This window comes from Janthinobacterium algoris (genome assembly GCF_051380935.1).
Lineage (GTDB): Bacteria > Pseudomonadota > Gammaproteobacteria > Burkholderiales > Burkholderiaceae_D > Janthinobacterium.
This window is the reverse complement of sequence record NZ_JBNYXZ010000015.1, coordinates 1-115343: the sequence shown is the minus strand read 5'-3', so window position 1 is coordinate 115343 and position 115343 is coordinate 1. Positions and strand designations below refer to the sequence as shown.

The 115343-nt window shown below is 63.0% G+C and carries 96 protein-coding genes and 5 tRNA genes (1 of these 101 running past the window's edge); 52 read left to right on the top strand and 49 right to left on the bottom strand.

From position 1 onward, the window contains the following. Positions 1 to 339 carry the end of an MFS transporter gene (locus ACQ4W7_RS21220; RefSeq protein WP_436533030.1) on the top strand. It extends 879 nt beyond the left edge of the window, so the window shows 339 of its 1218 coding nt (coding positions 880-1218); its start codon lies beyond the left edge, outside the window; its stop codon occupies positions 337 to 339. Beyond that, the gene (locus tag ACQ4W7_RS21215; RefSeq protein ID WP_436533028.1) at positions 336 to 965 is read left to right on the top strand and encodes a helix-turn-helix transcriptional regulator; all 630 of its coding nucleotides are present in this window, start codon (positions 336 to 338) and stop codon (positions 963 to 965) included. The genes ACQ4W7_RS21220 and ACQ4W7_RS21215 overlap by 4 nt, the downstream gene beginning before the upstream one ends. A 64-nt stretch (positions 966 to 1029) precedes the next feature. On the opposite strand, the gene phaP is transcribed toward ACQ4W7_RS21215, so the two are convergent. From phaP to ACQ4W7_RS21195, 4 genes are all read right to left on the bottom strand, one after another. Then, positions 1030 to 1641 carry a TIGR01841 family phasin gene (gene phaP, locus ACQ4W7_RS21210; protein ID WP_426072253.1) on the bottom strand — a complete coding sequence of 204 codons (612 nt, stop codon included), beginning with the start codon at positions 1639 to 1641 and terminating at the stop codon, positions 1030 to 1032. Between the two features lie 115 nt (positions 1642 to 1756). Further along, complete coding sequence (locus tag ACQ4W7_RS21205; protein ID WP_426072252.1) at positions 1757 to 1951, bottom strand: hypothetical protein; 195 nt, start codon at positions 1949 to 1951, stop codon at positions 1757 to 1759. Positions 1952 to 1998: 47 nt separating this feature from the next. Next, on the bottom strand, positions 1999 to 4257 hold the full coding sequence (locus ACQ4W7_RS21200; protein ID WP_436533025.1) for an ATP-binding protein: 2259 nt from the start codon (positions 4255 to 4257) through the stop codon (positions 1999 to 2001). Between the two features lie 124 nt (positions 4258 to 4381). Further along, on the bottom strand, positions 4382 to 4804 hold the full coding sequence (locus ACQ4W7_RS21195) for a winged helix-turn-helix transcriptional regulator (protein ID WP_426072250.1): 423 nt from the start codon (positions 4802 to 4804) through the stop codon (positions 4382 to 4384). Between the two features lie 116 nt (positions 4805 to 4920). On the opposite strand from ACQ4W7_RS21195, the gene ACQ4W7_RS21190 reads away from it, so the two are divergent. Further along, positions 4921 to 5772, top strand: coding sequence for an SDR family oxidoreductase (locus ACQ4W7_RS21190; RefSeq protein ID WP_436533023.1), 852 nt, complete (start codon positions 4921 to 4923; stop codon positions 5770 to 5772). Between the two features lie 101 nt (positions 5773 to 5873). On the opposite strand, the gene ACQ4W7_RS21185 is transcribed toward ACQ4W7_RS21190, so the two are convergent. The 4 genes from ACQ4W7_RS21185 to ACQ4W7_RS21170 all read right to left on the bottom strand — a co-directional run bounded on the left by ACQ4W7_RS21185 (position 5874) and on the right by ACQ4W7_RS21170 (position 6690). Continuing rightward, positions 5874 to 5958: transfer RNA gene (locus ACQ4W7_RS21185), tRNA-Leu, on the bottom strand. A gap of 76 nt (positions 5959 to 6034) precedes the next feature. Continuing rightward, positions 6035 to 6119 (bottom strand) — tRNA-Leu (locus ACQ4W7_RS21180). Positions 6120 to 6190: 71 nt separating this feature from the next. Next, a tRNA-Leu gene (locus ACQ4W7_RS21175) sits at positions 6191 to 6275 on the bottom strand. A 330-nt stretch (positions 6276 to 6605) separates the two neighbouring features. Next, a tRNA-Leu gene (locus ACQ4W7_RS21170) sits at positions 6606 to 6690 on the bottom strand. Between the two features lie 408 nt (positions 6691 to 7098). Between ACQ4W7_RS21170 and rnr the strand changes: the two genes are divergently transcribed. The 4 genes from rnr to ACQ4W7_RS21150 all read left to right on the top strand — a co-directional run bounded on the left by rnr (position 7099) and on the right by ACQ4W7_RS21150 (position 12007). After that, the gene (gene rnr, locus ACQ4W7_RS21165) at positions 7099 to 9657 is read left to right on the top strand and encodes a ribonuclease R (protein WP_426072248.1); all 2559 of its coding nucleotides are present in this window, start codon (positions 7099 to 7101) and stop codon (positions 9655 to 9657) included. Positions 9658 to 9672: 15 nt separating this feature from the next. Then, positions 9673 to 10416, top strand: coding sequence for a 23S rRNA (guanosine(2251)-2'-O)-methyltransferase RlmB (gene rlmB, locus ACQ4W7_RS21160; protein WP_071078185.1), 744 nt, complete (start codon positions 9673 to 9675; stop codon positions 10414 to 10416). Positions 10417 to 10548: 132 nt separating this feature from the next. Beyond that, positions 10549 to 11298: a serine O-acetyltransferase gene (gene cysE / locus ACQ4W7_RS21155; protein WP_426072247.1), complete on the top strand. Its 750-nt coding sequence runs from the start codon at positions 10549 to 10551 to the stop codon at positions 11296 to 11298. Between the two features lie 10 nt (positions 11299 to 11308). Then, positions 11309 to 12007: a YceH family protein gene (locus tag ACQ4W7_RS21150; protein WP_436533020.1), complete on the top strand. Its 699-nt coding sequence runs from the start codon at positions 11309 to 11311 to the stop codon at positions 12005 to 12007. A gap of 16 nt (positions 12008 to 12023) precedes the next feature. Here the strand turns inward: ACQ4W7_RS21150 and ACQ4W7_RS21145 are convergent, their stop codons facing one another. Then, the gene (locus tag ACQ4W7_RS21145; protein ID WP_426072245.1) at positions 12024 to 12392 is read right to left on the bottom strand and encodes a tetratricopeptide repeat protein; all 369 of its coding nucleotides are present in this window, start codon (positions 12390 to 12392) and stop codon (positions 12024 to 12026) included. Positions 12393 to 12399: 7 nt separating this feature from the next. Further along, a complete protein-coding gene (locus tag ACQ4W7_RS21140) occupies positions 12400 to 12849 on the bottom strand; it encodes a DUF4240 domain-containing protein (RefSeq protein ID WP_426072244.1) in 450 nt (149 codons plus the stop codon). Between the two features lie 330 nt (positions 12850 to 13179). Here ACQ4W7_RS21140 and udk point away from each other — a divergent pair, with 330 nt between their 5' ends. Beyond that, a complete protein-coding gene (gene udk / locus ACQ4W7_RS21135; RefSeq protein WP_426072243.1) occupies positions 13180 to 13815 on the top strand; it encodes a uridine kinase in 636 nt (211 codons plus the stop codon). Positions 13816 to 13824: 9 nt separating this feature from the next. On the opposite strand, the gene ACQ4W7_RS21130 is transcribed toward udk, so the two are convergent. The 7 genes from ACQ4W7_RS21130 to ACQ4W7_RS21100 all read right to left on the bottom strand — a co-directional run bounded on the left by ACQ4W7_RS21130 (position 13825) and on the right by ACQ4W7_RS21100 (position 28686). After that, positions 13825 to 14994, bottom strand: coding sequence for an HlyD family type I secretion periplasmic adaptor subunit (locus ACQ4W7_RS21130; protein ID WP_436533017.1), 1170 nt, complete (start codon positions 14992 to 14994; stop codon positions 13825 to 13827). After that, positions 14991 to 17123: an ATP-binding cassette domain-containing protein gene (locus ACQ4W7_RS21125; protein WP_436533015.1), complete on the bottom strand. Its 2133-nt coding sequence runs from the start codon at positions 17121 to 17123 to the stop codon at positions 14991 to 14993. The genes ACQ4W7_RS21130 and ACQ4W7_RS21125 overlap by 4 nt, the downstream gene beginning before the upstream one ends. Before the next feature lie 28 nt (positions 17124 to 17151). Then, entirely contained in the window at positions 17152 to 18420 is a 1269-nt protein-coding gene (locus ACQ4W7_RS21120) for a TolC family protein (protein WP_436533013.1), read from the bottom strand. 135 nt (positions 18421 to 18555) lie between these two features. Beyond that, positions 18556 to 25677, bottom strand: a complete 7122-nt coding sequence (locus ACQ4W7_RS21115) for a hypothetical protein (RefSeq protein WP_436533011.1) — start codon at positions 25675 to 25677, stop codon at positions 18556 to 18558. Between the two features lie 761 nt (positions 25678 to 26438). Continuing rightward, positions 26439 to 27440, bottom strand: coding sequence for a hypothetical protein (locus tag ACQ4W7_RS21110; RefSeq protein WP_436533009.1), 1002 nt, complete (start codon positions 27438 to 27440; stop codon positions 26439 to 26441). Then, on the bottom strand, positions 27437 to 28309 hold the full coding sequence (locus ACQ4W7_RS21105; protein ID WP_436533007.1) for an ABC transporter ATP-binding protein: 873 nt from the start codon (positions 28307 to 28309) through the stop codon (positions 27437 to 27439). Before ACQ4W7_RS21105 ends, ACQ4W7_RS21110 begins: the two co-directional genes overlap by 4 nt. Further along, positions 28306 to 28686: a GntR family transcriptional regulator gene (locus tag ACQ4W7_RS21100; protein WP_436533005.1), complete on the bottom strand. Its 381-nt coding sequence runs from the start codon at positions 28684 to 28686 to the stop codon at positions 28306 to 28308. The genes ACQ4W7_RS21105 and ACQ4W7_RS21100 overlap by 4 nt, the downstream gene beginning before the upstream one ends. Before the next feature lie 167 nt (positions 28687 to 28853). On the opposite strand from ACQ4W7_RS21100, the gene ACQ4W7_RS21095 reads away from it, so the two are divergent. Next, positions 28854 to 31184, top strand: a complete 2331-nt coding sequence (locus ACQ4W7_RS21095; protein WP_436533003.1) for an NHL repeat-containing protein — start codon at positions 28854 to 28856, stop codon at positions 31182 to 31184. Here ACQ4W7_RS21095 and ACQ4W7_RS21090 read toward each other — a convergent pair. The 4 genes from ACQ4W7_RS21090 to ACQ4W7_RS21075 all read right to left on the bottom strand — a co-directional run bounded on the left by ACQ4W7_RS21090 (position 31181) and on the right by ACQ4W7_RS21075 (position 34037). After that, entirely contained in the window at positions 31181 to 31924 is a 744-nt protein-coding gene (locus ACQ4W7_RS21090) for a DUF72 domain-containing protein (protein WP_436533001.1), read from the bottom strand. The genes ACQ4W7_RS21095 and ACQ4W7_RS21090 overlap by 4 nt on opposite strands. A gap of 69 nt (positions 31925 to 31993) precedes the next feature. After that, the gene (locus ACQ4W7_RS21085) at positions 31994 to 32749 is read right to left on the bottom strand and encodes a UDP-2,3-diacylglucosamine diphosphatase (RefSeq protein ID WP_436532999.1); all 756 of its coding nucleotides are present in this window, start codon (positions 32747 to 32749) and stop codon (positions 31994 to 31996) included. Between the two features lie 86 nt (positions 32750 to 32835). Next, positions 32836 to 33327 carry a peptidylprolyl isomerase gene (locus tag ACQ4W7_RS21080; RefSeq protein ID WP_426072231.1) on the bottom strand — a complete coding sequence of 164 codons (492 nt, stop codon included), beginning with the start codon at positions 33325 to 33327 and terminating at the stop codon, positions 32836 to 32838. 71 nt (positions 33328 to 33398) lie between these two features. Further along, the gene (locus ACQ4W7_RS21075; RefSeq protein ID WP_426072230.1) at positions 33399 to 34037 is read right to left on the bottom strand and encodes a peptidylprolyl isomerase; all 639 of its coding nucleotides are present in this window, start codon (positions 34035 to 34037) and stop codon (positions 33399 to 33401) included. Positions 34038 to 34314: 277 nt separating this feature from the next. Between ACQ4W7_RS21075 and cysS the strand changes: the two genes are divergently transcribed. From cysS to ACQ4W7_RS20985, 18 genes are all read left to right on the top strand, one after another. Further along, the gene (gene cysS / locus ACQ4W7_RS21070; RefSeq protein ID WP_436532996.1) at positions 34315 to 35712 is read left to right on the top strand and encodes a cysteine--tRNA ligase; all 1398 of its coding nucleotides are present in this window, start codon (positions 34315 to 34317) and stop codon (positions 35710 to 35712) included. A gap of 32 nt (positions 35713 to 35744) precedes the next feature. After that, positions 35745 to 36431, top strand: coding sequence for a DNA-3-methyladenine glycosylase family protein (locus tag ACQ4W7_RS21065; protein ID WP_426072544.1), 687 nt, complete (start codon positions 35745 to 35747; stop codon positions 36429 to 36431). Positions 36432 to 36485: 54 nt separating this feature from the next. Next, complete coding sequence (locus ACQ4W7_RS21060; RefSeq protein WP_426072228.1) at positions 36486 to 37460, top strand: acetyl-CoA carboxylase carboxyltransferase subunit alpha; 975 nt, start codon at positions 36486 to 36488, stop codon at positions 37458 to 37460. A 100-nt stretch (positions 37461 to 37560) separates the two neighbouring features. Continuing rightward, positions 37561 to 38979: a tRNA lysidine(34) synthetase TilS gene (gene tilS / locus ACQ4W7_RS21055; RefSeq protein WP_436532994.1), complete on the top strand. Its 1419-nt coding sequence runs from the start codon at positions 37561 to 37563 to the stop codon at positions 38977 to 38979. A gap of 195 nt (positions 38980 to 39174) precedes the next feature. After that, entirely contained in the window at positions 39175 to 40422 is a 1248-nt protein-coding gene (locus tag ACQ4W7_RS21050; protein ID WP_426072226.1) for an aspartate kinase, read from the top strand. A 110-nt stretch (positions 40423 to 40532) separates the two neighbouring features. Continuing rightward, positions 40533 to 40625: transfer RNA gene (locus tag ACQ4W7_RS21045), tRNA-Ser, on the top strand. A 344-nt stretch (positions 40626 to 40969) separates the two neighbouring features. Further along, positions 40970 to 43015 carry a multicopper oxidase family protein gene (locus tag ACQ4W7_RS21040; protein WP_436532992.1) on the top strand — a complete coding sequence of 682 codons (2046 nt, stop codon included), beginning with the start codon at positions 40970 to 40972 and terminating at the stop codon, positions 43013 to 43015. A 67-nt stretch (positions 43016 to 43082) separates the two neighbouring features. Next, complete coding sequence (locus tag ACQ4W7_RS21035; RefSeq protein ID WP_436532990.1) at positions 43083 to 44789, top strand: tyrosinase family protein; 1707 nt, start codon at positions 43083 to 43085, stop codon at positions 44787 to 44789. After that, positions 44786 to 45148: a hypothetical protein gene (locus ACQ4W7_RS21030; RefSeq protein WP_426074862.1), complete on the top strand. Its 363-nt coding sequence runs from the start codon at positions 44786 to 44788 to the stop codon at positions 45146 to 45148. Before ACQ4W7_RS21035 ends, ACQ4W7_RS21030 begins: the two co-directional genes overlap by 4 nt. 49 nt (positions 45149 to 45197) lie before the next feature. Next, entirely contained in the window at positions 45198 to 47372 is a 2175-nt protein-coding gene (locus ACQ4W7_RS21025; RefSeq protein WP_436532988.1) for a LodA/GoxA family CTQ-dependent oxidase, read from the top strand. Continuing rightward, a complete protein-coding gene (locus tag ACQ4W7_RS21020; RefSeq protein ID WP_436532986.1) occupies positions 47372 to 48523 on the top strand; it encodes a tryptophan 7-halogenase in 1152 nt (383 codons plus the stop codon). Before ACQ4W7_RS21025 ends, ACQ4W7_RS21020 begins: the two co-directional genes overlap by 1 nt. 189 nt (positions 48524 to 48712) lie before the next feature. Beyond that, complete coding sequence (locus ACQ4W7_RS21015; RefSeq protein ID WP_436532984.1) at positions 48713 to 49318, top strand: hypothetical protein; 606 nt, start codon at positions 48713 to 48715, stop codon at positions 49316 to 49318. A gap of 130 nt (positions 49319 to 49448) precedes the next feature. Next, complete coding sequence (locus ACQ4W7_RS21010) at positions 49449 to 50147, top strand: DUF2325 domain-containing protein (RefSeq protein WP_436533113.1); 699 nt, start codon at positions 49449 to 49451, stop codon at positions 50145 to 50147. A gap of 58 nt (positions 50148 to 50205) precedes the next feature. Further along, positions 50206 to 51042: a TlpA family protein disulfide reductase gene (locus ACQ4W7_RS21005; protein ID WP_436532982.1), complete on the top strand. Its 837-nt coding sequence runs from the start codon at positions 50206 to 50208 to the stop codon at positions 51040 to 51042. A 132-nt stretch (positions 51043 to 51174) separates the two neighbouring features. Next, positions 51175 to 51450 carry a metal/formaldehyde-sensitive transcriptional repressor gene (locus ACQ4W7_RS21000; protein WP_426074867.1) on the top strand — a complete coding sequence of 92 codons (276 nt, stop codon included), beginning with the start codon at positions 51175 to 51177 and terminating at the stop codon, positions 51448 to 51450. 18 nt (positions 51451 to 51468) lie between these two features. Further along, positions 51469 to 52437, top strand: a complete 969-nt coding sequence (dmeF, locus tag ACQ4W7_RS20995; RefSeq protein WP_426074868.1) for a CDF family Co(II)/Ni(II) efflux transporter DmeF — start codon at positions 51469 to 51471, stop codon at positions 52435 to 52437. Positions 52438 to 52528: 91 nt separating this feature from the next. Beyond that, a complete protein-coding gene (locus tag ACQ4W7_RS20990; RefSeq protein WP_426074869.1) occupies positions 52529 to 52870 on the top strand; it encodes a zinc ribbon domain-containing protein YjdM in 342 nt (113 codons plus the stop codon). Positions 52871 to 52934: 64 nt separating this feature from the next. Next, entirely contained in the window at positions 52935 to 53966 is a 1032-nt protein-coding gene (locus ACQ4W7_RS20985; protein WP_436532979.1) for an RNA methyltransferase, read from the top strand. On the opposite strand, the gene ACQ4W7_RS20980 is transcribed toward ACQ4W7_RS20985, so the two are convergent. Beyond that, positions 53963 to 54367: a hypothetical protein gene (locus ACQ4W7_RS20980; RefSeq protein ID WP_436532977.1), complete on the bottom strand. Its 405-nt coding sequence runs from the start codon at positions 54365 to 54367 to the stop codon at positions 53963 to 53965. The two genes, ACQ4W7_RS20985 and ACQ4W7_RS20980, sit on opposite strands and share 4 nt — an antisense overlap. Positions 54368 to 54448: 81 nt before the next feature. Further along, a complete protein-coding gene (locus ACQ4W7_RS20975) occupies positions 54449 to 54676 on the bottom strand; it encodes a hypothetical protein (RefSeq protein ID WP_070218305.1) in 228 nt (75 codons plus the stop codon). A gap of 127 nt (positions 54677 to 54803) precedes the next feature. Between ACQ4W7_RS20975 and ACQ4W7_RS20970 the strand changes: the two genes are divergently transcribed. Next, a complete protein-coding gene (locus ACQ4W7_RS20970) occupies positions 54804 to 55481 on the top strand; it encodes a phosphoribosylanthranilate isomerase (RefSeq protein ID WP_426074872.1) in 678 nt (225 codons plus the stop codon). Here ACQ4W7_RS20970 and ACQ4W7_RS20965 read toward each other — a convergent pair. The 7 genes from ACQ4W7_RS20965 to ACQ4W7_RS20935 form a co-directional block, all read right to left on the bottom strand. Then, entirely contained in the window at positions 55478 to 56386 is a 909-nt protein-coding gene (locus tag ACQ4W7_RS20965; protein WP_426074873.1) for a LysR family transcriptional regulator, read from the bottom strand. The genes ACQ4W7_RS20970 and ACQ4W7_RS20965 overlap by 4 nt on opposite strands. Positions 56387 to 56590: 204 nt before the next feature. Further along, positions 56591 to 57118, bottom strand: a complete 528-nt coding sequence (locus ACQ4W7_RS20960; protein WP_426074874.1) for a 4'-phosphopantetheinyl transferase family protein — start codon at positions 57116 to 57118, stop codon at positions 56591 to 56593. Positions 57119 to 57127: 9 nt separating this feature from the next. Further along, positions 57128 to 61183: a Pls/PosA family non-ribosomal peptide synthetase gene (locus ACQ4W7_RS20955; protein WP_436532974.1), complete on the bottom strand. Its 4056-nt coding sequence runs from the start codon at positions 61181 to 61183 to the stop codon at positions 57128 to 57130. Positions 61184 to 61331: 148 nt separating this feature from the next. Continuing rightward, positions 61332 to 62039, bottom strand: coding sequence for an anaerobic ribonucleoside-triphosphate reductase activating protein (locus ACQ4W7_RS20950; protein WP_436532972.1), 708 nt, complete (start codon positions 62037 to 62039; stop codon positions 61332 to 61334). Further along, complete coding sequence (nrdD, locus tag ACQ4W7_RS20945; RefSeq protein WP_426074877.1) at positions 62029 to 62229, bottom strand: anaerobic ribonucleoside-triphosphate reductase; 201 nt, start codon at positions 62227 to 62229, stop codon at positions 62029 to 62031. Before nrdD ends, ACQ4W7_RS20950 begins: the two co-directional genes overlap by 11 nt. Further along, on the bottom strand, positions 62226 to 63974 hold the full coding sequence (locus tag ACQ4W7_RS20940; RefSeq protein ID WP_436532969.1) for a ribonucleoside triphosphate reductase: 1749 nt from the start codon (positions 63972 to 63974) through the stop codon (positions 62226 to 62228). The genes nrdD and ACQ4W7_RS20940 overlap by 4 nt, the downstream gene beginning before the upstream one ends. Before the next feature lie 118 nt (positions 63975 to 64092). After that, positions 64093 to 64509, bottom strand: coding sequence for a hypothetical protein (locus ACQ4W7_RS20935; protein WP_436532967.1), 417 nt, complete (start codon positions 64507 to 64509; stop codon positions 64093 to 64095). 160 nt (positions 64510 to 64669) lie between these two features. On the opposite strand from ACQ4W7_RS20935, the gene ubiU reads away from it, so the two are divergent. The 3 genes from ubiU to ubiT all read left to right on the top strand — a co-directional run bounded on the left by ubiU (position 64670) and on the right by ubiT (position 67277). Then, entirely contained in the window at positions 64670 to 65707 is a 1038-nt protein-coding gene (gene ubiU / locus ACQ4W7_RS20930; RefSeq protein ID WP_426074880.1) for a ubiquinone anaerobic biosynthesis protein UbiU, read from the top strand. Between the two features lie 125 nt (positions 65708 to 65832). Continuing rightward, positions 65833 to 66729, top strand: coding sequence for a ubiquinone anaerobic biosynthesis protein UbiV (gene ubiV, locus ACQ4W7_RS20925; protein WP_426074881.1), 897 nt, complete (start codon positions 65833 to 65835; stop codon positions 66727 to 66729). Positions 66730 to 66749: 20 nt separating this feature from the next. Beyond that, entirely contained in the window at positions 66750 to 67277 is a 528-nt protein-coding gene (gene ubiT, locus ACQ4W7_RS20920; protein WP_426074882.1) for a ubiquinone anaerobic biosynthesis accessory factor UbiT, read from the top strand. A gap of 38 nt (positions 67278 to 67315) precedes the next feature. On the opposite strand, the gene ACQ4W7_RS20915 is transcribed toward ubiT, so the two are convergent. After that, positions 67316 to 67579 (bottom strand): heavy-metal-associated domain-containing protein, encoded by a 264-nt coding sequence (locus tag ACQ4W7_RS20915; protein WP_426074884.1) that lies wholly within the window; start codon positions 67577 to 67579, stop codon positions 67316 to 67318. A 248-nt stretch (positions 67580 to 67827) separates the two neighbouring features. Between ACQ4W7_RS20915 and ACQ4W7_RS20910 the strand changes: the two genes are divergently transcribed. The 8 genes from ACQ4W7_RS20910 to ACQ4W7_RS20875 all read left to right on the top strand — a co-directional run bounded on the left by ACQ4W7_RS20910 (position 67828) and on the right by ACQ4W7_RS20875 (position 78923). Continuing rightward, a complete protein-coding gene (locus ACQ4W7_RS20910; protein WP_426074885.1) occupies positions 67828 to 68688 on the top strand; it encodes a hypothetical protein in 861 nt (286 codons plus the stop codon). A 152-nt stretch (positions 68689 to 68840) separates the two neighbouring features. Continuing rightward, the gene (aspT, locus tag ACQ4W7_RS20905) at positions 68841 to 70619 is read left to right on the top strand and encodes an aspartate-alanine antiporter (RefSeq protein ID WP_436532964.1); all 1779 of its coding nucleotides are present in this window, start codon (positions 68841 to 68843) and stop codon (positions 70617 to 70619) included. Positions 70620 to 70663: 44 nt separating this feature from the next. Next, complete coding sequence (aspT, locus tag ACQ4W7_RS20900) at positions 70664 to 72352, top strand: aspartate-alanine antiporter (protein WP_426074887.1); 1689 nt, start codon at positions 70664 to 70666, stop codon at positions 72350 to 72352. 80 nt (positions 72353 to 72432) lie between these two features. Continuing rightward, the gene (locus ACQ4W7_RS20895; protein WP_426074888.1) at positions 72433 to 74043 is read left to right on the top strand and encodes a bifunctional aspartate transaminase/aspartate 4-decarboxylase; all 1611 of its coding nucleotides are present in this window, start codon (positions 72433 to 72435) and stop codon (positions 74041 to 74043) included. Positions 74044 to 74221: 178 nt separating this feature from the next. Continuing rightward, positions 74222 to 75640: a TolC family protein gene (locus ACQ4W7_RS20890; protein ID WP_436532961.1), complete on the top strand. Its 1419-nt coding sequence runs from the start codon at positions 74222 to 74224 to the stop codon at positions 75638 to 75640. Between the two features lie 2 nt (positions 75641 to 75642). Continuing rightward, a complete protein-coding gene (locus ACQ4W7_RS20885) occupies positions 75643 to 76617 on the top strand; it encodes an HlyD family secretion protein (RefSeq protein WP_426074890.1) in 975 nt (324 codons plus the stop codon). A 6-nt stretch (positions 76618 to 76623) separates the two neighbouring features. Then, a complete protein-coding gene (locus ACQ4W7_RS20880; RefSeq protein ID WP_426074891.1) occupies positions 76624 to 77805 on the top strand; it encodes an ABC transporter permease in 1182 nt (393 codons plus the stop codon). Further along, positions 77802 to 78923: an ABC transporter permease gene (locus ACQ4W7_RS20875; protein WP_436532958.1), complete on the top strand. Its 1122-nt coding sequence runs from the start codon at positions 77802 to 77804 to the stop codon at positions 78921 to 78923. The genes ACQ4W7_RS20880 and ACQ4W7_RS20875 overlap by 4 nt, the downstream gene beginning before the upstream one ends. Before the next feature lie 77 nt (positions 78924 to 79000). On the opposite strand, the gene ACQ4W7_RS20870 is transcribed toward ACQ4W7_RS20875, so the two are convergent. Continuing rightward, complete coding sequence (locus ACQ4W7_RS20870; RefSeq protein ID WP_436532956.1) at positions 79001 to 79930, bottom strand: LysR family transcriptional regulator; 930 nt, start codon at positions 79928 to 79930, stop codon at positions 79001 to 79003. Between the two features lie 33 nt (positions 79931 to 79963). On the opposite strand from ACQ4W7_RS20870, the gene ACQ4W7_RS20865 reads away from it, so the two are divergent. From ACQ4W7_RS20865 to ACQ4W7_RS20820, 10 genes are all read left to right on the top strand, one after another. After that, positions 79964 to 80620 (top strand): alpha/beta fold hydrolase, encoded by a 657-nt coding sequence (locus ACQ4W7_RS20865; RefSeq protein ID WP_436532954.1) that lies wholly within the window; start codon positions 79964 to 79966, stop codon positions 80618 to 80620. 30 nt (positions 80621 to 80650) lie between these two features. Then, on the top strand, positions 80651 to 80818 hold the full coding sequence (locus ACQ4W7_RS20860) for an alpha/beta fold hydrolase (protein WP_436532952.1): 168 nt from the start codon (positions 80651 to 80653) through the stop codon (positions 80816 to 80818). A gap of 2 nt (positions 80819 to 80820) precedes the next feature. After that, on the top strand, positions 80821 to 81426 hold the full coding sequence (locus tag ACQ4W7_RS20855; protein WP_436532950.1) for a glutathione S-transferase: 606 nt from the start codon (positions 80821 to 80823) through the stop codon (positions 81424 to 81426). A gap of 86 nt (positions 81427 to 81512) precedes the next feature. Further along, complete coding sequence (locus tag ACQ4W7_RS20850) at positions 81513 to 83093, top strand: AAA family ATPase (RefSeq protein WP_436532948.1); 1581 nt, start codon at positions 81513 to 81515, stop codon at positions 83091 to 83093. After that, complete coding sequence (locus tag ACQ4W7_RS20845; protein WP_436532946.1) at positions 83090 to 83563, top strand: hypothetical protein; 474 nt, start codon at positions 83090 to 83092, stop codon at positions 83561 to 83563. The genes ACQ4W7_RS20850 and ACQ4W7_RS20845 overlap by 4 nt, the downstream gene beginning before the upstream one ends. Before the next feature lie 9 nt (positions 83564 to 83572). After that, positions 83573 to 84550, top strand: coding sequence for a hypothetical protein (locus ACQ4W7_RS20840; RefSeq protein ID WP_436532944.1), 978 nt, complete (start codon positions 83573 to 83575; stop codon positions 84548 to 84550). Next, on the top strand, positions 84547 to 86346 hold the full coding sequence (locus tag ACQ4W7_RS20835) for a DUF58 domain-containing protein (protein WP_436532942.1): 1800 nt from the start codon (positions 84547 to 84549) through the stop codon (positions 86344 to 86346). The genes ACQ4W7_RS20840 and ACQ4W7_RS20835 overlap by 4 nt, the downstream gene beginning before the upstream one ends. A gap of 1 nt (position 86347) precedes the next feature. Then, the gene (locus ACQ4W7_RS20830; RefSeq protein ID WP_436532940.1) at positions 86348 to 86941 is read left to right on the top strand and encodes a hypothetical protein; all 594 of its coding nucleotides are present in this window, start codon (positions 86348 to 86350) and stop codon (positions 86939 to 86941) included. Continuing rightward, on the top strand, positions 86938 to 88317 hold the full coding sequence (locus ACQ4W7_RS20825) for a phenylacetate--CoA ligase family protein (protein WP_436532938.1): 1380 nt from the start codon (positions 86938 to 86940) through the stop codon (positions 88315 to 88317). The genes ACQ4W7_RS20830 and ACQ4W7_RS20825 overlap by 4 nt, the downstream gene beginning before the upstream one ends. Continuing rightward, a complete protein-coding gene (locus ACQ4W7_RS20820; RefSeq protein WP_436532936.1) occupies positions 88314 to 89351 on the top strand; it encodes an AAA family ATPase in 1038 nt (345 codons plus the stop codon). The genes ACQ4W7_RS20825 and ACQ4W7_RS20820 overlap by 4 nt, the downstream gene beginning before the upstream one ends. Before the next feature lie 175 nt (positions 89352 to 89526). On the opposite strand, the gene ACQ4W7_RS20815 is transcribed toward ACQ4W7_RS20820, so the two are convergent. From ACQ4W7_RS20815 to ACQ4W7_RS20740, 16 genes are all read right to left on the bottom strand, one after another. Then, a complete protein-coding gene (locus ACQ4W7_RS20815; RefSeq protein ID WP_436532934.1) occupies positions 89527 to 90519 on the bottom strand; it encodes an AraC family transcriptional regulator in 993 nt (330 codons plus the stop codon). A gap of 114 nt (positions 90520 to 90633) precedes the next feature. Further along, a complete protein-coding gene (locus ACQ4W7_RS20810) occupies positions 90634 to 91344 on the bottom strand; it encodes an MIP/aquaporin family protein (RefSeq protein ID WP_436532932.1) in 711 nt (236 codons plus the stop codon). A gap of 42 nt (positions 91345 to 91386) precedes the next feature. Then, positions 91387 to 92886 carry a glycerol kinase GlpK gene (gene glpK / locus ACQ4W7_RS20805; RefSeq protein ID WP_436533111.1) on the bottom strand — a complete coding sequence of 500 codons (1500 nt, stop codon included), beginning with the start codon at positions 92884 to 92886 and terminating at the stop codon, positions 91387 to 91389. Between the two features lie 234 nt (positions 92887 to 93120). Further along, positions 93121 to 94674 carry a glycerol-3-phosphate dehydrogenase gene (gene glpD / locus ACQ4W7_RS20800; protein WP_436532930.1) on the bottom strand — a complete coding sequence of 518 codons (1554 nt, stop codon included), beginning with the start codon at positions 94672 to 94674 and terminating at the stop codon, positions 93121 to 93123. A gap of 127 nt (positions 94675 to 94801) precedes the next feature. After that, positions 94802 to 95044, bottom strand: coding sequence for a hypothetical protein (locus tag ACQ4W7_RS20795; protein ID WP_436532928.1), 243 nt, complete (start codon positions 95042 to 95044; stop codon positions 94802 to 94804). Positions 95045 to 95292: 248 nt separating this feature from the next. Then, positions 95293 to 96591 carry an O-acetylhomoserine aminocarboxypropyltransferase/cysteine synthase family protein gene (locus tag ACQ4W7_RS20790; protein ID WP_436532926.1) on the bottom strand — a complete coding sequence of 433 codons (1299 nt, stop codon included), beginning with the start codon at positions 96589 to 96591 and terminating at the stop codon, positions 95293 to 95295. A gap of 257 nt (positions 96592 to 96848) precedes the next feature. After that, positions 96849 to 97757, bottom strand: coding sequence for a carbohydrate kinase family protein (locus ACQ4W7_RS20785; RefSeq protein ID WP_436532924.1), 909 nt, complete (start codon positions 97755 to 97757; stop codon positions 96849 to 96851). Further along, entirely contained in the window at positions 97754 to 99454 is a 1701-nt protein-coding gene (locus ACQ4W7_RS20780; protein WP_436532922.1) for an alpha-amylase family glycosyl hydrolase, read from the bottom strand. Before ACQ4W7_RS20780 ends, ACQ4W7_RS20785 begins: the two co-directional genes overlap by 4 nt. After that, positions 99412 to 100302 (bottom strand): maltose ABC transporter permease MalG, encoded by an 891-nt coding sequence (malG, locus tag ACQ4W7_RS20775; RefSeq protein ID WP_070218276.1) that lies wholly within the window; start codon positions 100300 to 100302, stop codon positions 99412 to 99414. Before malG ends, ACQ4W7_RS20780 begins: the two co-directional genes overlap by 43 nt. A 10-nt stretch (positions 100303 to 100312) precedes the next feature. Then, positions 100313 to 101824, bottom strand: coding sequence for a maltose ABC transporter permease MalF (gene malF, locus ACQ4W7_RS20770; protein WP_436532920.1), 1512 nt, complete (start codon positions 101822 to 101824; stop codon positions 100313 to 100315). Between the two features lie 94 nt (positions 101825 to 101918). After that, a complete protein-coding gene (gene malE, locus ACQ4W7_RS20765; protein WP_426074913.1) occupies positions 101919 to 103139 on the bottom strand; it encodes a maltose/maltodextrin ABC transporter substrate-binding protein MalE in 1221 nt (406 codons plus the stop codon). A gap of 110 nt (positions 103140 to 103249) precedes the next feature. Further along, positions 103250 to 104335: an ABC transporter ATP-binding protein gene (locus tag ACQ4W7_RS20760; protein WP_426074914.1), complete on the bottom strand. Its 1086-nt coding sequence runs from the start codon at positions 104333 to 104335 to the stop codon at positions 103250 to 103252. Positions 104336 to 104423: 88 nt separating this feature from the next. Beyond that, positions 104424 to 106061 carry an alpha-amylase family glycosyl hydrolase gene (locus ACQ4W7_RS20755; RefSeq protein ID WP_436532918.1) on the bottom strand — a complete coding sequence of 546 codons (1638 nt, stop codon included), beginning with the start codon at positions 106059 to 106061 and terminating at the stop codon, positions 104424 to 104426. A gap of 239 nt (positions 106062 to 106300) precedes the next feature. Further along, positions 106301 to 107311, bottom strand: a complete 1011-nt coding sequence (locus ACQ4W7_RS20750; protein WP_426074916.1) for a substrate-binding domain-containing protein — start codon at positions 107309 to 107311, stop codon at positions 106301 to 106303. A 346-nt stretch (positions 107312 to 107657) separates the two neighbouring features. Further along, a complete protein-coding gene (locus ACQ4W7_RS20745; protein WP_436532915.1) occupies positions 107658 to 108875 on the bottom strand; it encodes a maltoporin in 1218 nt (405 codons plus the stop codon). A 237-nt stretch (positions 108876 to 109112) separates the two neighbouring features. Further along, positions 109113 to 110654: an MFS transporter gene (locus tag ACQ4W7_RS20740; protein WP_436532913.1), complete on the bottom strand. Its 1542-nt coding sequence runs from the start codon at positions 110652 to 110654 to the stop codon at positions 109113 to 109115. Positions 110655 to 110787: 133 nt separating this feature from the next. Here ACQ4W7_RS20740 and ACQ4W7_RS20735 point away from each other — a divergent pair, with 133 nt between their 5' ends. The 3 genes from ACQ4W7_RS20735 to ACQ4W7_RS20725 all read left to right on the top strand — a co-directional run bounded on the left by ACQ4W7_RS20735 (position 110788) and on the right by ACQ4W7_RS20725 (position 114880). Beyond that, positions 110788 to 111705, top strand: coding sequence for a LysR family transcriptional regulator (locus ACQ4W7_RS20735; RefSeq protein ID WP_436532911.1), 918 nt, complete (start codon positions 110788 to 110790; stop codon positions 111703 to 111705). A gap of 322 nt (positions 111706 to 112027) precedes the next feature. Next, positions 112028 to 113149, top strand: a complete 1122-nt coding sequence (locus tag ACQ4W7_RS20730; protein WP_436532909.1) for a patatin-like phospholipase family protein — start codon at positions 112028 to 112030, stop codon at positions 113147 to 113149. Between the two features lie 84 nt (positions 113150 to 113233). Beyond that, the gene (locus ACQ4W7_RS20725) at positions 113234 to 114880 is read left to right on the top strand and encodes a methyl-accepting chemotaxis protein (RefSeq protein WP_436532907.1); all 1647 of its coding nucleotides are present in this window, start codon (positions 113234 to 113236) and stop codon (positions 114878 to 114880) included. Positions 114881 to 115091: 211 nt separating this feature from the next. On the opposite strand, the gene ACQ4W7_RS20720 is transcribed toward ACQ4W7_RS20725, so the two are convergent. Then, the coding region (locus ACQ4W7_RS20720; RefSeq protein WP_436533118.1) for a hypothetical protein at positions 115092 to 115343 on the bottom strand (252 nt) is incomplete at its 5' end.

Genomic DNA, 115343 nt, shown 5'->3' with positions numbered 1-115343 from the left:
GTGGCGCTGGCGGTGGGGATCTTGGCGATGGGCAATATCTGGGTGGGCATCGCCGCCATCGTGCTGTTCGGCATTCCGAATGCGCTGTACAACACGGTGATCCAGGGCTGGTGCGCCGAGCGTTTCAGCGTGCACGGGCAGGGCGCCGTGATGGGCTTGCTGGCCACCACCTTTTGCATCGCCAACATCGTCGTGGCCCTGAGCGGTTCCGTGCTGACCCTGATCGACACGCGGCTGATCCTCGTTGCGGGCGCTGTGTCCGCCGCCTGGGCCGCGTGGCGCATGGCGGCCTGGCGCCGCCAGCTGGACGGCACCGTTGACGCGAAGGTCGTGGCATGAATGCCAGCACGTCGGAGCAAACCCTGTTCCTGTTGAAGATGCGCGGGCCGCAGACGGCGCAGCAGTTGGCGGCCTTGCTCGAGATCACCTCCATGGGTGCGCGGCGCCAGCTCGAGGCGGCGCAAGACAAGGGCCTGGTGGCGCACGAGGACGTGGCCGACAAGGTGGGGCGTCCGTCGCGGCGCTGGGCGCTGACACGCGAAGGCCATGCGCGCTATCCCGACCGCCATGCCGACCTGACGCTGGAATTGATTACGCAAGTGAAAGCCCTGTTCGGCGACGAAGGGCTGGATAAATTGATCGGCGCGCGCGAACGCAGCAGCGAGCTGGCCTACGGCAGGCTGGTCGACTTGCGGCTTGCGCTGGCGCAAAGAGTGGACAGCCTGGCGCGGGCGCGCGATGGCGAGGGCTACATGGCCTATGCCGAGCCGCAGGATGATGGCAGTGTCTTGCTCGTGGAAAACCATTGCCCGATTTGCGCGGCCGCTACGGCGTGTCAGAATTTCTGCCGCTCGGAGCTGGCCATTTTTCAGCGGGTATTGGGGGACGATTGCACGGTGGAACGCAGCGAATATCTGCTGGAGGGGGGGAGGCGTTGCGTGTACCGGATCATGCCGGTGAGGTGAGCCCGGCAAAAAGCCGGGGTCGTACCCTGCTTGGTACGACCCCGGTATCTGCTCTTGGGGCTTGTTACTTTTTAGCCGCCTTCGGCTTGGCAGCCGGCGCCGCCTTTTCAGCCGCAGCTTGTACGCCTGCTGTGGCCTGTTCCGTTGCCTGCGCCACTTGCGCGCTGGCCTTGGCAATTTGATCTTCCACGGTTTTCACGGCTTGCCTGGTGGCCTTGGTCACTTGTTCGTAACCGAGGAAGGCGTTGTCGATGGCGGCCTTGACGATGGCCACGGCGTTTTCCGAGCCTGGCGGCACGTTTTTCGTGACGTCGTAGATCAGGGCGCTCAAATTGCTTTTCGCTTCGGCCACATGGGCTTCTGCGGCCGTGGTGAATTCCGTGTGGATTTCCTTGATGATGTCGTCGAGTTGCTGTTTATACGCTTTTGCACCGGCCACGCCCGGTTGCAGCTGGGCGGCGGCGGCGGCCATGGCGGCCTTCGGATCCTTGGCCTGGCTGATTTCCTTGCCGGCGGCAAGGCCATCCTCGATGCCGGACTTGGCGGTGGCCATGTTGAGTGCCAGTACCTGTTCCACGCCTTGCACGGCCTTGGAGGTGAGGGTGTTGAAGGTCATCAGCTGGAATTCAAACAGGGCCTTGGTGGCCGATGCGAATTGTTCGGGATTCGTAAACATGTGGTCTCCTCGGTTTGAATAGATACGTTCTTATCGTTCCATACTCTTTCGACGCCGCAATGCCATCGCTTGCTTTTAAATAATCAAGCCGGTGCCCCGTGTGGTCATGACCCCATTATTTAACAAGCGCCGGTTTTTCGCAACGGCTATCTTTGTACGGTCCCGAGGCCAGCTCCCAGCCAAATCCCAGAGTGGACTGGGCGCATGACAGGGTGCCGTCGATCTTGCTGCGCCACTGGTACCAGGGCGCCGGTCCGGCCGTTGCGCAGGCACAGGCGGCCAGCAGGGTCGTGGCGATCAGGTATTTCATAGGTGCTCCGAAAGAAAAGCCTGCGGGTATTGTAGCGCGCTTGCCGTTCAGGGAGCGGGCGATTGCGGCGCCGCAGCGGGCAGCTGCAGGGTGAAGGTGGTGCCGCTGCCGCTGCCGGCGCCGGTGATGCTGGTGGCATCGATATGGCCGCCCAGCACGCCCGTGACGATGTTGTGCGCCACGTGCAGGCCCAGGCCCGAACCGCCCGAACCGAGCTTGGTCGTGAAGAAGGGGTCGTAGACGTGCGCCAGGTCGTCGGCGGCGATGCCCACGCCGGTGTCGCTGATGGACAGGGTGATCGTCTGCCCATCGTCGCTGCCGCGCGCGGTGATGGCGATATTGCCGCCGCTGCGGCCCTCGAAGGCATGGCGCAGGCAGTTTTCCAGCAGATTGCTCAGCACCTGGCCCAGCGGACCCGGATAGCTGTCCATGGCCAGGCCGTCCGGCACGTCTTGCGTCAGGCTCAGGCCGGCGGCCTTGAGCGGCGTGCACATGGGCAGCATTAGTTCGGCGATGAACTGGCGCAGCAGGAAGTGGCGCCGCTGCGAACTGGCGCGATCGACGGCGATCTGCTTGAAGCTGGAGACCAGGTCGGCGGCGCGCTGCAGGTTGCGCAGCATGATGGCGTCCGCTTCGCTGGCCTGGCTCAGGTAGGCGCCCAGTTCGGAGCGGCGCAAGCCATCGAGGAAGCTGGCCTGGATTTCGCGCGTGCGTTCGGCCATGGTGGTGGCTATCACCAAGCCGTTGCCGATCGGCGTATTGAGTTCATGCGCGATGCCGGCCACCAGCGCGCCGAGCGCGGCCAGCTTGTCGCGGCGCACCAGTTCTTCCTGCGTGATGGAGAGGTTTTCCAGCGCCGCGGCCAATTCGCGGTTCGCCTGTTCGGAGTGTTCCTTGGCCAGCGTCAGGGCGGCCGTGCGTTCGTCCACCAGCTCTTCCAGGTGGGCGCGGTGGCGCTGCAGCTCGCGTTCATGGCGCATGCGGCCGATAGCGATGCCGGCCAAGTCAGTGGCCGTGTCGATCAGCTCCAGGTCGCGCGCATCGGGCTTGCGCACTTCGCGGTAATACATGGCGAACGAACCGAGGACGGCGCCATCCTGGCTGAAGATGGGGCGTGACCAGCAGGCGCGCATGCCGAACGGTGCCGCCAGCTCGCGGTAGGGCGCCCACAGCGGGTCGCGCATGATGTCGCTGACCACCACTTGTTCGCGCAAGTACATGGCCGTGCCGCAGGAGCCCACGCCGGGGCCGATGGCCACGCCTTCGAGCAGGGCCATGTAGTCGGGCGGCAGGCTGGGGCCGGCCGCGCTGTGCATGTGGATACCGTCGTCGTCGAGCAGCATGATGGAGCAGACCACGCCGCGCGACTGGCCTTCGATCAGCAGCAGCAGCTGGTTCAGGGTGGGGGTCAGGGGCGCGCCCTTGGCGACCATTTCCAGCAGGGTGCTCTGGCCCGCGCGCATCGCTTCGGCGAGGTTGCGTTCGGTCAAGTCGATGATGCGTGCATGCACGAGCTGCCGGCCAGGCACGGATAAGCGCATCAAGCGGATTTCGCAGGCGATCGGGTGGCGGTCGCGGTGGCAGCAGTTGGCGCGGAAGACGACGATCTTGCCTTGCAAGGTATCGCGGATCTTTTCTTCCAGCAGTTGCGGCGAGGCGAGACCATTGTCCTGATGCTTGGGGAACAGCGGCTCCATGCCGCCTTGCAACAGCTCGGCCAGCGGCATGCCGAACAATCCTTCGGCCAGGTGGTTGGCGTCGATCAGCAGGCGGTTATCGATATCGAACAGCAGCACGGCGTCGGGTGAACCGGCCAGGATGGAGTGGTAATTGACTTCCAGCGTTTGCGGATGCTGGGGGCGCGGTGGCGTGGCCGGAGTGGCGAAGGGGCGGGCGGCGGGCGCCTCGGCCTTGTGCAGCGCCAGTTCCATGAGGATTTTTTCCGCCACGTCGCGCGCATTGAAGGGCATCTTGATGTAGTCGCTGGCGCCGGCGCCCACGCTGCGGCCCTGTTCTTCGGCGCTGGGGGTGGCCGACATCAGTAGCAGGGGCACGCCATGGCGTCCGCCCGCATTGCGCAGCCGCATGCAGGTGGCGCCGATATTCGTGCCGGCCAGGGCCGCGTCGAGCAGGATCAAGTCCGTGCCGCCGGCCGCCAGTTCCACGCCTTCGTCGATATCGCCCGCCAGTCCCGTGCCCAGGTTATGCCGGTCCAGCACATACAGCAATTCGCGCACATCGTTAGTCGAATTGCTCACCAGTAGTACTTTGGCCCGGTCGGCGATGGAAGAAATCAACTGATTCATGGTGTCGCGCCCTTACGCGTATCGTGAGGCTAGTATTACATCAAGGCAAGTAGGAGTAAACGATAATTCTTGATGACCAAAAGCAATGCGTTTGTGTGCCGTTTTACGCTGCGTTTTACGCGTTTTACGCGTTTTGCGCGTTCTGTGGCGCCAGTTCGGCGCGCGCCTGTTCGATGCGCGTGTAATTATCCTCGATCCAGTCGACCAGCACGGCCAGGCGTTCGGCCGCTTCGCGTCCCAGCGGCGTGAGGCTGTATTCCACCTTGGGCGGTATCACCAGATACGCCTGGCGCAGTACGAAACCGTCGCCCGCCAGCGCTTCCAGGGTTTGCGCCAGCATTTTTTCGCTGACCCCGCCCACTTCGCGGCGCAGTTCGCTGAAGCGCCGCGTGCCGCTCAGCAGTAGTACCAGTACCAGCACGGCCCAGCGGCTGGTCAGGTGGCTGAGCACGGCGCGCGACGGGCAGGCGGCCGCCAGCAGCTGCGCTCCCTGGTTTTGCTGGGCGAGGGCGGCGCGCAGGCTGGCGCCGGGAGTGTCTGTGGACATGATAGTGGCCTTTAAGATTGGCGTGTGAATTCATACTTACCAAAAGGTACGTACTTACAATAAGTAAGTAATAGTCCTATTATAGGGTCTTACCACCCACCCTCCAAGGAAAAATCATGATCGTCATCACCGGCGCCACAGGCAATCTGGGCCAGCACGTCATTGCCAGCCTGCTCACATCCGTCCCCGCAGCCAGCATCATCGCCGCCGTGCGCAACCCGGCCAAGGCCGCCAACCTGGCTGCACTGGGCGTGCAAGTGCGCCAGGCCGATTACAACGATGGCGCCAGCCTCGATGCGGCTTTCAAAGGTGCAACGAAAATCTTGCTGATTTCGTCGAGCGAAGTGGGCCAGCGCGCGCAGCAGCACCAGAACGTCATCGATGCGGCCAAGCGCGCCGGCGTGGCTTTGCTGGCCTACACCAGTGTCTTGCGTGCCGACACGTCGCCGCTGGGCTTGGCTGCCGAGCACGTGATCACGGAAGCGGCCATCCGCGCGTCCAGCCTGCCGTACGCTTTCCTGCGCAACGGCTGGTACCTGGAAAACCACACGGAACACTTGGCGCCCGTGCTTGAGCATGGCGTGGTGCTGGGCGCGGCGCAAAACGGCCGCTTCTCGTCCGCTGCACGCGCCGATTACGCTGCCGCCGCTGCTGCCATCCTGACGGCCGAGCAGCCGCACGCCATCTATGAGTTGGCCGGCGACCAGGGCTTTACCTTGGCCGAGTACGCAGCCGAAGTAGGGCGCCAGTCGGGCAAGGCGATTGTGTATAAAGATTTGCCGCAGGCCGATTTCAAGGCGGCGCTGGTAGGCGTGGGCGTGCCGGACGGCTTTGCCGACTTGCTGGCCGATTCCGATGCGGGCGCGGCCAGGGGCGGCCTGGAAGACAATGGCAAGCAACTGAGCGCGCTGATAGGCCGTCCGACGGCGAGCCTGTTTGACGCCGTCAAGGCGGCGCTGGCGAAATAAGCAGAGGGAGGGTGCCGCAGGTGTGGGAGGCCACGCGGCATCCGGAAATGAAAAAAGCCGCAAACTCGTGAAAGTTTGCGGCTTTTTTGCGAATTAGGTAATGGTGCCCACGAAGGGACTCGAACCCCTACACCCGAAGGCACATGGACCTGAACCATGCGCGTCTACCAATTCCGCCACGTGGGCACTGATGCTGCTTGCTGCTTATTACTGCTGTCTCACTACTTTACTGCGGACTACAACGACAACAACTCGTTGCTGGTGGTGCCCACGAAGGGACTCGAACCCCTACACCCGAAGGCACATGGACCTGAACCATGCGCGTCTACCAATTCCGCCACGTGGGCATTGTGCTGCGAATTACTTTGTTGCCTTACTACTCTACTGCGGATCACAACAATCGATAACTTGTTGCTGGTGGTGCCCACGAAGGGACTCGAACCCCTACACCCGAAGGCACATGGACCTGAACCATGCGCGTCTACCAATTCCGCCACGTGGGCATTGTTACTGCTTGCTACTTCACGCTGCGTGTTCTGCAGCGAGGACAAAATCATAAGGGCTGGCGCGCATTCGGTCAATCAACATTTTGCACTTTTCTTCAAGAAACATGTTTTTTCGCCTGAAAACGGCTGTTCCCTATGAAAAAAGGTTAAATCTGCCTCATTTTTCAGCGTTTTTGCGCAGGTTTCCGTCCTTGGGCGTGCCGTGCAGCCCAGCTGCCGCAGTGCTGCCGCAGTGCTGCCGTCTTGCTGGGGGGGGGGCTTTTCTCTGCGGAAATGAAAAAAGCCGCAAACTCGTGAAAGTTTGCGGCTTTTTTGCGAATTAGGTAATGGTGCCCACGAAGGGACTCGAACCCCTACACCCGAAGGCACATGGACCTGAACCATGCGCGTCTACCAATTCCGCCACGTGGGCACTGATGTTGCTGTGACTAACTACTTTACTACTCTAGTACTTGTTGCAAAATAACTTAGCAACAATTCTGCTATTATAGCGACTTGAAGAGTTTTGCGCCAGATGAGCTTTCGCTCCATACTGCACATCAACCCTGTACCGCTTTCCTGTAACTGCATTCCCGTGAAGGTTTGTCGCTGCAAGAGGGCTAGATTATAGAGCAATATTTGCCGAAGTCAAATGTATTGCGCAGCTTTTCCTCTTTTTTTCATCGGCGGGGCACTTGTTCGGTTTTCGCTACGCTGCCCGTTAGGCAAACCAAGGCGTCCTCCGGTACACTACCGGGTATCACCGTGTCAATATTGACGGTGATGTCATCGGTCTTTGTATTCCGTTTGATCACTGTCAATAACAACTATAGAAATACTTTTGAGCCAAAATACCCACACCATCCCCAGCCGGGAGGACATTCTCGGCATATTCCGCAGCGTCAGCGCGCCTCTCGATCCGCAGTCTCTCGGGAAAACGCTGCAAGTGCATGCCGATTCCATGGATGTCCTGGTTCGTCGCCTGAAGGCGATGGAGCGCGACGGCCAGTTGAAGTCTGATGCCAGCGGTGTTTTCAGCCTGGCCGACCAGAGCGCGCTTGTCGCCGGTCGCGTCACCAGCCATCGCGATGGCTTCGGTTTCGTCATTCCTGACGATGCCAGCGCCGACCTGTTCCTGCCTGAGAAAGAAATGCAGAAAGTCCTGCATGGCGACAAGGTCATGGCCCGCATCGTCGGCACGGACCGCCGCGGCCGCCCGGAAGGCACAATCGTGGAAGTCACTTACCGCGCGAATAGCCACGTCATCGGCCGGTTGATCCAGGAAAACGGTACCTGGGTGGTGGCGCCGGAAGACCAGCGCATCGGCCAGGACATCCTGGTAACCGGTTCGGTGGGCAAGGCGAAGGCCGGTCAGATCGTCAGTGTCGAGCTGACCGAGCAACCGATGCGCTTCAAGCAGCCAGTCGGCAAGATCGTCGAAGTGCTCGGTGCGCTCGATGATCCCGGCATGGAAATTGAAATTGCCGTGCGCAAATTCAACGTGCCACACATATTTTCCGCCGCCGCTCTCAAGCAAGCTGAAAAGCTGCCGTTCGAAGTGCGCGACGCCGACCTGAAAGACCGTGTCGACCTGCGCGATGTGCCGCTCGTCACCATCGACGGCGAAGATGCGCGCGATTTCGACGATGCCGTGTATTGCGAACCCGTCAAGATCGGCCGCGCCAACTGCTTCCGCCTGATCGTGGCGATTGCCGACGTCAGCCATTACGTGAAGCCGAATGACGCGCTCGATATCGATGCGCTCGAGCGCAGCACCTCCGTCTATTTTCCGCGCCGCGTGATCCCGATGCTGCCGGAAAAACTGTCGAATGGCCTGTGCTCGCTGAACCCGGCTGTCGACCGCTTGACCCTCGTGTGCGACGCCGTCGTCAGCGACAAGGGCGAGCTGAAGGCGTACCAGTTCTACCCGGCCGTGATTCACTCTGCCGCGCGCCTCACGTATGACGAAGTCGCTGCCGTGCTGGGCAACACCAAGGGACCCGAAGCGGCACGCCGCGCGGACATCCTGCCGCACCTGCAAAACCTGGAAGCCGTCTACCGCGCCTTGCTGAAAGCACGCACGGAACGGGGCGCCATCGATTTCGAGACGACGGAAACGTATATCGTCTGCAATAGCGCCGGCAAGATCGAAAAGATCATCCCCCGCACGCGCAACGAAGCGCACAAGATTATCGAAGAGTGCATGCTGGCAGCTAACGTCTGCGCGGCCGATTTGCTGCTGCGCAACAAGCACCCGGGCACTTACCGCATCCACGCCAGCCCGACCAAAGAAAAGCTCACGCAAGTGCGCACCTTCCTCAAGCAGGTCGGTTTGAACCTGACGGGCGGCGACACGCCATCGGCATCGGATTACCAGACCTTGATGCAGCAGATCAAGCTGCGTCCCGACGCGGCCTTGCTGCAAACGATGCTGCTGCGTTCGATGCAGCAAGCCGTCTACAGCCCGGACAATATCGGTCACTTCGGTCTGGCCTACGAGGCGTATGCCCACTTCACCAGCCCGATCCGCCGCTATCCCGACCTGCTGACGCACCGCGCCATCAAGGCTATTTTGCAAGGCAAGAAATACGAGCCGAAGCTGTCCGATAAGGTCGTGTTGAACACCAACGTATCGAACGCCACGCGCAAGCAGCAGGCCAAGGACAAGGCCGACGGTAAGCCGAAGAAAACGGATCTCACCATTTGGGACGCGCTGGGCGTGCATTGCTCTGCCAACGAACGCCGCGCCGACGAGGCGTCGCGCGACGTGGAAGCGTGGCTGAAGTGCTACTTCATGCAAGACAAGCTGGGCGAAGAATTCACCGGCACCATCACGGGCGTGACCACCTTCGGCGTGTTCGTGCAGCTCGATACCCTGTTTGTCGAAGGCCTGGTGCACGTCACCGAGCTGGGCACCGACTACTTCCAGTACGACGATGCGCGCCATGAATTGCGTGGCGAACGCACGGGCAAGCGCTATCAACTGACGGACCGTCTGACGGTGCAAGTGGCGCGTGTCGACCTGGAAACGCGCAAGATTGACCTGCGCCTGGTCACCGATGCGGAACTGGCAGGCGAAGAAGCGCCGGCCAAACAGTCGGGCGGCAAGCGCAAGGGCGAGAAGAAATCCATGGTCAAGCCAGGTCCCGCGACCGAGCAGCGCCACGAGATCAAGACCAGCGTTACAACTGGCGCCAAGGCCGGCGGTAAGCCCGGCAATGGTTCCGGCGGCCGATCCAACGGCGCCAAGCCTGCAGCCAAGGCGCAAGCCAACGCAGCCCCGAAGGAAGCCCCTAAGGCGGCAGCGCCGAAGCGCAGCAAGAAACCTGCCGCGGCACCTGCCGCAGCGGCACCACGTGCAGCAAAAACTGTATCAAAAACAAGCAAAAGCAAGCGATAAAAGAAGCGATAACACATGAAGAATAAAATGATTTTCGGCTTCCACGCCGTCACCTCGCGTCTGCGTCATGAAGCGTCGTCCGTGGAAGAAATTTTTGTCGATGCCAGCCGCGTCGACGGCCGCATGAAGGACATGATCGCCGCCGCCAAGGCTGCCAACGTGCGCGTCATGCCCGTCGACTCGTCGCGTCTGGACAAGATCGTCGGCACGCGTCGCCACCAGGGCGTGATCGCCTTTGCGTCGCAACTGTCGCTGGCGCGCAATCTCGATGAGTTGCTGGACGCCATTGACGGCCCGCCGCTGCTGTTGATACTCGACGGCATCACCGACCCGCACAACCTGGGCGCCTGCCTGCGCGTGGCCGACGGCGTCGGCGCACATGCCGTCATCGTGCCGAAGGACCGCGCCGTGGGTTTGAATACCACGGCCGCCAAGGTCGCCAGCGGCGCCGCCGAAACCGTTCCGTACATCACCGTGACGAATCTGGCGCGCACCATGCGCGAACTGAAAGAGCGCGGCATCTGGCTGATCGGCACCACCGACGATGGCGAAAAAGGTTTGTACGAAGCCGATTTCACGGGCCCGACGGCCCTGGTCATGGGTTCCGAGGGCGAAGGCATGCGCCGCCTGACGCGCGATACCTGCGACATCCTCGTCAGCATCCCGATGTTCGGCTCCGTCGAGAGTCTGAACGTGTCGGTCGCTTCCGGCGTGTGCTTGTATGAAGCGCGCCGCCAGCGCATTGCGCTGGAAGCATAAAAACGTCCTGACCGTTTTGTAGCGCTTCCAAAAGTCAGCCGCCGCCCTTGAGGCGGCGGTTGTTTATCTGCCTCTCCGGCAGCACGCCGCCGAATACGCTACCATTTGCGTTCCACCTTATCTGTTTTCATTATGTTCCACCACCTGCGCGAAGACATCAACAGCATCATCGAACGTGACCCCGCCGCCCGCAATGGCTGGGAGGTGCTGACCTGTTATCCGGGATTGCACGCCATCGTCATGCACGGCTGGGCGCACTGGTGCTGGACGCGGCACATGAAGTGGGTGGGGCGCTTCATTTCCTACCTCGCCCGCATCATCACGGGCATCGAAATCCACCCGGGAGCCACCATTGGCCGGCGCGTCTTCATCGACCATGGCTTCGGCGTGGTGATCGGCGAGACGGCCGTTGTCGGCGATGACTGCACCATCTACCAGGGCGTGACCCTGGGCGGCACCTCGCTGCACAGCGGCAGCAAACGCCATCCAACCCTGGAACGCGGCGTTATTGTCGGCGCTGGCGCCCAGGTGCTGGGCAGCTTCACGGTGGGAGAGTATGCCAAGGTGGGCTCGAACGCCGTGCTGTTGAAGCCCGTGCCTTCGGGCGCCACGGCTGTCGGCAACCCGGCGCACATCGTGCAAAAGGATGTCAACGCCTTGCGCGAGGGTAGCACGGCCCACCTGTTCGCCGCGTATGGCGTCACGCCCAACGGCGACGATCCGCTGTCGAAAGCTCTGCAAGGCTTGATCACGCATGCCGTGGCGCAGGAACAGCGCATCGAAACCATTCTCGCCACCCTGAAGGCGGCGGGCATATGCTGCCAGGCTGTGCCTGAGTGTGATAAATTTGATTCCGAGCAAATGAACAAGCTGGTTGATTAAGGATATAGGCATGAACACTGATGTGACAGCAGGCGAAAAAAGTACTGACAATCCGAATCTGCTCGACCCCTTCGAGATCCGCGTGCTGGCCGTGCTGGCCGAAAAGGAAGCGCTGACGCCGGACAGCTATCCGCTGTCGCTGAATGCCCTGACGAACGGCTGCAACCAGTTGTCCAGCCGCGACCCCGTCATGGCGCTCTCCGAGGAAACCGTCTACGACGTGCTGCAGCGTTTGATGCAGCGCAAATTCGTCAACGGCATCACGCAGGCCGGCGCGCGCGTCGCCAAGTACGAACACCGCATGCGCATCAAGTGGTCGCTGGAACAGGAAAAGCTGGCTATCCTGGCCATATTGATGCTGCGCGGCTTGCAGACGGCCGGCGAGATCCGCAGTCGCAGTGGCCGCGTGCATGAATTCAAGTCGGTGGCGGAAGTGGAATCGGGCCTGCAGTTTTTGATCGACAAATACCCGCCGCTGGTGGCCAGGCTGGCCGTCGCCCCCGGTGCCAAGGAACCGCGCTACGGCCACTTGCTGGGCGGCGCAGAAGCACTGGCGCAAAGCGAGACGGCGGCCGGTTTTGCCGGCGTTGTCAGCGCGCCGCAGCAGGGCAGCCGCGTGGCCCAGCTGGAACAGGAAGTGCTGCAATTGCGCAGCGACTTCGATGGCCTGGCGGCGCAGTTCGAAGCGTTCCGCAAGCAGTTCGAATAGTTTTCCGAGCACGCGCCTATTGGGCCTGCGGGTCGAAATAGGCGGTCCAGGTTTGTCTGGAAGCGGCAAGGCCCCGCGCCTTGCCAAATTGCGCCATGGCCTTGCGGGGTTTTGCCAGTCCGGCCAGGGCCACCCCCAGGTTGTAATGGGTATGGCTGTCCGTCGAGCCCAGCTTGAGTGCCGTTTCCAGTACGTTGAAGGCTTCCCTGTACTCACCCTGGTCACACAGCACGGCGCCCAGGCAAGTGATCAGGGCGGTATCTTGCTGGGCCGCTTGCAAGGCGCTGCGCAACACGGCTTCAGCTGCCGCCATATGCGCATCCCATTGCCCGGCATCGCCTTCGGCCAGCTTTATATGCGCCTTGCTTGCGGCGATGGCGTCCATTGCCGCCTTAGCCGGGCCAGGCGGCGGCATTGCTTCCGGTTTCATAATCGACGCTGGCGGTAAAATCCCAGTCATCGGTGTCACGCCCTGTCTTCTCTGACCAAGCTTCGGGAGCGACGCTCAACAGTTCTTCCAGCCAGTCGTCCGTTTGATCTGGCATCAGTGTGGGGTCGGCCAGAACGCTGTCATAAGTAGCTTTGCCCGAGCCGACGACGAAACAGCGCGCATACAGGAAACCGTCACCCGACTTTCCTGATGCACCGGCATGGTCCGCAAACACTTTGCCATCGAGCTTGTACAGTGCCTGAGCCAGGCACTCCTCGAAGCCCTTGATGTCCTTGACCGGCAACTCGGCGAGCGCTTCGGTCAACGGTTCCACCGCGGCATCGGCGTCGCCGTCTTCCAGGGCCTCTCGATCGATTTGCTCTATCAGCTGCCAAAATTTTTCTTCGTTCATTATATATTCCTGGTAAATGGTCAATCGATACTGAAAGAGGTCAGGCATGCAATGCCGGTGGCGCCAGTCGTCCCGTCTGCGCATCTTGAGCTTGTTCAGAATATCATCTTGCTCGAATACCAAGCGCACCGTTTCCCTAACCCTAAGTAACTATTTTGCATTCAACAAGGAGATAGGCCGTGTCCTTTACCATTCCTTCCACGCCGCAAACAGTTCGAATGATGGCGCTGGTCGGATCAGGCGGCGTGCCCTTACTCATCCGACCAGCGTAACGTCATTTTGGATCAGCCGCTCCCTGTCAGTCCGGTCGCGTTTCCGGTATCATTCGGCATGAATAATATTTCCTTCCAACCGTTTGTTATTGGTGTCGCTGGCGGAAGCGGCAGTGGCAAGTCCACCGTATCTCAGCAAGTGCTCGCGTCGTTTGGTGCCGACATGGTCTCGGTCGTGATGCAGGACGATTACTACTGCGACCAGACGCACCTCAGCCCTGAAGTCCGTCGCCAGCAGAATTACGACCATCCGCAGGCGTTCGAGTGGCCATTGCTGGTGCAGCATATCCAGGCCTTGCGCAACGGCGAGGCGATCGAGATGCCGGAGTACGACTTCACGCTGCACAATCGCTCCAGCAGGACCATTCCAGTCAAGCCGGCTCCGGTGATCGTGATCGAAGGCCTGTTTGCCTTGTATGACGAAGACTTGCGCGACATGATGTCGCTGAAGATCTTTGTCGACACCGCTTCTGACGTGCGCTTCATCCGCCGCATGCAACGCGATATCACCGAACGCGGCCGCTCGGTGGAAAGCGTCATAGAGCAGTATCTGGAAACAGTACGCCCGATGCACAAGCAATTCATCGAGCCGACCAAGCGCAATGCCGATGTCATTTTGCCGCATGGCGCGAATGGCCCCGCAGTCGACATGATTACCGCCAAGGTGGCGAGCGTCATCGGTCGGTTGAAATAGCCCGCTACATTACCGCTCCCCCATCGACTCTGAAAACGTCTTGGTGATCGGTTTCGTCAGGTAGCGCAAGACAGTTTTGCGGCCCGTGTTGATTTCCACGGTGGCCGTCATGCCGGGCTGGATCAAAATCGGCTCGCCATTCTTGCCCATCAGATTGCGCCCGCTGGTCTTGATCTGCACGCGGTAGTACGGCTGCTCGTTGCCCTTGTTATCCTCGCTCAAAGTATCCGCGCTGATATAGCTGACGGTGCCGCGCAGGCGGCCGTAGATGCCGTAGTCGTAGGCGTCCAGTTTCACGGCCGTGGGCAGGCCGGGCTTGATGAAGGCGATGTCGGCCGGCTTGACTTTCGCTTCGATGATCAAGTCGTCGTCCGTGGGCACGATTTGCAGGATTTCCTCGCCCGGCTTGGCCACGCCGCCCAGGGTGGTGAGCCGCACATTGCGCACGATGCCGTCGGTGGGCGCGTAGATATCCGTCGAACCCAGCTGCTCCTTGCGCTGCGTCACCGTTTGCAGCACGCCGGCCAGGTCTTCCTGGGCTTTCACCAGGTCCGTCTGACTATCTTGCAGGTATTTGTTGCGCCGGTTGGTGATCTGCGCCTGGATGTCGACCACTTGGCGCCGCAGTTTCAGCACTTCGGCGCGGCTGACATCGCCCGTTTCCAGCAGCGGCAAGTTCATTTCCAGCTCTTCCTTGATCAGTTTCATGGCGCTTTCCAGCGAGCTCACTTCCGCTTGCACGGCGCCCTGGCGCTTGCTGAACAGGGCCAGCTGGTTGGCGCGAAATTCCGGGAACGCCTGCAGCTCGGACGGGAATTTCGGCGTGCCGCCAAACACTTCCGCCTGCAGGCGCGCCACAGCCGCCTTCAGCCCGGCCGCCTTGGCCGTGCTTTCCAGGTAGCTCGTCTCGGCCCGTGTGCGGTCGAAGCGCGCCAGCAGTTCGCCCTTTTTCACCACGCTGCCTTCATGCACGCGCAGCTCGGCCAGCACGCCGCCATCGGCCACCTGGATGATCTGATTGCGCGAACTGGCGATCACCTGGCCATTGGCGCGCGTCACCTGGTCCAGCTCCGCCCACGATGCCCAGGCGATGACTCCCGCCAGCGCTAGCGTGCAGCTCCAGATCAGCAGCCGGCTCCGTTTCGCTTCTTCCCGCGTTGCCACTTTGGCCAGTTTCATGCCACGGCTCCTTGTGCCACCGGCGCAGTTGCGGGACTGGGTACGGCCTGTGGCTTGCCCGACAGCTTGGACAGGACAAAGTCGCGCGGGCCGTCCAGCAGCACCCGTCCCGCCTGCAGCACCACCAGGCGGTCAAGCAGGGGCAAGAGGGCGTTTTTGTGCGTGGTGGCGACCATCGTCACGCCTTCGGCCGCCAGTTCGCCCAGCAGCCCGACGATGCGCGCTTCCGTTTTCGCATCCATGGCACCCGTCGGTTCGTCGAGCAGCCAGATGCGCGGCTTGGCCAGCAGCAGGCGCGTGACGGCGATCAATTGGCGCTGGCCGCCCGACACGCCCCGTCCTCCTTCGGTGATGCCCAGCGCCAGTCCCCGTGGCTGGCCCAGTATCAGCTCGATCAAGCCCGTGCGTTTGGCCGCCGCCAGGATCGCTTCCTCGCCCGGGTCGGCCAGTCCCAGCAACAAGTTGTCGCGCAGGCTGCCGCTGAAGAGCCGCGTTTCCTGCGGCAGGTAGCCGACCATTTCGCGCACCACGGCCGGCGCCAGCAGGGCCATGTCGACGTCGCCCAGATACACCTTGCCTTCGGCCGGCTGGTACAGGCCCGAAGCCAGTTTCAGCAGGGTGCTCTTGCCCGAGCCGATGGCGCCCACCAGGCCGACGCGCTCGCCAGGGCGGATGGCGAGACTGTCCACTTCCAGCGCCACCTTTTGCGCGCCGCCATACGTAAAACGGATGTGTTCGAAGCGCAATCCCGTATCGAGGCTGCGCGGCGTCAGCGCGAACTGCGCACTGTCCGCCTCATTGGGCAGGCTGATGACCTGTTCCAGGCCGTCGATCGAGGCGCGCGCATGCGCCCATTGCACCATCACGGCGGGCAGCTGCACGATGGGCATCAGAGCGCGGTTGCTGATGATGGTGCACGCCATCAGCGCGCCCATGGTCATCTGGTTTTCCGCCACGAACCACGCCCCCATGGAGATCAGCGCCACGTTGGTCAGCTGCTGGAAGGCGGCCGTGATGTTTTGCGACAGGGCCGCATAGTCGCGGATATTCTGCTCCGCGTGGCTGCTCTCGGCCACCAGTTCGGCCCAGCGCGCCTGCATCATCCATTCGGCGCTGCTGCCCTTGAGCGTTTCCACGCCATCGACGGCTTCCACCAGCAAGCCCGCCTTGCGGTTGCTGGCGTTGAGGTTCTTGCGCGTGTGGCTCTCGATGGCGCGCTGGAACATCAGGCCGCACACGAGGGCCAGCGGCAGGGCCACCAGCGGCACGACCACCAGCCAACCGCCGATGATGGTGATCATGGCGAGAAAAATCAGGGCGAAGGGTACGTCCGTCAGCACGAACAGCGACGTCGACGTGAGCACGCCGCGCACCATTTCAAAGCCTTTTACTTGCGCCGCCAGGGTGCCGACGGAGGCGGGGCGCGCTTCCATACGGATGCCCAGCATGCGCTGGAAAAACCACTCGGACAATTCATGGTCGACGTCATTGCACGAGTGGTCGACGATGCGGCTGCGCACCTGCTTGAGGATGAATTCCAGGCCGATCGACAGGGCCACGCCCACCACCAGCACCCACAGGGTGCTGAAGCTCTGATTGGGAATCACGCGGTCGTACACCTGCATGGAGAACAGCGAGGTGGCCATGGTCAGCAGGGTCACCAGCGCGGTGGCCAGCACGGCGTCGACAAATACGCTTTTTTTCAACCACAGGGCGTTGCGCACCAGGCCCAGCGCGCCGGGGCGGGCGCCGCTTTTTTCGCTGCGGCGCGGCAGGCCCACGCAAGCCAGGCCGGCCAGTGTCGCCAGCTGCAAGGCGCGTCCATCGATGCTTTCACCGCGCCAGGCGCCGTCGGCGCCGCGCGACTGCAGCAAGCCCCAGCCCGTGCTGGCGCTGTAGACGGCGAATGGCAGCTCGCCCGGCGTCGGCTGGTGCAGCGGACGCGCCACGCCTTCCAGCCCGGCTGCCTGCCAGATGGTGGTAAGGATCACACTGGGCGCGCCGTTGTCATCGACGTCATCGAGCTGGCGCTGCAGGTCGGCCAGGCGCGCGGCGGGCACGTGCTGGCCCGTCAGGCGCGCGGCCCGCTCGGTGAGTGTCAGCAAGCCATGTTTGATGGAGGTATCCACGCTGTCTCCTGTTGGCATCATGTCGGTGTCAATTCTGGCGCGCCAGGCTTGCCGGCGCCGTGCGCCCGGCCAGGGTGCCCGTCTGCGCGGCCAGGCGCAGGCTGGCGGCAATCGCTTGCGCACGCGTGTCCTCCAGTGAAAACTGCGCCTGGGTCGCTTCGCGCACGGCGTTGAGCACGTCGTTCCAGCTCTTGCGGCCGATCACGTACTGGCGCGCATACGATTCGAACACCTGCGTCGAGGTGGTGCTGGCCTCGCCCGCATTGCCCAGGCGCTGGCGGCTCGCTTCTGCCTCGTTCCAGTCCAGCGTGAAACGCTCGCGCACCTCGCGTTCGGCCACATCGTGCGCCGCGCGCGCGCCTTCGCGCCGGGCGACGGCGGCGTCCACGCCAGCCTTGGCCGACAGGCCGGCGCCCGGCTGCGCTTGCAGCACCAGCATGGCGCGCGTGCGGTTGTCGGCATTCATGCCGCCCGTCGGCTTTTCCATGCGCAGCACCACTTTCGGCATGTAGGCCGAGCGCTGCAGGGTGATGTCGGAATCGGCGGCCTGCGCCTCGAACTCGAGGCGGTGCAGGGTGGGGGAGTAGGCTATGGCCTGGCGCATGACTCTTTCCAGGCTGGCGTCGGGCAGCGGTTCGCCCACGCCGATGCCCGTGGCGCTGACCAGGCGCACCGGCTTGCCGGCCAGTTGCGACAGCTGCGCCAGCGCGTTCTCCAGCGCCTGGCGCGCAGTCGACACGTCGTTGGCCGCCTGGTAGGCGCGCGACTCGGCCAGGCGCTGGTCCGTTTGCGAACTGACCGACTGCACCACGCGGCGCTTGATCATGTCCAGCAGGCGCTGGTGCTCGGCCAGGCCGGCTTCGGCCGAGCGCACGCGCGCCGTCTGGCGCAGCGCCTCGGTGTAGGCGGCGATCACGCGCAGGGAGAGGGTCAGGCGTTCTTCTTCGATGGCCGCGCCGGCCGCGTCGACCCGGCTGCCGGCGGCATCGATGCCGGCGTCGATGCGCCCGCCGCTCCACAGCGGCTGCTCGATGCGCACCACGCCGCCCGTTTCCTGCGAACCGGTGGGCACTTCGGCCGACAGGCTGGGAAAACGCTGCCACTGCGCCGCATCGAGGTCGGCGCGCGCGGCCGCCTGCGCCGAGCGCTTGCCCTGCACGGCGGGATGGCTTTGCAGCGCCTGCTGCAAGACCTGGTCGAAGCTCCAGGCGGTGGCGCCCTGGGCATGCGCGCAAGACGCCATGGATGCGATTGCCAGGGCCGCCAGCAAGGCTGCGATGCGTGGCAGTAAGGACAATGCTGGGAAACCGCGTAATCTCATCCCGTGCTTTTCTGGCCCAAGGCCTGACGCATTTCAAGGTATGGGCGGGAGCGCGCTGTTTTGCGCTCCCGCTGCCGTGCCAGGCGCGGCGCCTGGCGTGGGTGCACGGCTTCAGACGACGAAGTTGGCCGCCGTCAGTTGCGTGATGTTTACCCCGCTCAGCAGCACCAGCGCCGTGTCGATGGCGTTGGCGTTGCTCAGGTCACTCGAGTGATACACCGTCACGGCGCCACTGTTTTGTGCATCGGCGATGACGATGTAGCCCTGTCCCGACAAGACGCTGTTGTCGGCCGCGATGGCGCTGGCCGCCGCGCCGATCGACACGGACGTGCCGTCGAAGATGAACAGGTTGTCGTTGCCAAAGTCCGTGCTCAGATTGACGCCTACGGCCACCGCTGCCGTCAGGTCGGCGATGGCCGACATGTCGATCACGTCGCCGCCGGCGGCCGGCAGGCCGGTGCTGAAGTCGGCCACCGTCAGCGGGTTGTGCAGGGCATTCTGGCTCAGCACGAACAGCTGGCTCGCATCCGTCAGGTCGGCCAGAGCCTGCGCCGCTGCCGCCGCTGCGGCATCGGCATTCGCCGCCACCGTCAGCGAGCCCGCGTCCGTCAGGTCTGCCTGCGCCTGCGCTTGCAGGGCGGCGGTGGCTGCCGCATCGGCGGCCAGGTGCAGGGCGCTGGCGTTCGTCAGGTTGGCCGTCTGCGCCGCGGCCAGCGCCGCTGCCGCTGCCGCATCGGCGGCCTGGGTGAGTGCCACGGCATCGGTCTGGTCGGCGATGGCTTGCACCGCGGCGGCGTGGGCGGCATCCGTATTCGATATCACCGCCAGGGCGTTGGCGTCGGTCTGCGCGGCGAGAGCATTTGCCTGCGCCAGGGCGATGTCGGCTGCCTGCGCGTCGGCATGGGCTTGGGCTGCCGCCGCGTCATCTGCATAGGCCGCGTTGGCATTGGCATGCGCCTGCGCCGCTATTGCTGCCGCGCTGGCGGCGGCGGCATCGTCGGCTTGCGCCGCTTGCAGGGCCAGCAGGGATGCGGCTGCCTGTGCCTGCGCCAGCGGGGCCGCCGCATCGGCCGCATGAGCTGCCAGCGCGGCGGCTGCCGCGCTGTTGGCGTTGAGCGTGGCAGCGGCAGCCGCCGCATCGTCGGACTGTGCCGCCTGCGTGAGTGCCAGCGAGATGGCGGCAGTGGCGGCCGCGGCCGCTGCTGCGTCGTCGTCGTTCTGCGCCGCGGTGGCCGCTGCCAGCGCGCTGGCAGCCGTCGCTGCCGTGGTGATGGCCAGGGCATCGGCGGCGATGGCTGCTGTGTGCGCGGCGGTGGCGGCGGCGGCATTCGCCGCTGCCTGATTGGCGGCCGTGTCGTCGGCTTGTGCTGCCTGTGCGGCAAGCAGTGCGGATGCCGCTGCGGCGGCGCTGGCGGTGGCTGCGGCATCGGCTGCTGCAGCGGCCGTGGCAGCCGCTTGCGCCAGCGCTGCGGCAGCGGCGGCGTCTGCTGCAGCCTGGTCGTCGGCGACGGCAGCGTTGTGTGCTGCCTGGGCGTTGGCCGCATTGGCCGCTGCCAGCGCGGCTGCCGCATCATCGGCCTGCGCCGCTTGCGTGGCTGCCAGGGTAATGGCGGCCGCGACGGCCGCTGCTGCGGCCGCAACATCGGCGTCATGCGCGTTTTGCGCCGCCAGCTGGGCGGCCGCTGCAGCGGCGGCGCTGGCGGCGACGTCGGCGTCGGCGGCCAGGGCTGCATTCAGCGCCAGTTGTGCATTGGCGGCGGCCGTGGCGGCGGCTGCCGCCGTGGCATCGTCCGCCTGGGCATTGAGCGTAGCGGCCAGCGAGATTGCCGCTTGCGCCGCTGCCGCTGCCGCAGCGGCATCGGCATTTTGCGCCGCGACCGCCGCCGCATGCGCCGCAGTCGCATTGGCAGCAGCGGTGGCGGCCGCCGCATCGTCGGCCTGGGCCGCTGCCAGCGCCGCATGGGCCGCTGCCGCATTCGCATTGGCCTGGGCCGCATCATCGGCCGCACCCTGGGCGGTGAGGAGGAGGTTCAGTTTCAGCGTCCTGTCATTGTCGGCATCCGTGGCGTTGACATCGGCCGTCACGGCGGCGTTCAGGTTGGCAATGGCCGCGTTGAGTGCGGCATGGGCGTTGAGGGCCGCTGTGTCGGCCAGTTGCGCCGCCAGGGTTGCCGCCGCCGAGAGCGCGGCCGTATGCGCGGCATTCGCGGCGGCATCGTCGGCAGCCAGCGCCGCGCTGGCTGCAGCCAGTGCATTGTTGGCTGCCGTTGCAAGAGCGGCCAGCCCTACATCGGCCACCAGCGCGGCATCGGCAAGCAGCTGTGCGGCTGCCGCCGCGGCTGCCGTGCTGGCCGCCGTGGCGTCGGCGCCCAAGGCGGCATTGGTGGCGGCGAGCGAGGCGCTGGCCGTCAATATCGCCGCGTTGAGTGTGCTTGTGGCCGCACTCAGGGCTGCCTGGGCGTTGGTCGCCGCCGTGGCTGCTGCTGCGGCGAGGCTGTCGTCGGCCAGGGCCTGGTTCAGCGCGGCCAGTGCGTTCGCTGCCGCTGTCGCAGTCGTGCCGACGGCGAGATCGGCTGCCTGCGCGGCTTGCGTGGCTGCCAGCGAGATGGACGCCGTGAGGGCGGCGGCGGCAGCGGCGATATCGTCCGCTTGTGCGTGCTGCGTGGCGGCGGCCGAGATGGCGGCGATTGCGGCAGCTGCCGCGGCAGCCGTGTCGGCGGCGCTAGCGGCAACGGCGGCGGCCGTTGCATTGGTGGCGTTCAGCACAGCCGCAGCCGCTGCCGCATCGTCGGCCAGGGCCGCATTCAGGGAGGCCAGCGCGTTGGCGGCGATGGTGGCGGCGCTGGCAGCGGCGTTGTCGACCGTTTGTGCAGCTTGCGCAGCAGCCAGCGAGGTGGCGGCCAGGGTAGCGGCCGTCGTCGCCGCCAGATCGTCGCTGATGGCGCTAGCGGTGGCCGCGCTCGCCGTCACGGCGGCGGCAGCCGTGGCGGTCGCATTCGCGTCCGCCTGCAAGGCCGCATTCAGGGCGGCCAGGGCATTGGCGGCCGTCGCTGCCGTCGCGGCGGCGGCGGTATCGGCCGCTTGCGCCGCCTGGGCCGCTGCCAGCGAGGTGGCAGCCACGCCGGCGGCGGTCGCCGCGAGTGTGTCGTCCAGCTGCGCCGCCGTGGCTGCCGCCTGGGAAGTCAGGGCCAGGGTAGCGGCGGCAGTGGCGGCATTGTCGGCCGCCAGCGCATTGTTCAGGGCTGTCAGGGACGCTGCGGCCGTGGCTGCTGTCGAGGCGGCAGCCGCGTCATCCGCCTGCGCCGATTGCGCGGCGGCGAGCGACAGGGATGCCGTGGTGGCGGCGACGGTGGCCGCCAACGCCGCCGCCAGGTCGAGCGGGTGGGCCGTCGAATAGGCTGCCAGCGCGGCGGCATTCGCGGCATCGTTGTTGGCGACGGTGGTCAGTGCGGCGGCATTCGTCAAGGCGGCCTTGGTGGCGGCCACGGTGGCGGCCGTGACATTGAGCGTGTGGGCGGTGCCCAGCAGGACGGCGTCGGTCAGGCCCGCAACCGTGGCGGCCGTCGTGGCGGCGGTGGCATTCACGGTCGCTACCAGGCCCAGGGCGACGGCGTCCGTCAGGTTGGCTGTCGTTTGTGCGGCGGTGGCGGCGGCCGCGTCGACGGTCGCCGTCAGCCCCAGGGCGACGGCGTCGGTCAGCGCGGCGGTGGCGGCAGCCGTGTTGGCGGCTGCCGTGGCGGCTGTCGAAACGCTGCCCAAGGCTACGGCATCGGTCAGGCTGGCGGTGGCGGCGGCAACGCTGGCGGCCGTGTTGGCGGCCGTTGAAACGAGGCCCAGTGCCACGGCATCGGTAAGATTGGCCGTCGTTTGTGCCGTGGCGGCCAGCGCTGCATTGGCCGTGGCGACCAGGCCCAATGCCGTGGCGTCCGTCAATGCAGCGCTGGCGGCAGTCGTGTTGGCGGCCGTGGTGGCAGCTGCCGAGAGCGTGCCCAGCAACACCGCATCGGTCAGGTTGGCAACATTCGTCGCCGTATTGGCGGCAGCGGCAGCGGCCGTGGCGATCAAGCCCAGTGCGGCGGCATCCGTCAGGTTGGCCGTTGCCTGCAAGGCGTTGGCGGCGGTCGCGTCGGCCGTGGAAATGAGTGCCAGCGCCGTGGCATCCGTCAGCGCCGCCAGGTTGGCGGCCGATGCGGCAGCCAGTCCATCCGCGGTGGAGATGAGGCTCAGCGCGATGGCATCGGTCTGGCCAGCGGTCGTGACGGCCGCGGCGGCGGTCGTATTGGCGGCCGACGAGACCAGACCCAGGGCCACGGCATCGGTCTGGTTGGCAAAAAATTGTGCCGTGGTCAGGGCATTTTGCGCCAGCGTATTGGCGGCGGTCAGCGTGGTGACCGCCACCTGGGCGGCAAGTTCAGCTGCTGCGTCGGTGGTAGAGACCAGGGTCAGCGCACCCGCATCGGTCAGCGCGGCTGCGGTGGCGGCAGTCGCGGCGGCGGCCTGTGCTGCGGCAGCTGCGCTGACGGCCGAGATATCGATCCCGCCTAGCAGGGCAGCCGCTTCCGCCGCCGAGACGGCATTGGCAGCCACGGTGATGAGCGCTCCGGCGTCGGTCAGGCCGGCGGTGACTTGCAAGCCGGCCGCCAGCACGGCATCGGCGGTAGAGACGCCGGCGAGAGCGAGGGCATCTGTCAGGCCGGCAGTGATATCGGCATTATCGGCATCGAGCTGCAAGGCATTGACGGTGGCCGTCAGGTCGATGACGCTGGTCTGGCCAGCCGTGACGTTGGCGGCCAGGGCGGCGAGGTTGGCCAGATTGAAAGCATTCAGGGCAACATTGACGTCCAGCAGGGACGCTTGCGCATTGGCGGCGGCCGCATCGGCATCGGCTTGGTCGGCGGCTTGCTGCAGGGCGACAACATCGGTCTGGTCGGCAACTGTTTGCGCATTGGCCGCATCGCTGGCGGCGGCTGCGTCGGCCGCCGCCAAGGCCGCCGCATCCGTCTGGTTGGCGGTCGTTTGCGCCGCCAGCGCGGCGGCGGCATCGGCGTCGGAAATCACTTGCAGCGCGGCGGCATCGGTCAGCCCCGCTTGCGTGGCGGCGCTGGCGGACGTGCTGGCGGCCGCATCGGCCGTGATTTGCAGTGCCGCTGCGTCGCTCAGGCTGGCCGTGACGACGGCATTCGCTGCCACGGTGGCGGCAAGGGCTGCTGCGGCGTCAAGTGCGGCGGCATCGGTGCTGGCGGCCAAGGCGGCGGCAGCCGCAGCGGCGGCGTCGGCATTGGAAATCACGGCCAGCGCGGCGGCGTCGCTCAGGCCAGCCTGCACCTGTGCGGCATCGGAGGCCAGGGTGGCGGCATCGGCGATTAGCCCCAGGGTGGGCGCATCCGTCATGTTGGCCTGTGTTTGCGCGTTTGCCGCGTCCGTGGCGGCCGCGTCGGCGGCGGCCTGCAGGGCGACAGCATCGGTGGCATTGGCGATCGAGGCATCCCAGGCGGCGATGCCGGCAGCGGCGTCCGCTGCCATGGTCAGCGTCACGGCGTCGGTCAGACCCGCTTGCGTACTGGCTGCGGCGGCGGCGTTCGTGGCGGCAGTGGCGGCGATGCCCAATGCCGCGGCGTCGCTGGCATTGGCGGCTGTCGCGGCATTCGCTGCCGTGGTGGCGGCGGCAGTTGAGGCGGCGGCGAGAGCGGTGGCATCGGTGGCGGCGGCCACGCTGGCGGCCGCGGCGGCGGTAGCCGCATCGGCATCGGAGATGAGTGTCAGGGCGGCGGCGTCCGTCAGGCTGGCCTGTATGCCGGCCGCGACGGCGGCGTTGGCGGCGGCCGTTGCCGCCAGGTCCAGCGCGGCGGCGTCCGTGGCATTGGCCAGTGCCGTGGCAGTGGCGGCAGCGGCGGCATCATTGGCCGAGATGATACCCAGCACCGCTGCATCGGTCAGCGCTGCCTGGGTATTGGCTGCGGCGGCGACCACATCGGCTGCATCGGCGATGGCTTGCAATGCCGGGGCGTTGCTTTGGTCTGCTTGCGTTTGCGCCGCATCGGCGGCGGCGTGCGCGGCGGCGGCGTTGGCGGCGGCCGTGGCGGCAGCCGCATCGTCATTTTGTGCCGACGTGGTGGCGGCCTGGGATATGCTGGCGGTAGCGGCCGCCGCAGCGGCCGCGCTGTCGTCATTCGTGGCGGCGGTAGCGGCCGCTTGCGCACCGGGGACGACGGCGGCCGTGCTGACTGCCAGCGTATCGTCACTGGTAGCACTATTGGCAGCGAGCAAGGCTGCTGCCGCAGCGGCGGCGGCCTGTGCCGCCAGTTGATCGGCGAGGATGGCGGCATTTGCCGCTGCCAGCGAAGCTGCTGCCGTGGCCGCTGCTGCGGCGGCGCTGGCATCATCGGCCAGGGCATTGTTGGCGGCGACGACGGCTGCCGCAGCGGCCAGTATGGCCGCGTCGGTCACGATGATGGTGGTGGATTGGTTTCCCGTGCCACCCTGGCCGCCGGTCGAGCCTCCCGTACCCGTGCCTCCCGTACCGCCCGTCCCGCCCGTGCCGGTACCACCGGTACCGCCGGTGCCCGTGCCTCCCGTGCCGCCGGTGCCCGTGCCGCCGGTCCCCGTGCCTCCCGTGCCAGTCCCTCCCGTGCCGCCCGTGCCCGCGCCCCCTGTGCCCGCGCCCCCTGTGCCGGACCCGCCGGCCGCGCCTCCGCCTCCGCCGCCTCCGCCAGCTGCGGCGGCAACCAGACCAAGGCCGCCGAGCGCACCCAGCACGCCGAGTCCACCCAGGCCGGCCGCAGCGCCGGCGCCGCCACCCGCGCCAACCGACGCGCCGGCAACGTCCACGACACTGCCGCTGGGGATGCCGGCGGCACCTGCGCCAGTGCCGGCCGCGCCAGCGGCGCCGCCATTGTTATCGCTTTGCGGAGTGCCGAGGTCGGCGCTGCCGGTGCCGGTGCCGGCCTGGCCGGCGGCCGCGCCACCGCCACCGGCGGCCAGGGCAGCTGCAGCCACAGCGGCGGCCGCGCCCAGGGCGCCGGCATTGCCGCTCTCGGCGCTTCCTGTGACTTCGACGACATTTTCAGGCGGCATGGTCTGGCTGGCGTCGCCTCCCTGTATGAGTTCATCGTCGTCATACTGCTTGCGCTCGCCGGTTTTTGGATCGACGGCTTTTTTTGCGGGCATGGCGATCTTGCTGCCAGCGCCTTCGGCATTGACGGGAACTTGTGCTGGATTTTGGATGGTGGCCATTTGAAATTCTCCAGAAGAGGTTATATATTCGTTAAATTTTTTAAGATATTAAAAAATTAATAATGTAATTCGTTTCCTTACTTACTCCGGCGTGGCTTGGGCCGTGGTCGAACTTAGGTGTTGCCGATGTTGATAGTGGCAAGTAAAACATAACTGGAAAAAAATCGCTGGCGCAAAAGATCGCTACCTCAGTAACATTAAAAATAATAATTTTGCACTTATTTCAGAGGGGGACTATTTCTTGTATTTTGTTTCGTCCGCCACTGGCTTGCCTGGTGATGCTCGCTCGCAGGACAGCGCATTTTCATGAGGTCTACACCTGCGCTCACTATAATGGGGGGTTTCATTTTTGAAACTTTAAATTCTATTTTGATCACTCTCCATGACCTTATTCTGTCAAGCTTTGCGCAAGGGAATAGTCACGAATTGTCACGGAATCGAGTATTTCTGCTGAGTTTGCTACCATGCGCCAGTATTTCTGCGCCCTTTATCCAAAAAGCCATCCCGCTATCGAATTGCTAGTTGTTGTTTTTTGTTCTCTGATTCTAAAATGTTATTGTAAATAAAATACGATGTAAATAATTATTTTCAATTTTTATATCTAATTAATACTATCGTTTGAATAGCCTTCATTTGATGCGGAGATTCGTTGATAATAACTATCAGGAAAGTAGCTATTATTTCAGGTGGCTGGGCGGTGCGGAAATAGAAAACGCCCCGACGGGCGGGGCGTTTTTGATGGGGTAGTGATCGTGCGCTGGTCAGCCTTCCTCGCGCCAGCGGCGCAGGCGGATGGCGGCGTAAATCAGCGCCCCGCCTGCCGCCGCACCCAGCCAGACGGCTGGCAGGGCCAGGCTGGACCAGGAATTGCTGAACACATCGATGCGTGTCATGTGCGATCCCCCTGCTGCCAGGGCGTACATTCGCGGCAGCAGTTCCGGTTCAAACAGATACCAACTGCCGGGGAGAGTACCCAGCAGGGCGCGTCCGATGACATTCATCTGTATCCAGTTGAGGTCGCTTTCCGTCTGCGTCAGCTTGCCGGCCCAGACTGTCAAGATGAGCAACAGCAGCGGCAGGCCGACGGCCCACAGGAAGACTTTCGACTTGGCCCAGCTCGAGACCATCAGCAACCAGCCAACCGTCGGCAAGGCCCACAGGCAATACACGGGCAGCAAGCCGAACACGCGCAGCGGTCCCAGGTACAGGCCGGGAGAGCCGAGCAGTTCGGCAAACACGTGGATGCCGTTGGCCGCCAGCACGCCGCTCAGTATCAGGATCAGGGCCAGCGAAGTCAGGCTGGCGGTGGCGGCCACGATCAACGGCGCGACCAGCAGGGCGATGGCCGCTTTCGACAGCACCGTCTGCGCATCCGAGATGGGCAGCGATTTCCAGAACAGCACGCTGCGGTCGCGGCGGTCGTCATGCAGGGCGCTCAGGCAATAGAAAAACACCAGGAAGCCCAGTGCCAGGAACAGCGGCGCCGCCGCGTACGTATAGTTGTTGGCGACGGCGTCGATGATTTCCGTGCGGCGCGGACCGAAGGTGCGGGTATTGAAGATGGTGCTCCAGGAAATTTCCTCGCCATTGACGATGAGCGCCGTGTGCATTTTGGTCCTTGCGACGGTCGCGGCCGCCATCAGGGCGCCCAGCACCGTCATGACCACGCCGATCAGGGCCGGCGTCCACACCAGCATGCCCTTGTGTTCCCACAGTTCACGCCGGAGCAGCCATTGCAGCTTGTTTGCAGAGGAAATACTCATTGGTACGATCCTTTCATGGTCGCGACAAACAGGTCAGCCAGGCTGGGCGTGCGTACTTCGCCCAGGGCGGCCAGCTGGGTGCGGGCGACGCCGTCGAATAGCATCACCGATTTGCCGAACACGCTGCGTTCGCTGATCGGCTGCAGGGCGCGCGCCGGATTGACGTGTTGCGGGCCCACCATCACCTCGATGTAGCGCTCGCCCACATCTTCCATGGTCGAGGCCAGCACGATCTTGCCGTCGCGAATGAACATCAGGTCGCTGAGGATGTGTTCCACTTCCTCGATCTGGTGCGTGGTGATGACGATGGTCTTGTTTTCATCGAAATAGTCTTCCAGCAGGTTCTGGTAAAACTGCTTGCGGTACAGAATATCCAGGCCCAGGGTCGGCTCGTCGAGCACCAGCAGTTTGGCGTCGATGGCCATCACCAGCGCCAGGTGCAACTGCACCACCATGCCTTTCGACATGGCCTTGACCTTCATTTTCGGCGCCAGCTTGGTGTGGGCCAGATAGCGTTCGGCCTTGCTGCGGTCGAAACGCGGATGCACGCCAGCAACGAAATCGATGGCGTCAGCCACGCGCAGCCAGCCCGGCAGGATGGCCACGTCGGCGATGAAGCACACGTCCTCCATCAGCGCGTCGCGCTGCACGCGCGGATCGCGCCCCAGCACCGACAGTTCGCCTTCGAAACCCGTCAAGCCCAGGATGGCTTTCAGGGTGGTTGTCTTGCCGGAACCGTTAGGCCCGATCAAGCCGACGATGCGCCCTGGCGCGATATCGAAGCTGATGCCATCGATGGCCACCTGCTTGCCGTACTGCTTGTGCAGGCCGCGCGCGCTGATGACGCTGTCCTTGTTCAATCCATTCATACGTTCTCTCCATGTGCGTCACTGTCGCGGCTCGCTTGCAGTAGTTGCTCGATGTCCAGGCCCAGTTGCGTGATGCGTTCCAGCATCGCCGGCCATTCTTCGCGCAGGAAGCGCTCGCGTTCACTGGCCAGCAATTTGTCGCGGGCGCCATCCAAGACATACATACCGAGTCCTCTGCGTTTTTCCACCAGGGCATCGTCGACCAGTTCCTGATAAGCGCGCGAGACCGTGATGGGATTCAATTGATAATCGGCCGCCACCTGGCGCACCGAAGGCAGGGCGTCGCCGGACTGCAGCACGCCATCGAGCATCATGCCCACCACCTTGGCCTTGAGCTGGCGGTAGATGGGGCTATTGTCGTTCCATTCCGCGCTCATGGGATGCGCTCCGACAAGGGCGGGGCGGGGCGGCGCGTGAAAAATGCTGTAGGCATCGAAGCTCCGTGATGTATTGAGTTGGTGTTGTAGTTAACTATAACAGTGAAAATCCAAATGTCAACAGTTCGATGTTTTTTTAATCATATGGAAACTATGATGTTGCGTTTTTGAAAAAATTACTTGATAGCTTGTGGCACATATTGTCGCCAGTCACCAAGAAAGCAGCAATGATCAATCGATATGATGAGTTGCAAAACCTATTCAGACGCGCCGGCTGTGGCGTCGCGCTGTTGGCCGTATTGAGTGCCTGTGGCGGCGGCTCAGGCGGCGACACGGCCACGCCGTCCACCACGCCTGCCGTCGAAACGCCGCGTTACCTGCTGGGCGGCACGGTCAGCGGCTTGCTGCCTGGTGCCAGCGTCGTGTTGACGAACGGTACAGATAAAGTGACCGTCACGGCCAACGGTCCCTTCAGTTTTGCCGGCAAGCTGGCGGCGGGAGCCAGTTATGAAGGCAAGGTCGACAGCGCTTCCGCGGGCCTGGGCTGCAGCATCGCGCAAGGCGCGGCGACCATGGGCAGTGCGGATGTCAGCACTTTGGTCGTGCGTTGCCTGCCTGTTTTGCTGGCGGGGGTGCAGGAGAAAATCCAGCAGGTGGCAGGTATGGTCAGCGATGCCGCTGGTAATTACTATATCGCCGATGCGGGCAATCAGGTCATCCATAAATTGGGAATTGACGGCACCTTGAGCGTGTATACGGGGGTGATGGGCAAGCGCGGCGCAGATGACGGCCCGGTGTCGAACGCGACGTTTTCCTTTATTGGAGGGAGCCGTCTGGCCATCGACCGCCAGGCGAATCTCTTTGTGAGCGATTATTGCCACGCCGTGCTGCGTAAGATCACGCCGGAGGGCGTGGTCAGCACGGTTGCCGGCCAGCGGCGCAGCAGTTGCGAAGCCGATGATCTTGAGCCCGCTTCAGCGTATGTGGATGGGCAGGGGGCGCAAGCTCGTTTTGGCTTGCTTGGCAGCCTGATCACGGACGCGAATGGTGATGTGCTGCTGGTGGATATCCACAAGAACGCCATACGCCGTGTCACCGCAAGTGGCCTGGTCAGTACGTTGCCGTGCGCGTATGCTCTCATGCCGGAAGTGCCCAGCGACTTTCGGCGCGTGGGCCGATTGGCGATCGATCCTGCCGGTAACGTGTATTTTAGTGATGTTACAGGAGCTTATATATTCCGCATCGAGAATGGTGTTGCGGTCAAGGTGGCGGGGAACCGCTCGCAGGCGGGATCGGTTGACGGTATCGGCGGCGCTGCCAGCTTCTCCCGCATTGGCAGCATGCACTTCAACCGTGATGGCGCGTTGTTGCTGGTCGATGGTGCCACTGTCCGCAAAGTGCAGGCTGACGGCAAGGTGACGACCTTATTCGGTGCTGGCCTGCATGATGCGAATGGCCAGGCAGCAGGCTTCAAACAGCTCAGTGCAATGCTGCTGGAACCGTCCGGTGCCCTGGTCGTCTATGACCAGGGCCGGCATATGCTGCGTAGGCTGGATCAGGATGGGATACTGTCGACCCTGCCAGCCTTGTCTGGGCATATCGGTCTCGTCGATGGTGTGGGTGCTGCGGCGCGTTTGACACTGGGCTATGCAAGAGCCGTTGTGGCGGATGTGGCGGGGAATGTCTACCTGGCCGACGACGTTAACAAGGTCATACGCCGCGTGGCGCCCGACGGTGCGGTCAGTATCTTCGCGGGTATTGCCGGCCAGGACGGCAGCGTCAATGGCGCGCGTGGAACCGCAACCCTGGAGGGACCGGTGGCCATGGCATTTGACACGAAAGGCGACCTGTATTTCGCCGACCAGTACCATGGACAGCCTTGGCTCACTTTACGCAAGATCAACAAGCAGGGGGAAGTGTCAAGTATTGCGGCCTTGCCAACTTCACATGGCACTCGCTTCGCGCTGGCGGTCGACCAGAAAGATAATATTTATTGGGTGCACAATGTAGGCAACGGTATCTATCGGCGTCCGCCGGGCGGCGAGTTTTCCTTGTTTATGCCATACGATAATGCCTTGAAGGCATTGAATGGAAAGATAGGTACGCGTGACTATATTTCGGCCGCCACCCTGGCCGTCGACAGCCAAGGGGGGCTTTACTTTGAAGACGTTCAGCACCATGTGATCTTCAAGCTTGCGCAGAACGGTGATGTCAGTCACTTTGCCGGCACAGCTCTGCAGAGTGGAGGCAAGGATGGGCCGCCCGGAATCGGGCATCTTCCGTCATCCGACTATTTTCCGTTGATGATAGACGCCAACGACAATCTGTACACGGGGGGCCAGGACGCGATACGCAGAATCGACACTACCGGTGTGATTTCGACGCCGCAACTGGGTTGGGGCTCTCCTGTACTGAGCACCTTCGCCATTGGCAGGGGCGTGCTGGGCGTGCTATATGGCTTTACTGCTCAGGCCGTGATCCAGACGCCCCTGCCCTAGCTGCACAGTTGTGCGGCTGCCAAGTCCATCAGCCGCGCCTGCAAGTCCAGCGCATTGAACAGGGCGGCCCCGGCCGCCGTGTTGTCGAAGATGCACCAGCTGCCTGTCTGTGTCTGTTCTTGCAAGGAGGTGGCCAGGTTTGCCAGATAGTCGGCCGGGTAGTCAGAGTAATAGATTCTCGGGCTGCCGTGCAGGCGGAAATACGCCGCGCTTGTCGTCGGCACGTGCGGACCCGGCTGGCCGGCGGGCGGATCGGCCCGTACGCGGGTGATGCGTTGCATCGTCAAAAGCTCGGTCGCGCCTGCCTCGAACCAGCTGGTGTGGCGCGCCTCGCAAGCGAGCATGCCGTCGAAGCGCTGGCGCAGCGCACTGAAAAAAGCGGCGGCCACGTCCGCCTCGAAACGCAGGCTGGGCGGCAACTGCACCAGCACGCAGCCCAGCTTACTTCCCAGTTGCATGACTTCTCCCGCAAAGCGTTCCAGTTCCGCCGTGCCATCGCGCAAACGCCGTTCGTGCGTGATGCTGCGCGGCAATTTCACGCTGAAGCGGAAATGCTCGGGCACGCTGGCGGCCCAGCGCGCGTAGGTGGCGCTCTGGTGCGGACGGTAGAAGGAACTGTTGATTTCCACGCAAGACAATACGCGCGCATAGCGCTGCAAATGGCTGCCATCGAGGGGAAAGTGGCTGGCGGCGGCGCTGGAAAGGTTCCAGCCGGCCGTGCCGATGTAGAGAGTGTGCATGGCGCCATTACAGCGCAGGCTGACCTATGACGCTATCGGACTAAACCCCGTGGCGGAGTCAGCTTTCGCCTAGTCGATGACGTTGCCGTTCAAGTCATGGCGCGTGATATTGCCGCGCGCATCAATGGCGATCCAGCCGCCACGTGGCTGTTCCGGCGGTGTCACGTCGCATTCCCAGTCGGGCAAGACATAGCGCAAGGTATTGTCGACTTTATGCACGGCAGGGCGGTGCGTATGGCCGTGAATCATCACAGTGCTGGCATGTTCGGCAAACACTTGCGCGACGGCATCGGGTGTGACATCCATGATGTCCATGGATTTTTCGCCATTGTGCTCGCGGCTGCTCTGACGCAAACCGTCGATGATGGCCTTGCGCTGTGCCAGCGGCATGGACAGGAACTGTTTTTGCCACGCGGGCTGGCGCACCATGGCGCGAAACTCCATGTATTGCACGTCTTTCGTGCATTCGGCGTCGCCATGCAGCAAGACGATGCGCCGGCCGGCAATGTTCGCCACATGCGGTTCGCTGAGCAGTGTGGCGCCGGCGGCGGCGGCAAAGCCGGAGCCAACGAGGAAATCGCGGTTGCCGGCGATCCAGTACACGTGCACGCCAGCATCGCTGATGGCGCGAATGGCTGCCGTCATGCGCGCATTGAACGGGTCTTCCAGGTCATCGTCACCGGCCCAGTATTCGAACAGGTCGCCTAATAGATACAGCGCGTGCGCATATTGCGCATGGTGTTCCAGGAAAGAAAGAAACGCCGCGCTGGTGCGCGGGTGCGAGCTCTGCAGATGCAGGTCGGAAATAAAGAGTGCGGCAGGCATTGTCATCGTTCAACGCTCCCAAAAAGTGAAGTGCATGGAGAGGCGCAAACGCTGCAATGCCTGTTATTCATGATGCCAGAGCCGTATTAAGCGGCTTCGACTTTCTCGATGACAACATCGGTCACTGGCACATCGGCAAACATGCCGGTGCGCGAGGTTTTTACGGCGCGGATGGCGTCGACGACTTCTTTGCCGTCCGTGACTTTACCGAACACGGCGTAGCCCCAGCCGTCCTGGCCTGGATAGTCGAGGAAGCTGTTGTTCTTGATGTTGATGAAGAACTGGGCCGATGCCGAGTGCGGGTCCGACGTGCGGGCCATGGCCAGCGTGTAGGTATCGTTTTTCAGGCCGTTCTTGGCTTCGTTTTCCACGGTGGTGTCGGCAGGTTTTTGTTTCATGCCTGGCTCGAAACCGCCGCCCTGGATCATGAAGCCGTCGATGACGCGGTGGAAAATCGTGTTGTCGTAGTGACCGGCTTGCATATAGGCCAGGAAATTGGCAACCGTTTTCGGCGCTTTCTCGGCGTCCAGTTCAGCGGTGATCTTGCCCAGATTGGTGGTGATGATGACGGAGGTCATGATGATCCTTAATTAATTAGATGAAGAATGATTCGACGGCCCGCGTGGTTCAGGGCCGCAAAAACGCTATTTTACAGTTTTGCGGGCGCTGATTTGAGTAAAGTCGCCGATTCGATCACCACGGGGGTGACCGGCACGTTCTGGTGCGGTCCCTTGTCGGCAACGGCCACGGCCTTGATCTTGTCGACCACGTCCATGCCGCTGACAACTTTGCCGAACACGGTGTAGCCGAAGCCGTCGCGGCCAGGGTAGTCGAGCGCGCCGTTATTGCCCACGTTGATGAAGAATTGCGACGTGGCCGAATGCGGGTCGCCCGTGCGTGCCATGGCGATGCTGTAGCTGACGTTTTGCAAGCCGTTTTGCGCCTCATTCTTGATCGGCGCTTTTGTTGCTTTCTGCTTCATGTTCTTGTCGAAGCCGCCGCCCTGTATCATGAAGCCATCGATGACGCGGTGAAATACGGTACCCTTGTAGTAACCGCTGTTAACATACTGCAAGAAATTGGCCACGCTTTTCGGGGCTTTTTCCTGATCCAGTTCCAGCACGATCTCGCCCATGCTGGTTTTCAGGGCCACGTGCGGCGTGGGGGCGAGGGTAGCCGAAGGGGTTGCAGGTGCGGCTGCCACGACGGCGCCGCCCAGCGTGAGGCCGGCAAACAGGGTGCAAAAGCGGGCCAGGAAAGACAGGCGTTTCGATGTGAGTTCTTGCATGAAGGTGTCCTTGATCGTTATTTTTCTCTAAACTTGCTGTCGTACTAAAGAAATGAGTTTCGGTTGAACATCGTAAAAACCTGATCCATATCGGGCCAGTCTGGTTTTTATCAATGTTATACTTGACCGCTAAGGCCCTAATTCTAACAAACAAGAACAACACTATAGCGGCTCGACCAGTCTTGGCGCACACGGCAGTTCAGTGGCGCGGCACCCCCGGTGTCCGCGCCTGTCTGTCGTTTTGCCAGGCTGGCGACCGCTCCACTTGCAAAGTACGATGAGCAATTTAAAGATTTACAACACCCTGGCTCGAGAGAAGCAGGTATTCGTCCCGATGGAAGCTGGCAAGGTACGCATGTACGTCTGCGGCATGACCATCTACGATTATTGCCATATCGGTCATGCGCGCATGATGATGGCCTTCGACGTCATCTACCGCTGGCTGAAAGCCTCCGGTTTCGACGTCACCTATGTGCGCAACATTACGGACATCGACGACAAGATCATCCGCCGCGCTGTGGAAAACGGCGAGACGATTTCACAGCTGACGACGCGTTTCACCCAGTACATGGATGAAGACACGGCCGCGCTGGGCATCTTGACGCCCGACCACACACCGCGCGCCACCGACTACGTGCCGCAGATGCTGCGCCTGATCGAGCAGCTGGAAGCGAAGGACCTGGCTTACCAGGGTGCGGATGGCGACGTCAATTACGCCGTGCGCAACTTCCCCCACTACGGCAAGCTGTCGGGCAAGTCACTCGACGACCTGCGCGCGGGTGAGCGCGTCGACGTGAACACGGGCAAGCGCGATCCGCTCGACTTCGTGCTGTGGAAGTCGTCGAAAGAGTCGGAGCCGGAAGAAGTTAAATGGGATTCGAAGTGGGGCAAGGGCCGCCCGGGTTGGCATATCGAGTGCTCGGCCATGTCGTGCGCTCTGCTCGGTGAACAGTTCGACATCCACGGCGGCGGCGCGGACTTGCAATTTCCGCACCACGAAAACGAAATCGCCCAATCCGAAGGCGCGTTCGGCCATACCAGCGTGAATTACTGGATACATAACGGTTTCGTACGCCTGGACAATGAAAAAATGTCCAAGTCGCTCGGGAATTTCTTCACCATCCGCGAAGTGCTGCAAAAGTTCGATGCCGAAGTGATTCGCTTCTTCATCCTGCGCGCGCACTACCGCAGCCCCCTCAATTACTCGGACGTGCACCTGGACGACGCCCGTTTGTCGCTGACGCGTTTGTACACGGCGCTGGCCGACGTGCTGGTGGAAGAGGGCGCCATCGACTGGAGCGAAGCGCATGCCGCCCGCGTGGCCGAGGCGATGGATGACGATTTCAACACGCCGCTGGCCGTGGCCGCCTTGTTCGACCTGGCGACGGAAGTCAATAAGCACAAATCCCCGGCCCTGGCGCGCCAGCTGAAAGGCCTGGCGGGCGTGTTCGGTTTGCTGGAGCGTACGCCGCAGCAATTCCTGCAAGCGACCGTCGGCGCTGCCGCCGGTGGCGAGGATGAAGCGGCCGGCATCGAAGCGGCTATCGCGGCGCGCAGCGCGGCGAAAAAGGCGCGCGACTTTGCCCAGTCCGACAAGATCCGCGCCGAACTGTTGGCGGCAGGCATCATTCTCGAAGATAAGCCTGACGGCTCGACCAACTGGCGCCGCGCATGATGGCTACGTCCAGGGAAAACGGGGAAGCGCCCATGGTGACGGACTTGGCGCAAGCGATCCAGGTGCCGCACTATTGGGAAGAGGCGAAGATCGAGCTGATGAAGCGCGACCGCATCATGAAAAAGCTCATCCCGCAATTTGGCGACCTGCACCTGGTCGGCCACAGCGACCCGTTTACCACCCTGGCCCGTTCGCTGGTGGGCCAGCAGATTACGCCCAAGGCGGCGGATGCTGCCTGGAAAAAGCTACTGCTGGCTTGCCCGAAATGCACGCCGACGCAAGTGCTGAAGGCGGGCGCCGAGCAGCTGTCCGCTTGCGGCTTGTCCAAACGCAAGACCGAATACATCCTCGACCTGGCCGACCATTTCAAGGCCAAGCGCGTGCACGCCAGCCAATGGGACCAGATGGATGACGAAGCCGTCATCGCCGAACTGGTGCAAATTCGCGGCATAGGGCGCTGGACAGCGGAGATGTTTTTGATATTTAATCTGCTGCGACCGAATGTCTTGCCGCTTGACGACCCCGGTTTGATCCAGGGCATCAGCGTCAATTATTTCTCCGGCGAACCAGTTTCCCGCAGCGATGCGCGCGAAGTTTCCGCCAATTGGGAACCGTGGCGCACCGTTGCCACTTGGTATTTGTGGCGCAGTCTCGACCCCGCAACTGCCGCTACTGCACCCGATGCAGCCCCCGGCGCAGCAGCCGGTACGGTAAAATAAACATAGATGACGCCGCGCGCCCTGGCGCCGTGGCCGGTAAAACCTGGAGGTACAATGACTAAAACGACTTTCCTCAATTTTGAACAGCCGATCGCGGAACTCGATTCCAAGATCGAAGAGTTGCGTTTCGTGCAAGACGATTCGGCCGTCGACATCTCGGAAGAGATCGACCGCCTGGCCAAGAAGAGCCAGCAGCTGACCAAAGATATCTACGCCAAGCTGACGCCTTGGCAAGTGGCGCAGATCGCGCGCCACCCGCAGCGTCCCTACACCATGGATTACGTGAATGAAATCTTTACCGATTTCCACGAATTGCATGGCGACCGCAGTTACGCGGACGATCTGTCCGTCGTGGGCGGCCTGGCCCGCTTCAACGGCCAGCCATGCATGGTCATCGGCCACCAGAAGGGCCGCGACACGAAAGAGCGCGCCCTGCGCAATTTCGGCATGCCGAAGCCGGAAGGCTACCGCAAGGCCATGCGCCTGATGAAAGTGGCTGAAAAATTCAACTTGCCCATCTTCACCTTCGTCGATACGCCAGGCGCCTTCCCCGGCATCGACGCGGAAGAACGGGGCCAGTCGGAAGCCATCGGCCACAACCTGTACGTGATGGCCGAACTGAAAGTGCCTTTGATCGCTACCATCATCGGTGAAGGTGGCTCAGGCGGCGCGCTGGCCATTGCCGTGGGCGACGCCGTGCTGATGCTGCAATACTCGACTTATGCCGTGATTTCGCCGGAAGGTTGCGCCTCGATCCTGTGGAAGAGCGCCGAGCGCGCTTCCGACGCGGCTGAAGCGCTGGGTCTGACTGCCCACCGCCTGAAAGCCATGGGTTTGATCGACAAGATCATCAACGAACCGCTGGGCGGCGCCCACCGCGATCCGAAACAGATGGCGACCATGCTCAAGCGCGCCCTGGCCGACACCTTGCGCCAGTTCCATGGCATGAAAACCAAGGACTTGCTGCAAGCGCGCCATGAAAAACTGTTGAGCTACGGCAAGTTCAAGGAAACCACGCCGAGCGAATAAGCCATTGCCGGCGCGAGTCGGCAGCAAGAACACCGGGGACAGGCTGCCAAACGACATGATTCGTTTGGCCACCTGTCCCTCTTTGCATTCCAGGAGTCATATGAAAAAGCAACAAACTGCCACCGTGCCCGATATCTTTGCCCGCGCGCTGGACGCCTGTGCGCCGACAGCCGGCAGCATGGTGGGCATTGCCCTGAGCGGCGGCCTCGATTCCGCGGCCCTGCTGCATTTGGCGCATGCCTGGGCGCAGGAGCAGGGAGTGACCCTGCGTGCGTTTCACGTGCACCACGGTCTGAGCCAGAATGCGGATGCCTGGCTGGCCCACTGCGAGCAGGCGTGCGCGGGGCTGGGCGTGCCCTTTGCGGCGCGCCGCGTGACGGTGGAAAAGAATGCGAAGACGGGCACGGAAGAGGCGGCCCGCAAGCGCCGCTACGCGGCCCTGGGCGAGCTGTGCGCCACGCATGGCGTGCGCCTGCTGCTGACGGCGCACCACCAGGATGACCAGGCTGAAACGGTGCTGCTGCAATTGCTGCGCGGCTCAGGCACGGCAGGCTTGTCCGGCATGGATGGCGCCAATAGCGCGCCCGAGCTGCTGGGCAATCCGGACCTGGTGATGGCGCGCCCCTTACTTTCCGTGGCGCGCAGGCAGCTCGAAGCGTATGTGGCGAAACATGCGATTGTGCATATCCACGACGAGTCGAACGACGATCCCCGCTTTGCCCGCAATGCTCTGCGGCATCAGGTAATGCCCGTGCTGGCGCAGGCCTTTCCCGGTTTCCAGGAGCGTTTCGCGCGTAGCGCCCAGCATGCGCAGTCGGCGCAGCGCCTGCTGACGGAACTGGCGACGCAAGATTTGCTCGCTTGCATCGAGGGCGACTGCATCGAATTGAGCAAGCTGCGTGAACTGAGCGCGGACCGCTGCTACAACCTGCTGCGTCACTGGTTCGGCACGCGCGGCTTGCGCATGCCGTCGACGGCATGGCTGGCGGAAATGCTGGCGCAATTGCTGGAAGCGCGGCCCGATGCGCAATTGCTGGTGACGCACCCCGAATGCCATGTGCGGCGCCACCGCGATCGGCTGTACCTGACGCCGAAGCTCGGTGATCTGGCCGGCATGCGCGACAAGAGTGACGCGAACATTCCCGGTCTGGAAAAAGCCAGCCAGCAATTTTCCTGGCAGGGCGAGGCCAGCCTGGCGTTTCCCGCGTATGGCGGTGTGCTGCATTTCGATGCGGTGGAAGCGGGTGGCCAGGGCATCGATATTGCCTGGTTGCAAGCTCAAACCTTGACCATCGATTTCCGCCAGGGCGGCGAGCGCCTGAAGCTGGCCCTGAACCGTCCCACCAAGAGCTTGAAATACCATTACCAGGCGTTTGACGTGCCGGCCTGGGAGCGCGAACGTCTACCCCTTGTCTGTGCGGCGCAACAATTGCTGTTCGCGGCGGGGATTGGCCTCGATTGCCATTGCCTGAGCCTGCTGGAGCGTCCCCGCGTGGCCTTGCGTTGGGTCTCCTGCTGAGCGTAAAGGCAGCCGCCACGGCCACTCTCGGGATGGCCGGAAAGTGGCTGTCCATGCGCTCCCGACTGCATGGATTGGTTATTTCCATATGCGCAATCGGTATGAGCTAATGCGCTTTTTAGCTTGTTATTTTGCATTGCGGCATGTAGAGTAAAGCCCTCTTTTTTATTCTTCTTGAGCGGAAACTTCACTCTTATGGCTTTAATCGTCCACAAATATGGCGGTACGTCGATGGGCTCGACTGACCGTATCAAGAATGTCGCCAGGCGCGTTGCCAAGTGGCACGACGCCGGGCATCAAATCGTGGTGGTGCCATCGGCCATGTCGGGCGAAACCAACCGCCTGATTGGACTGGCCAAGGAAATCATGGATCAACCCGATCCCCGTGAACTTGACATGATCGCCTCGACAGGCGAACAAGTGTCCGTCGGCCTATTGTCGATGGCACTGCTGGCGATCGGCAAACAAGCCGTATCCTATGCTGGCTGGCAAGTCGCGATCAAGACCGATTCCGCCTTTACCAAGGCACGCATCCAGTCGATCGATGACGAAAAAGTCAAACGCGACCTCGATGCGGGCAAGATTGTCATCATTACCGGTTTCCAGGGCGTCGACGAGAACGACAATATCGCGACCCTGGGCCGGGGCGGTTCCGACACCTCGGCCGTGGCCATCGCCGCCGCCATGAAGGCGGCCGAATGCCTGATTTTCACTGACGTCGACGGCGTCTACACGACCGACCCGCGCGTGGTTTCCGAGGCGCGCCGCCTGAAGACCATCACCTTTGAAGAAATGCTGGAACTGGCTTCGCTAGGTTCCAAAGTGCTGCAAACGCGTTCGGTGGAATTTGCCGGCAACTACCGCGTTCCCACGCGCGTGCTGTCGTCGCTGACCGACCCGATGTTGCCGCTGGAAATAGAAGCCAATTCAGGCACCCTGATTTCGTTTGAGGAAGATACAAACATGGAACAAGCAGTCATCTCCGGCATCGCCTTCAACCGCGATGAAGCAAAAATCACCGTGCTCGGCGTGCCCGACCGCCCAGGCGTGGCTTACCACATCCTGGGGCCGGTGGCGGACGCGAACATCGAAGTCGACATGATCATACAGAATCAGTCGGTCGACGGTAAAACGGACTTCACCTTCACCGTTTCGCGCGGCGAATACACGCGCGCGCTGGCCGTGCTGGAAGCGAACCGCGAATCGTTGGGCGCGGCCAGCATCACGGGCGACGCGAAAGTGTCGAAACTGTCCGTCGTCGGCGTGGGCATGCGCAGCCATGTTGGCGTGGCATCGCAAATGTTCCGTACCCTGTCGGAGGAGGGCATCAACATCATGATGATCTCCACTTCCGAAATCAAGATCTCCGTGCTGATCGATGAAAAGTACATGGAACTGGCCGTGCGCGCGCTGCATAAAGCGTTCGAGCTGGAAAAAGCTTAAATATCTAAAAATATTGCCCCACGCCCTTGACCAAAGGGGGGGCAGTCGATATTATGACGTTCGTCGCTGCAGCGCAGTTAGCTACAGAGACATAGTTGAGTAATCAGCTAGGAGACGTGGCCGAGTGGCCGAAGGCACATCCCTGCTAAGGATGCATACGGCTTATACCTGTATCGTGGGTTCGAATCCCACCGTCTCCGCCAGAATCAAACAAAAAAGCCTCCCCTGCGGGAGGCTTTTTTGTTTGTCTGGACGGAACGGTGGGATTCGAAGGGCTGGGCCGTGCCGGCCCAGCCCTCTCCGAATCGCCCAAGCACCGCGCTGCGCGCGGGCCGTTGGCCGCGCAGCGGCCAACGCCGTCCCCTCACATCAGGCACTGGCAGCCAGCGCCCCATCGGCCCCATCCCCCTCAGCCATAAATGCAACAAGTGACTTAGTGTGAGTATTGACTCTTTGTCATTATGGATAATAGCAATGTTACTAATTTAAAAAAATTATATGCATGGCCAGCCATGCTTCCATTGCCGAGTCCAATCGAGGAGTTGTCATGTCCTATCGTCTTCCCCGCAGGCACGCGTTGCTGTGCCTGGCCGCCATGCCGTTTGCCTGCAGTACCGCCTTCGCTGCGGAAAGCAGCGTCAATCTCAATCTCGACCTCGATCTGAAGTCCGTGCCCAATGTCGAGCTGCGCCTGCTGCAGGAGCCGCCGAAACTGAAGGCGCGCGCCAGGCCTGCCAACCGCGCGGCGAGCAGTCGCGACGAGTTTGAAAAATCCTATGACATGTATATCCGCTATGCCAACGGCACCATCTATAACCCGACCACGGCCAAGCATGACAAGGTGCGCCTGCGTTCCTACCAGCAGACGAACGGCCTGGCGCTCGATGGACGCGACGAGAATGCCGCCACCTTCATGGCGCCCACCGTGGTGATGGCGCCGGGGCAGACCGTGCGCTTCAAACTGTACAACCAGTTGCCGGCGCTGCCTGCCGAGCAGTGCGCTACAAAAGATATCAATGCGGCGCGTCCGCGCGGCTGCTTCAACGACACCAATCTGCATTCGCATGGCTTGTGGGTCTCGCCTTCTGGCAATAGCGACAATGTGTTGATATCGATCAAGCCTGGTGTGGATTTCGAGTATGAATACAATATTCCCATCGACCACCCGGCCGGGACGTTCTGGTATCACCCACACCAGCATGGCGCGACGGCGATGCAGGTCGCCAGCGGCATGGCCGGGGCGCTGGTGGTCGAAGGCGAGCGTTATCCGACCGCCACGGCGAATGGCGACCTTGACGTCGTGCTGAAACAGTTCCAGCCCGATGATGGCAGTGGCAGCGCCGGCGAAGTGATGCTGCTACAGCAAATTCCGTATGACTGCCCCAGCAACAGCCTGGTGTCGGCGAGGCCGTGCGACAAGGATGCGGTGGGCGTGCTGGAGGATTTCGATCAGGTCGAAGACAAGAATGCCTGGCTGAAGTCGGGCCGCTATACCTCGGTCAATGGCAAGGTGCAGCCGGTGCTGAAGATGAAGACGCAGCGCCTGTATCGCTGGCGCATGATCGACACGGGTTTCCAGGCAACCGTGGTGCTGCGCATCCGCCGCGCGAATGATCCGCAAAAGCTGTTCAAGGCGCTCAGCGTGGCCAACCAGGACAAGGACGTGATGGATTTGTGCGATAGCGAGGACGTCACGCAGTTCGAGGTGGCCAGCGACGGCTTGACGCACGACCGGATCATCCCCAAGACGCTCAATTACCTGCAACCGGGCTACCGCAGCGATATCCTGTTTTCGCTGCCGAAAGCCGGCGCCTATTGCGTGTATGCGGAAACCAACGTCAACAACATGACGACAATGCATGACGTCAACAACACGCGCTTGATCGGCGTGATCGCCGCCAAGAGCAACGCCAAGGCATCGGCCCGCGCCAGGGCGGGCGAGTCGCCGCGCGAATTCCTGCTGGCCGAGTTGCGCAATGCCGTCAAGAGCCTGCCCGGTGCCCAGTTGCCCGATAGCGTCAAGAGCACCATCCTCGGCGACCTGCAGGATGGCCTCAAGCTCGGCAAGTTCGTCCCGCATGCCAGTTTCAGCGCGGCGGCAAAGGACGCGATGCGCGGCAAGACGAAAGAGTACGCGACCTTCAATATTGCCACGGTGGACGGCAAGACCCGTTTCATGGTGGAAGGCAAGCCGGAAGACTCGCCGACCCCCGAGATGAAGTATGTCTATGATCCGCACCGCGTCGACCACACGCTGGTGCTGGGCACCGAGCAGATTTGGGAGCTCGCTTCGAAGAATGGCAACCATCCCTTCCATATCCACGTCAACCCCTTCCAGATCATCGGCATCACCCGCACCGACGGCGGCACGGTCGATGCGCAGTACCAGGATCTGATCGGCACGTGGAAAGACACCTTGCTGGTGATGGAGAACCACAAGATCGAGATTGCCACGCGTTATCAGCGCTACATCGGCGAATACGTGCTGCATTGTCACATCCTCGAGCATGAAGACCAGGGCATGATGCAAAACGTCAAGGTGGTGCTGCCGGATGGCAAGGGCGGTGGCGACGTGGGCGGACACGGCCACTGAGCGTTCCTGGCGCAAGCGCGCTTGCCGCGCTTGCGCCCCTTCCAACCTGTCTCTGGAGCATCTGCCCATGTTACGCATGAAAACCTTGACCTTTTCCCTGCTGGCTGGCCTGGCGTGCACCGGCGCCCAGGCCGGCGCCGACACGGGCGCGCTGGCTGTCGCCCGTTGCAGTCCCGCGTTGTTGGCCCAGGCGGAGCAGGGCGGCGCGCGCGTCGTGCGTTACCGCAAGAATATCGATGACTTGACTCCGGCCGAGCTTGACGCTTTCAAGCATGCGGTGAGCGAGATGAAACGCAAGAGCCAGGAAAACGTGTACGACCGGCGCGGCTTCCTGTGGCAAGCCTGGGTGCACAACTGTCCGTCCGTCGATGTGTTCAACGACCGCCAGGCATCCCTGCCTGGCGAGGGCTTGAAGTGGCTGCTGAGCGACCCGTCGCGCAATAGCTGCGATGTTGCCTATTTCCTCGACAAGCCGCCGACGCAGGACAATGCCCATCTGGAATTCCCGGGCGAGTGCGAACACCAGAAAAATACCTTCCTGCAATGGCACCGGGCGCAGCTGTATTTCTATGAGCAAGCCTTGCAGGCCGCCGATCCGAATGGCGAGCGGGGACCGAGCACGCGCAATGTCGCGCTGCCGTACTGGAACTTCACTCGCAAGCCCAGCGGCGTGCGCTATCCGAAAGCCTTCGAGGACGTCGATTCGCCGTTGTATGACTCGACCCGCATCAAGGGTAGCCTCGACAGTTCCATGGCCACCGCCTCGCCGAACTTGCTGGGCTACCAGATCTACTACATGGACTGGAACAATTTCGGCGGCGACGAGTATGGCAGCGGCGGCGGTGGCAACCTGGAAACGCGCATCCACAATCACATGCACGCCTTTTACATGGGCGGCAATATGGGGGACAACATCACGGCAGGCCTGGACCCGCTGTTTTACGCCTTCCATAATTTTCTCGATTACAGTTTTGAAAAATGGCTGGATGAGCATGGCGACAGCGGCATCCGGGGCAGCGGCCGCAACACCTTCCTGCGCAGCGAACAGGATGCCGGCCTTGCCAGGCCCGTCGGCTGGAATGCGGGCGATGGCGATCCGCAGCGGACCGATTCGGGCAGCTATACGGCGAACATGGGGCAGGCCGGGATTTACTTCGACGCCATCAAGCAGGGGTATGGCTTCCAGCCCACCTATGGCGGCGAGTTCGTGCGGAAAAAGGACTTGCAAGCACTGATCGATCAGCGTCAGCAAGCCGGTTTCGCCTTTGGCGATAACCAGAAAAGCCTGTTCGCCGCCCTGTTGAGCGATGAGGCCAGCGATGGCACGGTCGCCCGGCCCGACGTCGTCCTGAACGGCAGCTATACCGTCGCCAGGGCGCCGCTCGCCAAAGACAAGCGCGCCAACTTGCACCTGGATCGCGCCCATGCCATGGAAGACTACAGTTTCCAGGCCGATGTGTATCTGCACCCTGCGAACGTGGCCGTGCGGCTCGGCGACAAGCAGTTCCGCGACCGTTACCTGATCACCAGTACCAGCCACTGGGCGCTGTCCGGCACGCATGCGCACAAGGCTTACGCCATCGACGTCGATATCACCAGCATCGTCGACAGCCTGGTGCCCAGGAAGCGCGGCCAGACATGGCGCATCACGACGGCCATTACCACCAATGACAAGGGGCGCGGCCTGATCCGGCAAGACGATTTCTCCAAACCGTCGGTCGCCATCGTCGATCGACGCTCGCCTCCCCAGCCCAGCTATGAAGGAGTGAAATGATGAGCGCGCCAAAAAGCTTCAAACGCGATGTACAAGGCGTGTTTTCCAAATATGTCGCGGATATGAACAAGGTCAAGCTGAACAACCCTTCGTCCTCGGGCGTGCGCCTGCTGCGCCTGAACGAGTATGAGAGCGTGAAGGATTTCTACTACCAGATTCAGGTGGCCCTGCATGGCTACGACTATGACACGGCGAGCGGGACGTGGCTGGTGAGCGCCGCGCACCGCCTGCCGCAACGGGGCGGCAAAGAGGGCGAGTATGTCCAGTCTGCGCCCCATCCCATGCCGCCTGACGGGCCGATGCCGCAAGAAGGCATCGACATGTTCGACCAGTGGGTGCGGGACGGCATGCAGCCGTAAGTTTCGCGTGCCTGGCGGCACAGACATCTTCGATTACCAGGAGTTCAGCATGGCATACACCGCGTTAAGAATCCATCCGGCCATCGGCATCGCCCGTGTCGGCAACAGCGAAGAATATTATCTCGGTCCGGAAAGCATGGCGGGCATGGAGTTGCAGGGCAAGACCTGCACGGGGGGCTTGCCGATCCGGCCGGGCACGGAAGACACCACGATCCTCAGCACCGAACTGCGCGACGGCAGCGGGAAACTCAAGCGGCAGGCGGCGCGTTTCCGGATTTTTCAATATGCGTTCGATGACGCGGCGGGCACTGAAACGTACCCGCTCGGCAAGCAGGGCACGCCGGTCGAAGTGGTCATCGGCAGCATGGTCGATGGCAAGCGCGTCCAGGACATCGTGTGGACCGTGCACCTGGCCAACAAGAAGGCGAATAGCTGGCTGGGTGGCGATGGCGTCGCCCCCTTTGAGCATGGCCGCGCGCCGGACATGCGCAACAAGAACTTCATCGGCGACGAGCTGCAGCGCCGTACACTGCTGGTCATCGACGCGGGGCCGCGCACGCTACTGGCATCGCGCCAGGCGGTGCTGCAGTTTGACGCCGCCACCGAACCTTCCTGCGTGAATGCCGACAGCGGCGCCGTATGCGCCTTGCCCGCCTATCCCGTGTCGTTTCCCCGCAGCGGGCCGCCAGGCGCGGATGGTCATGGACCTGGCGCCATCACGGGCGGCATCATAGCCTCGCTGGGTGCCATCACGACGGAAAACAATGGCCGCCTGCTGGTACTGGGCGGCTATGGCAAGGCGTGCGGCTTTGACGCGCAAGGCAATTATTCCGCCAGTGCCAGCCTGGGCGACAATGTCAACAACGATCACTGGTTCGATGACGTGGCCGATGGTCCCGTCACGGCCAGCCTGGTCTTCGCCGACGGTAGCAGCCGTGCCGTCGAGGGTAGCGCCTGGGTGATCTCCAGCGACCCGTCGTATGCGCCGCAAACGGCCAGCGTGGTGTCGCTGTGGGACGACCTGTATTGCACCTGGCTGGAAAAGATGGCGCTGCGTCCCGCCATTTATGCGGACGGCAGTTATCAGGCCGCCTACCGCTGCGATTTCAGTACCGATGTGCAGCCGATCCTGCGCGCCGTCTCGCTACAAAAGTGGACCACCAGCCTGCCGCCGCGCGCGATCAAGGAGCATGACCGGCTGGGCAAGATGGCGGCCGACGGCTTGAAGGGCTACCGCATCATGAACTTCATCCGCGATCCGGACCAGCCGGAGCTGGCGACGGCGACGCCGCAAATGCCCTTGTCGCTGGGCGACGCGGGCAGCGGCCTGCTGACGCTGACGCGGGCGCAGTACTTTTTCATGAAGCAGTGGGCGCACGAGCACTATGCGCCGGCCGGCAGCGATGCCGTGCTGGGTGCCGGCGAGGCGCTGGACCGCACGGTCCTGTTCAACTGCCTGGGCGGCCGTTACAGTCCCGGCATCGAAATGAGTTTTATCGTGCGCGACCCCGGACTGTATAGGCAGGCATGGTGGCGCCACGACAGCGGCGGACCGTTCCGCATCAACGGGGAGCGCCTCGATTACCGCAAGGCCGTCAAGGACAAACCTTTTCTGACGGGCGGATACACGCCGCTGCGCGGCGAGGCGGTGCAGCCTGGCGACCTGTCCAAGTTCATGGCCCTGCCGTGGCATACGGATTACAACTCGTGCGCCACCCATTTGCCGGAAACGCCGCCCGGGCGCCAGTTGCTGAATAATCAGGAAGCGATCGATGCGGCGACGGCGACCCCTGGCAATGGCATCAATACGCTGCTGTACTCGTCCTGGCCGGCGCAGCGGCCTGTGGCCGTCTACACCTACGATGACGTCGTTGCCAGCGGCACGGATTTGCCGACGCCGCGTTTTTCCGTGCGGGGCAAGGGCACGCGGGCCGATGACGTGCCATCGACCACGCCCGCCGACGCGGAAATCGACCGGCCGGCCATGCATGTAGGGCGCTATCAGGACCGAGCGCAGTTCTTGCTGAACTGGCCGCGCATCGGGGTGGTGGTGCAAAGCACGGCCATCCCGCAGGCGCAGGGCAAGCAGAATATCTGCCGCGACTACTACCTGGAAGTCGAGAGCCTGTTCGACAGCGATGAAAGCAATCTGGTCGAGTATTGGCGCAACACGGCCATTGACAAGGTGTACCGGCCGAAGCCGCAGCCGAAACCGAAACTCTGATGCCGGCGCTTGCAGACCGTCCCGGCGCACCATCGCCATCGCAGCAACGCTACCGGGTCGCCATCATCGGCGGCGGCCCGGCCGGCTGCGCTTGCGCGCTGGCGCTGGCCCTGCATGGCGTGCACGACGTGCTCGTCATCGAGGCGGGCGATTACGCGCAATTTTGCATCGGCGAGAGCATTCCGCCCGAAGCCAACCGCCTGTTCCAGGTGCTGGGCATTGCGCAGGAGTTTTTCGCCGAGGCGCACGCGCCTTGCCATGGCAGCTGTTCCTGGTGGGGCAGCGACAAGCGCGGCTACAACGATGCGCTGATGCATCCGCTGGGCCACGGCTGGCATCTGGAGCGTTCCCGCTTCAACCGTTTCCTGGCCCGGCAGGCGCGCTTGCGCGGGACGGAGGTGCTGACGCGCGCCAGCCTGGTTGCGTCGGCCCCGGCACCAGGCGGCGGCTTTGCCCTGGAATTGATGCTGGGCGATCCGGCGCACCCGCAGCAGGCCACTATTCATGCCGACCTGGTGGTCGATGCCAGCGGCACGCGTGCCGTCTTCGCGCGCCAGCGCGGCAGCCGCAAGGTCGAAACGCTGCCGCTGGTATGCCTGGCCATGCGCTTCGCCGCGCCGGTTGGTGCCCGTTCCGGCCTCACGCACCTGGAAGCGGTCGAACATGGCTGGTGGTATGGCGCCCATCTGCCCGACGCCACCTTGCTGCTGGCGTTTTACAGTGACGCGGCCACTGTCAAGGCGCGGCGCTTACAGCAGTCCGGACACTGGCTGGCATGGCTGGCGGCCGCGCCCAACACGGCTGCGCTGGCCCGCGGCGCAGTGCCGCTGGCAGGCGGCGTGCAGAGTTTCCCCGCGCCGTCCTACTGCCTCGACCGGCTGCATGGCGATGGCTGGCTGGCCATCGGCGACGCCGCCTCGGCCTTCGATCCCGTCACCTCCCAAGGCATCGTCAAGGCGCTCGCCAATGGCATGGCGGCCGCTGGCGCCATCGCCGGCCACGCCACCCTGGGCGCGGTGGCGCAATCGGTGGCGCTGCGCCATGCGCAGTACCTGGCGCAGCGCCGGCAATACTATGCATGGGAGCAGCGCTGGCCTGCTGCGCCGTTCTGGCGCCAGTTGCACGCCGGTGCGCAGGCTGCGGCTTCCTGAGGCAGGCAGTCTACTGCGCGCGCGTTTGCACCTTGAGCGACCGCATTCCAGTCTTCAAGCCCAACAAGCGCGATTCAATTGAATCATGTGCCGGAAAGAAATATACAAAATAGCTAATATGAGCGCTTTGATTGCGTGCCGCAGGTGCTTTCCGGCCGTCATCGTCTTTCCACGTGAACCGGAGCAAGCATGAGTACGATGAAATGCGCGGCCGCTGTGGCCCTGTGCGCCAGCCTGTCGCCCGCCATGGCGGCGTCCACCCCGGCCGCACCGCCGTTCCTTGATGTGCTTGTCTATCAGTACGCCAATTGCGTCCGGCTTGCCTATCACCAGGCCGATCTGCTGGTGCAGGACGGGACGGGGCGCTACCAGATCGACGTCAAGGGCGAGGCCTACACGGTCGAATTGCAGGAACGCATGGGCTTTTCGCTGCAGGCGGGCATTGGCGGTCCCGTGGCGGCCGTCGTCAAGCTGGACCGGCCACCCAAGGGGCAGTTCGAGGAGCAGGCGCGCTGGCGCGAACGCTGGCTGCGCGATGTGGCTGAGCGCAGCGGCGTGGCGCTGGAAGAGAGGACGCTTGAGGGCGGCGCGCGCCTGCTGACCGTCAACAAGGGAGAGATCAAGGGCAATTATGTGGGCCAGTCCCTGTTGATCGATCCGGCACGGCTGTTGTTCATCGACATGGCATGGCCGAACACCCTGGACATCTATCGCGGCCCCGACGGCTTGCGGCAGGTGCGGCAAGTGCAGGATGACGTCTGGAAGCGCATGCTGTCCTGCCCGCCTGCCGCATGATGCGACGGCGCTCGCATGCCCCTCGCGCGCACGCGCATACACAAATAGTAATGATTCTCATTTATAATGTCGAGCTATGGCGTAGCGATGGGCTGGCGCCACGGCGCCATGGGCGGTGAAGGAGGGCATGATGGGCAGTGTGTATGGCAACGAGGACGCGATTGCGCATGAGCATCGCGTGCTGATGGGCGAGTATGGGCGGGCGCAGGCCCGTTGCAGTGCGCAACTGGCTGCACAGGCGGCCCGCATCGCGCAGCTGGAATCGGAATTGATGTGCGCGCGGGCGCAAGTCGTGATCCGCGATACAAAGCTGGCGCTGGCGCGCGATGAGCTGGCCGAACTGGCGGCCAGCGTGCCGGGCTTGCCGACGCGTGCCCGGCTGGCCCGCAAGGTCGAGTGGCTAGGTGAAAGAGTCCAGGATCTGATGCGCGAATTGCTGCGCCTGCAATGGCTGTCCGCGCCTTCCGTCGTGCCCGTGCCCGCCCTGCAGGCCGACGTGCGCGAAAAAGCCGTGCTGTATGTGGGCAGTTATCTGGACCAGAATGCGGGCCAACAGGCCGTCGGCGCCAACGTGGCGCAGCTGGCCATCGAACAGGCAGGCGGGCGCTTCCTGCACCACGCGGGCGGCGATGATGGCGCTGACGATGCGGCGGCGCTGGAAGCGGGCCTGGTGGCGGCCGACCTGGTGATTTGCCAGACGGGCTGCGTCAGCCACGATGCTTACTGGCGCGTGCATGACCATTGCAAGCGCACGGGCAAGCAGTGCGTGCTGGTGGACCAGCCGCAAGCCATGCATTTCGTGCGCAAGGCGGCGCTGGCCGCTTCTTAACGTCCGCTTAATCCGCATGGGGCAGAATGGCCGTCTCTCGACGTTCCTGAAAGCGCCCATGCTGTCCCTGCAAATCGGTCCCCTGGCCCTGCCCACGGGCCTCGTCCTGCTGATCGTCTCCCTGTGCGTCGCCTATGGCGTGGCGTGGTGGTTGCGGCGCTATCGCCAACTGCCGGACGCCGGCCCCCTGGCTTCCGACCTGCTGATCGCCGGCCTGCTGGCGGCGCGCCTGGCGTTTGTCTTGCGCTGGCATGAACAGTATTTCAGCGCCCCCTTGGCGGCTCCCTGGTCCATCCTGAATATCCGTGATGGCGGCTTCATGGCGCCTGCCGGCATCGCTGCTGCAATGGCTATCGCTGCGTGGCGCTGCCGGCGTCCCGCCATGGCGGCCATGCGCCGGCCGCTGGCCATCAGCGTGACGTCCGGCGCGCTGGCCTGGGGTGTGTTGAGTGCAGGGATATCGCTGGCGTACGACAAGCCGACGGCCTTGCCTGTCGTGGCACTGCAAACTATCGATGGCGCACCGGTGACTCTGGCGGCGCTGGCCGGCGGCAAGCCCATGGTGGTCAACCTGTGGGCCAGTTGGTGCCCGCCATGCCGGCGCGAGATGCCCGTGCTGGCGGCGGCGCAGCAGGCGCGCGCCGATATCGTTTTCGTGTATGCGAACCAGCGCGAGGATGCGGCGGCCGCCAGCGCTTTCCTGGAGAGGAGCGGCGTAACCCTGCGCAATGTGGTGCTCGACAGCGAGGCGGCGCTGGGCAAGGCGGCAGGTTCCTCGGCCCTGCCCACCACCCTGTTTTATGATGCCCATGGGCGCCTGGTCGATACCCACCTGGGCGAATTGTCCGATGCTTCGCTGGCCAGCAAGCTGCAAAAGATCGCGCCGCCGTCCTGACGTGGCATGTCTTTGCACATCCTGTTGATGCAGCCGCCATCGTTCCCGATGCGCGGCTTTTTTTTTATCGCTGGCCGCCGGTCGGTTCTTTCTGATAGTATACCCCCCTATAGTATTTATCGAGATAAAATCATGGGACACACGGCGCACAACAAGACCAAGCTGCTCAATCGCGTGAAGCGCATCCGCGGGCAGGTAGAAGGCCTGGAGCGGGGCCTGGAAGAGGGCCGCGAGTGCGGCGAGGTGCTGCAACTGATCGCCGCCGTGCGCGGCGCCGTCAACGGCTTGATGGCCGAAGTCATCGAGGAGCACTTGCGCGAGCACGTGGCCAGCCCGACTATCTCCGGCGATGAACGGGCCAGGGGCGCCGACGACATCGCCGCCATCCTGCGCACCTACCTCAAATAATCCGTCGGAGAGACCAGCATGAAACTGCAACATATCGAAGAAGACCTGTCCGCCTGGCAGCACGAACACGTTTTTGGCGGGGCCAGCGACAAGGCGGAACGCCGCGCGCGCATCGTCATGTGGATCACCCTGGCGACCATGCTGCTGGAAATCGTCGCCGGCTGGTGGTACAACTCCATGGCCCTGCTGGCCGATGGCTGGCATATGAGTTCGCACGCGCTGGCCATCGGCCTGGCCGCGTTTGCGTACGCGGCGGCGCGCCGCTATGCGCGCGATCCCCGCTTTGCCTTCGGCACGTGGAAGATCGAGGTGCTGGCCGGCTACACCAGCGCCATCCTGCTGCTGGGCGTGGCCGTGCTGATGGTGGCCGCTTCCGTCGAACGGCTGTTCTCGCCGCAAGCGATACATTATCCGCAAGCCATGGCGGTGGCGGCCTTCGGCCTGTTGGTGAACCTGGTATGTGCGCTGATCCTCGGCGGGCACCACGACCACGACCACGACCATCAGCATGGACACGCGCATCACAATCACCATGATCACCATGGCCATGGCGAAGACCTGAACCTGAAGGCCGCGTACATCCACGTGCTGGCCGACGCCGCAACGTCCGTGCTGGCCATCGTTGCGCTAGCCGGCGCCTGGCTGTACGGCTGGCGCTGGCTCGATCCGGTGATGGGTATCGCGGGCGCCGTGCTGGTGGCGCTGTGGGCGAAAAAGCTGATGCACGAGACGGGCAAGGTCTTGCTGGACCGCGAGATGGACCACCCTGTGGTGGCGGAAATACGCGAGGCAGTGGAAGTGGAAAGCGCTGGCGACACGCCGCGCCTCGTCGACCTGCATGTGTGGCGCGTGGGCAAACAGCTGTATTCGTGCGCCCTGTCCGTGGTCAGCCGCGACCCCTCGCTGACAGCCGCCGAGCTGCGCGCGCGCATCGGCATTCACGAGGAAATTGTCCATAGCACCATCGAAATTGTTCACCGTCCTTGACAAGAATGGCGAAAAAAGCCCGCTGATGCAAGGCGTAGGCAGTATACTGTCGGCTTTTACAGCACGCGCTGTTCACCAGACAGAGAAGAAAATGAGCACATTACCACCATGCCCGCAATGCAAATCCGAATTCACGTATGAAGACGGCAGCCAGTTGATCTGCCCTGAATGCGCGCATGAATGGTCGGCCACGGCTGCAGAAGCAGCGGAAGATGGCGCCAAGGTATACCGCGACTCGGCCGGCAACATCCTGCAGGATGGCGACACGGTCAGCGTCATCAAGGACTTGAAATTGAAGGGCGGTGGCGGTGTCGTCAAGATGGGCACCAAGGTCAAGAATATCCGCCTGGTCGACAGCGACCACGATATCGACTGCAAGATCGATGGCTTCGGTTCCATGAGCTTGAAGACGGAGTTCGTCAAGAAAGTGTAACGCTTTTACCCGTAACACGGCGCGCTGGCTTCATTTCTGCGCGCCGTTTTTTTATTCAGAATCCATGCAAATCGACCATCTCCGCCAGCGCCTGCGCGCCTTGGGCGCCAAGCCTTTGCACGAACAACGCGTGCTGCGCGACTGGATACAGGCACAGCCGCACGACCAGGGCCGGCGCCGCGCCGAGGATTTCCTGCCGCTGCCCGTGCGTGATGCCCTGCCTGCGCTGGACGCCGAATTGCAGGGCATGCTGAAATTGCTCAGTAGCCATCCTGGCGCGGACGGTTCCGCGCGCCTGCTGGTGGGACTGCATGACGGCCAGACGGTGGAAAGCGTGCTGCTGCCGCGCGACGGCCTGTGCGTATCGAGCCAGGTGGGGTGCGCTGTGGGCTGCCAGTTCTGCATGACGGGCCGCGACGGCTTGATCCGGCAAGTCACCAGCGGCGAGATCGTGGCGCAGGTGGTGCTGGCGCGCACCCTGCGTCCCGTGAAAAAAGTCGTCTTCATGGGCATGGGCGAACCGGCGCATAATCTGAACAATGTGATGGAAGCGATCGAACTGCTGGGCACCGAGGGCAATATCGGCCACAAGAACCTGGTGTTTTCCACGGTGGGCGACCCGCGCGCGTTCGAGCGCCTGCCGCAAGGGCGCGTCAAACCGGCGCTGGCGCTGTCCCTGCACACCACCAAGCCGGAGCTGCGCGAACAACTGCTGCCGCGCGCACCAAAGCTGTCGCCGCGCGAACTGGTGGAGTTCGGCGAAGCGTATGCGCGCCTGACTGGCTACCCGGTACAGTATCAATGGACCTTGATGGATGGTGTCAATGATGGCGACGACGAGATGGATGGCATCGTGGCGCTCTTGCAGGGTAAATACGCCGTGCTCAACATGATCCCGTATAACACCATCGACGACTTGCCGTTCAAGCGCCCCAGTTGGGAAAAGGCGCGCGCCATTGCCGCCGCCCTGCACGCGCGCGGCGTGCTGACCAAATTGCGCGATTCGGCCGGGCAGGATGTGGAGGGGGGCTGCGGGCAGTTGCGCGCGCGCGCAGCAAAGGGGAAAGTCATTCCCATCCGCGCCAGCGCCGCTTAAACACCACCGAGCAAATCGTTTTCATTCAGTATCGCAAACGCGATCTCGGGATGCGCGGCCAGGCAGCGCCGCACGGCGGCCGGAATGGCGGCACGCGTCTTGCGGCACAGGCCAGGCTGCTCTTGCAGGCGGATATGGAAGCCGCGCACGGTGCGCACTTCGCCGCTGCCCGGCGCGATCTGCAATTCCACGCCCAGGTTTTTCTTCAGCAGCAGCTGCAGCTTTTGCAGCTGCGCATGCGTGGCGATGTCCTCGATGTGCGCCAGCAGGCGCTTTTCTTCCGTCAGGTTCAGACGCAGGATGGAAACGTCCGCTTGCGGATCGCGCAGCAAGCGCTCGCGCTCGCAGTCGCACAGCTGCGGCGGACACTCCTTGCGGACTTCAAAATCGACGATGCGCATGCTGGTGTTCCAGTGACGTTCCAATGGCGATCCCGGATCAATCAAGTAATCAAGTATCGTCCGCCACCTGGCGCGTGTCAATCAGCGCGGGCTGACGATCAGGCGCCAGCGGATAGCACCTTGCTCGCTGCTGTGCTGATGGTGGTTTTGCGGCGGCATGACGTGGCCTTCCGTCGACACGATCTCGTGCGCGCAGCCGTCGCAGCGGTAGATGCCCGAATACGGCACGGCTTCGCCGGGCGAGGTCAGTTCATCAAAACGCGGGTGCATCGAGCGGGCCACGTAGCTGGGGTTTTTGTAGTCGGCCATGGATTCCTCTGGATGTGGGCAATGTCACTATTCTGGCACACAATCGTGCATGGCCTTGACCGCGTGTCTTGGCGCGCGTAGCGCCCTGTGTTGTAATGTTGATCATCCCGATTGAGTACGCAAGGCCATGAGAACCCGCATCAAGATCTGCTGCATCGCTTCCATCGATGAAGCGCAACTGGCGATTGCCGCCGGCGCCGACGCGCTGGGCCTGGTGGCCGCCATGCCTTCCGGGCCCGGCCCGATTCCCGACGCGCGCATTGCGCAGATTGCCGCCTGGACGCCGCCGCCCGTGGCCACGTTCCTGCTGACCGCCGAGACGACGGCGCAGCGTATCGCCGAGCACGTGCGCGCCACGCAACCATCCACCGTGCAGATCGTCGGGCATATCGACCCCGGCGAGGTGGCGCAGCTGGCGCGCTTGCTGCCGCATGTGCGGCGCGTACAGGTGATCCACGTGGCAGGGGCCGAGGCTTTGGCGCTGATTCCCGCCTATGCGCCCCATGTGCATGCTTTCCTGCTCGATTCGGGACGTCCCGGCGCATTGGTCCCGGAATTGGGCGGCACGGGCCGCACGCACGATTGGTCTGTCAGCGCGCGCTTCGTGCGCGCCAGTTCGCGTCCTGTCTTCCTGGCCGGCGGCCTGGACGACACCAACGTGGCCGATGCGCTGCGCCAGGTGCGCCCCTACGGCATCGACCTGTGCTCGCGCGTGCGCACCGATGGCAAGCTCGATGTCATGAAGCTGGCCCTGTTGATGGCGGCCGTGCGCGACGTGGATGCGGCGCTGTATGCGGAAGGTTAATCCGTCGTTGCCAACGCGTTCATCTCGCGCACGAACGCTTCCGTAAATGCCGCCACCATGCCGCTGGCCGCGCGCGGCGAGATCAGGCCGACGATGGAATGCGACTCCTCGTCCGGCAGCATGATAAAACGCACGCCGGGCGGTGCCACCAGGCGCATGCTGTCGGGGACGATGGCGATGCCCATGTTGGCCTCGATCAGGTTCAGCTGCGAGGTCTTGCGCGACAGGGCGCGCGCGGCCTTCGGAAAGAAGCCCTGCGCCAGGCACAGGCCCGCCACCAGATAACTCAGGCCGCCCCGGTCCTTGTGCGGGATCGAGACGAAGGCCTCGTCGCGCAGGGCGGCAATCGTCGTGCGCTGCAGCGCGGCCAGCGGCGACATCGCTGACACGGCTACCACCAGTTTTTCCGCAAACAGTTCGCGCACGATGATATTGGCGTGCTTGCGCAAGGTGGGCAGGCGCACCAGGCCCAGGTCGGCGCGGCCTTCCTCGATATCGGCCGCCTGGTTTTCCGACGAGCCTTTCGATACGTCCAGCGAAACGCCGGGAAATTGCGCCAGCAGCCGGTTCAACACGGCGCCGATGGCGGGCGTGAGGGTCACGGAGCTCGAATGCAGCAAGCGGATGATGCCTTGCGCCCCTTGCCCTACATGGCGCGTCTGGCGCACGGTTTCGTCGATGTCTTCGAGGATGCGCCTGGCCCGCTCATAAAATACCTGTCCCGCCGGCGTCAGTTCGATATGGCGCGCGTCGCGCGTCAGCAGCAAGGCTTGTACTTCGGTTTCCAGCTCCTTGATCTGACGGCTCAGGGCTGACTGTGCGATGTACAATTTTTCCGCTGCGCGCGAGTAGCTGCCTGCATCGACGACTTCGACAAAGTAGCGGAACTGTCTGATGGAAATCAATCGTATGCCTTTTCGAGATCGGTGAATGCCTGATTTGATATTAGCCTTGCCCCGGTGTTCAGGCTACAGTGGCCTGGTCTGCTGTCACTGCAAAGGAAAGACCATGCTGGAATTGATCGGGGTGCTGGGATTACTCGTCAGTATTATCGTAAAACTGATTTTCGTCCAGATCGGCGGTAGCCGTAGCGGCAAAGGCAAGGAAGATTAATATGCCAGGGTCGCCACATGCGGCGCAGGCAAGGTCAAGGCATGCAAGCGGCAAGCCGGCGTTGCCCCGTCCCACTCCGCCAGCGGCAAGCCCGCGCACTTGAGCGCCGCTTCGCGCGCCGTCCACGCCTGTGCCAGCGCTGCCGGGCGCAGGGCGGCAGGGCAGGCGGCCAGTTCCTGCACCACCTGCGGCCCCAAGTAGTCGCGCGCCAGAATGAACCAGTCGGGAATGTCCTGCACCCGCATCACGTCGATGCCGACGGCGCCATGCAGGCCGATGGCGGCCAGCGACAGTCCCTCGTCGTGGCTGAACGATAGGCCCGCCGCGCGTCCTGCCAGCAGCAAACGAGGAGGGGCGCCCGGCGTTGATTCCACCGAGATCGCCTTGATGTCCAGCTTCAGCCATTGCGCCGCCGCCTCGCGCACGGCCTGGCGCAGGCGCACGCGCGCTTCCATGCGGGACGGCGGCGGCACAATACCGATCACCAGCAAGCCATCCCCCGACCAGAAAACCGTACGAGTCATCAGATGCGATCAGTTGCGCAGCGGCGCCGCCGGGCAGCCGGCCCAGTTGCTGCCGGCGGGGATGTGTTCGCCCTTCATCACCAGGGTCAACGGTCCCAGGCGCGCATTGTCGCCCACCTTGGCGCTGTACAGCACGGAGCTGCGCGGGCCCATGTAGACGCGCTGGCCGATCTCCACGTGGTCGATCTTCATCACGCGGTCTTCGAACAAATGCGTCTGCGGGCAGGTCAGGGCATTCAGTTCGCTATAGTCGCCGATGTGCACGCAGTCGAATTCCGTGATGTCGGTCGTGTCCATGTAGACGCCGCGGCCGATCTTGCAGCCGAAGAGGCGGAAGGCCAGCGGCAGCCACGGCGTGCCGCGCAGGTAGCGCATGAAGTTGGGCACGGCGATGCCTTCGTACAGGTTGGTCACGCCTTCCGAAATCCACACGAACGGCGTCCACATGGGCGCCGCGTGCTTGCGGTAGCGTCCCAGCAGCAGCCACTTGAACAGCACGACGACGAGGAAATTGCCGATGCCGTAAGCCAGGCCGGCGATGGCCAGGTCGCTCACCACTTCGCCCCAGCGCCCCGCCCCCGCAATCGGCATCACGTCCAGCACCAGGGTGTAGCCGACGGCGATCACCACCGCGTGCGGCGCGACGATGCGGAACGCTTCGATCAGGCTGCGGCCCAGGCGGCGCAGCAAGGACGGCTTGAAGGTCAGGTGCTCGGCAAAGCCGCTGACCTGCTCGCGCGCGGGCAGATGCATGGGCGGAGAGCCCAGCCAGGTATCGCCGCTGTGCATCTGTTCATTGCGCGGCGCATGCGTGTGCACGCCGATCAGCACATGCTCGGGCAGCACGGTGCCATCCGGGATATAGCTGCCGTTGCCGACAAAGCTGCGGTGCGAGATGACGGTAGGGCGCATGGTCATCCAGCCGCCGTCGATCTGCTCGTCGCCCAGCATGACTGCATCGGCGATGAAGGTGTCGTCGCCCAGGGTCAGCATGTCGGGCACTACGCCCAGCGCCGTGGAAATCTCGGCGCCCTTGCCCACCTTGGCGCCCAGCAGGCGGTACCAGTAGGGCGCGTACACGGTAGCGTAAATGCCATGCAGGACGTTCAGGCTCGATTCCTGGATATGGCTGACCAGCCACTTGGCGCAATAGATATTGCTGTGCACGGGCGAGCTGCCCGGCTTCAAACGGGGCAGTGCGCCCCAGCGGATGGCGGCCGACAGCAGGGCGGTCAGCACGATCAGCACGGCGCTGGCGGGGAAGGCCAGCAGGAAGTAGCGGGCCAGTTGGGTCGTCACGTCGCGGCCCTGCAGCCACGGCATCATTTCGCGCTCGTCGAACCAGTCGATCAGCACGAAGCTGGGGAAGACGGGCATGAAGAACAGCACGGCGATCAAGACCATGCCGAAGCAGAAGAACAGGGTTTCGCCCGTCAGGCGCAAGCGCGAGACGGCGGGGCGCGGTGGCTGGCGGGCGGGATCGTAGGGGCCGATGTCGCGCGCGGGCGAGCCGGTCCAGACCCGGCCCGCCGGCACGGCCACGCCGTCGGCCAGCGCCGACTGGCCTTCCAGGTGGCCGAAGGCGTCCACCTTGGTATTGCCTTCCAGGATAGCGTAAGAGCTGATGCAGGCATCGTCGCCGATGCTGATCTGGCCCAGCAGCAAGCGGCCGCGTTCCACGCGGGCGTTTTCAAAGTTGACGGCATTGCCCACGCTGACGTTGTCGCCGATGGACAGCAGGTCGGGCGCGCGCAGGGTCATCGAGCCGATGACCACTTCCTTACCCACTTTCGCGCCCAGCGCGCGCAGCCACCAGCTATTCAGGGACGAGCCACTGAGCAGGTAGGCGGGCGCCGATTCGACCAGGCGGTCGGCCAGCCACCAGCGGTAATAGGTGACACCCCACAGCGGATAGCTGCCCGGCTTCAAACGCCCGGCAATCAGCCACTTGCCGGCAATCGCAATGGCAAATTCGGCCAAAGTCGCCAGCAGGAACACGCCGATGGAGGCGGCGATGGCGCGCGGCACGGTGTCGCCCGTGTCGCCCGTGAAGAAATGATAGGTGAAGAAGGGCGCCATCCACTGCGCCATGCGCAGGGTGACGAGGCCCGGCACGGCAGCCGCCTGGGCGGCGCCGCAGATCCAGCGCTTCAGGGCCGATGGCGGCGTCCACTCCGCCTCCGGCGTGGCCAGCGCGGGCACTTCGTTCAGCACGGCGGCGATCTTGCCGATCTGGCGATTGTGATAAATGTCGCGCACCGTCATATGGGCGTAGGCCGGATCGGCGCGCAGGGTGGACGCCAGGCGCGCGGCCAGGAAGGAGTGGCCACCGAGGTCGCTGAAAAAATCGAGCTGGCGCAAAATCGCCTGGCCGGGGAACAGGGTCGCCAGCGCCGCGAACAGGGCCGCTTCGGCCGGCGTTTCCGGCACGTCCGATTCGCCCACCTCGCCGGCCGGTGGCGCGGACAATGGCATGGCTTTCAAGGCCTTCCTGTCGATTTTTCCCGAGGTCAGGCGCGGCATCAGCGGCAGCAGCTCGAAGCGGCCAGGCACCATATACGGCGGCAAGTGCAGGTTCAAGGCTGCGCGCAAGGTTTTCGCGGCCAGGGCGTCGTCGCTCGCCTCGTCGCTACCGACAATATACGCCACCAGCTGGTCGATGCCGTCATCCTTGCGCAACAATACGGCCACCGTGCCCACGCCCGCCTGCTGCGCCAGCACGGCTTCGATTTCGCCCAGTTCCACGCGGAAGCCGCGAATTTTCACCTGGTCGTCGGCGCGGCCCAGGCACAGTACCTGGCCGTCGGCGTCGATGCGCGCCAGGTCGCCCGTGCGGTACAGGCGCGCATCATCTTCGCTTGTCGCCCACGGGTTGGGCAGGAATTTTTCCACCGTCAGGTCGGGCCGGCCCAGGTAACCCTCGGCCAGGCCGGGGCCGATGATGCATAGCTCACCCGTTTCGCCGCGCGCCAACAGGGCCAGGGGACGGTTTTCACTTGGCTCGGCCACCTGCAACACCAGCAAGCCATAGTTGGGCAGCGGCGTGCCGATGGTGACGGGTTCACCGGGCCGCAGGCGCGCCAGGCTGCACGACACGGTCGCTTCCGTGGGGCCATAGGTGTTGAACATGGCGCGGCCCGGGCGCGACCAGCGTTCGACCAGGGATTCCGGGCACATCTCGCCGCCCAGGTTGATCAGGCGCAGGCTGGGCACTTCCTCGGCGAACAGGGCCAGCAATGTCGGCACTGCGTGCAGTACGGTGACGTGATTGGCTGCCAGCGCGCGCGGCAACGCTTCCGGGTCGCCCGAGATATCCTTGGGTCCCAGCCACAGGGTGGCGCCCACCAGGTAGGCGATCCAGATTTCCTCGAACGACATGTCGAAGGCGACGGAAAAGCCCTGATAGACGGTGTCGTCTTGCGTGACTTCCAGCACGGCGTTTTCGCTGCGCAGGAAGTGGCAAATGCTGCGCTGATTGATCAGGATGCCCTTGGGTTTGCCCGTGGAACCCGATGTGTAGATCACATAGGCCGGGTGTTCGGGCAGCACGGCACCGCGCGCGGGCAGGTGTTCGCCCTGCGCGGCGGGGGCCAGCAAGCCTTCCGCCGTCCAAACGGGGCGCTTGACGCCGGCATCAAACAGGCGCGGCGCGAACTGCGCGCAGCTGACGACGCCAGCGCCATTGGCGTCATCGAGGCATACTTGCAGGCGTTCCACGGGCGTGTCTTCATCGACGGGCAGCCAGGCGGCGCCCGCCTTGGCAATCGCCGCCTGCATCAGCAATAGAGGAGCGCCGCGCGGCAGCCACAGGCCCACGATGTCGCCGGGCTTGACGCCGGCCGCCACCAGGCGCGACGCGGCCAGGCCCGCCTGCGCATCGAGTTCGGCATACGTGATGCGGCGCTCGCCATCGATCAGCGCGATCTGCTGCGGGCAGCGGCGGGCCGTTGCCTCCAGCAGGTCGGCCAGCACTTCCTCGCGTAGCAGATCCGGTCGCGGCGGGCCGTACAGGATGTCGGCGTGGGTGGAAGGGATGCCTGGGCTGACTGCGGTGAAATCGTTCATGGATGACGCTTATCTGTAGTGCGGTGTGAGGAATCTGACGGGCTGCGCATGGTGCACAGCACAGTTGATACAGTACAGCACGCAAGATATTTCAGCGTTGCAGAACGGGGAATTTCGCGGGGTTTTCAGCAATTATGTGGCTGCAGGTTCAACTGCCATGATTACGGAATGTAAAACGCGGAAACATGGCGCCGATTTGCGCCACAGTGCTCGCCGCCGGATAACCATGCAGGGGGTGGCCGACCAGCGCCGCATCCGCGCAGCCTTCGGCGCGGAACTGCTGCAGCACGTAGTTATCGACGCCCTTCGCGGCCAGGGTGGTGGCCAGGGCCAGCAACTGTTCGTCCGGCAGCAAGTCCGGGTGGGTGGTGGTGCGGCATTCGTAAGCGACGCCGCTGGCGAGGATAGCGTCCAGGCAGGCGCGCGCGGGTTCGCCGCTGCCGGCCACGCGGGTCACAAGACGATAGTCGGCAAACGGCGCCTTGATGTCGAAGCCGACCCAATCGACCAGGGGCAGCACTTCCTGCAGGCGCTGAGGATAGATGCAAGCCGTATGCAGGCCGATGCCGAAACCCAGCGCCTTGACATCGCGCATGGCGCGCGCCAGTGCCGGGTCCATGCAGGCTTCGCCGCCGCTGAAGACGACGGCGTCGACCAGGCCCAAGCGGCGGCGCAGCCAGGTCAAGACGTCCTGCCAGGGCATGGCGCCTTCCGGCGTGCGCGCCTGCAAGTGCGGATTGTGGCAATAGCCGCAACGCCAGGGGCAGCCCTGCACGAACACCACGGCCGCCAGCTTGCCCGGATAGTCGGTGGCGGAAAAGGGCGTCAGGCCGCCCACTTTCAAATCAGCCGCCATGGCAGGCGGGCTGGCCAAGCCGGGCGCTCGCTTCCGTAAAATACTGGCGTTCATGGAATTCGCCCTGCTTGCCGATGTTGAACGAGGCGACAGGGCGGTGATAGCCCATCACGCGGGTCCAGATTTCGCAGCGCTGGCGTTCGGTGTCGAGCAGGGTGATGGCGGGAGTAACGTCGGGACGTGCGTTCATGGTGTTTCCTCAAGTGATGGAGCAGGGTGGGCTTGCTTGCGGGCGATCAGTTCCGCGTCGCAGGTGGGGCAGAATTCGTGTTTTCCGGCCAGGTAGCCGTGGCGCGGGCAGATGGAAAACGTGGGCGTGACGGTGATGTAGGGCAGCGAGAAGCGGCTCAACGCGCGTTTCACCAGTTCGCGGCAGGCGTTGGCGTCCGACAGTGCTTCCGTCATGTACAGGTGCAGTACCGTGCCGCCCGTGTACTTGCGCTGCAGCGCATCTTGCAATTCCAGTGCCTCGAACGGGTCGTCCGTGTGGCCCACGGGCAGCTGCGACGAGTTCGTGTAATACGGGTTATCGACCGTGCCGGCTTGCAGGATGGCCGGATAGCGCTTGCGGTCTTCGCGGGCGAAGCGGTACGTGGTGCCCTCGGCCGGTGTCGCTTCCAGGTTGTACATGTGGCCCGTCTCTTCCTGGAATGCCACCATGCGGGCGCGCACGTGGTCGAGCAGGCGTATCGCCAGCGCATGGCCTTCGGCGGACGTGATGTCGTAAGCGTCGCCGCTGAAATTGCGGATCATTTCGTTGATGCCGTTCACCCCCAGGGTGGAAAAGTGATTGCGCAGGGTGCCCAGGTAGCGTTTCGTGTAAGGGAACAAGCCTTGCTGCATCAGTTCTTCGATGGTGCGGCGCTTGATTTCCAGACTGACTTTCCCCAGTTCCAGCAGGCGGTCCAGGTCGGCCAGCAGTGCCGCTTCGTCGCCGCGCCACAGGTGGCCCAGGCGCGCGCAGTTGATGGTGACCACGCCCAGGGAGCCCGTCTGCTCGGCGGAACCGAACAGGCCATTGCCTCGTTTCAGCAGTTCGCGCAAGTCCAGTTGCAAGCGGCAGCACATGGAGCGGATCATGTTCGGCTTGAGTTCCGAATTGATGAAATTCTGGAAGTAGGGCAGGCCGTAGCGGGCCGTCATCTCGAACAGGCGTTCCGCATTTTCGCTATGCCAGTCGAAATCCTCGGTGATATTGTAGGTGGGGATGGGGAAGGTGAAGACGCGGCCCTTGGCGTCGCCCGCCATCATGATCTCGATATATGCGCGGTTGATCATGTCCATCTCCGCCTGCAGCTCGCCATAGCTGAAGTCCATCTCCTGGCCGGCGATGACGGGAATCTGCTCGCGCAGGTCGTCCGGGCAGACCCAGTCAAAAGTGAGGTTGGTGAACGGCGTCTGCGTGCCCCAGCGCGATGGCACGTTGAGGTTGAAGATCAGCTCCTGCATGTACTGGCGCACGTCTTCGTAGCGCAGGCTGTCCTTGCGGATGTAGGGTGCCATGTAGGTGTCGAAGGAGCTGAACGCCTGCGCGCCGGCCCACTCGTTTTGCAGGGTGCCGAGGAAATTGACGATCTGGCCGATGGCGCTCGACATGTGTTTCGGCGGGCCCGATTCGATCTTGCCCGGCACGCCATTCAAGCCTTCATGCAGCAGGGTACGCAGCGACCAGCCGGCGCAATAGCCGGCCAGCATGTCGAGGTCGTGGATGTGCAGCGCCGCTTCGCGGTGTGCCGCGCCCACTTCCGGCGGATACACCTGGTCCAGCCAGTAATTGGCGATGACCTTGCCCGACACATTGAGGATCAGGCCACCCAGGGAATACCCCTGGTTGGCGTTGGCGTTGACGCGCCAGTCGCGCCGTTCCAGGTATTCATTGATGGACGCGGCAACATCGACCTGGCCGCGTGTGGGGGGAACTGCATTCGTCGTCATGAAACCTCCAATAAACACAACATGCGGTGTTTTTATGAAGGTTATCTACTAAATGTAGTGCCGTCAAAGGGGGCGTGCAAGCGATTCGCGTATCCTTGATCCAGGTGAAAAATACACCTCAGCCGGTTTTATTCCAGCGCGTTTCGCGCAGGATCAGCCAGCTCGCGCAAAAGAACGCGGCGCCACAGGCGGCGATGCTGGCGACGGAGGCGGGCAGTACGTGGGTCCAGATTTCCAGCGGCGAATAGGTGCTCCAGCTGGCCACGCGCGCATCGAAGGTGGCGTAGTTCGCCAGCAGCCAGTAGATGGCCAGCAGGCCCGTGCAGATGGCGGCCTGACGCAGCAGCGGCAATTGGCGGCGCGCGAACACGGCCAGCAGGAACAGCAGCAGTACGCCCGGATAGGCGCCCAGCACTTCCGGCGACAGCATGGAGATGGTCCCTGCGTTATCGCCATCGGTCGGGCCGGCCCACTGCACTTGCAGCGCGGTGAGGAACAGGGTCAGAAGGAAAATCAGCAGCGGTTTGCGGGTCATGGTGGGCATTTAAACAGGAGGAAAGACAGGCATTTTACAGCCAGGTCAAGCAAGTTGAAGGTGCGCCAGCCATGCATGCATTCCTTCACCTGCGTCAACGACTGGGCATATGGGCGGGGCTATAGTCTGCAGCCTGAGCCGATACAGGACTGTGAATATCATGATGCTTGAATCAACTACCGCCACCCGCGTGGCCGGACCGCTGGAACTGGTCTGCCCCGCCGGCAGCCTGCCTGCCCTGAAAGCGGCCGTCGACAATGGCGCCGATACCGTTTACCTGGGCTTTCGAGACGCCACCAATGCGCGCAATTTCGCCGGCCTCAATTTTGACGAGAAGGCTATCGCCGAGGGCGTGCGCTATGCCCACCAATACGGACGCAAGGTGCTGCTGGCGCTGAATACCTATCCGCAGCCGCACAACTGGGCCGTGTGGCGCAGCGCCATCGACCGTGCCGCCGCGGCGGGCATCGACGCCATGATCGTTGCCGATCCGGGCCTGATGGCCTACGCGGCGCAGCACCAGCCGCAGCTGCGCCTGCACCTGTCCGTGCAGGGCTCGGCCACGAATTATGAAGCGATCAACTTCTATCACGAGCACTTCGGCATCGCCCGCGCCGTGCTGCCGCGCGTGCTGTCGATGGCGCAGGTGGAGCAACTGATCAGCAAGACGGAGGTGGAGATTGAAGTGTTCGGCTTCGGCAGCCTGTGCGTGATGGTAGAAGGGCGGTGCGCGCTGTCGTCGTATGCGACGGGCGAGGCGCCGAATACGCACGGCGTGTGCTCGCCGGCCAAGGCCGTGCGCTGGCTGGAAACGCCGAACGGTCTGGAGTCGCGCCTGAACGGCGTGCTGATCGACCGCTACGCGCCCGGTGAAAACGCCAGCTATCCCACCCTGTGCAAGGGGCGTTTCGAAGTCAATGACGAAGAGTATTACGCTATCGAGGAGCCGGCCAGCCTGAATACCTTGGCGCTGCTGCCGCAACTGATCGCCATGGGCGTGCGTGCCGTGAAAATCGAAGGCCGCCAGCGCAGTCCCGCCTACGTGGCGCAGGTCACGCGCGTGTGGCGCGAAGCGATCGATGCCTGCCGCGAAGGCAAACCGCGCTACGCCGTCAAGCCGGGCTGGATGGCGGCCATGGACAAGCTGGCCGAGGGCCAGCAGCACACACTCGGCGCCTACCATCGCTCCTGGAAATAGCAAAACCTACTGCGCGTCCCGGGGCGCGGCCTGCGATGCTCACCGTGCTTGAGCACGGCTGCGCTTCTCGGCCTCGCCGCGAGCCGCTCGCTACGGTTTTGTCACTTAAACATACTGGAAAAGGCATGCTAAAACTATCGTTGGGTCCTTTGCTGTACTACTGGCCGCGCGCCACCGTCTTCGAGTTTTACCAGCAGATCGCCGGCACCGCCGTCGATATCGTGTATCTGGGCGAAACCGTCTGCTCGCGCCGGCATGAACTGCGCCTGGCCGACTGGCTCGATATCGCCGACATGCTGGCCGCTGCCGGCAAGGAAGTGGTGCTGTCGACGCAGGCGCTGATCGAGGCGGGCGCCGAACTGGCGACCCTGCGCCGCATCACGGGCAATGGCCGCTATACGGTCGAGGCCAATGACATGGGCGCCGTGCACTGCATGGAAAAGGGCGCGCCCTTTGTCGCCGGCCCCCATTTGAACCTGTTCAATGGCCCCAGCCTGCAACTGCTGGTGCGCCTGGGTGCGCGGCGCTGGGTGATGCCGCTGGAAATGGGACAGGCGGCGCTGGCCGAGATGCAGCGCCAGAAACCGGAAGGGCTGGAGACGGAAGTGTTCGCCTATGGCCGCATGCCACTGGCGTTTTCCGCGCGCTGCTTCACGGCGCGCAACCGCAACCTGCCGAAGGACGACTGCGGCTACAGTTGCCTGGAAGAACCGGACGGCCTGCTGCTGCGCACGCGCGACGAAGTGCCGTTCCTGGTACTGAATGGCACGCAGACGCAGTCGGCCCTGGTCTACAACCTGGTGCGCGAACTCGACGCCATGCGCGACATGGGCGTGGCGGCGGCGCGCATCAGTCCGCAGGCCATGCATACGGAGCAAGTCATCGCCATCTTCGACCGCGCCCGCCGCGGCCAGGTTAGCGGCGTTGGCGCTCAGGCCCAGCTGGCGGCTTGCCAGCCGGCCGGTGCCTGTGACGGCTACTGGCACGGCCAGCCCGGCATGGAACAGCACGCCGCTCATTGAACCCATCGAAAGGAAGCACTATGCAAGATCAACTGGACAGATTGCCCGTCCCGGCCAAGCCCGCCATGAGCAAGGCCGCCATGTCGTACCGATTGCCCGAACCGCTGGCCGAATTGCTGTCCAAGCTGCCGCCGTATCCCGCCTCCTGGCTGTTCGTGCAAGGCTTGAACCGCCTGCTGGCGCCGCAATTGCCCGACGATGTGCGGCGCAGCCTGGAGGGGCGCAGCCTGCGCCTGCGCTTGCTCGATGCGGGCATCGCCTTCGATTTCGAGTGGCAGGGCACGGTGTTCGTGGCCGAGCGCTATGTGGACGTGCCGGACCTGTGCATCGCCGCCAGCGTGCATGACTTGATGCTGCTGGCGCGGCGCCAGGAAGATCCTGACACGCTGTTCTTCAGCCGTCGTTTGAGTCTGGAAGGCGATACGGAGCTGGGGCTGCTGTTCAAGAATACGCTCGACGCCATCGAACTGCCGCCGTTCGATTTACAGGCGCTGGGACCGCGCCGCGTGCTGGCGCATCTGCGCGACCGGGGCGCGCGGGAAGGCTGAGCGGAGCAGGGGGAGCGGAGAAGGGCTGGAGCAAGCGTTCAGTGGCGGCAGTGGCCGCAGGCGCCGCTGCAGGACGGCAGTTGTTCTTCATCGGAGGACTCGCCCATGAAACCGGCGTCGTTAACGGCCGCCAGCAGGCGCTCTTGCGTAGCCAGCCGTTCGTCAAATTGCACCGTGGCGCCGTGGCGCGCCAGCGAGACGCATACGGTGGCCACGCCCGAGACGGCTTCGAGCGCGCCCGTCAACCTGTCGGCGCAGCCTTCGTGATCCATACCGATAATATTCAAGCGCGCTGTTTGCATGGGTTCCTCTTGTTTTTCAAATAAAAAAACAGCGTAGGCGAGGGGCGCGCATGCCGTCCAGAGCAGCACGCAAGATTTATTTTCTATTTGCGGTTTTATTGATCTGGATTAATTCCCTCTCTCCAAGATAGCCTGGAACTGCTGTTGTTTTATACACAGTTTCCTTATTCCAGTCGACAAGTGTGGCATGCTGCGCGATACTGTCATTCTGATAAGAACGCTGATGAAAGCGCTGGAAAGGAGGGGCCATGCAACGCCGCCCTCTGCTTATGCTTGCCGGCCTGTGGCCATTCGGCGCGGCCGCCGGCACGCCGTTGCCGCTCGTGTATCCGCGCCACCAGGCACTCAATGATCCGCAGCAAGGCTACGTGACGGCTTTGCTACAACTGGCGCTGGCGCGTTCGGGCCGGGCGTATGCCTTGCGCCGTTCCGCACTGCGCATGGTGCAGACGCGCGCCATGCAGGAAATCGCCACGGCGTCGGGCAGCGTCGATGTCGTGTGGGCCATGACGAGCCGTGTGCGCGAAACGCAATTGCTGCCGGTGCGCATCCCCATCGACCGTGGGCTGATCGGTTGGCGCGTGGCCCTGATCCAGGCGCGCCAGCCGCAGTTGCTGCGCGCCGTACGCAGCATAGCCGCCCTGGCGCGGCTGTCTGCCGGCCAGATGCGCGACTGGCCCGACTCCGCCATCCTGCAAGCGAATGGCTTGCGCCTCGATACCTCGAGCACCTACGAAGGCCTGTTCCAACAACTGGCGGCAGGGCGCATCGATTACTTTCCCCGTTCCGTGATCGAGGCGCAAAGCGAACTGGCCAGCCATGCGCAATTGCCGCTGGCGCTCGATGCCCACCTGGTCATCCGCTACCCGGCCGCGCTGTATTTTTTTGTCGGCAGGCACCGGCCGGAACTGGCACGCCACATTGAAATCGGACTGGAAAGCATGCTCGCCGATGGCAGTTTCGCGCAGCTGTTTCAGCACTATTTTGGCCGTCTCGCAGATGGCCTGAAGCTGTCCCATCGGTACGTGCTGGAGCTGGCCAATCCTGACTTGCCGGAGGAGACGCCGCTGGCGCGCAAGGCACTTTGGTATCGTCCACATCATTACTAGTGGTTTTATTGATCGGTGTCAAACCACCTCTTCAATCGTGCGCAGGATGTTTGATGAAACGCAAGGCGAGTTCAACAGAACACCTGTTGACACTTATAAAGTTTTCGCCGAACATAATTCTACTTTGCAAGATTTTACCCGCACAAGGCGCCATGGCAGCTGTCGTGCAGGACACTGTGCGCGCGTTCAACAGCCAGCTGCGGCCAGCCATCCTTGTAACCATCCGTTATCTTTTCGAAGGTTCGTCCATGCTCGATTCGATCACGTCAGTATTGCACCAAGTGCCAGAATTGGCCCTGTTCCTGGCGCTGGCGCTCGGCTATGCGATAGGGCAGATACGCTTCGGCCCCATCCAGCTCGGTGGCGTGTGCGGCACCCTGATCGCCGCGCTGCTGATCGGCCAGCTGGGCATCACCCTGGACGCGAGCGTCAAGAATGTCTTCTTCATGCTGTTCATTTTTGCCCTCGGCTATGCGGGCGGTCCCCAATTTTTTGCCAACCTCAACGCCAAGGGCTTGCGCCTGGGCCTGTTGTGCCTGATCGAAGTGGTGGTGGTGCTGGCACTGGTGCTGCTGGCCACGCGTTTCCTCGGTCTTGACCAGGGCACGGCGGCCGGCATGATGGCGGGCGCGGCGACGGAATCTGCCGTCGTCGGCACGGCCACGGACGCCATTTCCAAGCTGGCCTTGCCGGCCGCCCGCATCGCCGAGCTGCAGGCCAACGTGGTCACCGCGTATTCCATCACCTACATCTTCGGCCTGATCGCCATTGTCATCGTCACCAGCCAGATTTTTCCGCTGTTGTTGCGTGTCAACCTGCGCGAGGAAGCCGATAAATTGTGGGAAAAGATGGGCGGCGCGCAGACCGATGGCGACGGGGTGCAGGCGACGCCGGAAATGGTGGGCCGCGCTTACCGTATCAGCCGTGGCGCGGGACGTCGTCTCGATGCCTTGCAGCATATTTTTGCGGGCCGCGCCAGTATCACGCGCGTGCGCCGGCATGGCAAGGTATTGCCTATGGAACCCGCACTGCGCCTGCGCAACAACGACGAAGTGCTGGTGATCGGCCACCGGCCCGCGTTGGTGGCGGCTGAAGCTATCCTGGGCGAGGAATTTGCTGACACGACAGGCTTGAACATGGCCGTTTCGGCCGTCGAAGTGGTGCTGCAGCAGGCGGGCCTCGTTGGCCAGCCCCTGCGCCAGTTGGCCTTGCCTTCCGGCGTGCATGTGGCGGCCGTCGTCCGTGGCGAGCACAGCATGCCGCCCCTGCCGGATCTGGCCTTGCAGCGCGACGACGTGCTGCGCCTGTATGGCACGACGGAAGGGCGCGATCTGAACACGGCGCTGGCCGCCATCGGCAAGCGCGTGCCCTCGGGTGCGCGCAGCAACATCGTCTACGCCAGCATCGGCATCGTGCTCGGTGTGTATATCGGCGGCTTTACCGCCAAGCTGGGCGGCATTCCCTTTTCGCTGGGCACGGGCGGAGGCGCCTTGCTGACGGGCCTGGTGTTCGGCTGGTACCAGGCGAGAAAGCCGGGCATGCCGGGTATTCATCCCAGCGCGCTCGACATGATGAAAGATATCGGCCTGGCCACCTTCATCGCCTGCGTGGGCCTGGCCTCCGGACCGCAGGCGATCGATCTGATCCGCCAGTACGGGCTGTCGCTGCCGCTGATGGGGGTCTTGATCGCCGTCATTCCCGCCTCGCTTTCCTTGCTGGTAGGTCACTTTTTCCTCAAGCTGGAAGCGCCCGTGTTGCTGGGTGCCATCGCCGGCCAGCAGTGCAGCACGCCGGCCCTGTCGGCCGTGCAGAACGCGGCCGGCAACTCGACACCCCTGTTGGGGTACACGATTACGTATGCCATCTCGAACGTGGTGCTGCCTTTGCTGGGACCGCTCATCGTGGCCCTGGCCGGCTCCGTCCACGCATGAGGCACAGGTAGTAAAGAATTCCTTCAACACGAAAGGCGGTCTGTATGGAATGGTTGCATGAGTTATTCAAGAAGTCGCCTGAAATTGCCTTGTTTCTCTCCCTGGCAGTGGGCTACTACATCGGCAAGATCAAGTTCGGCTCGTTTCAGCTGGGCGGGGTCGCCGGTTCACTCCTGGTGGCGGTACTCGTCAGCCAGGTAGGCGTCGCCATCGATCCCGGCGTCAAGTCAGTGCTGTTCGCCCTGTTCATTTACGCGGTTGGCTATGAAAGCGGACCGCAGTTTTTCAATTCCCTGGGCCGCCAGTCGGTGCGCGAAATCATCCTGGCCGTGGTGCTGGCCGTGACGGCGTTGCTGACGGTGGTTATCATGGCCAAGGTCTTCGGCCTGGACAAGGGCCTGGCGGCGGGTGTGGCGGCGGGCGGCTTGACGCAGTCGGCCATCATCGGCACGGCCGGCGACGCGATCACCAAGCTGGGCCTGGCGGCCGACGAGGTGGCGCGCCTGCAGGGCAACGTGGCCGTCGGCTATGCTGTGACGTATGTGTTCGGCTCGTTTGGCGCCATCATCGTCTGCGTCAACATCTTGCCGAAACTGATGAAACGCACCATCCGCGAAGATGCGATCAAGGCGGAAACGGCGCTGCAGGCGGGCGTGCAGGTGCTGGGGCCGGGCCAGACGCCGGCCGCGCCGGACCTGATCGGCCGCATCTACGACGTCGGCCCGGGGGCCGGGCGCTCAGTGGCGGAAATCGAAAGTGCCCATCCGAACACGGCCATCACCATCGAGCGCGTCAAGCGCAATGGTCAGATCATCGACGTCAGTCCGGACCTGGTGCTGGCGGCCGACGATGTCGTCCTGCTGGTGGGCAGGCGCGAAGCCATGCTCAGCGTCTCTTCCCAGCTGGGCAAGGAATTGCTTGCCGTCGAAGGCATGGAACTGGTGATGCAGCGCCGCGACATGGTGCTGACCAACAAGGCTTACCATAACAAGACGGTGGGTGAAATCCGCAGCGGCACGGCGCCGGGCGTGCGCCACGGCATCTTTGTCGTGCAGCTGAGCCGTATGGGCAAGATATTGCCCATGCAATCAGAAACCGTGGTGCAGACGGGCGACGTGGTGACCATTTATGGCGCCGAGCAAGATGTCAAGCGCGTGGCGGCCGAAGTGGGTTACATGATCGTACCGAGCGCCAAGACGGACTTCGTCTACATGGGCGCCGGCCTCGTCGTCGGCTTGCTGGTGGGCTTGCTGGTGGCGCGCATCGGCTCGATTCCTCTGACCCTGGGCAGCGGCGGCGGCGTGCTGCTGTCGGGCCTGGTATTCGGTTGGTTCCGCGCCAAGCGCCAAACCTTCGGCTACATGCCCAGCGGCGCCGTGCAAATCCTGAAAGACCTGGGCCTGGCCGGTTTCGTCGCCGTCGTCGGCCTCACGTCCGGCCTGCAAGCCGTGCAAACCGTGCGCGAACATGGCCTGACCCTGTTTGGCGTGGGCGTGGTGGTCACCATCTTGCCGATGATCTTGACCATGCTGATCGGCCGCTACATTTTGCGTTATGACAACGTGGCCGTTTTCGCCGGTGCCTTGTCCGGCTCGCGCAGCGCCAATCCCGCCTTCGGCGAAGTGCTGAATGCGGCGCAAAACTCGATTCCCACCGTGCCGTTTGCCATCACGTATGCCTTGGCCAACGTTTTCCTGACCTTGCTGGGGCCGCTGATTGTGGCCTTCGTCTGAGTCTGCATGCATTTGCAAGAGCTCTTTGCAAGACCCTTTGCAAGACCCTGAACATTGTGATTCTATAAGGAGTAGCAAAAATGGATTTCAGTAACCCCGCCAAACTCGCCCTGTTGAGCCCATTCGAATTGAAGGATGCGCTGATCCAGACGGCCAAGCAAAGCAACCGCCTGATGCTCAATGCGGGCCGCGGCAACCCGAATTTCCTGGCGACCACGCCACGCCATGGCTTCTTCCAGTTCGGCCAGTTCGCCATGACGGAAGCGGAGCGTTCGTATGTGTACATGGAAGACGTGGGCGGTTTCCCCACGCGCGACGGCATCGAGGCGCGCTTTGAAATTTTCGTGCGCAAACACGAGGGCAACCCAGGCGTGCATTTCATCGAGGCGGCCGTGTCGTATGTGCGCGACCAGCTGGGCCTGAGCGCGGGCGACTTCATCTATGAGATGTGTGAAGCCATCCTCGGCTGCAACTATCCCGTGCCGGACCGCATGCTGCGCCTGTCCGAGAAAATCGTCGGCCAGTATATTCACCGCGAAATGATCGGCGACCATCCCTTCGTCGGCAACTTCGACATGTACGCCGTCGAAGGAGGCACGGCGGCCATGACGTATCTGTTCGCCAGCCTGAAGTCGAACCACATCATCCAGGAAGGCGACACGATTGCCCTGGGCATGCCGATCTTCACGCCGTACATCGAAATTCCCCAGCTCAATGATTACAAGCTGAACACCGTGCATATCGATGCGCCGCAATCGAACAATTGGCAATTCACCAAGAAAGAGCTGGACAAGCTGCTCGATCCGAAAGTGAAAGCTTTCTTCCTTGTCAACCCCAGCAATCCGCCATCCGTCAAGATCGACGATGAAACCCTGGAATACATCGCCAAGATCATCAAGAAGCGCCCCGACCTGATCATCCTCACCGATGACGTGTATGGCACGTTTGCCGACAATTTCGTCTCGCTGTTCGCCATTTGCCCGTTCAACACCATCCTCGTGTACTCGTTTTCGAAATACTTCGGCGCGACGGGCTGGCGCATGGGCGTGGTCGCCACGCATGAAAACAATGTGCTTGACGACAAGATTGCCAAGTTGCCGGAAACCATCAAGAAGCAGCTGGACGCGCGCTACCATTCCATCACGACCGAGCCGCGCCAGCTGAAATTCATTGACCGCCTGGTGGCTGACAGCCGCACGGTGGCGCTGAACCACACGGCCGGCCTGTCCACGCCCGTGCAGGCGCAGATGACCTTGTTCTCCCTGTTCTCGCTGATGGATGAAGAGCAAAAGTACAAGCAGTCGATGAAACGCATCGTGCTGCGCCGCAAGGAAGCGCTGTACCGCGAACTGGGCTTGCCGATGGTGCACGACGCCAATTCCGTGCGCTACTACCACTTGCTGGACATGGAGTCCTTGGCCGCGCAGATGCATGGCGTGGAGTTTTCGCAATGGCTGCTGAAAAAGCTGAAACCGAACGAAGCGCTGTTCCGCCTGGCAGAGGAAACGGGCGTCATCCTGTTGCCTGGCCGCGGTTTCGGCACCACGCATCCTTCCGGCCGCGTCTCGCTGGCCAACCTGAACGAATACGATTACGCCAACATCGGTCGCGCCATCCGCAGCATGGCGTCCGAGTTCTTCGCCGTGTTTGAAAAGGAAAAGGAGAAGGGCGGCAAGAAGGCGAAGAAGTAAATCGCTAGCCGCTTACTCTGCGTAAAACGGGCGCTGCGCAAGTGGCGCCCGTTTTTATGTGTCAGGCCCAGTAACCAATAGTGCAGGCTGGAATAGACATCCGTGGATATAATTGCTATTGTGAAAGTATAAACATGGCAACCCCGTGCTTTCCCCTCATTCATTGACTGGACGCTACATGGGCAGATTGCAAGAACACTTATCATTATTGCTGGCGAGCGCGCTGGGCGCCGCCATGCCCGCCCAGGCGCAGATGCCGGCTGGCGCACCGCTGGGCTTTAGCGAAGCGCTGCAGCAAGCGGCAGCAGCCTCGGGCGCCGTGCAGGGCGCCGCGCTCGACGTGCGCGCAAAAACACTGAAGGCGGAAGCCTTGTCGAATATCGATGGCCCTTCGGTGGACTTGACGGCGTTTCGCGGCCGCTTGTCGACGGATTTGAGTATCGATACCAGCGGCTTGTCCGGCGTGGTGGGCGGCATCGGATCGGTGCTGCCGCCGATTCCCGGCTTGCCCACGCCACATATTCCCAATTCCCTGAACCGCGAAGTGGTGACGGATTTGACCTCGTTCGGCTTGCTGGGCATGTGGCCCATCTACACGGGCGGGCGCCTGGACGCCGTCAAGGGCCTCGCTTCCAGCCTGACCCTGGCCGCGCAAGCCGAGCGCACGGAGGCGGAAGAGCAGCTAGCCACCTTGGTGGCGCAGCGCTATTTTCAATTGCTGCTGGCCAAGCGCGTGGTGGCCGTGCGGGCCGACGTGACGGCCGGCGTGACGCAGCACCAGCGTGACGCGGCGAAGCTGGAAAAGGGCGGCCTGATTTCGCGTGCGGAACGCCTGCGTGCCGACGTGGCCCTGGACGGCGCCCGCAGCGAGGAAGCGCAGGCGCGCAGCGATGAGGAAATTGCGCAAGTGGCGCTTGACCGTTTGCTTGCCGTTAACACGCAAGTACGCCCCAGCACGCCGCTGTTCGTCAACAGTTTGCCGGTCGGCACCTTGCAATCGTTCATCAGCACGGGCATGCGCGAAAATGCAAACTGGAAAAAGATCGATAGCAAGCGCGTGCAAGCAGAGCAAGCCTTGAAGCTGCACGGCAAGGAATACGCGCCCACCGTCTTTGCCATCGGTAACTACAATTTGAATCGCGGCCAGCTCGTGCGCTCGAACTGGGCCATCGGCCTTGTCGTGTCCGTGCCGCTCGTGCACCGCATCAATACAGGCAAGATGATCGCCGCCGCCAAACTCGACCAGGAGCGGGTGGAAGTAGTGGCGCGCCAGGCCGAGCGCGACATTCCCACCCTGATCGAGAAGAACTGGCGTGCGCTGGAAAACGCCCGCATTCAGTATCTGTCCACGGCGTCTTCGGTGGAGCTGGCACGCGAAAATATCCGTTTGCAAACAGTGGCCTTCCAACAAGGGCAAGTGACGTCGCTGGAAGTGGTCGACGCGCGCCTGAACCTGGCGAAAATCGAGACCCAGCGCGCGCAGACAGCCTATAACTATGTGATGGGGCTGGCGCATTTGCTGGAAGCAACGGGCGAGACGCAGCGCCTGGGCAGCCTGGCCGCAGCGGCCGACATCCAATTACCTGTGGACAAATAATAATGAGTACTTTCAAAAAACCATTGGCCATAGTCGCCGCAGTCATCGTGCTGGCCTTCGTGGGCTGGGGCCTGTACCAGGCGTTCCAGCCGCAGCGCCTGCCTTTGCAGGGACAGATGGACGCGCAGGAAGTCAATGTCTCGTCGAAAGTGCCGGGCAGGGTGGGCGAGCTGTACGTCAAGCTGGGCCAGACGGTGCCGAAAGGCCAGGTATTGTTCCAGCTGACGAGTCCGGAAGTGGATGCGAAGATCGCGCAAGCGACGGCCGCCACGCAAGCGGCTGATGCCGTGGCGCAAAAGGCGCAAGCGGGTGCGCGTCCGGAAGAAGTCGCCGCCGCGAAAGCCAACTGGGAGCGGGCGCAAACGGGGGCGACCATCGCCAAAACCACCTATACCCGCGTCAACAATATGTTCGAGCAAGGCGTGATCGCCCAGCAGAAACGTGACGAGGCGCAAGCGCAATGGCGCGCCGCCGACCAGCTGGCGCAAGCTGCACGCGCGCAGTATGACATGGCGCAAAAAGGCGCCCGTCCGGAAGACAAGACGGCCGCCGCCGCTCAGGCGCGCCAGGTGGGCGCCGTGCTGACGGAAGCGCAGATCGCCCTGGCCGAAACGAAGATCGCCGCGCCGGTGGCCGGGCAGGTCAGCAAGATCCAGATACAGCCCGGTGAACTGGCGCCGCAAGGTTTCCCCGTAATCACTTTGGTGAACCTCGATGACGCCTGGGCCGTGCTGCAAGTGCGCGAAGATGACATGGCAGCGTTTGCCATGGGCAGCACGCATACGGCCAATGTGCCGGCACTCAAGCAGCAACTGAGTTTCAAGGTCAGCTCCGTGGCCGTGCTGCCGGACTTCGCCACGTGGCGCGCTGCCCGCCCGGGCGGTACAGACTTGCGCACGTTTGAAATCCGTTTGCGCCCCGCCATCAAGGTCGAGGGCTTGCGTCCGGGTATGTCGGTCGTGTTTCCACCGCTCTGATAGCCAATGAGTGAGATTGACAAAGAACAGCCGGCGGCGCTGGCACGCGAGTGGCGGCGCTTGCGCGGCGACTTCTGGGACATGGGCATGCTCAGCTGGATTCCCCTCGTGCTGTGCGGCATGTTGTGGCTGATTTTTTCGGCCGGCATCGCGCGCGACTTGCCCATCGTCATCATCGATAACGATAACTCCACCCTGTCACGCCAGCTGACGCGCTGGCTCGACGCCTCGCCCGGCATCGAGGTGGCGGCGAAAGTGGCGTCCAGCGATGAAGCCCTGCGCCGGCTGCGCGAGCGCACGGCGTTTGGCTATCTGCTGATCCCCAACGATTTCGAACAGAAACTGCTGGGTGGCCGGCAAGCCACCGTGCAATGGCTGTACAACGCACAGTTTTCTTCGCACGCGGGCGCCTTGCTGCGCGACGTGCGCACGGTCAGCACGACCTTGTCGGCCGGCATCGAGATGACGGCGCGCGTGAAAAAGGGCATGTCGGGCGTGCAGGCGGCGGCCCAGTTCGAACCGATCCGCACCACCCTGAATAGTTTATACAATGAAAACATCAGCTATGAAGCGTTTTTGACGTTGGCCCTGATGCCGGCCATGCTGCAGATATTCATCGTCGTTGCCGTCGTCACCTCCATCGGGCGTGAATTGCGCGACGGCACCGTGCCGCAATGGCTGGCTTCGGCCCATGGCAGCTGGCTGCGCGCCGTTGGCGCCAAGCTGCTGTTTCCCCTCATTGCTTACTGTGCGCTGGCGCTGCTGTATTTGCTGTTCTTCAGCCTGGCGCGAGGCTGGGCCGTCGCGGGCAGCTTGCCGGCCTTGCTGCTGAGCATGCTGTTGCTGGTGCTCGCCTACTGTGGCCTGGCGACCTTGCTGATCGCCGCCACCCTGTCCCTGCGTTTGGCCTTGTCGGGCGCCGCCTTCATCACGGCGCCGGCCTTCGCCTTTGCGGGCCAGGCATTTCCCTTGATGGCCATGCCGGCGCCGGCCCGCGCCTGGGCGGAAGCCTTGCCGCTCACGCATTATCTGCAACTGCAAACGAAATACTGGCTGGCTGGTGCACCGTGGCGCTATGGGGTACAGGAAATGCTGATATTGGCCGGTATCGCCATCGGCTGCGGCGCCGTGGGCGTATTCTTGCTGGCGCGCCGCGCAAATGCCCCGGCCGCCTGGGGGCGCACATGATGTGGCCGGCCTTTCTCGCTACCTGGCGCGCCATGCTGACGGACAAGGGCGCACTGACCTTGCTGTTCATTGGCGGCATCATCTATTCCTTCTTCTATCCGCTGCCGTATTCGACGGAAATCGTCCAGCGCGTGCCCGTGGCGGTCGTCGACCAGGACCGCAGCGCCATGTCGCGCCAGTTGACGCGCTTCGCCATGGCCCATCCGTCGCTGGACGTGATCGTCGTCACGCCGGACTTGTCCGTTGCGCAAGATTTATTGTGGCGCGACCAAGTCATGGGCGTATTGATCCTCCCCGACGGCTTGCAGACAGACGTGCTGGCCGGCCGCGCCGCCCACGCGCAGGTGGCGGGCAATGGCTTGTATTTGATGCTGAACAAGGTGGCCCTGAACGGCCTGGCCGAAGTGGTGGGCACCGTGTCGGCCGGTATAGAACTCAAGCGTTTGGCTGCGGGCACGCCGTCCACCATCCAGGCCAACCAGCAGCGCTCGCCCATCGCCTTCGATGCCGTACCCCTGTTTAACGTCAAGGAAGGCTATGGCGCCTATGTCGTGCCGGGCGTGGCCACCCTGATTGTGCAGCAGACCTTGCTGATCGGCATGACCATGCTGTTCGGTACATGGTACCAGCGCAAGAGTTTCCCCCTGGCGGGCAAGCGCACGGTCGGCGGCTATGCGGGCATGCTGCTGGCGTTTGCCTGCGTGGCGTTCCTCAACTGCTGCTATTTCTTTGGTTTCGTCTTCTGGTTCCAGGATTACCCCCGTGGCGGCAATTTTGGCGGCATGCTCTTGCTGCTGGTACTGTTTTCTCTGGCGGAAGCAGCCTTCGGCATGCTGCTGGGCATGCTGTTCCGCACGCGCGAACGGGGCACGCAGCTGATGATCGCCACCTCGATGCCGGTGCTGTTCCTGGCAGGCTTGACCTGGCCCGTGTCGTCCATGCCCGTCGTGCTGCAATGGCTGCGCTGGCTGCTGCCATCCACGGCCGGCATCCAGGGCTTTGTCGCGCTCAACCAGATGGGCGCCTCGCTGTATGAAATCCGCCATGAAGTGGCAGGGTTGCTGTGCCTGCTGGCGGCGTGCGTGGCGTTGGGGTGGCGGCGCTGGCGCATGGTGTAGCGCTTCCATTGGCGCATGTTCCGCTTACCCATCGCGTTTGATTGCTCTCAGGGGGCTGGCAAAAGATGCCCCTGCTTTCATGCCGTTTTTTGGAATGCTGCCATCAGCATCTTGCAGAAAGTATCACGCGCCGGGTCAGGATGCTTTTCGCTTGCCCGCATCAGGCTGGCCACACCGGGGAGCGGGGCAATATGTTCCAGCGCCGCATGCCGCCGCACGGTACTGCCGAGATTACGTTCATTCATGATCCCCACCCCCAGGCCGCTGGCGATGGCGGTCAGCATGCCTGCGATCGAAGGGCATTCCAGGCTCACGCTCCAGGCCATGCCGGCCTCACCCAGCTTTTCCTCGGCCAGTCGGCGATAAAAGCACTGCGGACCATAGGTGATCAATTTGACGGGTTCTCCGGCCAAGCCCTGCTCTGCTGTGGCGTTGCACCAGTGTAATTTTTCCCGCCATAACAGCTTGTCAGAGGGGGACACCATGTCGGCAAAATCCTGGTGCAAGATGATGTCCAGATCGCCGTCGGTAAAGCGCTGGCGCAGAAGGTGGCTCTGTTCAATGATGAGTTGCACGTCCACTTTTGGGTGGTGATGCGAAAACAGCGAGAGCACCGCGCAGACTTCAGCCAGTGAAATCTGTTCCGTCACTCCTATGCGCAGCCGGCCTCTCATCGCAGATGGCGAAAAATAGGCTACGGCGTCATCGTGCGCATCAAGAATTTTTACTGCATGTTGCAGCAGCACGACGCCCTTTTCAGTGGGGCCGAACAGCTTGCCGCTGCGCGCCAGCAACTGACACTCCAGTTGCTGCTCAAGCCGCTTGATTTTCCAGCTCACCGCAGACTGGCTGAGATTGAGCAAAGACGCGGCATGACTCATATTGCCGGTTTGCACTACCGTTCTGAATACACGGAGGGCATCGACAGAAAGGCGCAGATTCATTTGATGTATGACAAAAGTTGCAATCAGGGTGAAAATAATGTCACTTGTGTCATTGTCAGTCAAGCGATAGTCTGCAGTAATTGAAAATGAGGACACATGATGACTATTCACGAGCCATTGCTGAACGGCCACACCCTGATCAGCGGCTACCGCATTGCGACGGGCATCCATGGCGCTGGCACGCCGTTGGTATTGGTGCATGGCACTCCAGCACACTGTGTCATCTGGCGGGAACTGGTGCCGGTATTTGTCGGTGCCGGGTTCCAGGTGCATTTGTATGATCTGCTGGGTTTTGGCGCCTCCGAGCGTCCCGTTCGCGGTGATACCTCCGTGGCCGCGCAGGTGACGGTGCTGGTCGCGCTGCTCGACCACTGGCAATTGCCCAAGGTCCATCTGTTCGGCCATGATATCGGCGGGGCCATCTCGCTGCGGCTGGCCTTTGAACATGCCACGCGCTTGCTCAGCCTGACCATTGCGGATATTCCCAGCTATGACTCCTGGCCGTCGCCCACCTGGAAGCACATGCGCGATGATTACGCACAGTGTGCGCTGATGCCGGCAAGCGCGCACCGCAGTGCGATGTTGCGTCAGCTCGGCATGGCCGTTTTTCACAAGGACAGGATGCAGGGCGAGACACTGCAGCGTTATCTGGAACCGCTGTGCGGCGTGGTGGGGCAACCGTCTTTTTATCAGCATCAGGTGGCTCACTATGACGCCTCTTATACCAGGGACTTTGCCGAAAAATTACCGTAGCTCGACCTGCCGGTGCAGATTTTATGGGGCATGGAAGACGAGTGGCAGGCAGTGGCCTATGCACGGCGCCTGCAGCGCGATATTCGCGGTGCCACGCTGCACCTTTACGAAGAGGCCGGGCATTTCCTGATGGAGGATGCGCCATTGCCTGTCGCTGCACAAGTGATTGATTTTGTTAATGATATTGGGAGGATGTAATCATGGTATTGATCGGAATGCTCGATTCTCCCTACGTCAGGCGTGTCGCTATTTGCCTGAGAGTGCTGGGCCTGCCATACGAACACCAGCCCCTCTCGGTTTTTTCTGATTTTGACATCTTTAGACAGATCAATCCGTCCGTGAAGGCGCCCACCCTGATTACCGATGATGGGCAAGTGTTGATGGACTCCACCTTGATACTTGCTTATCTGGATGAACTTGCGGCAGATGCACCCCGCATCATGCCGGGGCCAAGCCCGGCACGCTTGCATGCGCTGTGCCAGACAGGTTTTGCGCTGGCGGCCTGTGAGAAAACGGTGCAGATCGTGTATGAACGACGCTTGCGTCCCCAGGAAAAACAGCATCAGGCGTGGCTGGACCGTGTCCAGGTGCAACTGCAAGGGGCTTGGCGGCAGTTGGAAGTGTCTGTGCGAGAAGAAACACCGGACTGTCTGAGTGTTGCCGGTATCAGCATTGCGGTGGCCTGGAGCTTCACCCAGCAGATGGTGCCGGATGCACTGGAGGCGGGCGATTATCCGGCAGTGGCCAGCTTGACGGCACTGGCAGAGCAGCAAGCGGCGTTTATTGCCACTCGGATGGCTTGCTGACCACGACATACTTTCCATCCGAACAAGTGCCTGTTGACGCATTGTGCAATAATTTCGTTTCTGTCACGCCGCCTATATCCAGCACCATGCCCCCCTTCAACCTGTTCCAGCGTCTGTCCCAAGCCCCCACCAAGCCCAAGGCGGCGCCTGCCGCGCGGCAGTTCGACGTGGCGGACTTGTACCAGGGGCCTATCGCGCTGGGAGCAGACGGCGAGGTGCAAGCGCGGCCTTTCGATGAAAAGCTGCGCCAGGCCTATTTCTGGATTGTCAATCACGCCATCATCAGTCCCCATTACGATATCGAATACAACGATGGCCCGTCGCAGACGTATGCCGTGGGCGACAGCCGCCGCACCCTGAATTTGCCGTCGGCGCAAAGCTATTCCAGTTTCATCCTGCTACCGCTGCTGACGTTCGCCACGCGCCGCAAATGCCTGTTCGTCGGCGGGCCGGGGCGGGGCAAGACGGCCAGCGCCCTGTTAATGGGTGTGCTGGCCGGCTCCACCGTCAAGGAAGTCAAACGCGCCATGCAGCATGGCCACCCGCAGATGACGGTGGCCGATTTGCTCGGCAATCCGTTGCCGTTTGATCTGGTGAACGCGCAAAGCATGGACGATATCCGCATCGCCTGGCGCGCCTGGCTGGGCATGCGCGTGAAAATTGTCGATGAATACAACCGCATCCCCACGCGTACGCAAAGCGCGCTGCTCACCGTCATGGGCGACAATTACGCGGAAGTGCTGAACCACATTTACGAATGCCCGGAAGCGGCCTGGTACCTGACGGCCAACGACGACCAGGGTGGCGGCACCTACCAGGTGATCGAGGCGCTGCGCGACCGGGTCGACGTGACGGTGCAGGCGCTGGCCTTCAATCCGCGCTTCCTGAACGAGTTGCTGCTGCGCGTGGAAGAAAACATCCGTCCCGAAGAACTGGTGCCGCCCGAGATCATCTTCACGGAAGAAGAGGTGGACAAGATCGGCGTATCCATCCGCCAAGTAGGCATACCCGACGCCGTGCGGCGCCGCCTGGAATTCTTCGCCAGCCAGTTCGAGCTGTTCGAGACGGCCGGTGGCCAGTTCGAATACATGACCAAGGATACTGCCCGCCTGGCGGGTGCCGACCGTGGCGCCGCGCAGGCGGCCGACAATGGGCGCGACCGCCTGAAGGACCTCGGTTGCCAGACCTTGAACGGTATTTCCGTGCGTACCCTGATGGCGCTTTTGATCTATGCCAAAGCCATGGCCTACTTCCGCGGCAATGGCGAGGTGGAGCTGGAAGACTTGCGCCAGGTGCTGCCCTTCGTCCTGCATAACAAGCTGCAGCCGGACCCGGACGCGCCATTTTTCGCGCTGCCGGAAAACGCCGCCTACCGCAGCGACAGGCTGGGCTGGCTGCGCCGGTTGTTCGACCTGTCGAACGATGAATTCAACCGCCTGGACCTGGACCGCGATGATCCTGTCGGTGTGTTGTCGGCCGAATTCGACCTGGGCCTCGATGGCGTCAGCGAGCGCGAGACCCTGGCGCGCCTGAACCGCATTGAAAAGCTGATCGGCGAACGCACCAAAGGGCGTAAGCTGTACGGCCCCCTGTACGATGACCTGCTCAAGCTCAAATACCTGCATCAGCGCTATACGAATTACCGTAGCTGGCTGCGTTCGCAATGAGCGTCCTGCATTGTCAAGGCTTCCTGGAAGCGCTGGCCATGCTCAATGGCGAGGCTAGCGACCTGCGCGCGAGCTACGAGTTGCAGCGCCTGCCCGATGCGCCCGATCTCGCCACGGCGCTGGGCTTGCGCGTGGAAGGATATGCCTTGAACGTCATCGAACCCGCACGCGACTTGCCGGCAGCCTTGTGGCACGTCAATGCGGCGCCGTGCGGGCGCGCGCACCTGGAGCAAGTGTGCCAGCGCTGGTTTTTCTCGTCGCGGCACATGCAGGCGGCGCCACCCGGGCGCTTCCGCGCGCAACTGGTGGCCGCCTTCCAGGAGTCGCTCGACGCGGTGCTGGACGGTTTTTCCCTGCACGCCGTGACGATGACGCCGCCCGCTGGTTTCTGGTACGCGATTCACTGGGACGAGATCGCGTTCGAACTGGGGGATGAACGCTATCTGCTGCACTTCTCGCACAGCGATTGAGGAGCGGCGATGATTTCTCCTGCCTTTGCCTCAATACTCGCCAGCGGCCGCGCCCAATTCAATGCGCGCGCAGCGGAAGCGCGCCGGCGCTTTCCCGCGCTCGACATGGCCGCCTTTGGCACCTTTTTGCACGATGGCGTCGATCCGCTGGTGGTGGCCGTGACCGCCGCTGCGCCCGAGCGCGCGGGCAGTGTCACCCTGGCCGCCTACGACATGGCGCTGGAGCTGGTGGGCCATGGCCTGGCCGGTCCGGCCGCAAAAAATCCCTTCCTCAATACCGTCTGGCGCGAACTGGCGCCATCATTTGCGTCGCTGCTGGCCACGGCGCCCCTCGATGTGCTGGGTATGTTGAGCAACGCCGCCATCCACATAGCCTCCGTGGCGGGAGCGCGTCCCGCTCAGTGGCAAGCCGGGATGGCTGCCGTGGCGCCGCAAGTCGGCAGCGTCGCGCAGCTGCGCGCCGTGGGCCAGGTGCTGGCCTGGCGTGCCGGCCTCGCGCATTTCCGACTGGGCGCGCTGGCCGCCGCCGACACCTTGCCGCCCGCGCTGGCGCTGGCGGCTTTTGGCGAGCCGGGCGCGCAATGGCCGCAGGTGCATGCGCAGTTGCTGGCAAATCCCTGGCGCGGCAATGCCGATGGCAGGGAGTTCGGCAGCTTCAGCGGCCTCGGTGGCGATTTCGGCACGCCGCCGCAGGTACGCGCCACGGCGGACGGTTGCGGCTTTGCTGTGAGCAGCGCCGAACGCCATTATCTGCTGGTGGCCGACGCCTATGGCGCCGTGCTGCACAGCGCCACGGCGCAGGAGTTCGAGCAGGCGCCAAACGAGCTGCCGTCGTCCGTGCGCCTCGATGGGGCGGCCGTGCATATCGGCGTGCGCAGCATCGTGCTCGATGTGCCGGCGGGCGACATCGCCCTTGCCGCCAATGCGCATACGCTGGCCATCACGTCGCCCTGGACGCATGCGATTCGCTTGCTGCCGCTTGCATGAAAAAGGATGCCGACACCGCCCTGATCGACGCTTGGCAGGCCGTCTGGCCCGAGGCCCTGGCCGTGTGGAGCAAATTTACGCGACTGCGCGACCCGAGCCTGTGCGCCAGCCACGTCGAGGCCAGCAAGCAGGGCCTGTCCGGCAGCTTCGCCATGATCCGTTTGCTGGACCAGAGCGTCGTGGTGGATTTGCCGCTGGTGACGGAGCTGGGCCTGGAAGACTATGCGCTGGAAATCCTCGCGCATGAAATCGGCCACCACATCCTCGCGCCGGGCAGCGCCAGCGACCAGTTCCGCCTGCTGGCGCGCATGCGCCGCGCCTTGCCGACCCTGGAGCAGCACGCGCCCATGGTGGCCAACCTGTACACGGACCTGTTCATCAACGACCGGCTGCAGCGCCAGGCGAATTTGCGCATGGCGGACATTTATCGCAAGCTGCAGCAGGGCAGGGAGCCTTTGCCGGATGGCAAGGCCAAGGCCAGCGGGGGCGTGTGGACCCTGTACATGCGCATCTATGAAAGCCTGTGGCAGCTGGAAAAGGGCGAGCTGGGTGGCGCAGGTACTGATAGCGATGCGGAAGAACGCCTGGATACGGATGCCTGGCTGGGCGCGCGCCTGATCCGCGTCTACGCGAACGACTGGATGCTGGCGGCGGGCCGCTTCGCCACCTTGCTGCTGCCTTATCTGGTGGAAGACACGGGTGCCCTGGGTGATAGTCTTGACCCCAGCCGCTATCTGCAGGACACGCGCGATGCCGCGCGTGGTTGCCAGACGTATGGCGCGCAGCAGATCGAGGATGACGAGGAGGGCGGCGCCATCCACCCCGTGCACGACAAGCGCATCTCCGGCCTCGATGGCGAGGAGCCGCAAGCCGAGGTGCCGGCCAGGCCGGCTGGCGGCCAACTGCGCGAACCGTTCGAGCTGGGCGACATTTTAAAGGCCTCGGGCGTGGACCTGAGCGACCATGAAATCGCCATCCGCTACTACCGCGAACGGGCCTTGCCGCATCTGGTCGCATTCCCCAGCCGCCCCGCGCCCGAATCGCAGGAGCCGCAGATGGAGGGACTGGAGCCATGGGAGATCGGTGACCCGCTGGACGACATCGACTGGCTGCAGTCCGTGATGCAGTCGCCGCGCCCCGTGCCCGGCGTGACCACCGTGCGCCGCGTGTATGGCCGCGAACCGGCGCGCGCCATCGACGCCGTGCCTGTCGACCTGGATATGTACGTGGACAGTTCCGGCTCCATGCCGAACCCGCAGGCGCATACTTCGTTTCTGACCCTGGCTGGCGCCGTTATCGCCTTGTCCGCCCTGCGCGCGGGAGCGAAAGTGCAGGTGACGCTGTGGAGCGGCAAGAATGAGGTGATGCAGACGCCAGGTTTCGTGCGCGATGAAGACATGATCCTGGGCGTGCTGACGGAATTTTTTGGCGGCGGCACCTGTTTCCCCATCCACCGCCTGCGCCAGACTTATGCGGCCAAGCGAGAACGGCCAGCGCACATCCTGATGATTTCCGACGATGGCATCAGCACCATGTTCGACAATGATGAAATCGGCAACAGCGGCTGGGATATTTCCGCCAAGGCGCTGGCCCAGGGCTGCGCGGGAGGCACCATGGCCCTGAACCTGGAGCGCGACTGGGACTGCGCGGCAGCCAACAAGTGGCTGCAGCAGACCTACGACGCGTTGAAACGCGCGCGCCGTGAACAGGGCTGGGATATCCACGCCGTCGAGCGCTACGAGGATTTGCTGGACTTTGCGCGGGCGTTCAGCCGGCGCCACTATATACAATCATGATATGCACACTCCCGGTCCCCACCTTGAAATCCTGACCCATCGCCTGGCCGATACACCCGTCGAATTCCTCGCCGAGCCCCGCATCGCCGGCGTCGCCAATGCGCAGGCGGTGGCGGTTGCCGCGCTGGTTAACGACATCTTGCTGCTGCATGGCGCCCGCGCGCCGGCCGCGTCACTGCAGGATTTTATCGGCGCGCAAGTGAAAGCGGACCGTAACCGGCTGGCGCTGGCCATGATCCTGTGCTGGCTGCTGGCCGACGAGTGGTTCACCGGGCAGCAGTTGCCGCAGTACGACTTGTTGCAGTTGCTGGGCGAGGCGGCGCGCGAACTTGCCGCCGCCACGCCTGCCCACCAGTTTACGCAAGACCCGGAGCGGCGCGAGGAACTGGCGCGCATCGTGCTGGCGCGCCTGGGTTTTAGGCCCAGCGATGAAAGCGTGGCGCAGGCCACGGACAGATTGTCTGCCATCAGCGGCACGGAGCGCCGGCGCCTGCTCGAAGCGAGCCGGCTGGCCGAACAGCGCGCACGCGAGATCCGTGAGGCGCTGGCGAAGAAGGCGGCGGAGGAATCGGCCGACAAGTGGTCGCGCGAATGACGCTCGCTGGCAAACCTGACGTCAATCTTCCGGACGGCGCCTGGGAATCGGACCGCGATTACTGTCCCACCCTGACGCAAACCGGCGCGCGCATGCTGGAAAAACTGCGCAGCCATCCCGCAGCCCCCCAGTACCGCAACCGCAGTGGCAACAAGCTGCTGGCTGACGAAGTCGATGCGCTGCGTGCCTTTGAGCAGGAGGTCATGGATGCGTCGATCAGCTGGAGCGCCGCCGCGCCGCCGTCCTGGCTGCCCGATTTCCTCAAGGCGACTTACGCCACGGTGCCGTACTACCGCGCCTGCGGTTCGCCGCCTGCCCGCCTTGCCGACGTGGCGCCCATCAGCCGCGCCGAGCTGGCGCACGATATCGCCGCCTTCGTACCCGACGATGCTGACCTGGCGCGCATGATCAATTTCCAGACGACGGGCACCACAGGCCACCCGCTGCTGATCGCTTCGCACCCGCTGGTGGCGGGGCGCTACCTGGCCTTCCACAAGCGCGCGCTGCGCCGCTTCGGCGTGACCCTGCTCCATGGCGCGGGCCAGGTGGGCGTCATGCTGCTGGGGCATCAGCGCCGCTGCTTCACTTATGTCTCCGTCACGCCCACGATGTATGAATCGGGCCTGGCGAAGATCAATCTGCACGTGGACGACTGGCGCGACCCGGACGACCGCGCGCGCTATCTTGATGCCATGGCGCCCGAATTGATCGCCGGCGACCCCATTTCGTTTGCCGAGCTGCTGACCTTGCCCATGGTGCATAAGCCAGCCGCGCTGATGTCCGTCTCGATGATGCTGTTGCCCGGCATGCGCGCACGCCTGGAAGCGCGTTTCGGCCGCCCCGTGCTCGACATCTATTCGCTCAATGAAGTGGGGCCGGTCGCCGTCTACGACGAACAGGCGGGTGGCCACGTACTGCTGCAGCACCGGCTGTACGTGGAAATTCTCGACGTCGGCGGCCAGCCCGTGCCGGATGGCGCACGCGGCGAAATCACCGTGACGGGCGGCTTCAATTTCTGCCTGCCCCTGGTGCGCTACCGCACCGGTGATTACGCCTCGCTGGCGCATGGGCCGGATGGGCCTGTGCTGGTGGGCCTGGCCGGCCGCAGTCCCTTGCGCTACAGGACGATCAACGGCGTATGGATCAACAATATCGATATCACGCATGCCTTGAAGCCGCTGGCCATCGCCTTGTTCGGCGTGCACCAGCAGGGCGGCGGTAGCGTCGTGCTGCGCCTGGCGCCGGGCGCCATGCGGCAGGCGGACCAGGCGTGCGCCTTGCTGGCGCCTTTTTTCGGCGACATCACGGTCGAGACCTTGCTGGCGGAAGACAAGATCATTCAATACACCTCGGATTTTCAGGAAGCGGCAGCATGAAGCTTTATAAGCGCGGCCTGGTGGTCGGTAAATTTTGCCCGCTGCACAAGGGCCACGAACTGTTGCTCTATCGTGCGCAGGAGGCTTGCGAAGAACTGCTCGTGGTCAGCTACACCAAGCCTGAATTTCCCGGCCTGGAACCGGTGCGCCGGGAAGCTTGGCTACGCGCGCAATTTCCGCAAGCGCAAATCGTGGTGCTGGACGATGCCCGCCTGGCCGCCCTGTGCGCAGCGCGCGGCGTGCCGGCGCGGACCTTGCCGCACAACGACGACGACGGCGAACTGCATCGCCATTTCATGGGCTGGCTGTGCTGGATGGTGCTGGCGCTGCCCGTCGACGCCGTGTTCAGCAGCGAAGACTATGGCCCCGGCTTTGCGCGGGCGCTGGAACGCCATTATGCAAGCGGGCCGGTGGCGCACGTCAGCGTGGACCAGGTGAGAGCGCTGGTGCCGGTGTCCGGAACCTTGGTGCGGCAAGACCCGCAGGCGCACAGCGCCTTCTTGTCGCCCCTGGTGCGTGCCCATTTCGTCACGCGCGTGTGCGTGCTCGGTGGCGAATCGAGCGGCAAGACGACCCTGGCGGCCGCGCTGGCAGCGCATTTCGATACCGGCTGGGTGGCCGAGTATGGCCGCGAGCTGTGGGAAAGCCAGGATGGCGTATTACATTACGACGATCTGCTCAAGATCGGCCGCGAGCAGCTGCGCCGCGAAGCGCAAGCCGCCATGGCCGTGCAGCGCTGGCTGTTTTGCGATACCTCGCCCCTGACCACCTATTTCTACTGCGTCGAGATGTTCGGCAAGGCCGAGCAAGAATTGGCGCAGCTGGCCGAGCACCGCTACGACCTGGTGCTGCTGTGCGCGCCCGACTTCCCCTTCATCCAGGATGGCACGCGCCGCGACGGGGATTTCCGCGCGCGCCAGCATGCGTGGTACCAGGCCGAATTGGCGCGGCGGGGGATCGCTTTTATCCATGTATCCGGCACGGTGGCCGGGAGGGTCCGGCAGGTGGCGCAAGTGCTGGCGGCAGCGCGATGAATGTCGGATTAGCGGCGTATGCCGCGTCATCCGACAGCCTTGTTGGCGCATTTGGTGATGTCGGATGACGCTCCGCTACTCCGACCTACGCCGCGAAGGCGGAGCTTACGGCTGCCAGTATCTCGTCCGAAAACGCGGCATCATCGACGACGCGCGCCAGTGCCGCGCGCCGAAGCTACAGCGGCCGCACGGGGATGCAGATGTCGCAAGAGAATTCGCCGTTGGCCGGGTCCATCGCCGTGGCGGCGGAAAAGCGCTCGAAGCAGGGGCGCTCATCCCATTGCAGGCCGCTGGCCGGCAGCCATTCGCGCGTCATGCGCGTCCATGCGTCGGCGATGGCGCTGGATGGTCCCTTGAACTGTGCCACCGCATAGCGCCCGCCCGGCAGAGTGGTGATGCTGGCCCGGCCACCTGCCTGGAAGCCATCGGGAACGGCGACGCAGGCGTCATAGCGGCATTTGCCTGGCGGCGTGATGCTGGGATCGTCATGGCCGATGCCGTAGCAGGTCGCGTCGCCCAGGCCGTGCGACTGCATCCATGGCGCGACGGTGTCGCGCCAGAAGGCGCTGATGGCGGGGCCGTAAGGGCCGATATGGCGCTGGCACGCCACGGTGGCGGACGGCAGGTCGAGGATGGTAACTTGCATGGGACTCTCTCTATGAAGTGGATTGGAGTGCCCATGGTGCTGGAAGTTCGGCAGCTTTGCCTGATCTGCATTGCGCATGGCCTGATCCGGATTGCTATCTTGCCGGCGCAGGCGCATGGCCGTGAGCATGGCGGCGTTTTTCGCGGCGACGCCGGCGCGCCAGGCTGTCGGCGTGCAGCCGAATTTCAGCTTGAAGGCGCGCGCAAACGCTTCGCCGGAACCGAAACCCGTCGCCAGCGCGATGTCCAGTATCGTTTCGTCGGGGCGCACGGCCAGCCGCAGGGCGGCCGTTTCCAGGCGCCGGCGGCGCGCATAGTCGCCCAGCGTCTCGCCCATCCAGGCGGCGAACACGCGATGAAAGTGGAAACGCGAAAAATGCGCGACGTCGGCCAGCTGCGCCAGATCCAGCGGCGTATCCAGGTGGCGGTCGATATGGTCAAGCACGGCATTCATGCGCCGTGCATATTCGGCGCGGAACTGACCGGATACCGGCTGTTCAAGGGAGGTAGGAGGGGAAGACATGCCGCCGATTATGGCATGAAGTCCACTCCACGCCGCTCTGGCCGTGGCGTTGTCATCCGTCCTGCCTGGCAAGACGGCCCTGTGCTGCGAGCAGGGGGAGTCGTGGGATTGGACCTAGAACTTATAATTGTTGTATAGCAGTGCCGCCAGGACGGCGCCCAGCAGCGGGCCGATGACCGGCACCCAGGCATAGCGCCAATCGCTGTCGCGCTTGCCCGGGATGGGCAGGATGGCGTGCATGATGCGCGGACCGAAGTCACGTGCCGGGCTCATCGCGTAACCCGTGGTGCCGCCGAGCGACACGCCTATGCCCAGTACCAGCAGGGCGACGGGCAAGGCGCTCACGGCGCCCAGTCCGAAGCTTGGCGCCGCCATGTTCAACACGGCAAACACGAGAACGAAGGTGGCGATCATTTCGGCGGCCAGGCTGCCGAAGGTGCCCCGGATCGCCGGGCCGGTGCAAAAGACCGCCAGTTTGGTGTCGCCATCGGGGGTGGCCTCGAAGTGCTTGTAGTAAATCACCCATACCAGAAATGCCCCCATCATGCCACCGAGCATCTGCATGGCGACATAGGCGGGAACCTTTGCCCAAGGGAATTTCCCGACCACCGCCAGTGCCACGGTCACCACCGGATTGAGGTGGCCACCGCTGGCGGCAGCGGTACACAGCACGGCGACAAAGACTGCCATTGCCCAGCCGATGGCGATCACGACCAGGCCGCTGTCGTGGCCCTTGGTTTTTTGCAAGATGACGTTGGCGACCACGCCATTGCCCAGCAGGACGAGCAAAGTGGTGCCGATGAATTCGGCGAATAAAGGATTCATGTGAAGCTTCCAGTGAAGTGTGGGGGATGGGCGCCTGGCGGATCAGACCGCATCGGCCCAGGCTTTGCTGGCGTTGACCGCACGCTGCCATCCTTGTATGTGGGTCTTCACTGTGCTTGCGTCGAGCGCTGGCGTGAAACGGCGGTCCAGTTTCCATTGGTCCTGTATGTCGCTGACATCCTTCCAGTAGCCGACTGCCAGGCCGGCCAGATACGCCGCGCCCAGGGCCGTCGTTTCGCTGATTTGCGGGCGCACCACGTCGACGCCGAGCAGGTCCGATTGGAATTGCATCAACAAATCGTTTGCCACCGCGCCGCCGTCGACGCGCAATTCGGTAATCTTGCCGCCCAAGTCGGCTTCCATGGCCTTCAATACATCCAGCGACTGGTAGGCGATGCTGTCGAGCGCGGCGCGCGCGATGTGGGCCGAGGTGGTGCCGCGCGTCACGCCGAACAGCGTGCCGCGGGCGCGCGGATTCCAATGCGGCGCGCCGAGTCCGGCGAAGGCCGGCACCAGATAGACGCCGTCGCCATGCGGCACCGAGCGCGCCAGCGCCTCGATTTCAGCGGCGCTCTTGATGATGCCGAGCCCGTCGCGCAGCCATTGCACGACCGCGCCGCCGATGAAAATGCTGCCTTCGAGCGCATAGTTGACTTGTTCGCCGATCTGCCATGCAATCGTGGTGACGAGATTGTTCTTCGATTCAATCGGTTTATCGCCCGTGTTCATCACCAGGAAGCAACCTGTGCCATATGTGTTCTTGACCATGCCTGGCTTGGTGCACATCTGGCCGAACAGCGCCGCATGCTGGTCGCCGGCGATGCCGGCCAACGGCACGGCGGAGGCGAACAAGGTGGTTTTGGTGGCGCCGTAGACGGCGGAAGACGGATGGACTTCAGGCAGCATGCTGCGCGGGATATCCATCATGGACAGCAACTCGTCGTCCCATTCCAGCGTGTGGATGTTGAACAGCATGGTGCGCGAGGCGTTAGTGACATCGGTGACGTGCAGCCCTTGCTGCGTGAGATTCCAGACCAGCCAGCTGTCGACAGTGCCGAAGGCGAGCCTGCCCTGGTTGGCGCGTTCGCGCGCCCCTGGAACATTGTCGAGTATCCAGCGGATCTTGGTTGCGGAAAAATATGAATCGATCGGTAAACCGGTTTTTTCCCGCACGATGGCCTCGAGGCCGCGGCCTTTCAGCTCATCGCAGAAATCGGCCGTGCGGCGGTCTTGCCAGACGATGGCGTTGTACACCGGCCGGCCGGTCTCGCGGTCCCAGACGATGGTGGTTTCGCGCTGGTTGGTGATGCCGATGGCGGCGATCGATGCGCCATTCAATCCCGCATGCGTGACGGCTTCGGCGGCGACGCCGGCCTGCGTCGACCAGATATCCTGTGGGTCATGCTCGACCCAACCCGGCTGCGGATATATTTGCGGGAATTCCTTTTGTGCTACCGAGACGATGTTGCCGGCCCGATCAAATAACACCGCGCGCGAGCTTGTCGTTCCCTGATCGAGCGCAAGAATGTATTGGTCCTTCATCGCCATCTTCTGCATGTCTTCTCTCCGTCTATAGTTGATTTTTTTTGCCGGTCTTTGCCGCGCCGGTCGCTCGGTAAAACTGTCATCCCGTGTCCATGGAGATGGCCCAGGCAAGGCTAGGCCGCGAGGAACGGTGCGCATGGCCGGCCTTCGGCGCGGCGAACGCCATTCGCCTCGATACCGGCGTGCCTACATCCCTACTGTGTCTCCATCCCAACTCTCAGGCTTGTTTTTTCAAGCGCTCATCTCATGCATCGACATCTGTTTGATCCATTCCTCCAGACGCGCCACATGCCGTGGCTGGCAGTACAAGCCGCATTTGCTTCTGCGCCAAAGGATGTCTTCGGCGCTGCGCGCCCATTCCACCGCAAACAGATAACGCGCTTCCTGTTCGTACACGCCGGGCGTCAGTTCCTCGCCCAGCTCCGTCATATTCTTTGCCGTGCCGAGCATGCGCCTGGCGCGGGTGCCGTAACAGCGCGCATAACGTTGCGCCAGCTTGCCCGGCAGCCATGGGTACTGGGCGTGCAATTGTTGTGCAAAGCGCTCGAAGTCGATGTTCTCAACCAGTGCGCCCGCTTGCTCCAGGTCGCCGCCCGGCAAGGGTGCCGAGGCGGTCCAGTCCGGCGCATCGCGGCCCAGGCGCGGCTGCAGCATGGCCAGCGCTTCTTCCGACAGTTTCCGGTAAGTGGTGATCTTGCCGCCCCAGATATTGAGGAAGGGGGCGGTGTTCGGGTCGCATTCGAGCAGGTAGTCGCGCGTCACCGCCGAGGCGTTTTGCGCGCTGTCGTCGAGCAGCGGACGCACCCCGGAATAGGTCCAGACCACGTCGCTCGGTGCAATCTGTTTGGTGAAGTAACGGTTGGCCACCTCGCACAGATAGCGCACTTCGCCGTCGCTGATCGTCACCTTGCCGGGTTCACCGGTATATTCCAGGTCGGTGGTGCCGATCAGGGTGAATTCGTTCTGATAGGGAATCGCGAAGATGATGCGTTTGTCCTGGTTCTGAAAAATATAGGCGTAAGGGTGGTCGAACAGGCGCGGCACGATGATGTGGCTGCCCTTGACCAGCCGCAGCCCGTGCGTATTGCTCACGCCCGAGGCGGCGTTGGCGAATTGCGCGGTCCAGGGGCCGGCGGCATTCACGATGGCGCGCGCCGTCACCTCGATGCGGCCATGCTGCTCGCTCTCCAGCGTGGCGTGCCAGCCCTGGCCTTCCTGGCGTACCGCCGCGCAGCGGGTGCGGGTCAGGATGTTGGCGCCGCGTTCGCTGGCGTCCAGCGCATTGAGCACCACCAGGCGCGCATCGTCCACCCAGCCGTCGGAGTAGACGAAGCCCTTGCGGAAATCGCCTTTCAGCGGCCCGCCCGCCACGTGCTGGCGCAGCGACACGCCTTCCGAGGCCGGCAGGAAAGTGCGTCGCGCCAGATGGTCATACAGGAACAGTCCGGCACGGATCATCCAGGCTGGCCGTTGCCCGGCATCGTGAGGCATGACGAATCGCAGCGGCCACATGATGTGCGGTGCAGTGCGCAACAGCAATTCGCGTTCCTGCAAGGCCTTGCGCACCAGCTTGAATTCGTAATACTCGAGATAACGCAGCCCGCCGTGTATCAGTTTTGTGCTGGCCGAGGACGTGTGCTGAGCCAGATCGTGCTGCTCGCACAGGATGACGCGCAAACCGCGGCCTGCCGCATCGCGCGCGATACCGACGCCGTTGATGCCGCCGCCGACGATTAAAAGATCACAGTCCTGTTGCGCTAGCTGCTTGATTGTCGATTGCATCATGATCCTGGAGGTGGTGATAGGCCGCTATGGGCTACAAAAAGTGCATGGTTTCAGCTTGTTTTTTTCATTCAGCCACGCAGTCGCTAGCATGCGCCTTCGTGCCACTGCCATTGGCGCATGCAAGTGTTCATGCGACCAGGAAGAAAAATGCGCTGAAGTGAAGAATAATGCGCTTTTTTTTCTGTATTTTACGCATGTTCGAAAATTTAACAACATAAATTTCTTCTTTTTTGTTCGTTTGGATTCGTTTCGGCAGAATGACAATATCGGCCATGCGCAGCGGTGCATAGGCCAGTTGCTCGCCACTTGCCTTGGCGCACGGACGTTCGCCGATCATCGATTCCGGCAGGAGTGCCGAATAAGTCGCCATGGCATAGGCATGGCATCAGAGGATGCGGGGTGGGGGAGATAAAGAGGCGCTGGGCTGGACCTGGGGGCTATCCAGTTCAACCATAGTGAGGATGACAGAAGCGTCGCTGGCGCTCTGCGAGAACGCCGACTTCACTTTACGGTATGCAGGAGCCTATCCCGGCAGGGGAGGCATGCATGTGCCGGGACAGGCTTCCAGCCTGATTTCAGTTGGATTTCAGTTGGATTTCAGTTGGATTTCAGTTTGGTTCAGGCCGCGTTCAACGCCTGTTCCAGATCTTCGCGCAAGTCGTCGATATGCTCGATGCCCACGGACAGGCGCAGCATGTCTTCGGACACGCCGGCCTTGGCCAGTTCTTCGGCATTGAGCTGGCGGTGCGTGGTCGACGCCGGGTGGGTGGCCAGCGACTTGGCGTCGCCGATGTTGACCAGGCGCGTAAACAGTTGCAGGGCGTCGAGCACGCGTGCGCCAGCCGCGCGCGGGTCCGGGTTGACATTCGCACCGTCTGCCAGCTTCAGGCCGAAGGACAAAATGCCCGAGGCGCGGCCGTTCATGTATTTTTTCACCAGCGCGTGGTCCGGGTGGTCTTCCAGGCCAGCGTAGTTGACCCACGCGACTTTCGGATGCTGCTTCAGGTGTTTGGCCAGGGCCAGGGTGTTGTCGCAGATGCGGTCCATGCGCAGGGCCAGGGTCTCGATGCCCTGGATCAGCTGGAAGGCGCTCAAAGGCGAAATCGCCGCGCCCATGTTGCGCAGCGGGACGACGCGCGCGCGGCCGATGAAGGCGGCGGGGCCGAACGCTTCCGTGTAGACCACGCCATGATACGACACGTCCGGTTCGTTCAAGCGCTTGAAGCGCTCCTTGTGTTCTGCCCATGGAAATTTGCCGCTGTCGACGATGGCGCCGCCCACGGTGGTGCCGTGGCCGCCCAGGTATTTGGTCAGCGAATGGACGACGATGTCGGCGCCGTGCTCGATGGGGCGGAATAAATAGGGGCTCGGTACCGTGTTATCGACGATCAGCGGGATGCCGTGCGCGTGTGCGATCTCGGCCAGCTTCGCTACATCGGTGACATTGCCCAGCGGGTTGCCAATCGATTCGCAGAAGATGGCCTTGGTGCGCGAGTCGATCAGGGCGGCGAAGGTCTCGGGCTGGCGCGCATCGGCAAAGCGCACTTCGATGCCGATCTGCGGCAAGGTGTGGGCAAACAGGTTGTAAGTGCCGCCATACAGCTGGCTGGCGGAGATGAAATTGTCGCCCGCTTCGGCGATGGTCTGTATCGCGTAGGTGATCGCCGCCATGCCCGACGCCACGGCCAGCGCGGCCACGCCGCCTTCCAGCGCAGCGACCCTCTTTTCCAGCACGTCCTGCGTGGGGTTCATGATGCGCGTGTAGATATTGCCGGCAACCTTGAGGTCGAACAGGTCGGCGCCATGCTGGGCATTGTCGAAGGCGTAGGCCACCGTCTGGTAGATGGGGACGGCGGCGGCCTTGGTGGTCGGGTCGGGGGTGTAGCCGGCGTGCACGGCCAGGGTTTCGATTCTCATGTGGTCTCCGGTGTCGATGGTATGCGGTGGTGAAATCCGCAGCCATTGTGCCATGCGCCACTTGCCAGGCTGTTACGCTTGATAGAATATTTAGTCATAAGCTAAGTAATCCTCGGGAAAATATTGTGAATTTATGACGAACAGAACCGGATGCTGTGCAAGGCGCCTGCAGCGACGCAGTGCGAGCACTGCTAGCTGCGGGCAACACCGCACAGCGCCGGTTATGGAAGTCAGAAAACACAATAATTTATTGGGGGTTACTTAGTGCTATCTTGATATAAGTCATTCAGCTGTGCCAACGCGATGAAACGTTCATGCGTGCCGTGCTGGGCGCAGGCAAACGCGCCGCCGATGGCGCCGCGGCGCATGGCGGCGTCGATGCCCGCGCCATCCAGCCATGCCTGCAAGAAAGCGGCGACGAAGGAGTCGCCCGCGCCATTCGTGTCCACCACGGGCAAGTCCAGTTGCGCGCACGGATAGTGGCGCGCGGATGCGCTGCCCCGTTCCAGCACATACGCGCCGTCCGCTCCGGCCATGGCGACCACGGCTTGCGCGCGACCTTGCTCCATGATGGCGCGCATGACGGACTGCGTGCGTTCGCCCAGTGCGGCCGTGCTGAGGAACACCAGGTCGGCGCGCAGGGCAAAGACTTGGTGGTGCGGGTTGACGCCATCCCAGTCGTGCAAATCGGTCGACACCGTGGTGCCGCATACCAGCGCATCGTCAAACAGCGCCGCCACCCAGCCCATGATGGAAAAGTGCGCGTGGCGCGCGGGGCCAAGGTAGGGCAGGTAAAAGGCGGACGGCATGCGCACGTCTTCCGGGTGGCGGCCATCGTATAGCGACAGCCGGCGCCCTTGCGGGTCGACCAGGTTGACGCTGCGCCGCGTGCCCGAGGGTTCGACGAGGTGTGAAAAATCGAGTTTTGCATCTTTATAGCGCTGCAGGATGGCCGCGCCTTGCGCATCGTCGCCGATGAAGTCGATGAACTTGCAGCGCAAGCCCAGCGCATGGCAGCCCAACGCCACGCCATTGCCCGTGTGCGCCACGTAATCGCGGATGGGCGGCACGTGCAGCGAATCGGCCACGGGTAGTTGCAGGGAAGGGACGCGCACTATTGTGTCGATGCCGGCGCCGCCGACCACTAAAATGTCATAGGTACTCATGGTGCAGCTTTCTCCAGCAGGACGGTGCCGGCCGCGTTTACCGCGATGGCGCCATCTTTGACGATGTAGGTTTGATTGGTGTAGGCGTCACGTAGCGGAGTGCCGTCGGCGAACACGCCGTGCACCTTCAGTTCGATGGTGCCCAGTGCCTCCGGCACGGCGATGATGGCGTCCTCTTTCGTCACGCGGGCGAACGCATACGGCTGTTCATGGATGAACCTATGTTCGCCGCGCGCCAGGGCAGGGTGGCGCAAGCGGAACTGGCCCAGCTTGCGCGCATGCGCCAGGGTGGCAGAGTCGAGCGAGTTCCAGTTCATATCGGAGCGCGTCGCCTGCTGTTCGTCGCCGATGGGCGCCGCGCCAGGCTGGCGCGCGCTTTCATCGCCATAAAACAGCTGCACGCCACCCGGCGCAAGTAGCAGGGCACTCAAGCCGTGTTTCAGCCGGTCGCGCGGGAACAGGCTGGTGTCGTGCGACGAGATGTACGACAGGATGTCATGGCGGGGCTCATTGCCAATGCGCTTGCCCAGCAAGCCCGCGTACTGGCGGTACACGCCATCGATGCTTTTCCAGTCGCCGGCCGCGCGGTGTTGAAAATCGAAATTGATCATCGAATCGAAACCGGCGTCATGCCAGCTGCTGCGCTCCGGGCCATGGCCCCACGCTTCGCCCGTCATCCAGAATGGCGCATCGTCGATTTTCTGTTGCGGATGACGTGTTTTCCAGTCGGCCAGGGCATCGGTGGCGGCCGCGCGCAGGGCCAGCCAACTGGCCGCCTCCACGTGCTTGACGGTGTCGGCGCGAAAACCGTCGACGCCGAATTCGCGCACCCAGTCGGCCAGCCAGTGGACCAAGTAAGCGCGCACGGTGGTGTCGGGCAGGGCGACGGCGCGTGTGTCGGCCTTGCGCTGCAGGATGGGCGGCAAGCCCACGGCTTTGCTGCTTTCGGTACGGAAGTCGGGCAAATACGCCAGCTGCATGGTGAAATCATCCTTGCCGCCCTCGGGGTAGCCGGGCAAGCCGGCGCGCACCCAGTCCGGGCCCCACCACTGCTTGAATTCGAAGTTGTTGTAGTCGATGAAGCTGTGATAGTCGCGCAGCACGGCCTTTTCATGGCCAGGCCACAGCACGGGCACCTTGTATTCGGCCAGGGTGCGCAAGTCCGCGTAGCCGGGATGGTTCAGCACCACGTCGAACAGCACGCGGATGCCTTGCGCGTGGGCCGTGTCTATCATTTCGCGCAATTCTTCGCGCGTGCCCATGTTCGCATCCATGGTGGTGTAGTCGAGCGCCCAGTAGCCGTGGTAGGCGTAGTGCCGGAATTGCTGCTTGCCGCCGACTACCCAGCCGTGTATCTGCTCGTACGGCGCCGTGATCCACAGGGCGTTGACGCCCAGGTCGCGGAAGTAGCCGGCTTTTAGTTGTTGCGTGATGCCGGCGATATCGCCGCCGTGAAAGCTGCCGACATCACCGCCTGCCGGGTCGGCGGCGCGGCCATAACTGTGGTCGTTGCCGGGATTGCCGTTGGCGTAACGGTCCGTGACGGCGAAGTAGACGATGGGGTTTTCAGAGAATGTTGCTGAAACCTTGCTCCCTGCCTGCGCCGAAGCGCTCAAGAGCAGGGCGGCCAGCGTAGTCAGGGCGCGGTGCATGGTCAGCCCTTCACGCCGCCAGCCGTTAAGCCGGAGATCATCCATTTTTGCGCCAGCAGGAATACGGCCGTGATGGGCAGGCCGGACAAAATGGCTGCCGCAGCGAAGTCGCCCCACAGGTATTTTTGCTCGTACAGGAACAGTTTCGAACCGACGGCCAGGGTCAGGTTGTTCTGTTCATGCAGCAGCACGGAGGCGATCGGGTATTCGATGATGGCGCCGATGAACGACAACAAAAACACCACCATCAGGATGGGCACCGTCATCGGCAGCAGCACGTAGACAAACGCTTGCCATTGCGTGGCGCCGTCGACCTTGGCTGCTTCCTCGATTTCGACGGGGATGGTTTGATAGTAGCCCTTGATGGTCCAGATATGCAGGGCGATGCCGCCCGTGTAGGCCAGCACCAGGCTGCCGTGGTGGTCGATGCCCAGCCACGGCACGTAGCTGCCCAGCACATCGAAGATGGCGTAGATGGCGACCAGGGCCAGCACGGCGGGGAACATCTGCAGCAGCATCAGCGCGGACAGGGTTTGCGACTTGAAGCGGAACTGCATGCGCGCGAATGCATACGCGCAGGTGGTCGACAGCAGCACGGTAACGGTGGCGCTCATGCTGGCCACCTTGATGGAATTCCATAGCCACAGCAGTACGGGGAAATCCGGCTCGACCAGGGCGCCGTTGGGCGCCTGGTAAGACATGCCCAGCGCCAATCGCCAGTGCTCGAAGCTGATCTCGGGCGGTATCAAACTGCCCGAGGCGAAGTTGCCGGGCCGCAGGGAGATCGACAAAATCATCAGGAAGGGAAACATCACCAACGCGATCAGCGCGATCACGGCGACGTGGGCCGCCAGGATGCGCCAGCGGTTGGAACGGTCGACAACGATAGCCATGAACTGTCCTTTATGCTTTGTTCATGCGCGTCAGGCGCATGTTGACCAGCGAAATCGCGGCCACGAGGAAGAAGATCAGGGTCGAGATGGCGGCGGCCAGGCCAAAGTTCTGGCCGGAATCCTCGAACGCGATGCGGTAGGTATAGGACACCAGCAAGTCCGTCGTGCCGGCCGGCAGCGTCGTGTCGAGAAAATCGGGACGCCCGCCCGTCAGCAAACTGATCAGTACGAAATTATTGAAGTTGAAACCCAGGCTGGCCACCATCAAGGGCGTGAGCGGCTTGATGATCAACGGCAGGGTGATCTTGAAGAAATTCGTCAGCGGTCCCGCGCCGGCCAGGGCCGAGGCTTCATACAGGTCCGACGGGATCGCCTTGATCAAGCCCATGCACACCACCATCATGTAGGGGTAGCCGAGCCAGGTGTTGACGATCAGGATCATGGCTTTGGCCAGGGTGGTGTCCGAGAACCAGGCGGGCTTGATGCCGAACAGGGCGTCGAGCACCAGGTTGATTTCGCCAAAGTTGTTATTGAACAAGCCCTTGAAGACGAGGATGGAAATGAAACCCGGCACGGCGTATGGCAGGAACAGCAGGGTGCGGTACAGGCCGCGGAAGCGCAGCGCATCCCAGTTCAAGAGCACGGCCAGCACCATGCCCAGGCCCGTGGTGGTGGCCACGCTGATCAGGGCGAAAACGATGGTCCACACGAAAATACGCAGGAAGGGGCCGCGGAACGCTTCGTCGGAGAAAATCTTCACGAAGTTGGCAAAGCCCACATTCACCTTGAAGCCCGGTTCCAGCTTCGTGCCATCCGGCATTTCATAAAAACCCGTCTTGAAGTTCGGTTTGACCAGCTCGCCCGTGGCGATTTTCTTCAGGGTTAGGTCGGGCAATTGCTTGTAGACATGCGCGACGGGGCCGAATTCGCGCAAGCCCACCATGCGCAGCTCGATCCTGTTCGGCAGGATGAGTGTCAGCAGCTTCAAGTCCTTTTGCAGAGCGATGATGTCCTTGATGGGCAGCGGCGGGGCCAGCACGGGCGCTTGCACGGGGTCCAGCGGCGCCACTTCCACCTTCAGGGGCACGGCGCGCTTGAGGGCCAGCGGCTGCGTCAGCAGCACTTCACCCGTGTCCGGGCTTTCCAGGCGCAAGCGGTATTCCTTGTTGTCGGCATGCACGGTCAGCGCGTAGCCCGTGCTTTCCACGCGCTGCGTCTCGTCGAGCAGGTATTGCGTGGCCCGTTCGTAGGTGAGCAGGTTGCGCGAACTGAAATTGGTAAAGCCGATCGACACCGTGTACACCATCGGCAGCAGCACGAAGACGATGACCGCCGTGATGCCGGGAAACAGATAACGGTAGGCATAGGCGCGCGGCGATGTGAAGACAAACGTCGTCAGGGTCAGCAAGCCGAGGAAAACGGCGGCCAGCATGGTCTGGCCGGAAATGTACAACATGAAGAGCAGATACAGACCCAGCGCCATGCTGATGGTCAATACCGTAGGGCCGATAAACTTGCGCACGATGGGATACCTGTGAAGATGGTGAAAGACCTGGGGGGCATGCGCGCCAGTGGCGCGCATGCCGATCCCGCAGGGGCAAGCCCCTTGAAATGACTTAGTTCGCCGTCGTGATCCGCTTCGCCGCCGCGTCCAGGCCATCCTTGGTCGTCTGGCGGCCTTGCGTGATGTTTTCCAGCGCCGATTGCATCGACGACCAGAAGCGGCCCATTTCCGGGTTGTTCGGCATCGGGCGGCCCGCTTGGGCGCTTTCCATCGTGGCCTGGATATTCGGGTTGGCTTTCAATTCCGCGAACAGCACCTTGTTCGCTGGCGTGCCCAGCGGGACGTCGGCGTTGATGGTTTTCAGGCCATTGAGCTGCAGCATCTGGTTTTCCAGGAATTCCGTCGCCAGGTCCTTGTTCGGGCTGGCTTTAGAAATCATCGCGCCCAGCACGCCCACGAATGGGGTGGCCGTCTTGCCTGCGACGGTAGGGATCGTTGCCACGCCGAAGTTGATCTTCGACTTGCGCGCGTTGTCCCACGACCATGGACCGTTGATCATCATGGCGATCTTGCCCTGGTTGAAGCCGGCTTCCATTTCCGCGTAGCCCGCGCCCTTCGGCATGGCGCCGCTGTTGATCAGGGTCATCAGCGCATTCACGCCCGCTTGCGAACCGGCATTGTTGACGCCTGTCTTGGCCGCATCGTAGCGTCCATCGGACTTGACTTCAAACGGGAAGCCGCCACCCGCACCCAGCAAAGGCCAGGTGAAATAGGTATTCGTGTAATCCCACAGGATGGCTTTTTTACCCTGCGCAGACAATTTCTTGTCCAGCGCGGCAATTTCCTCGAAGGTTTTCGGCGGGTTCGGCACCAGGTCCTTGTTGTAGACGAGGGCGACGGCTTCGATGGAGATCGGGTAGCCCCAGGTCTTGCCGCCCACCGTAAAGGCGTTCCAGGCCAGCGGCAGGATGGCGGCGCGCGCTTCCTTGCTTGGCGTCAATGGTTGCAGCAAGCCGGCGTCGATCCAGGTGCCGATGCGGTCATGCGGCCAGATCCAGATGTCCGGGCCCTTGCCGGCGGCGGCTGCTTGCTGGAATTTGTTCGGTGCATCTTCCGGGTGCTCGACGACGACTTTGATGCCCGTCTTCTTGGTGAATTCCTCGCCGACCTTGGCCAGGCCCTTGTAACCCTTGTCGCCATTGATCCAGATCAAGAGGGTGCCTGCTTCGGCCGCGTTCGCCATGCTGACGGCGGCCAGGTTGCCGATGCCGGCCAGAGCGGCGGCGATCAGGGTGGTTTTGATGAAGCTGCGTTTTGGGTGTGTGAAGGACATGTCAATCTCCAGTGTCTTTTTTTATGCTAAGTTTATGTTGAGTATCAAGGCTGAAACGATACAACCAGGCCAGGCGGCGCCTGTAGCGCCTGGCCCCTTAAAGCCGGGTGTCAGGTACGGGTCTGGCCATGCTCGTCGAACACGTGGACGCGGGCGGGCGCCACTTGCAGCGCAACGCTCTGGCCAATGGCCCAGTCCGTGTCTGCATCGGCGCGCACCACCAGCGGCTCATCGCCGCCCGGTACTTGCACATACAGATAGCTGATGTCGCCCAGCTTTTCCACCGCTTGCACGGTGGCCGTAATGGCGGCTGCGGCGCCGGGCACGCAAGCTTGCACGTGTTCGGGACGCGCGCCGATGGTGACGGACGTGCCGCTGGCCAGCGGCTGCTGGAGTGCGGCCTGCAGCATGCCGCCCGCCTTGGTGGCGATGGTGGCCACGCCGTCGGCGTAGCTATGGACCTTGCCTTTGAGGAAGTTCATGCGGGGCGAACCGAGGAAACCGGCCACGAACAGATTGGCGGGGTGGTGGTACAGCTCCAGTGGTGCGCCCACCTGTTCGATGCGGCCCGCGTTGAGCACGACGATGCGGTCGGCCAGGGTCATCGCTTCGACCTGGTCATGCGTGACGTAAATCATGGTCGAGCGCAATTCGCGGTGCAAATTCGCCAGTTCGATGCGCATCTGCACGCGCAGCGATGCGTCCAGGTTGGACAGCGGTTCGTCGAACAGGAAGACGTCAGGCTTGCGCACGATGGCGCGGCCGATGGCCACGCGCTGGCGCTGGCCGCCCGACAAGTCTTTTGGTTTGCGTTCGAGCAAAGGTTCGATGCGCAGGATTTGCGCGGCGCGCTGCACGGCGTCGGCAATCTGTACGCGGCTCTGTCCGGCCAGTTTCAGGCCAAACGCCATGTTTTGCGCCACGCTCATGTGCGGGTACAGGGCGTAGCTCTGGAACACCATGGCGATGCCGCGCTTGGCAGGCGGCACATCGTTCATGCGCGTCTTGCCGATGAACAAATCGCCGCCGCTGATTTCTTCCAGGCCGCAGATGCTGCGCAGCAAGGTGGATTTGCCGCAACCCGATGGGCCCACGAAGACCATGAATTCGCCATCGGCGATCTCCAGGTCAATGCCGTGCAGGGTTTGCACGTCGCCATATGCCTTCTTCAGGCCTGTTAACTTCAGTCCAGCCATGTCTGTCGTCCTCAATCTGTCAATTCGGCCCCGCTGATACGCGGGGCTCGTTATTGTAATTGGCGGCATGGCCGCCAAAGCCTGCGATTTACGCCAGGGTGCCGAACCAGCCGCCATGCGGGGGCAAGCTGACCTGTTGGCCATCTTTGCTACCCGGCAAGCCGTGACCTGCCAGGTCGGCCGCTGGCGCCGCATCCGGCCAAGCGAACGTGACCGATTCCGTGCCCAGGTTGAAGGCGGCCAGCACGGATGCTTGGCCGGGCAAGTCGCGGCGCAGGGCCAACACAGGTTCGGGCGCATCGAAGAAAACGATGTCGCCGCGCAGCAACTGCGGCAGGGTGCGGCGCCAGGCGAGGATGTTTTGCGCAAAGCGCAGCGGTGAGGCGCTATCGTGTTCTTCGACGTCAACGGCGCGCGCCAGATGTTCCGGAGGCACGGGCAACCAAGGCGTGGCATTGCTGAAGCCTCCATGCGGCGCTTCGGCCACCCACGGCATCGGCGTGCGGCAGCCGTCGCGGCCCTTGAACTGGGGCCAGAACGGGATGCCGTATGGGTCTTGCAGTGCCTCGAAAGGAATGTCCGCTTCCGTCAGGGCCAGCTCGTCGCCCTGGTACAGGCACGGCGTGCCTTTCAACGCCGCCTGCACGGCCAGCACGACCTTGGCCAGGGATGGCGACGGGTTTTCGCCGCCCCAGCGCGTCATGACGCGCACGCTGTCGTGGTTGCCCACGGACCAGGAAGCCCAGCCGTCGGCCACCTGGGCCTCGAATTCTTCCACTTGCGTGCGGATGTGCTCGGCCGAAAACTCCGCCGTCAGCAAGTTGAAACTGTAAGCCATGTGCAGCTTGTCGGCGCCTGTGTAGGCAGCCATGGTGGCCAACGCATTGTCGTCGCCCACTTCGCCGATGGAAATGGCTTGATATTCGTCAAGCACGGCGCGCACGCGTTGCAGGTAGGCGATGTTTTCCGGCTGCGTCTTGTCGTACACGTGCGCTTGCATGCCGTACGGGTTGATGGCCGACACGCTGCTCGCGTCGCGTTGCGCGGCTGGCGGATTGTCGCGCAGCAGCTGGTCGTGATACGGGAAGTTGCAGGAATCGAAGCGGAAGCCGTCGACGCCGCGCTCCAGCCAGAAACGCAGGTTGTCCAACTGGGCTTGCTGCACGGCCGGGTTGTGGAAGTTCAGGTCGGGCTGGCTGGCGAGGAAATCGTGAAGATAGTACTGACCGCGGCGCGGCTCCCATTGCCATGCGGAACCGCCGAATACGGACAGCCAGTTATTCGGCGCCGTGCCGTCCGGTTTCTGGTCAGCCCACACATACCAGTCGGCCTTGGCATTGTCGCGGCTGGAGCGGCTTTCCACGAACCAAGGGTGGTTGTCGGACGAGTGCGATAGCACCTGATCGATCATCACTTTCAAGCCCAGTTCATGGGCGCGCGCCACCAGGCGGTCGAAATCGGCCAAAGTACCAAACATGGGGTCGACATCGCAGAAGTCGGCCACGTCGTAGCCGAAGTCTTTCATCGGCGACGTGAAGAAGGGCGAAATCCAGACGATGTCGGCGCCCAGGGCGGCGATGTATGCAAGTTTCGATGTGATGCCGGGCAAGTCGCCGATGCCGTCGCCATTGCTGTCGAGGAAGCTGCGTGGATAGACCTGGTAGATGACGGCGCTGCGCCACCAGTCGGCGGGCAGGTGGGCGAGATTGTTTTGGATGGTCGGCATGAATGATTTCTTAAAAGTTGCCTGTAGCCTTGGCTATCAGGGCAGCGCTGCTGGTTGGTAGGCGAACGTCTTATTTTAAAATTCAAAGCGCTTTGGGTATGAAATGAGTATAGTTCAAAGCGCTTTGAAAAGTAAAGCGATACACGCACGAGACATACGATTTTTTTATGAGGGTAATTCAGGACAACGCGGCGGCACCGCTGGCCAACTGGCCGGCGGTGCCGGGAATACGGGATTGGCTAGTTTGGCACGGGGCCGGCCGACTCGCCCGGCAGCAGTTCGCACGGCCACAGTTCCTGCAAATCGGTGACGGGCGTGCCATCCATCAGGGCCAGCAGCATGTGGATCATCTTCGCGCCGGCGCCGCGCGGGTCGGGCTGGACGACGGTGGTGACGTTGTGGCCGGCCAGGGAGTCTTCCATTACGCCCCAGACGATCAGCGACATCTCGCTGCCGATGGCGATGCCCGCGTCGAGCAGGGCGCGCACGGCGCCCACGCCCGACATGTGATTGTCGACGATGACGGCGGTGGGACGGGGCGAGCGGGCCAGCAGGCGCTGCATCGCCTGGTAGCCGGCGCGGCGGTCGTGCGCATTGTCGACCAGGTTGTCCGGGTCGATGGCCAGGCCGCCGGCCTGCATGGCGTGCTGGAAACTCTCGACGCGCTGGCGCACGAAGTTCAGGTCCGGCGTGGCGCTGATCAGGCCGATGCGCTGGTGGCCCAGCTGCGCCAGGCGCTCGACGGCCAGACGCATGCCCGCCTCGTTGTCGTAGTCAAACCAGGCATGCGGCTGGTTCAGCTGCGTGCGGCCATGCGCGACAAAGGGCATGCCCTGCTGCGCCAGGTAGGCGATGCGCTCGTCGAACGGCTTGGTGCGTCCGACCACCAGCCCGTCGATGCGGCGTCCTTTGACCATGCGTTCATAAGTGTGGAATTCGTTGCCTGCCGAAGCGGGCGCGATCATCATGTCCATCTGCTGCGCTTCCAGCGCTTCCGACATGCCGCCCACAATTTCGATGAACATGGGGTCGGCCAGGTCGTTCGGCATCAGCGGATAGATGATGCCGACGATATTCGTGCGCCCCACGGCCAGGCTGCGCGCCATGGGATTGGGGCGGTAGCCGGCCGCCTGCGCGGCGGCCAGCACCCGTTCGCGCGTGCGTTCACTCACTTCCGGATAGCCATTCAAGGCGCGGCTGACGGTGGTTTCGGATATTCCTAGCGTTTTGGCGAGATTTTTGAGGTTCATGAATGCTGCAGTCGGGGTCTATCCTGGGTGGGTCTTGCCGCTACCGGCATCCTGCCGGTGGGCGGGAGCGGTGCAGTGCAATGCGATTAGGGGTAGTTTATCTGATAAATGCCGGAATGATCAGGGTCATGGCGACCGGCGGCAGCGCCCAAAAAAATACGCGGGCAAACCCAGGGGCGCCCGCGCTAAAAGAGGATACTGCTGAATCACTACATTGAAGCTGCCGGCCATCGCGTGCAGCGGCGAAATGGTGGGTCCGGATACTGCCTGCCCCTGGATGAGCGGGCGGTGTTGCTGCCTGTGGCAAGCGTCCATGGACGCTTGCCAAAGTTCTAGCGGCCTGCGATTACCACCAGCTTTCCACTTGGAAGCCGACGGAGCTGCCATTGGTCTTGCCACCGAACACGCCCGTCGACGACAGCGCCGATTCCGCGGCGGCCGCCGACTGGGCTGCCTTGTTCCATTTGGCGTAGGTGTAGAAGGCGCGCAGCACGGGGCGCGACCAGAAGCTGTTGCCGGCCGACAGTTGCGGGGCAAAGGTCAGCTTGGTCAGGTTGCGGCTTTCGCCGCCTTCCGGCTTGACGATGTCATGACCCAGTTCCACGGCCAGGCTGTAGTTGTCCGTGAAGTGGTAGACGGGACGCGCGCCGATCGACGTCCACTTGCTGCTCACGCCTGCCGATTCCTTGTCTTCGTAGACGAAGGTACCCATGCCCGACCAGGCGCCTTTGGGCTGGATCATGATTTGTTCCGTCAGGCGCACGACCTTGTCGTCCTTGCTGGCGCCCAGGCTGAAGCCGCCCGTGTTGGCGGCGCTGCCTTTGCCGTACTGTAAGGCCACCTTGTTGAAGCCGCCCAGCAGATTGCCTTGCGTATGCATGATGGTCAGCAAGTGGCCGCTGGCGATGGGGGCCGCGCCTTGCGCATTGCGTTTCTGGTTGAATTGCAGGCCCAGCGTCAGTTCACCATCCGGGTTGACCTTGATGCCGGAGAAGCGCAAGTCGTGGGACAGGCCCATGCGCTTGCTGTCGCCGTCATCGGCCGTGCGCACGATGGCGTAGGCCAGCTTGGCGGCGCCCAGGTCGATGTTTTCCAGGCCGGCGCCCGGGCCGCTGTTATTCCAGAAGTAGTAATCGGTGATATGCACGTCCTGGCGGTCGTAGTAGCGCTTGCCGACCCAGGCGCGCGCTTCGGCGAAGGCGCCCGTGCCGATCTTGTCGGCTACCACGTTCATTTCGCGCCACGACGGGTCCGATTGCTCCCAGTCCTGGTTCTGGTTGACGGAGAACGCCACCAGGGTATTGATGCGGAAGGTGGTGCCGTTGGCTGCCTTGAAGGCTTCGCCGCCGAATTTCAGCTCGCCGTAGGTTTCGCACTCATTGCCCAGACGATACTTGGACGAGGCACCGGCCAAGCCGAAGCAAGCTTCCTTGCCACCTTCGCTGCTGGTGCCGAAGCCCGAGCGGATGTAGCCGCCGAAGTCGATCGGCAGGGCAGCCTGGGCCGACGCGCTCAAGGCCATCAGCACTGCCGCTGGCAATGTTTTCAAGAAAAATTTGTTCATTGTGTCTCCAGTGTTTTTATAGGTGTGGGATCGGCGCGCATCACTTCGCACAACCAAAGCGCTTTAACTATGTTTCAAAGCGCTTTGAGTATAGTTCAAAGCGCTTTGATCAGTAAACTAGTTTTGTTCTTGGAAATTTTTTAAGTGTTGCGGAGAAACATCAGGATGGCTGGCGACGCGTGGGGCGCCGCCGGATGCTGCGGGGGAGGGCATTGGCGTTACGGGTATGTGGGCGGCTTAGTTTTGCGCCTTGCAAGCGGGCAGGGTGGCCGAGTCCGTTGCTGCAGGGGCCGGATGACGCAAAAAGGCCAGGATCAACAGGGCTGAGACGGTGGTAATGCTGGCCAGCACATACAGCAAGTGGCGGAAGGCCGTGCCGTAGGCTTGCGCCAGGTCGGCCGCGCCCACTTGGGGCAGCAAGGTACTCGCATGGCGCAGCTCGCCCAGCGCCAGGAAGGGCCCGGCGTGCGCCGCCTGTTCCGCGCCAATGCCAGCAATGCCGGCGCCGCTCAGCGCCGTGACAGTAAGCGTGCCCAGCAGCGCACTGACGATGGCCAGCGCCAACCCTTCGCCCGCCACGCGCGTCGTGTTGAAAATGCCGGCCGCCATGCCGGCCTGTTCGACGGGCACGACGCTGATGGCCAGGCCATCCATCAAGCCCCAGGGCAGGCTGATGCCGCAGCCGATCAGCAGCAGCGGTCCCAGCAAGCTAGCGGGCGCCTGGCCCGGCGCGCAGGTGGAGAGCCATAGCAAGCCGCCCACCGCCAGCAGCAGGCCGCTGGCGCAAATGTGCGCGGGGGCAATGCGCTGCGCTGCCATGCCGGCCACGATCGGCAGCACCAACATGGGCGTAGACAGGGCAATCATCATGCGTCCCGCCTCCAGCGCGCTGTAGCCTTCGATGCCGATGAAGCGGGCCGGCAGCAACACCAGCAGCACGACAAAGGAAAACGCGGGCGCGGCCGCCAGCAGTTGCACGCCGGCAAAGGCTGGTAGGCGGAATAGCGACAGGTCCAGCATGGGTCGCGCGGCGCGCCGCTCCGCGCGGATGAACGCGGCCAGCAGCAAGGCCGCGCCACCCAGCAGGCCCAGGCTGGCGGCGCTGCCCCAGCCGCTGTCGGGCGCCTGCAGCAAGCCATAGGTAAACAGGGAGAGAGCGCCAGTAAACGTCAGGGCGCCAGGCCAGTCTACCCCTTGCGCCTGCGGGTCGCGCGATTCGCGCATGGCGCGCGCGGCGGCCAGCAGGGCGGTCAGACCGGCCGCGGCCGTGGCGACAAAAATAGCGCGCCAGCCCGTATGCGTGATCAATGTGCCTGCCAGGAAGGGGCCGAAGGCCAGCCCTACGCCGAAAGCCGTGCCGATCAGGCTGAAGGCGCGCGCGCGGGCCGGGCCGTCGAATTCCTGCGCCAGGGCCGCCAGTCCGCTCGATAGGGCCATGGCGCAACCCAGGCCCTGGACGGCGCGCAGTACATCGAGCCACAGGATGGCGGGTGCGGCCGACAGTGCCAGTGCGGCGGCGGAAAACACACCCATGCCCAGCAAGAACACGCGCTTGCGGCCGTAGCGGTCGGCCAGCGCGCCGGCTGCCATCAGGCAAGCGCCAAAGCTGAGCATGAAGGCATTCGTGATCCACGCCAGCGCCAGCGGCGTGCCGTGCAGGTCGGCGGCAATGGCGGGGATGGCGATGGCGGGGCCCGTAAAACTGAGCGGCATGCACAGCGCGGCCAGGCAGACGGCGGCCAGCACGAAGGCGCGCCTTGCCGGGGAGGCAGGCTTCATACGATGATTCGTATCCATGGGAATGATTCCAGAAAGAGGGAGTCTGATGATAATATGGACGTAATCCATGAGAAAGTGGCTGAAAATCCACTCATAACGGACAAATATTCCCTAATTCAAATGGCGGGGTGGCATGGATAATTTGAACGGCATCGCCGCCTTCGTGCGTGCGGCGGAAACTTCCAGTTATGTGGCGGCCGGGCGGCTGCTCGGGGTGTCGGCCTCGGCCGTGGGCAAGAGCGTGGCGCGGCTGGAAGAAAAGCTGGGCGTGCGCCTGCTCAACCGCAGTACGCGGCGCATCAGCCTGAGCAACGAGGGCGCGCTGTTTTACGAGCGTTGCCAGCGCATCCTGGCCGACCTCGGTGATGCCGAGGCGGAATTGTCGCAGCTGGCCGTGGCGCCACGCGGCAAGCTCAAGGTTAGCCTGCCCGTGATCGGCTACCGCATCATCCTGCCCTTGCTGGCGGACTTTACGCACCGGTACCCGGAGATCGAGCTCGACCTCGATTTCAACGACCGCCTGGTCGACCTGGTGGCCGAAGGCGTTGACGTGGCCGTGCGCAGTGGCACCCTGACCGATTCGCGGCTGATGGCGCGCGAACTGGGGCCGTTTGCCTTTGCCATCGTCGGCTCTCCCGCGTATTTCGTCCGGCATGGCGTGCCGGCCACGCCGCGCGCGCTGGAGGAACACGCCTGCGTGCGCTATAAATTTCCCAGCACGGGCAAGTTGCAGGAATGGACGTTGCAGCGCGCCGCTGGCGACAGCGGCAGCGAGTTGCGCTTGCCAACGGCCTTGACCTGCAACAATATCGAAGCGCTTATCGGCGCTGCCACGCAGGGCGTGGGCCTCGCTTACCTGCCCGACTTTATCGTGCGCGACGCCATCGCGCGCGGCGACCTGCAAGCCGTGCTGGCCGACTACCTGCTGTACGCGAGCAAGTTCTGGGTGCTGTGGCCGTCGAGCCGCCATCTGTCGCCCAAAATTCGCGTCTTTGTTGACCACTTGTGTACCCACCTGCACTTTTCTTCGTCCCCTCCCGACCCAGCCTAGCTGCGCTGATCTCGCTGGCCGCCGCACTGGCGGCGGGTTGCGGAATATTCCTACCCCAAAGAGATTATTCCTAACCGCGCTGGATTTATATTTGCTGCGCCGCATCACGCCATGCCGCAAGGCATCAGCTTATGGTCTTTCTGAATACCGGTCATGCGTTATGGAAATTGCCATAAGGAATTTATTTATGTTAATTTCATATCTGTTTCTGCAACATTACATCGGCGAGGTGCTTGCGGGTGCATGCGCAGGATTAGGCGCCATAAGCGTGTAGTAACCAACAATTAACGGGTGGTAACCCCGTTCCGTTCAGGGAGTGTGCATGAAGACAGTGATGACGACGCCGCCGAATCCGGCGCCAGTTGCGACAGCGAAACCGGCCCGTAAAACGGGTCTGCTGCTAGGTGGCGGTGCACCAAATTCCACCCTGATCGCCGGTGCCCTGGCCGCTTTCCTCGATGAGGGCATCGAGTTCGATGTCATTTCCGCCTCGGGCGCCGGTGTGCTGATGGGCCTGCTTTACACGACGCCGCACGAGGCCACGCCGCGCCAGGCCTTGCAAAGCTGGGCCGACACGGGTGTGGCCGACAGCATCTACAAGATGATTCCGATCAACTATAAGGTGTTCCAGAAGCCGGGCATGCATGCGAGCACTTTCCGCGATGCTTTCCAGCCGCCGGCCAACAATCCTTTTTTTCAGGCGTTCCAGCAAACGTTTGCGGGCGTGCCCACGGCTTGGTCGGACTGGGGCAAGCTGATGGTGTCGTCGCTGTCGCCATCGGACCTGTCGGCGAAAAGCCTGGGCCTGTGCGCGCACTTGCCGTTCCTGGAAAAAGCCGTGGATTTCTCGGGCGTGGCGCGCATGCGCCCCGATTTCTACATCAATGCCTACAATCTCAGCGAGCACCGCATGCAAATCTGGGGCAAGCACGAGATCGAAGCTATCCATGTGCGCGCGGCCCTGTCGTTTCCCTTCCTGTATGCGCCCACGACCATCGCCGGCGACGACTACATCGAAGGCGCGGCGCTCGATACGCTCAATTTCGAGCCATTTATCGAAGGCAAGGGCGAGCACCATGATGCCGACACCCTGGTCATTCTCGACATCCTGGGCGACGAGCGCTTGCTGCGCAAGCCGCGCAACCTGTACGACGCCTGGGTGCGCTCCATCATCACGCCGCTGGTGAAAATTTCTAAGAGCGAACTGCGCCTGTTCGAGCTCGAACACAACACCGACGCGCGCACGGGCCAGCCCAAGCGGCGTTTGCTCAAGCTCGACTTGATGGGCGGCATTCCGGAGCAGCACTGGCCCGACACCCTGGACTGGTCCAGCTCGAACATGCAGCTGCTATTCGACGTGGGCCACAAGGCGGGCCTGGCGTTTTGCCGCCAGCATGGCGACTTGCTGCGCCGCACGCCCGACGCTTCCCCGCTGGCGGCCTAGCCCGGCAACCGATCCCCGGCCACCTGATCGGCAGCTACTCATCCTGCCTGGCCTTGCCAGGCACTCTTTTTACTGTGAAACACCATGAATATCACCAAGCAATTAATTCTGACCCTGACCATCGCCTTGCTGGCCCTGCTATTGCTGGGTGCCGGCGGCGCCTTCCAGCTGCAGCGCGCCCAGGAGCGTTTCGATACCGTGCAAAACCGCATCATCCCCAGCATCCAGGGCTTGAATGCGGCCAAGGGCTTCCTGGCCGACTCGCGCCTTGCCGGCTACCGTTTGTCCGTGTTCTCGAACCTGGCCGACAAGACGGCGCTGGACAAGGCCGTGGCCGACGCCAATACGAATTTCGACAAGGTCATCGCCACTTACCGCGCCGAGCGTCTGTACGACGCGACGGACAGCAAGATGCTCGACGCCGACCAGGCCGCCATGGAAGCTTACCGCCGCGCGCTCGTGCCATTCTTTGCCGCCGCCTACGCGGGCGACATGGATGGCGTGCGCGCCACCTTGATGGCCGGCACGCCGCTGGCCATCACGGCGGCAGCCGCGAAAAAAAGCATGGATGACCATATCGCTTACAACAACAAGCTGGTCGATGACGTGAAGGCCGAAAGCCTGGCCGCCTACGACACGGCGTTCAACACCATGCTGGCGGTGCTGGGCGTGGCCGTTCTGCTGACGGGCGCGCTGGCCTGGCATATCTACCGCACCATCAGCGGCGGCCTGGGCGATATCGAACACACGCTGGAGCGCGTCAGCGCCTCGCTGGACCTGTCGGCCGCCATGCCCGTCGAGCGCATGGATGAAGTGGGGCGCACGGCCACCGCCTTCAATAAATTCCTGGAACGCATAGTCGACGTGATCGCCACCGTGCGCACGTCGGCCGATACGGTCAGCGTGGCGGCCGCGCAGATTTCCGCCGGCAACGCGGACTTGTCCGTGCGCACGGAGCAGCAAGCGTCGTCGCTGGAAGAAACGGCGTCCAGCCTGGAAGAGCTGACCTCGGCGGTGCGCCAGAATACGGACAATGCGCGCCAGGCGAACTCGCTGGCCGTGTCCGCTTCGGACGTGGCCCGCAAGGGCGGCGCCGTGGTGGCGCAAGTGGTGGGCACGATGGGTTCGATCAACGAGTCGGCAAAGAAGATCGCCGACATTATCGGCGTGATCGACGGCATTGCCTTCCAAACCAATATTTTGGCGCTGAACGCGGCCGTCGAAGCGGCCCGTGCGGGCGAGCAGGGCCGTGGCTTTGCCGTGGTGGCCACCGAGGTGCGCAACTTGGCGCAGCGCTCGGCGGCTGCCGCCAAGGAAATCAAGGGCTTGATCGAGGATTCCGTGGATAAAGTCAACACGGGCAGCGCACTGGTTGATCAGGCGGGCGCGACGATGGAAGAAATCGTCGCCAGCATCTTGCGCGTGACGGACATCATGGGCGACATCGCCAACGCCAGCCACGAGCAAAGCGCCGGTATCGAGCAGGTGAACCAGGCCATTTCGCAAATGGACCAGGTCACCCAGCAAAACGCGGCCCTGGTGGAAGAGGCAGCCGCAGCCGCTTCCTCGCTGCAAGACCGCGCCGTGGAACTGGTCGAGGTGGTGGCCGTGTTCCGGCTGCGTGGCGATAGCCAGGCAAAAGCGTTGAAGCTGGCCGGCGGCTTGCCGGCCCCGGCTGCCGCCGCTACCAGCCGGCGTCTGGCGCTGCCCGGCCGCAGCGCCCGCGGTTAGACCATGTGGTTGCCCCGGTACGTCGGGGTTTTTGTGGTGGCGCTGCCCCCTGTGGTAGCGTTGATGTTCTGCACCTGTGACGGGGAAGTAACGTTGACGGGCTGGCAGTGCGGAAGACGGGGGGGCACCCGTCTCCTTGCTAGGCAGGGAGCCTGATTAGCTTTCGGGCGCGTGAGTCCGCTTTCGGCCCAGGCCGTGTAAAAACGCAGAATCAGGCCCTGCCAGGAGAACTATACATGCCGATGCGTGTTGTGCGTCTCGTTAGGCCGCGCAGAGCGCCGTGCCGAGTTTCCGGGTTTCCCGATTGAGGCAGCACGGCAATCGCGCCAATCACGCGCTGTAGGTTCAGTAAAAGGGCATACGCCCTGACCGCTTCCATCATGCCGACGACACCAAGCGACGTTATCAAACGCTTGAGGTTATAGGCGAGTACGTGCAGGCTCATTTCGGTCTTCACGCGCTC

Bases quoted from the DNA above. Each gene is read 5' to 3' on its own strand.
- ACQ4W7_RS21215 (WP_436533028.1), top strand. From the start codon at position 336: ATGAATGCCAGCACGTCGGAGCAAACCCTGTTCCTGTTGAAGATGCGC.
- phaP (WP_426072253.1), bottom strand. From the start codon at position 1,641: ATGTTTACGAATCCCGAACAATTCGCATCGGCCACCAAGGCCCTGTTT.
- ACQ4W7_RS21205 (WP_426072252.1), bottom strand. From the start codon at position 1,951: ATGAAATACCTGATCGCCACGACCCTGCTGGCCGCCTGTGCCTGCGCA.
- ACQ4W7_RS21200 (WP_436533025.1), bottom strand. From the start codon at position 4,257: ATGAATCAGTTGATTTCTTCCATCGCCGACCGGGCCAAAGTACTACTG.
- ACQ4W7_RS21195 (WP_426072250.1), bottom strand. From the start codon at position 4,804: ATGTCCACAGACACTCCCGGCGCCAGCCTGCGCGCCGCCCTCGCCCAG.
- ACQ4W7_RS21190 (WP_436533023.1), top strand. From the start codon at position 4,921: ATGATCGTCATCACCGGCGCCACAGGCAATCTGGGCCAGCACGTCATT.
- rlmB (WP_071078185.1), top strand. From the start codon at position 9,673: ATGAAGAATAAAATGATTTTCGGCTTCCACGCCGTCACCTCGCGTCTG.
- cysE (WP_426072247.1), top strand. From the start codon at position 10,549: ATGTTCCACCACCTGCGCGAAGACATCAACAGCATCATCGAACGTGAC.
- ACQ4W7_RS21150 (WP_436533020.1), top strand. From the start codon at position 11,309: ATGAACACTGATGTGACAGCAGGCGAAAAAAGTACTGACAATCCGAAT.
- ACQ4W7_RS21145 (WP_426072245.1), bottom strand. From the start codon at position 12,392: ATGGACGCCATCGCCGCAAGCAAGGCGCATATAAAGCTGGCCGAAGGC.
- ACQ4W7_RS21140 (WP_426072244.1), bottom strand. From the start codon at position 12,849: ATGAACGAAGAAAAATTTTGGCAGCTGATAGAGCAAATCGATCGAGAG.
- udk (WP_426072243.1), top strand. From the start codon at position 13,180: ATGAATAATATTTCCTTCCAACCGTTTGTTATTGGTGTCGCTGGCGGA.
- ACQ4W7_RS21130 (WP_436533017.1), bottom strand. From the start codon at position 14,994: ATGAAACTGGCCAAAGTGGCAACGCGGGAAGAAGCGAAACGGAGCCGG.
- ACQ4W7_RS21115 (WP_436533011.1), bottom strand. From the start codon at position 25,677: ATGGCCACCATCCAAAATCCAGCACAAGTTCCCGTCAATGCCGAAGGC.
- ACQ4W7_RS21110 (WP_436533009.1), bottom strand. From the start codon at position 27,440: ATGAGTATTTCCTCTGCAAACAAGCTGCAATGGCTGCTCCGGCGTGAA.
- ACQ4W7_RS21105 (WP_436533007.1), bottom strand. From the start codon at position 28,309: ATGAATGGATTGAACAAGGACAGCGTCATCAGCGCGCGCGGCCTGCAC.
- ACQ4W7_RS21100 (WP_436533005.1), bottom strand. From the start codon at position 28,686: ATGAGCGCGGAATGGAACGACAATAGCCCCATCTACCGCCAGCTCAAG.
- ACQ4W7_RS21090 (WP_436533001.1), bottom strand. From the start codon at position 31,924: ATGCACACTCTCTACATCGGCACGGCCGGCTGGAACCTTTCCAGCGCC.
- ACQ4W7_RS21085 (WP_436532999.1), bottom strand. From the start codon at position 32,749: ATGCCTGCCGCACTCTTTATTTCCGACCTGCATCTGCAGAGCTCGCAC.
- ACQ4W7_RS21080 (WP_426072231.1), bottom strand. From the start codon at position 33,327: ATGACCTCCGTCATCATCACCACCAATCTGGGCAAGATCACCGCTGAA.
- ACQ4W7_RS21075 (WP_426072230.1), bottom strand. From the start codon at position 34,037: ATGCAAGAACTCACATCGAAACGCCTGTCTTTCCTGGCCCGCTTTTGC.
- cysS (WP_436532996.1), top strand. From the start codon at position 34,315: ATGAGCAATTTAAAGATTTACAACACCCTGGCTCGAGAGAAGCAGGTA.
- ACQ4W7_RS21065 (WP_426072544.1), top strand. From the start codon at position 35,745: ATGGTGACGGACTTGGCGCAAGCGATCCAGGTGCCGCACTATTGGGAA.
- ACQ4W7_RS21060 (WP_426072228.1), top strand. From the start codon at position 36,486: ATGACTAAAACGACTTTCCTCAATTTTGAACAGCCGATCGCGGAACTC.
- tilS (WP_436532994.1), top strand. From the start codon at position 37,561: ATGAAAAAGCAACAAACTGCCACCGTGCCCGATATCTTTGCCCGCGCG.
- ACQ4W7_RS21050 (WP_426072226.1), top strand. From the start codon at position 39,175: ATGGCTTTAATCGTCCACAAATATGGCGGTACGTCGATGGGCTCGACT.
- ACQ4W7_RS21040 (WP_436532992.1), top strand. From the start codon at position 40,970: ATGTCCTATCGTCTTCCCCGCAGGCACGCGTTGCTGTGCCTGGCCGCC.
- ACQ4W7_RS21035 (WP_436532990.1), top strand. From the start codon at position 43,083: ATGTTACGCATGAAAACCTTGACCTTTTCCCTGCTGGCTGGCCTGGCG.
- ACQ4W7_RS21030 (WP_426074862.1), top strand. From the start codon at position 44,786: ATGATGAGCGCGCCAAAAAGCTTCAAACGCGATGTACAAGGCGTGTTT.
- ACQ4W7_RS21025 (WP_436532988.1), top strand. From the start codon at position 45,198: ATGGCATACACCGCGTTAAGAATCCATCCGGCCATCGGCATCGCCCGT.
- ACQ4W7_RS21020 (WP_436532986.1), top strand. From the start codon at position 47,372: ATGCCGGCGCTTGCAGACCGTCCCGGCGCACCATCGCCATCGCAGCAA.
- ACQ4W7_RS21015 (WP_436532984.1), top strand. From the start codon at position 48,713: ATGAGTACGATGAAATGCGCGGCCGCTGTGGCCCTGTGCGCCAGCCTG.
- ACQ4W7_RS21010 (WP_436533113.1), top strand. From the start codon at position 49,449: ATGGGCAGTGTGTATGGCAACGAGGACGCGATTGCGCATGAGCATCGC.
- ACQ4W7_RS21005 (WP_436532982.1), top strand. From the start codon at position 50,206: ATGCTGTCCCTGCAAATCGGTCCCCTGGCCCTGCCCACGGGCCTCGTC.
- ACQ4W7_RS21000 (WP_426074867.1), top strand. From the start codon at position 51,175: ATGGGACACACGGCGCACAACAAGACCAAGCTGCTCAATCGCGTGAAG.
- dmeF (WP_426074868.1), top strand. From the start codon at position 51,469: ATGAAACTGCAACATATCGAAGAAGACCTGTCCGCCTGGCAGCACGAA.
- ACQ4W7_RS20990 (WP_426074869.1), top strand. From the start codon at position 52,529: ATGAGCACATTACCACCATGCCCGCAATGCAAATCCGAATTCACGTAT.
- ACQ4W7_RS20985 (WP_436532979.1), top strand. From the start codon at position 52,935: ATGCAAATCGACCATCTCCGCCAGCGCCTGCGCGCCTTGGGCGCCAAG.
- ACQ4W7_RS20980 (WP_436532977.1), bottom strand. From the start codon at position 54,367: ATGCGCATCGTCGATTTTGAAGTCCGCAAGGAGTGTCCGCCGCAGCTG.
- ACQ4W7_RS20975 (WP_070218305.1), bottom strand. From the start codon at position 54,676: ATGGCCGACTACAAAAACCCCAGCTACGTGGCCCGCTCGATGCACCCG.
- ACQ4W7_RS20970 (WP_426074872.1), top strand. From the start codon at position 54,804: ATGAGAACCCGCATCAAGATCTGCTGCATCGCTTCCATCGATGAAGCG.
- ACQ4W7_RS20960 (WP_426074874.1), bottom strand. From the start codon at position 57,118: ATGACTCGTACGGTTTTCTGGTCGGGGGATGGCTTGCTGGTGATCGGT.
- ACQ4W7_RS20955 (WP_436532974.1), bottom strand. From the start codon at position 61,183: ATGAACGATTTCACCGCAGTCAGCCCAGGCATCCCTTCCACCCACGCC.
- ACQ4W7_RS20950 (WP_436532972.1), bottom strand. From the start codon at position 62,039: ATGGCGGCTGATTTGAAAGTGGGCGGCCTGACGCCCTTTTCCGCCACC.
- nrdD (WP_426074877.1), bottom strand. From the start codon at position 62,229: ATGAACGCACGTCCCGACGTTACTCCCGCCATCACCCTGCTCGACACC.
- ACQ4W7_RS20940 (WP_436532969.1), bottom strand. From the start codon at position 63,974: ATGACGACGAATGCAGTTCCCCCCACACGCGGCCAGGTCGATGTTGCC.
- ACQ4W7_RS20935 (WP_436532967.1), bottom strand. From the start codon at position 64,509: ATGACCCGCAAACCGCTGCTGATTTTCCTTCTGACCCTGTTCCTCACC.
- ubiU (WP_426074880.1), top strand. From the start codon at position 64,670: ATGATGCTTGAATCAACTACCGCCACCCGCGTGGCCGGACCGCTGGAA.
- ubiV (WP_426074881.1), top strand. From the start codon at position 65,833: ATGCTAAAACTATCGTTGGGTCCTTTGCTGTACTACTGGCCGCGCGCC.
- ubiT (WP_426074882.1), top strand. From the start codon at position 66,750: ATGCAAGATCAACTGGACAGATTGCCCGTCCCGGCCAAGCCCGCCATG.
- ACQ4W7_RS20915 (WP_426074884.1), bottom strand. From the start codon at position 67,579: ATGCAAACAGCGCGCTTGAATATTATCGGTATGGATCACGAAGGCTGC.
- ACQ4W7_RS20910 (WP_426074885.1), top strand. From the start codon at position 67,828: ATGCAACGCCGCCCTCTGCTTATGCTTGCCGGCCTGTGGCCATTCGGC.
- aspT (WP_436532964.1), top strand. From the start codon at position 68,841: ATGGCAGCTGTCGTGCAGGACACTGTGCGCGCGTTCAACAGCCAGCTG.
- aspT (WP_426074887.1), top strand. From the start codon at position 70,664: ATGGAATGGTTGCATGAGTTATTCAAGAAGTCGCCTGAAATTGCCTTG.
- ACQ4W7_RS20895 (WP_426074888.1), top strand. From the start codon at position 72,433: ATGGATTTCAGTAACCCCGCCAAACTCGCCCTGTTGAGCCCATTCGAA.
- ACQ4W7_RS20890 (WP_436532961.1), top strand. From the start codon at position 74,222: ATGGGCAGATTGCAAGAACACTTATCATTATTGCTGGCGAGCGCGCTG.
- ACQ4W7_RS20885 (WP_426074890.1), top strand. From the start codon at position 75,643: ATGAGTACTTTCAAAAAACCATTGGCCATAGTCGCCGCAGTCATCGTG.
- ACQ4W7_RS20880 (WP_426074891.1), top strand. From the start codon at position 76,624: ATGAGTGAGATTGACAAAGAACAGCCGGCGGCGCTGGCACGCGAGTGG.
- ACQ4W7_RS20875 (WP_436532958.1), top strand. From the start codon at position 77,802: ATGATGTGGCCGGCCTTTCTCGCTACCTGGCGCGCCATGCTGACGGAC.
- ACQ4W7_RS20865 (WP_436532954.1), top strand. From the start codon at position 79,964: ATGATGACTATTCACGAGCCATTGCTGAACGGCCACACCCTGATCAGC.
- ACQ4W7_RS20860 (WP_436532952.1), top strand. From the start codon at position 80,651: ATGGAAGACGAGTGGCAGGCAGTGGCCTATGCACGGCGCCTGCAGCGC.
- ACQ4W7_RS20855 (WP_436532950.1), top strand. From the start codon at position 80,821: ATGGTATTGATCGGAATGCTCGATTCTCCCTACGTCAGGCGTGTCGCT.
- ACQ4W7_RS20850 (WP_436532948.1), top strand. From the start codon at position 81,513: ATGCCCCCCTTCAACCTGTTCCAGCGTCTGTCCCAAGCCCCCACCAAG.
- ACQ4W7_RS20845 (WP_436532946.1), top strand. From the start codon at position 83,090: ATGAGCGTCCTGCATTGTCAAGGCTTCCTGGAAGCGCTGGCCATGCTC.
- ACQ4W7_RS20840 (WP_436532944.1), top strand. From the start codon at position 83,573: ATGATTTCTCCTGCCTTTGCCTCAATACTCGCCAGCGGCCGCGCCCAA.
- ACQ4W7_RS20835 (WP_436532942.1), top strand. From the start codon at position 84,547: ATGAAAAAGGATGCCGACACCGCCCTGATCGACGCTTGGCAGGCCGTC.
- ACQ4W7_RS20830 (WP_436532940.1), top strand. From the start codon at position 86,348: ATGCACACTCCCGGTCCCCACCTTGAAATCCTGACCCATCGCCTGGCC.
- ACQ4W7_RS20825 (WP_436532938.1), top strand. From the start codon at position 86,938: ATGACGCTCGCTGGCAAACCTGACGTCAATCTTCCGGACGGCGCCTGG.
- ACQ4W7_RS20820 (WP_436532936.1), top strand. From the start codon at position 88,314: ATGAAGCTTTATAAGCGCGGCCTGGTGGTCGGTAAATTTTGCCCGCTG.
- ACQ4W7_RS20815 (WP_436532934.1), bottom strand. From the start codon at position 90,519: ATGTCTTCCCCTCCTACCTCCCTTGAACAGCCGGTATCCGGTCAGTTC.
- ACQ4W7_RS20810 (WP_436532932.1), bottom strand. From the start codon at position 91,344: ATGAATCCTTTATTCGCCGAATTCATCGGCACCACTTTGCTCGTCCTG.
- glpK (WP_436533111.1), bottom strand. From the start codon at position 92,886: ATGAAGGACCAATACATTCTTGCGCTCGATCAGGGAACGACAAGCTCG.
- glpD (WP_436532930.1), bottom strand. From the start codon at position 94,674: ATGATGCAATCGACAATCAAGCAGCTAGCGCAACAGGACTGTGATCTT.
- ACQ4W7_RS20795 (WP_436532928.1), bottom strand. From the start codon at position 95,044: ATGGCGACTTATTCGGCACTCCTGCCGGAATCGATGATCGGCGAACGT.
- ACQ4W7_RS20790 (WP_436532926.1), bottom strand. From the start codon at position 96,591: ATGAGAATCGAAACCCTGGCCGTGCACGCCGGCTACACCCCCGACCCG.
- ACQ4W7_RS20785 (WP_436532924.1), bottom strand. From the start codon at position 97,757: ATGAGTACCTATGACATTTTAGTGGTCGGCGGCGCCGGCATCGACACA.
- ACQ4W7_RS20780 (WP_436532922.1), bottom strand. From the start codon at position 99,454: ATGGATGATCTCCGGCTTAACGGCTGGCGGCGTGAAGGGCTGACCATG.
- malG (WP_070218276.1), bottom strand. From the start codon at position 100,302: ATGGCTATCGTTGTCGACCGTTCCAACCGCTGGCGCATCCTGGCGGCC.
- malE (WP_426074913.1), bottom strand. From the start codon at position 103,139: ATGTCCTTCACACACCCAAAACGCAGCTTCATCAAAACCACCCTGATC.
- ACQ4W7_RS20760 (WP_426074914.1), bottom strand. From the start codon at position 104,335: ATGGCTGGACTGAAGTTAACAGGCCTGAAGAAGGCATATGGCGACGTG.
- ACQ4W7_RS20755 (WP_436532918.1), bottom strand. From the start codon at position 106,061: ATGCCGACCATCCAAAACAATCTCGCCCACCTGCCCGCCGACTGGTGG.
- ACQ4W7_RS20750 (WP_426074916.1), bottom strand. From the start codon at position 107,311: ATGAACCTCAAAAATCTCGCCAAAACGCTAGGAATATCCGAAACCACC.
- ACQ4W7_RS20745 (WP_436532915.1), bottom strand. From the start codon at position 108,875: ATGAACAAATTTTTCTTGAAAACATTGCCAGCGGCAGTGCTGATGGCC.
- ACQ4W7_RS20740 (WP_436532913.1), bottom strand. From the start codon at position 110,654: ATGAAGCCTGCCTCCCCGGCAAGGCGCGCCTTCGTGCTGGCCGCCGTC.
- ACQ4W7_RS20735 (WP_436532911.1), top strand. From the start codon at position 110,788: ATGGATAATTTGAACGGCATCGCCGCCTTCGTGCGTGCGGCGGAAACT.
- ACQ4W7_RS20730 (WP_436532909.1), top strand. From the start codon at position 112,028: ATGAAGACAGTGATGACGACGCCGCCGAATCCGGCGCCAGTTGCGACA.
- ACQ4W7_RS20725 (WP_436532907.1), top strand. From the start codon at position 113,234: ATGAATATCACCAAGCAATTAATTCTGACCCTGACCATCGCCTTGCTG.